At 66.4% G+C, this 115,343-nt stretch carries 95 protein-coding genes (1 of these 95 running past the window's edge); 58 read left to right on the top strand and 37 right to left on the bottom strand.

What is annotated here, in order from left to right:
- The 9 genes from F464_RS29360 to F464_RS0122540 all read left to right on the top strand — a co-directional run.
- On the top strand, positions 1 to 31 hold the end of the coding sequence (locus F464_RS29360; RefSeq protein WP_018992137.1) for an enoyl-CoA hydratase-related protein. It extends 890 nt beyond the left edge of the window; the window shows 31 of its 921 coding nt (coding positions 891–921); its start codon lies off the left edge, out of view; the stop codon is at positions 29 to 31.
- Positions 32 to 43: 12 nt separating this feature from the next.
- Entirely contained in the window at positions 44 to 1,207 is a 1,164-nt protein-coding gene (locus tag F464_RS0122575) for a thiolase C-terminal domain-containing protein (RefSeq protein WP_018992136.1), read from the top strand.
- Between the two features lie 20 nt (positions 1,208 to 1,227).
- Positions 1,228 to 1,659 carry a Zn-ribbon domain-containing OB-fold protein gene (locus F464_RS0122570; RefSeq protein ID WP_018992135.1) on the top strand — a complete coding sequence of 144 codons (432 nt, stop codon included), beginning with the start codon at positions 1,228 to 1,230 and terminating at the stop codon, positions 1,657 to 1,659.
- Positions 1,660 to 1,693: 34 nt separating this feature from the next.
- Positions 1,694 to 2,473 (top strand): enoyl-CoA hydratase-related protein, encoded by a 780-nt coding sequence (locus F464_RS0122565; RefSeq protein WP_018992134.1) that lies wholly within the window; start codon positions 1,694 to 1,696, stop codon positions 2,471 to 2,473.
- Between the two features lie 40 nt (positions 2,474 to 2,513).
- Positions 2,514 to 3,488 carry an amidohydrolase family protein gene (locus F464_RS29355; RefSeq protein ID WP_018992133.1) on the top strand — a complete coding sequence of 325 codons (975 nt, stop codon included), beginning with the start codon at positions 2,514 to 2,516 and terminating at the stop codon, positions 3,486 to 3,488.
- Between the two features lie 3 nt (positions 3,489 to 3,491).
- Positions 3,492 to 4,214 carry an EthD domain-containing protein gene (locus F464_RS0122555; RefSeq protein ID WP_018992132.1) on the top strand — a complete coding sequence of 241 codons (723 nt, stop codon included), beginning with the start codon at positions 3,492 to 3,494 and terminating at the stop codon, positions 4,212 to 4,214.
- Between the two features lie 10 nt (positions 4,215 to 4,224).
- Positions 4,225 to 5,415, top strand: coding sequence for an MFS transporter (locus tag F464_RS29350; RefSeq protein ID WP_018992131.1), 1,191 nt, complete (start codon positions 4,225 to 4,227; stop codon positions 5,413 to 5,415).
- A gap of 123 nt (positions 5,416 to 5,538) precedes the next feature.
- Positions 5,539 to 6,057 (top strand): nitroreductase family deazaflavin-dependent oxidoreductase, encoded by a 519-nt coding sequence (locus F464_RS0122545; RefSeq protein WP_018992130.1) that lies wholly within the window; start codon positions 5,539 to 5,541, stop codon positions 6,055 to 6,057.
- Positions 6,058 to 6,120: 63 nt separating this feature from the next.
- Complete coding sequence (locus F464_RS0122540; protein WP_018992129.1) at positions 6,121 to 8,118, top strand: oxidoreductase; 1,998 nt, start codon at positions 6,121 to 6,123, stop codon at positions 8,116 to 8,118.
- A 202-nt stretch (positions 8,119 to 8,320) separates the two neighbouring features.
- Here F464_RS0122540 and F464_RS0122535 read toward each other — a convergent pair whose 3' ends face one another.
- The gene (locus tag F464_RS0122535) at positions 8,321 to 9,844 is read right to left on the bottom strand and encodes an alanine/glycine:cation symporter family protein (protein ID WP_018992128.1); all 1,524 of its coding nucleotides are present in this window, start codon (positions 9,842 to 9,844) and stop codon (positions 8,321 to 8,323) included.
- Between the two features lie 271 nt (positions 9,845 to 10,115).
- On the opposite strand from F464_RS0122535, the gene F464_RS0122530 reads away from it, so the two are divergent.
- From F464_RS0122530 to F464_RS0122505, 6 genes are all read left to right on the top strand, one after another.
- Entirely contained in the window at positions 10,116 to 11,639 is a 1,524-nt protein-coding gene (locus F464_RS0122530) for a sigma-54-dependent transcriptional regulator (protein ID WP_018992127.1), read from the top strand.
- Positions 11,640 to 11,887: 248 nt separating this feature from the next.
- Positions 11,888 to 14,365, top strand: coding sequence for a PAS domain S-box protein (locus tag F464_RS0122525; protein ID WP_018992126.1), 2,478 nt, complete (start codon positions 11,888 to 11,890; stop codon positions 14,363 to 14,365).
- On the top strand, positions 14,362 to 14,997 hold the full coding sequence (locus tag F464_RS0122520; RefSeq protein ID WP_018992125.1) for a response regulator: 636 nt from the start codon (positions 14,362 to 14,364) through the stop codon (positions 14,995 to 14,997). The genes F464_RS0122525 and F464_RS0122520 overlap by 4 nt, the downstream gene beginning before the upstream one ends.
- 259 nt (positions 14,998 to 15,256) lie before the next feature.
- Positions 15,257 to 15,646 (top strand): response regulator, encoded by a 390-nt coding sequence (locus F464_RS29345; RefSeq protein WP_198292321.1) that lies wholly within the window; start codon positions 15,257 to 15,259, stop codon positions 15,644 to 15,646.
- Between the two features lie 30 nt (positions 15,647 to 15,676).
- On the top strand, positions 15,677 to 19,933 hold the full coding sequence (locus F464_RS30065; RefSeq protein WP_018992123.1) for a PAS domain-containing protein: 4,257 nt from the start codon (positions 15,677 to 15,679) through the stop codon (positions 19,931 to 19,933).
- Positions 19,930 to 21,177, top strand: coding sequence for an EAL domain-containing response regulator (locus F464_RS0122505; protein ID WP_026296238.1), 1,248 nt, complete (start codon positions 19,930 to 19,932; stop codon positions 21,175 to 21,177). The genes F464_RS30065 and F464_RS0122505 overlap by 4 nt, the downstream gene beginning before the upstream one ends.
- Positions 21,178 to 21,233: 56 nt before the next feature.
- On the opposite strand, the gene F464_RS29335 is transcribed toward F464_RS0122505, so the two are convergent.
- The 15 genes from F464_RS29335 to F464_RS0122430 all read right to left on the bottom strand — a co-directional run bounded on the left by F464_RS29335 (position 21,234) and on the right by F464_RS0122430 (position 36,948).
- The gene (locus F464_RS29335; protein ID WP_018992121.1) at positions 21,234 to 22,487 is read right to left on the bottom strand and encodes a CaiB/BaiF CoA transferase family protein; all 1,254 of its coding nucleotides are present in this window, start codon (positions 22,485 to 22,487) and stop codon (positions 21,234 to 21,236) included.
- A 16-nt stretch (positions 22,488 to 22,503) separates the two neighbouring features.
- Complete coding sequence (locus tag F464_RS29330; protein ID WP_018992120.1) at positions 22,504 to 24,912, bottom strand: xanthine dehydrogenase family protein molybdopterin-binding subunit; 2,409 nt, start codon at positions 24,910 to 24,912, stop codon at positions 22,504 to 22,506.
- A gap of 22 nt (positions 24,913 to 24,934) precedes the next feature.
- Complete coding sequence (locus tag F464_RS0122490; RefSeq protein WP_018992119.1) at positions 24,935 to 25,429, bottom strand: (2Fe-2S)-binding protein; 495 nt, start codon at positions 25,427 to 25,429, stop codon at positions 24,935 to 24,937.
- 29 nt (positions 25,430 to 25,458) lie between these two features.
- Positions 25,459 to 26,334, bottom strand: a complete 876-nt coding sequence (locus F464_RS0122485; RefSeq protein WP_018992118.1) for an FAD binding domain-containing protein — start codon at positions 26,332 to 26,334, stop codon at positions 25,459 to 25,461.
- Between the two features lie 81 nt (positions 26,335 to 26,415).
- A complete protein-coding gene (locus tag F464_RS29325) occupies positions 26,416 to 27,108 on the bottom strand; it encodes a nuclear transport factor 2 family protein (protein ID WP_018992117.1) in 693 nt (230 codons plus the stop codon).
- A 121-nt stretch (positions 27,109 to 27,229) separates the two neighbouring features.
- On the bottom strand, positions 27,230 to 28,060 hold the full coding sequence (locus F464_RS30060; RefSeq protein ID WP_018992116.1) for an enoyl-CoA hydratase/isomerase family protein: 831 nt from the start codon (positions 28,058 to 28,060) through the stop codon (positions 27,230 to 27,232).
- Between the two features lie 27 nt (positions 28,061 to 28,087).
- A complete protein-coding gene (locus F464_RS29315; protein WP_018992115.1) occupies positions 28,088 to 29,011 on the bottom strand; it encodes a TIGR03619 family F420-dependent LLM class oxidoreductase in 924 nt (307 codons plus the stop codon).
- Positions 29,012 to 29,064: 53 nt separating this feature from the next.
- Positions 29,065 to 30,285, bottom strand: coding sequence for a CaiB/BaiF CoA transferase family protein (locus tag F464_RS0122465; protein WP_018992114.1), 1,221 nt, complete (start codon positions 30,283 to 30,285; stop codon positions 29,065 to 29,067).
- Between the two features lie 14 nt (positions 30,286 to 30,299).
- On the bottom strand, positions 30,300 to 31,532 hold the full coding sequence (locus tag F464_RS0122460) for a CaiB/BaiF CoA transferase family protein (protein WP_018992113.1): 1,233 nt from the start codon (positions 31,530 to 31,532) through the stop codon (positions 30,300 to 30,302).
- 16 nt (positions 31,533 to 31,548) lie between these two features.
- Complete coding sequence (locus F464_RS0122455) at positions 31,549 to 32,322, bottom strand: DUF2889 domain-containing protein (protein ID WP_018992112.1); 774 nt, start codon at positions 32,320 to 32,322, stop codon at positions 31,549 to 31,551.
- A gap of 36 nt (positions 32,323 to 32,358) precedes the next feature.
- Positions 32,359 to 33,522 carry an acyl-CoA dehydrogenase family protein gene (locus F464_RS0122450; protein WP_018992111.1) on the bottom strand — a complete coding sequence of 388 codons (1,164 nt, stop codon included), beginning with the start codon at positions 33,520 to 33,522 and terminating at the stop codon, positions 32,359 to 32,361.
- A gap of 43 nt (positions 33,523 to 33,565) precedes the next feature.
- Positions 33,566 to 34,054: a hotdog family protein gene (locus F464_RS0122445; RefSeq protein ID WP_018992110.1), complete on the bottom strand. Its 489-nt coding sequence runs from the start codon at positions 34,052 to 34,054 to the stop codon at positions 33,566 to 33,568.
- Complete coding sequence (locus tag F464_RS0122440; protein ID WP_018992109.1) at positions 34,051 to 34,596, bottom strand: FAS1-like dehydratase domain-containing protein; 546 nt, start codon at positions 34,594 to 34,596, stop codon at positions 34,051 to 34,053. Before F464_RS0122440 ends, F464_RS0122445 begins: the two co-directional genes overlap by 4 nt.
- Positions 34,593 to 35,753, bottom strand: a complete 1,161-nt coding sequence (locus tag F464_RS0122435) for a CaiB/BaiF CoA transferase family protein (protein ID WP_018992108.1) — start codon at positions 35,751 to 35,753, stop codon at positions 34,593 to 34,595. Before F464_RS0122435 ends, F464_RS0122440 begins: the two co-directional genes overlap by 4 nt.
- Before the next feature lie 13 nt (positions 35,754 to 35,766).
- Positions 35,767 to 36,948 (bottom strand): acyl-CoA dehydrogenase family protein, encoded by a 1,182-nt coding sequence (locus F464_RS0122430; protein ID WP_018992107.1) that lies wholly within the window; start codon positions 36,946 to 36,948, stop codon positions 35,767 to 35,769.
- A 422-nt stretch (positions 36,949 to 37,370) separates the two neighbouring features.
- Here F464_RS0122430 and F464_RS0122425 point away from each other — a divergent pair, with 422 nt between their 5' ends.
- The 4 genes from F464_RS0122425 to F464_RS29305 all read left to right on the top strand — a co-directional run bounded on the left by F464_RS0122425 (position 37,371) and on the right by F464_RS29305 (position 42,044).
- Positions 37,371 to 38,327 carry an electron transfer flavoprotein subunit alpha/FixB family protein gene (locus F464_RS0122425; RefSeq protein ID WP_018992106.1) on the top strand — a complete coding sequence of 319 codons (957 nt, stop codon included), beginning with the start codon at positions 37,371 to 37,373 and terminating at the stop codon, positions 38,325 to 38,327.
- Between the two features lie 14 nt (positions 38,328 to 38,341).
- Positions 38,342 to 38,779, top strand: coding sequence for a Zn-ribbon domain-containing OB-fold protein (locus F464_RS29310; protein WP_157354096.1), 438 nt, complete (start codon positions 38,342 to 38,344; stop codon positions 38,777 to 38,779).
- Positions 38,780 to 38,852: 73 nt separating this feature from the next.
- The gene (locus tag F464_RS0122415; RefSeq protein ID WP_026296237.1) at positions 38,853 to 40,046 is read left to right on the top strand and encodes a thiolase C-terminal domain-containing protein; all 1,194 of its coding nucleotides are present in this window, start codon (positions 38,853 to 38,855) and stop codon (positions 40,044 to 40,046) included.
- Between the two features lie 24 nt (positions 40,047 to 40,070).
- Positions 40,071 to 42,044, top strand: a complete 1,974-nt coding sequence (locus F464_RS29305) for a (Fe-S)-binding protein (protein ID WP_018992103.1) — start codon at positions 40,071 to 40,073, stop codon at positions 42,042 to 42,044.
- A 285-nt stretch (positions 42,045 to 42,329) separates the two neighbouring features.
- Here F464_RS29305 and F464_RS0122405 read toward each other — a convergent pair whose 3' ends face one another.
- Complete coding sequence (locus tag F464_RS0122405) at positions 42,330 to 43,625, bottom strand: cysteine desulfurase (protein ID WP_018992102.1); 1,296 nt, start codon at positions 43,623 to 43,625, stop codon at positions 42,330 to 42,332.
- A 31-nt stretch (positions 43,626 to 43,656) separates the two neighbouring features.
- The gene (locus F464_RS29300) at positions 43,657 to 43,863 is read right to left on the bottom strand and encodes a hypothetical protein (RefSeq protein ID WP_018992101.1); all 207 of its coding nucleotides are present in this window, start codon (positions 43,861 to 43,863) and stop codon (positions 43,657 to 43,659) included.
- 250 nt (positions 43,864 to 44,113) lie between these two features.
- Here F464_RS29300 and F464_RS0122400 point away from each other — a divergent pair, with 250 nt between their 5' ends.
- The 29 genes from F464_RS0122400 to F464_RS30580 all read left to right on the top strand — a co-directional run bounded on the left by F464_RS0122400 (position 44,114) and on the right by F464_RS30580 (position 79,073).
- Entirely contained in the window at positions 44,114 to 44,995 is an 882-nt protein-coding gene (locus tag F464_RS0122400) for an FAD binding domain-containing protein (protein ID WP_040395707.1), read from the top strand.
- Positions 44,996 to 45,025: 30 nt separating this feature from the next.
- A complete protein-coding gene (locus tag F464_RS0122395) occupies positions 45,026 to 45,538 on the top strand; it encodes a (2Fe-2S)-binding protein (protein ID WP_018992099.1) in 513 nt (170 codons plus the stop codon).
- Positions 45,535 to 47,913 carry a xanthine dehydrogenase family protein molybdopterin-binding subunit gene (locus F464_RS0122390; RefSeq protein WP_018992098.1) on the top strand — a complete coding sequence of 793 codons (2,379 nt, stop codon included), beginning with the start codon at positions 45,535 to 45,537 and terminating at the stop codon, positions 47,911 to 47,913. The genes F464_RS0122395 and F464_RS0122390 overlap by 4 nt, the downstream gene beginning before the upstream one ends.
- A 414-nt stretch (positions 47,914 to 48,327) precedes the next feature.
- Positions 48,328 to 49,302, top strand: coding sequence for a WD40/YVTN/BNR-like repeat-containing protein (locus tag F464_RS0122385; protein ID WP_018992097.1), 975 nt, complete (start codon positions 48,328 to 48,330; stop codon positions 49,300 to 49,302).
- 9 nt (positions 49,303 to 49,311) lie between these two features.
- Positions 49,312 to 51,687 carry an efflux RND transporter permease subunit gene (locus tag F464_RS0122380; RefSeq protein WP_018992096.1) on the top strand — a complete coding sequence of 792 codons (2,376 nt, stop codon included), beginning with the start codon at positions 49,312 to 49,314 and terminating at the stop codon, positions 51,685 to 51,687.
- Positions 51,688 to 51,724: 37 nt separating this feature from the next.
- Positions 51,725 to 53,737, top strand: coding sequence for a DUF1302 family protein (locus F464_RS0122375; protein ID WP_018992095.1), 2,013 nt, complete (start codon positions 51,725 to 51,727; stop codon positions 53,735 to 53,737).
- Positions 53,738 to 53,754: 17 nt separating this feature from the next.
- Positions 53,755 to 55,053 carry a DUF1329 domain-containing protein gene (locus tag F464_RS0122370; RefSeq protein ID WP_040395706.1) on the top strand — a complete coding sequence of 433 codons (1,299 nt, stop codon included), beginning with the start codon at positions 53,755 to 53,757 and terminating at the stop codon, positions 55,051 to 55,053.
- Positions 55,054 to 55,252: 199 nt separating this feature from the next.
- Positions 55,253 to 57,868 carry a molybdopterin-dependent oxidoreductase gene (locus tag F464_RS0122365; protein WP_018992093.1) on the top strand — a complete coding sequence of 872 codons (2,616 nt, stop codon included), beginning with the start codon at positions 55,253 to 55,255 and terminating at the stop codon, positions 57,866 to 57,868.
- A gap of 14 nt (positions 57,869 to 57,882) precedes the next feature.
- Complete coding sequence (locus tag F464_RS0122360; RefSeq protein ID WP_232429018.1) at positions 57,883 to 58,482, top strand: 4Fe-4S dicluster domain-containing protein; 600 nt, start codon at positions 57,883 to 57,885, stop codon at positions 58,480 to 58,482.
- Between the two features lie 27 nt (positions 58,483 to 58,509).
- A complete protein-coding gene (locus tag F464_RS0122355; protein WP_018992091.1) occupies positions 58,510 to 59,409 on the top strand; it encodes a DmsC/YnfH family molybdoenzyme membrane anchor subunit in 900 nt (299 codons plus the stop codon).
- 132 nt (positions 59,410 to 59,541) lie between these two features.
- Entirely contained in the window at positions 59,542 to 60,501 is a 960-nt protein-coding gene (gene fdhD, locus F464_RS29295) for a formate dehydrogenase accessory sulfurtransferase FdhD (protein ID WP_018992090.1), read from the top strand.
- Positions 60,502 to 60,511: 10 nt separating this feature from the next.
- Positions 60,512 to 61,300, top strand: coding sequence for a cyclase family protein (locus tag F464_RS0122345; protein WP_018992089.1), 789 nt, complete (start codon positions 60,512 to 60,514; stop codon positions 61,298 to 61,300).
- A gap of 10 nt (positions 61,301 to 61,310) precedes the next feature.
- Positions 61,311 to 61,883 (top strand): NADH-dependent phenylglyoxylate dehydrogenase subunit gamma, encoded by a 573-nt coding sequence (padE, locus tag F464_RS0122340; protein ID WP_018992088.1) that lies wholly within the window; start codon positions 61,311 to 61,313, stop codon positions 61,881 to 61,883.
- Positions 61,880 to 62,170 carry an NADH-dependent phenylglyoxylate dehydrogenase subunit delta gene (gene padF, locus F464_RS0122335; protein ID WP_018992087.1) on the top strand — a complete coding sequence of 97 codons (291 nt, stop codon included), beginning with the start codon at positions 61,880 to 61,882 and terminating at the stop codon, positions 62,168 to 62,170. Before padE ends, padF begins: the two co-directional genes overlap by 4 nt.
- 1 nt (position 62,171) lies before the next feature.
- On the top strand, positions 62,172 to 63,467 hold the full coding sequence (padG, locus tag F464_RS0122330; RefSeq protein ID WP_018992086.1) for an NADH-dependent phenylglyoxylate dehydrogenase subunit alpha: 1,296 nt from the start codon (positions 62,172 to 62,174) through the stop codon (positions 63,465 to 63,467).
- Positions 63,468 to 64,742, top strand: a complete 1,275-nt coding sequence (padH, locus tag F464_RS0122325) for an NADH-dependent phenylglyoxylate dehydrogenase subunit epsilon (protein WP_018992085.1) — start codon at positions 63,468 to 63,470, stop codon at positions 64,740 to 64,742.
- 4 nt (positions 64,743 to 64,746) lie between these two features.
- Entirely contained in the window at positions 64,747 to 66,135 is a 1,389-nt protein-coding gene (gene padI / locus F464_RS0122320) for an NADH-dependent phenylglyoxylate dehydrogenase subunit beta (RefSeq protein ID WP_018992084.1), read from the top strand.
- 238 nt (positions 66,136 to 66,373) lie between these two features.
- Positions 66,374 to 67,384 carry an AraC family transcriptional regulator gene (locus F464_RS0122315; RefSeq protein ID WP_018992083.1) on the top strand — a complete coding sequence of 337 codons (1,011 nt, stop codon included), beginning with the start codon at positions 66,374 to 66,376 and terminating at the stop codon, positions 67,382 to 67,384.
- A gap of 283 nt (positions 67,385 to 67,667) precedes the next feature.
- Positions 67,668 to 67,907 (top strand): hypothetical protein, encoded by a 240-nt coding sequence (locus F464_RS0122310; protein ID WP_157354093.1) that lies wholly within the window; start codon positions 67,668 to 67,670, stop codon positions 67,905 to 67,907.
- Positions 67,908 to 67,967: 60 nt separating this feature from the next.
- Complete coding sequence (locus F464_RS0122305; RefSeq protein ID WP_018992081.1) at positions 67,968 to 69,938, top strand: oxidoreductase; 1,971 nt, start codon at positions 67,968 to 67,970, stop codon at positions 69,936 to 69,938.
- A gap of 66 nt (positions 69,939 to 70,004) precedes the next feature.
- The gene (locus F464_RS0122300; RefSeq protein ID WP_018992080.1) at positions 70,005 to 70,397 is read left to right on the top strand and encodes a RidA family protein; all 393 of its coding nucleotides are present in this window, start codon (positions 70,005 to 70,007) and stop codon (positions 70,395 to 70,397) included.
- 9 nt (positions 70,398 to 70,406) lie between these two features.
- Positions 70,407 to 70,799: a hypothetical protein gene (locus F464_RS0122295; protein ID WP_018992079.1), complete on the top strand. Its 393-nt coding sequence runs from the start codon at positions 70,407 to 70,409 to the stop codon at positions 70,797 to 70,799.
- 111 nt (positions 70,800 to 70,910) lie between these two features.
- The gene (gene meaB / locus F464_RS31435; protein ID WP_018992078.1) at positions 70,911 to 72,728 is read left to right on the top strand and encodes a methylmalonyl Co-A mutase-associated GTPase MeaB; all 1,818 of its coding nucleotides are present in this window, start codon (positions 70,911 to 70,913) and stop codon (positions 72,726 to 72,728) included.
- Entirely contained in the window at positions 72,725 to 73,801 is a 1,077-nt protein-coding gene (locus F464_RS29290; RefSeq protein WP_018992077.1) for a molybdopterin-binding protein, read from the top strand. The genes meaB and F464_RS29290 overlap by 4 nt, the downstream gene beginning before the upstream one ends.
- A complete protein-coding gene (locus F464_RS0122280; RefSeq protein WP_018992076.1) occupies positions 73,798 to 74,220 on the top strand; it encodes an iron-sulfur cluster assembly scaffold protein in 423 nt (140 codons plus the stop codon). The genes F464_RS29290 and F464_RS0122280 overlap by 4 nt, the downstream gene beginning before the upstream one ends.
- A 304-nt stretch (positions 74,221 to 74,524) precedes the next feature.
- Entirely contained in the window at positions 74,525 to 75,712 is a 1,188-nt protein-coding gene (locus F464_RS30590; RefSeq protein WP_084600577.1) for a DNA adenine methylase, read from the top strand.
- Positions 75,709 to 76,446 carry a hypothetical protein gene (locus F464_RS31155; protein ID WP_018992075.1) on the top strand — a complete coding sequence of 246 codons (738 nt, stop codon included), beginning with the start codon at positions 75,709 to 75,711 and terminating at the stop codon, positions 76,444 to 76,446. Before F464_RS30590 ends, F464_RS31155 begins: the two co-directional genes overlap by 4 nt.
- On the top strand, positions 76,436 to 77,422 hold the full coding sequence (locus F464_RS30585) for a beta-ribofuranosylaminobenzene 5'-phosphate synthase family protein (protein ID WP_157354090.1): 987 nt from the start codon (positions 76,436 to 76,438) through the stop codon (positions 77,420 to 77,422). The genes F464_RS31155 and F464_RS30585 overlap by 11 nt, the downstream gene beginning before the upstream one ends.
- Positions 77,415 to 79,073, top strand: coding sequence for a non-canonical purine NTP pyrophosphatase (locus tag F464_RS30580; protein WP_157354088.1), 1,659 nt, complete (start codon positions 77,415 to 77,417; stop codon positions 79,071 to 79,073). Before F464_RS30585 ends, F464_RS30580 begins: the two co-directional genes overlap by 8 nt.
- 235 nt (positions 79,074 to 79,308) lie before the next feature.
- On the opposite strand, the gene F464_RS0122265 is transcribed toward F464_RS30580, so the two are convergent.
- The 12 genes from F464_RS0122265 to F464_RS0122210 all read right to left on the bottom strand — a co-directional run bounded on the left by F464_RS0122265 (position 79,309) and on the right by F464_RS0122210 (position 94,434).
- Positions 79,309 to 80,514, bottom strand: coding sequence for an NnrS family protein (locus F464_RS0122265; RefSeq protein ID WP_018992073.1), 1,206 nt, complete (start codon positions 80,512 to 80,514; stop codon positions 79,309 to 79,311).
- 201 nt (positions 80,515 to 80,715) lie between these two features.
- The gene (locus F464_RS0122260) at positions 80,716 to 81,867 is read right to left on the bottom strand and encodes an ABC transporter substrate-binding protein (protein ID WP_018992072.1); all 1,152 of its coding nucleotides are present in this window, start codon (positions 81,865 to 81,867) and stop codon (positions 80,716 to 80,718) included.
- A gap of 66 nt (positions 81,868 to 81,933) precedes the next feature.
- Entirely contained in the window at positions 81,934 to 82,662 is a 729-nt protein-coding gene (locus tag F464_RS0122255) for an SDR family NAD(P)-dependent oxidoreductase (RefSeq protein ID WP_018992071.1), read from the bottom strand.
- A gap of 10 nt (positions 82,663 to 82,672) precedes the next feature.
- Positions 82,673 to 83,458 carry a cyclase family protein gene (locus F464_RS0122250; protein WP_018992070.1) on the bottom strand — a complete coding sequence of 262 codons (786 nt, stop codon included), beginning with the start codon at positions 83,456 to 83,458 and terminating at the stop codon, positions 82,673 to 82,675.
- Positions 83,459 to 83,521: 63 nt separating this feature from the next.
- Entirely contained in the window at positions 83,522 to 84,766 is a 1,245-nt protein-coding gene (locus F464_RS0122245; RefSeq protein WP_018992069.1) for an SDR family NAD(P)-dependent oxidoreductase, read from the bottom strand.
- Positions 84,763 to 85,935, bottom strand: coding sequence for a thiolase family protein (locus F464_RS0122240; RefSeq protein WP_018992068.1), 1,173 nt, complete (start codon positions 85,933 to 85,935; stop codon positions 84,763 to 84,765). The genes F464_RS0122245 and F464_RS0122240 overlap by 4 nt, the downstream gene beginning before the upstream one ends.
- Positions 85,932 to 87,566 (bottom strand): AMP-binding protein, encoded by a 1,635-nt coding sequence (locus tag F464_RS0122235; protein WP_018992067.1) that lies wholly within the window; start codon positions 87,564 to 87,566, stop codon positions 85,932 to 85,934. Before F464_RS0122235 ends, F464_RS0122240 begins: the two co-directional genes overlap by 4 nt.
- Positions 87,567 to 87,585: 19 nt before the next feature.
- The gene (locus F464_RS0122230) at positions 87,586 to 88,071 is read right to left on the bottom strand and encodes an aromatic-ring-hydroxylating dioxygenase subunit beta (RefSeq protein WP_018992066.1); all 486 of its coding nucleotides are present in this window, start codon (positions 88,069 to 88,071) and stop codon (positions 87,586 to 87,588) included.
- A gap of 213 nt (positions 88,072 to 88,284) precedes the next feature.
- Positions 88,285 to 89,598 (bottom strand): aromatic ring-hydroxylating dioxygenase subunit alpha, encoded by a 1,314-nt coding sequence (locus tag F464_RS0122225; RefSeq protein WP_018992065.1) that lies wholly within the window; start codon positions 89,596 to 89,598, stop codon positions 88,285 to 88,287.
- 35 nt (positions 89,599 to 89,633) lie between these two features.
- A complete protein-coding gene (locus F464_RS0122220) occupies positions 89,634 to 90,623 on the bottom strand; it encodes a PDR/VanB family oxidoreductase (RefSeq protein ID WP_018992064.1) in 990 nt (329 codons plus the stop codon).
- A 26-nt stretch (positions 90,624 to 90,649) separates the two neighbouring features.
- Entirely contained in the window at positions 90,650 to 92,254 is a 1,605-nt protein-coding gene (locus F464_RS29285; RefSeq protein WP_018992063.1) for an indolepyruvate oxidoreductase subunit beta family protein, read from the bottom strand.
- An 8-nt stretch (positions 92,255 to 92,262) separates the two neighbouring features.
- Complete coding sequence (locus F464_RS0122210; protein WP_018992062.1) at positions 92,263 to 94,434, bottom strand: indolepyruvate ferredoxin oxidoreductase subunit alpha; 2,172 nt, start codon at positions 94,432 to 94,434, stop codon at positions 92,263 to 92,265.
- Between the two features lie 424 nt (positions 94,435 to 94,858).
- Here F464_RS0122210 and F464_RS0122205 point away from each other — a divergent pair, with 424 nt between their 5' ends.
- Positions 94,859 to 95,356: a MarR family winged helix-turn-helix transcriptional regulator gene (locus F464_RS0122205; protein ID WP_018992061.1), complete on the top strand. Its 498-nt coding sequence runs from the start codon at positions 94,859 to 94,861 to the stop codon at positions 95,354 to 95,356.
- 22 nt (positions 95,357 to 95,378) lie between these two features.
- Here F464_RS0122205 and dctP read toward each other — a convergent pair whose 3' ends face one another.
- From dctP to F464_RS0122190, 3 genes are all read right to left on the bottom strand, one after another.
- Positions 95,379 to 96,350: a TRAP transporter substrate-binding protein DctP gene (gene dctP, locus F464_RS0122200; protein ID WP_018992060.1), complete on the bottom strand. Its 972-nt coding sequence runs from the start codon at positions 96,348 to 96,350 to the stop codon at positions 95,379 to 95,381.
- 94 nt (positions 96,351 to 96,444) lie between these two features.
- Positions 96,445 to 97,761, bottom strand: coding sequence for a TRAP transporter large permease (locus F464_RS0122195; RefSeq protein WP_018992059.1), 1,317 nt, complete (start codon positions 97,759 to 97,761; stop codon positions 96,445 to 96,447).
- 1 nt (position 97,762) lies between these two features.
- On the bottom strand, positions 97,763 to 98,293 hold the full coding sequence (locus tag F464_RS0122190) for a TRAP transporter small permease (RefSeq protein WP_018992058.1): 531 nt from the start codon (positions 98,291 to 98,293) through the stop codon (positions 97,763 to 97,765).
- A gap of 337 nt (positions 98,294 to 98,630) precedes the next feature.
- Between F464_RS0122190 and F464_RS0122185 the strand changes: the two genes are divergently transcribed.
- The 8 genes from F464_RS0122185 (at position 98,631) to F464_RS0122150 (ending at position 108,097) form a co-directional block, all read left to right on the top strand.
- The gene (locus F464_RS0122185; protein ID WP_018992057.1) at positions 98,631 to 100,949 is read left to right on the top strand and encodes a bifunctional salicylyl-CoA 5-hydroxylase/oxidoreductase; all 2,319 of its coding nucleotides are present in this window, start codon (positions 98,631 to 98,633) and stop codon (positions 100,947 to 100,949) included.
- A gap of 16 nt (positions 100,950 to 100,965) precedes the next feature.
- Positions 100,966 to 101,772 (top strand): SDR family NAD(P)-dependent oxidoreductase, encoded by an 807-nt coding sequence (locus tag F464_RS0122180; protein ID WP_018992056.1) that lies wholly within the window; start codon positions 100,966 to 100,968, stop codon positions 101,770 to 101,772.
- Between the two features lie 132 nt (positions 101,773 to 101,904).
- The gene (locus tag F464_RS0122175) at positions 101,905 to 102,750 is read left to right on the top strand and encodes an enoyl-CoA hydratase family protein (protein ID WP_018992055.1); all 846 of its coding nucleotides are present in this window, start codon (positions 101,905 to 101,907) and stop codon (positions 102,748 to 102,750) included.
- 10 nt (positions 102,751 to 102,760) lie between these two features.
- Positions 102,761 to 103,966, top strand: a complete 1,206-nt coding sequence (locus F464_RS0122170; RefSeq protein ID WP_018992054.1) for an acyl-CoA dehydrogenase family protein — start codon at positions 102,761 to 102,763, stop codon at positions 103,964 to 103,966.
- Positions 103,956 to 104,354 (top strand): RidA family protein, encoded by a 399-nt coding sequence (locus F464_RS0122165; RefSeq protein ID WP_018992053.1) that lies wholly within the window; start codon positions 103,956 to 103,958, stop codon positions 104,352 to 104,354. The genes F464_RS0122170 and F464_RS0122165 overlap by 11 nt, the downstream gene beginning before the upstream one ends.
- Before the next feature lie 192 nt (positions 104,355 to 104,546).
- Positions 104,547 to 105,032 carry a MarR family winged helix-turn-helix transcriptional regulator gene (locus tag F464_RS0122160; protein ID WP_018992052.1) on the top strand — a complete coding sequence of 162 codons (486 nt, stop codon included), beginning with the start codon at positions 104,547 to 104,549 and terminating at the stop codon, positions 105,030 to 105,032.
- 124 nt (positions 105,033 to 105,156) lie between these two features.
- Positions 105,157 to 106,785 (top strand): AMP-binding protein, encoded by a 1,629-nt coding sequence (locus tag F464_RS0122155; RefSeq protein ID WP_018992051.1) that lies wholly within the window; start codon positions 105,157 to 105,159, stop codon positions 106,783 to 106,785.
- Between the two features lie 136 nt (positions 106,786 to 106,921).
- On the top strand, positions 106,922 to 108,097 hold the full coding sequence (locus F464_RS0122150) for an ABC transporter substrate-binding protein (protein WP_018992050.1): 1,176 nt from the start codon (positions 106,922 to 106,924) through the stop codon (positions 108,095 to 108,097).
- Positions 108,098 to 108,236: 139 nt separating this feature from the next.
- Here the strand turns inward: F464_RS0122150 and F464_RS0122145 are convergent, their stop codons facing one another.
- From F464_RS0122145 to F464_RS0122130, 4 genes are all read right to left on the bottom strand, one after another.
- Positions 108,237 to 109,514 carry a DUF1329 domain-containing protein gene (locus F464_RS0122145; RefSeq protein WP_026296227.1) on the bottom strand — a complete coding sequence of 426 codons (1,278 nt, stop codon included), beginning with the start codon at positions 109,512 to 109,514 and terminating at the stop codon, positions 108,237 to 108,239.
- Positions 109,515 to 109,534: 20 nt separating this feature from the next.
- Positions 109,535 to 111,166, bottom strand: coding sequence for a DUF1302 family protein (locus F464_RS0122140; RefSeq protein ID WP_018992048.1), 1,632 nt, complete (start codon positions 111,164 to 111,166; stop codon positions 109,535 to 109,537).
- Positions 111,167 to 111,229: 63 nt separating this feature from the next.
- A complete protein-coding gene (locus F464_RS0122135) occupies positions 111,230 to 113,602 on the bottom strand; it encodes an efflux RND transporter permease subunit (RefSeq protein WP_018992047.1) in 2,373 nt (790 codons plus the stop codon).
- A gap of 35 nt (positions 113,603 to 113,637) precedes the next feature.
- Complete coding sequence (locus F464_RS0122130) at positions 113,638 to 114,711, bottom strand: WD40/YVTN/BNR-like repeat-containing protein (RefSeq protein ID WP_157354084.1); 1,074 nt, start codon at positions 114,709 to 114,711, stop codon at positions 113,638 to 113,640.
- Between the two features lie 480 nt (positions 114,712 to 115,191).
- Between F464_RS0122130 and F464_RS31725 the strand changes: the two genes are divergently transcribed.
- Positions 115,192 to 115,343 (top strand): phage integrase N-terminal SAM-like domain-containing protein (locus F464_RS31725; RefSeq protein ID WP_040394422.1); only part of this gene is annotated, 152 nt, incomplete at its 3' end.

The raw sequence follows: 115,343 nt of genomic DNA, 5'->3' as shown, positions 1-115,343 counted from the left end.
CGAGGCGCAGCACGCGCCCGCGGACAAGTAGGAGAGCTGGCGAATGTTCAAGGACAAGGCCTGCATCGTCGGCGTTGGCGAAACTCCCTTCTGTCGCAAGCCCGGTTCGGGGCTCAGCGAGATGGGCATCCAGCTCAAGGCGGCGGTGGCCGCGCTGGAGGATGCCGGCCTCAAGGCGGCGCAGATCGACGGAATCCTGCCCTTTCCGAACGTCGGCAAGGCCGAAGCCTTCGCCGCGAGCCTGGGCTGCGAGAACCTGCGCTTCGCCGCCACCCTGCACATGGGGGGCGCGGCGCCGGTCGGCTCCTTGCGCATGGCGGCGATGGCGGTCACGAGCGGCGCGGCGGATTACGTGATGGTCCCGGGCGGCTGGAACGGCTACTCCGGCGCTCGGGTGCGCGAGACGGCGGCCACCGACGTCAATTCGATTCCGGGTGGCGAGATCGCGCGCGACTTCTACATGCCCTTCGGCCTCACCGCGCCGCCGCAGTGGTACGCGCTGATGGCCCGCCGCCACATGCACGAATACGGCACCACCGCGGAGCAGTTCGGCGCGGTCGCGCTGGCGATGCGCAAGCACGCGCAGCTCAATCCGGCCGCCCTGATGCACGGCAAGCCGCTGACGATGGATGACTATCTCGCCTCGCCGATGATCGCCTCGCCCTACCGCCTGCTCGACTGCTGCGTCGAGACCGACGGCGCAGCGGCCTTCATCGTCACCACCGTCGAGCGCGCGCGCGACCTGCGCCAGAAGCCCGTCTACATCATGGGCGCGGCGGCGGGGCAGCCCTATCCCGCCGACGAGATCACCAACCGCGCGGACTTCCATCGCACCGGTCTCACCAACGCCGCACCGGAGGCCTTCCGGATAGCCGGCGTGACCCCGGCCGACGCCGATTTCGCACAGATCTACGACTGCTTCACCTTCGAGGTCATTCAGCAGCTCGAAGAAGCCGGCTTCTGCAAACGCGGCGAAGGCGGTGCCTTCGTCGAGAACGGCGGCATCGAGCTGGGCGGCCGCCTGCCAGTGAATACGCACGGCGGGCTGCTCTCGCAGGCGCACGTGCTGGGCATCGCGCACGTCGTCGAAGCGGTCCGCCAACTGCGCGGCGAGGCGGGCGCGCGGCAGGTTGCGGACGCCGAGATCGGCGTCGTGACCGGCTGGGGCGATTTCGGCGACGGCAGCATCGCCGTGCTGCGGCGCTGACGAATCCCTGGAGAAGTGCCATGAGCGAACAAGCGACTCCCAACGATAAACCCATGCCCGCCCTCACGGGGCTGCATGGCCAGTTCTACGCCTGGTGCCGCGACCGCGAGCTGCGCTTTCAGCGCTGCACCAGATGCGGCCGCCATCGGCACGTGCCGCGCGAGATCTGTGCGCATTGCAGCTCGATGGAATGGGAATGGTCCCGTTCGAGCGGGCGCGGCACGGTCTTCACCTGGACGGAGGTGGTGCGCGCGCTGCACCCGGCCTTCGGCGCTGCGACGCCGTACGCGCCGGTCGTCGTCGAGATGGAGGAGGGCGTGCGACTGCTGTCGCGCGTCGTCGATTGCCCCCCCGACGCGTTGCAGATCGGCATGCCCGTCGAGGTCGATTTCCAGCAGATCAGTGACGGACTGACGCTGCCCGTATTCCGTCGCGCCGCAGTGGCGCCATGAACCTCAACCCGGACATCCACAAGGGGACACCAACATGGGCCTGAACTTGCCCGCGAGCCTGAGTTACGAGAAACGCGGCCGTATCGCGATCATCACCATGAACCGGCCGGAGGCGATGAATTCGCTGACGAAGGAGATGCTGATCGGCCTGGAGGCCGCCTTCGAGGACTACAACAACGATCCGAATCTGCGCTGCGCGATCTTCACCGCCACCGGCGACCGCGCCTTCTGCACGGGACTCGATCTGAAAGTGGCGCTGCCGGCACTCAACGAGGGCGACGCGCTGGGCTACGAAGATCCGGCCAAGCGCCCGTTCCAGAACGTCTACAAACCCATCGTCACAGCGGTGAATGGCGTCTGTGTGGCCGGGGGGCTGGAATTCCTGCTCGGCACCGACATCCGTATTGCCGCGGAGCACGCGAAGTTCGGCCTCGCCGAAGTGCGCTGGGCAGTCGTTCCGGCCGGCGGCTCGCACGTGCGTCTGCCGCAGCAGATCCCGTGGGCGATCGCGATGGAGATGCTCCTGACCGGCAGCACCATCGATGCGCAACGGGCGTACGACATCGGCCTCATCAACAAGGTCGTGCCCGCCGAGCGGCTGCTCGACGAGGCCCTCGCCTACGCCGAACGCATCTGCGAGAACGGCCCCCTGGCGGTGCGTACTGCCAAGGAGATCGCGCTGCGGGCACTCAACAACGAACCCGCCTTCGTGCTCGAAAAGACCATGTCCGCGCGCGTCTTCGCGTCGGAGGATGCGCGCGAAGGTCCTCGCGCCTTCGCCGCCAAGTGCAAGCCGGAATACGTCGGTCGCTGAAAAACCAACACCGCCACGAACCAGGGAAGGAGACCGCAGCATGAGCAAGGATTACTTCGTCGCAATGACCGAGTTTCACTTCATGAACCTGCAGACCATGAGTGAAATCGGCTATTACCCCGGCATGAAGCACTTCCACGACAGCGTGAACGGCGTGCTGCGCGCGTGGGCCGGCCGCGACCTCGACAGCGAATGGCCGCAGCCGATCGCGAGCGAACTGATCAAGTACATGGACCAGACCAGCGTCGACGTCGCCTTCTGCCTGCGCGAGCCGATGATGGACATCACGGGCGGCACCGTATCGATGTCGACCAACGGTTTCATGATGCAGCAGATCGAGCCCTATCCGGACCGGATGTACCTGGAGGCCAACGTCGGCCCGGTCATCAAGCGCGGCATCAAGCACGCGAACTGGGAACTCGAATACCTCGTCAAGGAACGCGGCGCGAAGCTGTGCAAGCTGTACACGCCCGAGGACGACGGCCCGCTTAACGACAAGCGGCTGTGGCCCTTCTACGAGAAGGCTGTGGAGCTGGGGGTGCCGCTGACCGTGCATACGGGCATGAGTTACGTGTGCCCGCAGCCGAGCAACCGCTGCCATCCGTCCCAGCTCGACGACGTGATGCTCGACTTCCCGGATCTCAAGATCATCGCGTACCACGCCGGCTGGCCGCATTCCGAGGAACTGATCGGGCTGTGTGGCAAGCACAAGAACCTTTACCTGAGCCTGTCGGGCATCATCGGCTGGTTCCAGCGCGCACCCTACCGCGGCTATCACACCATCGGTACGGCCCTGCAGTGGATGACGTCCGAGAAGATCGTGCTGGGCTTCGACCTGCCCTTCGACGACCTGGGCCGCGTCACCGACTACATCAAGAACCTCGACATGCCGGAGGAGCTGCAGGAGAAGTGGGGCTACGCGCAGGTCACCGAGCAGGACAAGGCCAACATCCTGGGCCTGAACCTCGCGCGCCTGACCGGAATCGAGCCGACCAAGCGAGCGCCGCTGCGCTGATCCATGGAAAAGATCATCTACGCGCTCTGGCGCGGCGAAGGCGCCGACAAGGCGGCCTTCGCTGAGCGCCTGCACAGCGAACTCGCGCCGCGCCTCGTCGCCCTCGGCGCTCTGGGCGCCCAGCTGAACGTCGCCGACGAACACGCCGCGGGCGCGGCCCCAACGGTGCAGGCGCTACCGGTGCCGATGGACGCATTCGTCTCGGTGTGGGTCGATTCCGCCAACTCCGCCCAGCGCAAACCGGTCGATGACGCTGTCGCGGCGGTGTGCGAGCGCTTCGCGGCCTGGCTCGTGACCGAGTCGCGCCCGATGCGCAATACGCGTTTCCTCCCCTCGCGCGGCGAGCGTACGGCCGGCTTCGCGCAGGTGGCGCTGTTCCGCCGTCCGCCACGCATCGAGCGCGAAGCCTGGCTCGACGTGTGGCTCGGTTCGCACACCCAGATCGCCATCGATACGCAGGACACCTTCCTCTACGTGCAGAACGTCGTCACGCGTGCGCTCACGGCCGGTGCCCCGCCGTACGATGCGATCGTCGAGGAGGGCTTCCCGCCGGAGGCGACGGGAAACATCCGCGCCTTCTACGACGCTGCGGGCGATGAGGAGAAATTCCGCCGCAACGTCGTTGCGATGCGCGAGAGCTGCGCGCGCTTCATCGACATGGACAAGATCGACGTCGTGCAGACCAGCCAGTACGTGCTGATGCCGCCGCGCGGCGGCATCGGGTAGCGGGGGAGGTTTGAAGGAGGACCGGCTCGTCGCAGTCCTGTGCGCCGCGCACATGACGCATCTGATCGACTTCATGGTCATGATGCCGCTCGGCGCGCACTTCCTCGACGCCTTTGGAGCCGCGCCGGCCGACCTTGCGCGCTTGGTGTTCGCTTACACGGCAAGCGCGGCGGTCGCGGGCGTGCTCGTCAGCACCTTCATCGACCGCTTCGACCGCGGGCGCGTGCTGTGTGCCGTGTACGTCGCCTTCCTGATTTCCCTCCTCGTGACAGCGAGTGCCGGAAGCCTCGATGAACTGGTCCGGGCACGCGCTTTTGCGGGCATGAGCGGCGGGGTGCTTTCAGCGCTGATCCAGTCCCTCGTGTCCGAGGTCGCGCCGCCCGGCCAGCGCGCGGGTGCGATTGGGCGCGTCATGAGCGGCCACGCGTTGTCGGCGGTGATTGGGGTGCCCGCGGGACTATGGCTGGCTGCCGCCTCGGGGTGGCAGGCGCCTTTCGTGGCGGTCGTCTTCGTGTCGCTCTGGGTTGTCGTCGGCCTCCTGCGCCACCTGCCACCCTTGCCGCCACGACGCGGCTCCGCGCTTCCGGATGCGCCGGGGACGCCGACGCATGGGGCCTTCCGCTACATCCTGAGCCGTCGTGCCCTGGGCGGATTCGTGCTGACCTTCCTCGTGACGTCTTCCTGCTACGCCGTGATCGCCTATATCGCGCCGTACTGGGTAAAGAACGTCGGGATTGCCGAGACGCGGCTGCCGTGGATCTACCTACTCGCGGGCGGGATCAGCTTCTTCACGACGCCCCTCGCCGGACGGCTTGCAGATCGCCACGGCCGCTTTCCGGTATTTGCGGTGACCGGTCTCCTCTCCGCCGCAGGCATTGTCCTCGCGACGCACGCGCCCGCGCTGCCGCTTGCCGGCGCCCTGTGCGTGAGCAGCCTGTTCTTCGTTTTCGTCTACGCGCGCTGGGCGCCGACGGTGGCGATCCTGGCCGAACTGCCTCCGGGCCCGGTACGCGGCGCCTTCATGATGCTCAATGGCGTCACGACCCAGTTCGGCATGGGGGCTGGCGCGATGTTCAGCGGGGCGGTCATCCAAATCGGCCCGGATGGAAGCCTGGTCGGATTCGGCATGGTCGGGAATGTCGCGGCGGTGCTTTCGCTCGCCGGCATCGTGCTCGCGCGGCGTCTGACCCGCCACGCGTGAGGCTCGCCCCGCGCTGTCCGCAAATGAGACGCGATCGGCCGGATCCGAAGCCGTACCGCAGCAAGCGCGGCGCGGTCCGTCTCTACACTGGACCGCGGATCGTCTACCGAAGGAATTCCAGCAATGTCGACGCAAAATCGCGAAACCATGGTGAAGCCGGACTACATGTCCGACGAAGATTGGCAGGCCATCAAGGACGCTACCGCCTCGCTCGAGCGCATCCGCGGCGATGCGAAGGCCGATGTCGCCCGCTATCTCGCGAACCCGGACGGTTGGGCTTCCGGCAAGGGCTCGCCGTCGGGTTTCCCGACCCTGCTGCTCACGGTTCTCGGCCGCAAATCGGGCGAGCCGCGCACCACCCCGTTGGTGTTCCTGCAGAACGGCAAGGATGTCGTCGTCGTCGCCTCGCTCGCCGGCTATGACGAGCCGCCGGCCTGGTACCTCAACGTCACCGCCAACCCCAACTGCTGGGTGCAGCTCGACCGCAACAAGTCCGTTGCCGTGGCCCGCGACGCCACCGACGAGGAGCGCAAGGCGCTGTGGCCGCGCCTAACTGCGTTGTTCCCGCCCTGGGGCTTCTTCCAGCAGCAGACCGACCGTCCCTTCGGCGTCGTGATCATCTCGCCGACCAGCGCTGCCTGAGGCGTCTCGCCGGCAGCATCGGCCGGCTTCGTGCGCTGTCGCTTTCCATTGGAGACGCTCGCCATGAGCACCGTGAACTTCGAACACCTCTTCTCGCCGCTGCAGGTCGGCCCGATGCGCGTGCCGAACCGCATCTGCGAGACGACCAACACGATCAATTCCTCGCGCGCGCCGGGCCTCATCGACGAGCACTTCATCGCCCACCATGGCGCAAAGGCCAAGGGGGGCACGGGGTGGATCGGCAGCGAGACCTGGCTGCTCAACGTTCCGCTGCCGCCGGGTGCGCCCGACGAGGTCTCCCTGAAGGGAGGCTTCGGCTGCCGCTTCGCCGCGCACCAGAACCCGGCCTTCCTGGAAGGCTGGAAGAAGTTCGTCGATGAAGTGCATGGACAGGGTGCGGTCGTGGTGGTGCAGCTCACGCACCTCAACGCACTGTGGTCGCCGTCCCCGGTGCCGGTCGTGGGGGCGCAGGACTATACGCCGCATGTGCTCGGCGAGGCCGAAATCGAATTCCTGCTCGACGGCTATGCCGATGCTGCCGCGGCGGCGAAGGCGAGCGGGGCGGACGCGGTCGAGATCCACTGCGCGCACGAGACTGTCGGCTACAGTTTCCTGTCCCCGGTCACGAATCGCCGCACCGACAAATGGGGCGGCGGGCCGGCCGAGCGCATCCGCTTCGTTGTGGAAGCACTGAAGCGCGTGCGCGAGCGCGTCGGCTCCACGATGGCCGTCGGCATCCGCGTGAATGGGCAGGAATCCCGCGAGGGCGGTTACGACAACATGCAGCTCCGGGAGATGCTGTATCACATCGGCGAGACGGGCCTGCTCGACTTCGTGGACCTCGACGTGGGCCACTGCTGGGGCGCTCCGTCCTACGTGCCTTCGTCCTACCATCCGCATGCGGAGTACCGCGAGTTCGGCAAGGCGGCGCGCGCGGACCTGGCGGACCTCGACCCGAAAATCGCGGTGCTCTTCACCGGGCGCATCAACGACCCCGTGCTTGCCGAAGAGCTCATCAAGGGCGGTTTCTGCGACCTCGTCGGCATGGTGCGCGCCGGCATCGCCGATCCCGACTTCGCGATCAAGGCGAAGGAAGGCCGGCTTGGGGAGATCCGCCGCTGCATCGGCTGCACGCGCTGCATCGACGAGGCCTCGGAGCCCGCCTATATCCCCTATACGCCCACCTGTTCGATCAACCCGATGATCGGCAACGAACTTCAGTGGGAGGCCGACTTCCGCGCCGCAGACAAGCCCGGTCACGTCGTGGTCGTGGGCGGCGGTGCTGCAGGCTGCGAGGCGGCACGGGTCGCCGCGCTGCGCGGCCACAAGGTCACTGTGCTCGAGCAGGGCAAGCGTCTCGGCGGCCAACTCCTTCTCGCCGCGAAGGCGCCGGGGCGGGACTCGTTCGAGGATCAGGTCTATTTCGAGGAAAACGCCCTCGCGCGCCTCGGTGTCGAAGTGCGCCTCGAGACCACGGCGGACCTTGCCGCGATCAGGGCGCTCAAGCCGGATTCCGTCGTGATCGCCACCGGCTCACTGCCACGCGTGCCGACCGAGGTTCCTGGAATCGACATGCCTCACGTCGTGCAGGGCTGGGACGTGCTGCGCGGGCGGGCGAAGACGGGCCAGCGCGTCGCGATCGTCTCGCAGGAAGACTACTACCAGACCCCCTGCGTCGCGGAATACCTCGCCGAGCAGGGCAAGCAGGTCGAGATCTTCCACAAATCCGTGCATCTCGCGAGCGAAGTCGCGCGCTACTCGATCGGGATGGTGCTGAAGCGCATGGAACGCTGTGGCGTGAAGGTGCATCCCAACCTGATCCTGCGCGGCATCTCCGCGGACGCGCTGGAATTCGTCTCGAGTTGGGGTGACCGGATCTACCGCGAGGCGGGCTTCGATAGCGTGGTGCTGATGTACGGGTCCGTGCAGCAAACCGCTCTCTACGACGCCCTCAAGGCGGATGGCTGCATTCCCCAGGTGTTCCTCGCCGGCGGCGCATGGGTGCCCCGCAGGCTCGCGGAGGCGACACGGCATGGTGCGGCGGTGGGGATGATGATCTAGTCCCTCGCTCCTGAAAGCTCGAACGCGCCGATCCGTTGTCCACCGCGGCGAGGGTTTGCGCGTGCGTTTGCGCCTCCCGCTTCCCGTCCGCACGCGATGCTGACGGTCTTGCCTGGCACGGCAAAAAAAGGGGCCGCCATAAGGCAGCCCCGGGGAAGTACCCGCTTTTGCGACGGGTTGAGAGAACGAAAGGGCGGGACGCTCAGTCGCGCGCCGCGGCGGGACTCACTTCGAGGCCCACAGGCACATGGTCCGCGGGTTGCGCGTGCGGCCGGCGCACATCGGCGACGTTGCCGGCGGGGCGCTTCCAGTGGTCCGCATTACGGATCCCGAGCTTTTCCGGATCGAAGACCGGGTCCAGGCCGGCGGCCTTCTGCATCTCGTAATCCTTGAGCGCGACGAGAGCCGGTTTCTGCAGGATCAGGATCGCAACGATGTTCAGCCACGCCATCAGGCCCACGCCGACGTCGCCAAGGTCCCACGCCGTGCCCGCGCCATTCACGCAGCCGTAGCTGACGGTGGCGATGATGCCCAGCTTGAGGACGAACGACAGCCACGGACGATGCACCTTGCGGTTGATGTAGGCGATGTTGGTTTCGGCCATGTAGTAGTAGGCCACGATGGTCGTGAAGGCGAAGAAGAACAGCGCCAGCGCAACGAAGCTCGCACCGAAGCCGGGCATCACGGTCTCGACGGCGGCCTGCGTGTAGGCGGGACCGGTTTCGACGCCCGGCAGCCCATTCACGAGCATCGTGCCGTCAGGCGCCTTGACGTTGTACATGCCCGTCGACAGCAGCATGAAGGCGGTGGCCGAGCACACGAACAGGGTGTCGATATACACCGAGAACGCCTGCACGTAGCCTTGCTTGGCCGGGTGCGAGACTTCGGCTGCGGCGGCCGGATGCGGACCCGTGCCCTGGCCGGCTTCGTTCGAATACACGCCGCGCTTCACACCCCACTGCACTGCCATGCCGAGCACCGCGCCGAAGCCGGCTTCAAAGCCGAAGGCGCTCTTGAAGATCAGCGCGATCATCGAGGGCAGCTGGTCGATGTTCAGGAAGACGATGACCATCGCGACCAGGATGTAGGCGAGGGCCATGAAGGGAACGACGATCTCGGCGAACTGCGCGATGCGCTTGACGCCGCCGAAGATGATGAAGCCCAGCAGGATCGCGATGCCCGTGGCGCTGACCGCGGTGTCGATGCCCCAGGCGTTGTTCAGGCCCGCGGCGATGCTGTTGGCCTGGACGCCGGGCAGCAGCAGGCCGGTCGCGATGATGGTGGAGACGGCAAAGATCCACGCGTACCACTTCTGCCCCATCGCCTTCTCGATGTAATAGGCGGGGCCGCCGCGGTACTGGCCCTGGTCATCCTTCTCCTTGTAGATCTGACCCAGCGTCGATTCGACATAGGCGGTGGAGGCGCCGAGGAAGGCGACCATCCACATCCAGAACACCGCGCCGGGGCCGCCGAAGGTGATCGCGGTGGCGACGCCTGCGATGTTGCCGGTGCCGACCCGACCCGAGAGCGACATCGTCAGGGCCTGGAAGGACGAAACCCCCGCGTCGGAGCTTTTGCTCTCGAACATCAGGCGGATCATTTCCTTGAAGCCGCGCACCTGCATGAAGCGTGTGCGGATGGAGAAGTACAGGCCGACGCCCAGGCACAGATAGATCAGCGCCGGGCTCCAGATGTAGCCGTTAAGCGTGTTGATGATTTCAGTCATTGTTTTGGTCTCCTCGCGAGTGGATCGCCGGTCGGTCGCCGCTGCGAACCGGGCCGCCCCCCGCCAGTTAGCAAGGGCGATGCCAGAAAAAAAAGTGTTTATGGAACAATTGGTTATCCGGATTGCTCGCTCGGCTGGATGTGGTAGTGTAACGATTCCGTTCCATAGCGCGACTCGCGCCCTTCAAGAAATCGCCTTGAAGCTTGATTTACAAGGCGTAACTGCGGGTGTATCGTTTTCGTAACGCTGTTTCATATTCGTGACACTTCGCATGCGCATCGTCGTCTTCTTCGATGACCGGGTCGGCATCGCACAGGAACTCCTCGCGGTACTGTCGAGTCGCGACGTCAACGTCACGGCCGTGGAAGTCGAACCGCCGCATATCTACATCGAGGCACCGACGCTCGACGAGGCGACGTTCTTGCGCCTGCGCCGCGTGCAGGGGGTGAGGTCGGTCGAGGTCGTCGACATGCTCCCCGGCGCCCGGCGGCGCCTCTATCTGGAAGCCTTGCTCGCGTCCCAGGCCGATCCCGTCTTCGCCATCGACGCGGTCGGGGCGGTGGTCATCGCCAACGGCGCGGCGGTCGCCGCCAGCGGCCTCAGCGAATTGGCCCTGCTCGGGACGTCGATGGCCGAACTGCTCGGCGACGCGGACTTCGCGAAACGCCTCGTCGTCGAGGGCTACCATCTGCCGGTGCGCGAGATCGAACTCAACGGCGAGTCCTTCATGCTCGAAACCCTCCCGCTGCACGAGAGCAGCGGCCGGGCCGCCGGCGCGGTGCTGACGCTGCACGCGCCGAGCCGCATGGGCGAACGGCTGAGCGCCCTGCAGAACTACGGGGCAGGCGGCTTCGACACCATCGTCGGCCCCTCGGCCCAGATCGAGCAGCTCAAGCAACGTGCCGCCCGCATGGCGCTGGTCGACGCGCCCCTGCTGATCACCGGCGAGACCGGCACCGGCAAGGAGCTGCTCGCACATGCCTGCCACGCCGGCAGCAATCGCAGCTCCCAGCCCTTCTTCGCGCTCAATTGCGCCGCCCTGCCGGAGAGCCTCGCCGAGAGCGAACTGTTTGGTTACGCCCCGGGCGCCTTCACGGGGGCCCTGCGCGGCGGCAAGCCCGGTCTGCTCGAACTGGCCGACGGCGGCACGGTGTTTCTTGACGAGGTGGGCGAGATGTCTCCCTATCTGCAGGCCAAGCTGCTGCGCTTCCTCAACGACGGCAGTTTTCGTCGTGTGGGCGGCGACCGCGAGCTGAAGGTCAATGTGCGCGTCATCAGCGCCACCCACCGGCCACTCGAAGACATGGTCGCCGCGGGCCACTTCCGCCAGGACCTGCTTTTCCGGCTCAACGTCCTGAACCTGCACATGCCGGCGCTACGCGAACGCCCGGGCGACATCCTGCCCCTCGCGCAACTCTTCCTCGCCCGCGCCTGCGCCCAGGCCGGGCGCCCTTCGATGCGGCTTGCCCAGGACGCCTGCGCGGCGCTCCTCGCCAACGCGTGGGCGGGCAACATCCGGCAATTGCAGAACGTCATTTTCCGCGCTGTGACCATGGCGGAACGCAGCATCATCACCGCCGACGACCTCGAGCTCGCGCAGTCCGTGCGTGCTGCGGACGCGCCCGCGACCGACGGCGTCGACACGCTCGAATCCGCCATTGCCGATTTCGAGCGCACTCTGCTCGAACGCCTGTACCGGGAGTACCCCTCGACCCGCCGGCTCGCGAAACGCCTCGGGACCTCGCACACGGCGATCGCGGCGCGCCTCAAGCGCTACGGCATCGGGGCGCCTTGAGTCCGAGACCGCTCATCCGGATCTCGGGCGGGCAATCGACTTGCACCAAACGGATTGTGATTCATGACATAGCCCTCGCCTAACCGCGATCAGCTCGGTAATGCGCGCATCGAATATGAATTTTTTCACGTAGTGCACTGTCTTATCGACACGACAGGGGGCTGGTTTGAATATGCTAACGTGGAGACCCGGGGTGCGATCCGACAGATCCGATCAGGCCCACACTGCAGGCAAATCAAGAGGCAAGGGTGAAGAATTGGCCGTTCCACCGCTTCGTCTTTTTGCTGATCGCGACGATCGCCATCCCCCTGCTCACGTCCACAATCTATAGTTTCTTCCAGATCGCAGAGTCTCGACACGATGCTGCGCGGAGACTTGCTCTGGATATCGCGCGCGATTCAGCCTCGCGCGTGCACATTTTTCTCCAGGAGACCCTTGATCTCGCCACGACGATCGCGGGTCGTCCGCAAGTGCTTGCGATCGACCCGGACGGATGCGATCCGATACTCGGCGATCTTCTGATACTGCTTCCGAAGGTCGTCAATCTGTCAGTGATCGATAGGCAAGGGCTTTTTGTTTGTTCGGCACGCACCATCCCTCAAGGTGCGCCGCAACCGCAGCGGCATTCGGCATTCGATCGTGCACTCAAGGGCGAAAGTTCATTCAGCGAACCGATAATCGACGAACTTAGCAAACGCTGGATTATTGGCGCAGCGGTGCCGGTACGCGACATGAATGGGGGCGTCGCAGCCGTTCTGACGATTTCGATCGATCTGTCGGTTTTTCCCCGGTTTGTCGTCCCATCAACGGCTCCGCCGAACGCCGTCGTATTCATTACCGACGAGCATGGCAGGGTGGTCGCCCATTCCAGATATGGTGAGTCCTGGATCGGAAAGCAGATCGGAAACCATCCCTTGTGGCAGGCGCGCCTTTCCGCGCAAGGCGATACCATCGTCACGACGGGGCCGGACGGGAACCAGCGGGGATATGGGGTCGTACAGATTAATGACCAGGGCTGGCGCGCATTCGCGGGAATCCCCGCCGAGACCCTGTTCTCGGAGACCGACGCAGAGATCCGACTGCAAAGCGCAATCGCAGGGCTGGTTGTGCTTGTTCTTGGCCTGGGGACGGTAGTCCTGTTGCGGCGCATCGTCCAACCCCTGCGCGTGATCGCCAGCGGGCTCCATGAGATTGCTCACGGCAACCGGCACACTCGGCTGCCAGCAACGGGGCCGCGCGAATTCGACGAGTTCGCGCAGGCATTCAATGAGGCCCTCGATGCGCGTGAACAGGCCGAACTGCGGTTTCAGACCATTTTCGAACGGGCAGGGATCGGAATGGCCGTCTTTGATCCCTCCGACGGCCGGATCCTTCAGGCGAATCAGGCACTTGCCGACATGCTTGGTTACCCGCTCGAGCAACTGTCGCTTCTCGGGATCAAGGATGTCAGTGCCCCCCGGGCTGACGAGCGGCACGACGATCCTTGGCACCAACTCATGGCCGGAGAGCATTCGGGGTTTACGACGGAGACGCCCTACCTTCGAAAAGATGGCCGCGAACGCATCGGGTGGCTGACACTCACCCTCGTGCAGACAGCCGATTCCCGACCGAAATTCATCATCGGGATGCTGGAAGACATCACCGAGCAAAGGCGTGCCGAGGCCGCGGTGCGAGGGAGCGCGCGGCGCTATCAAGTATTCTTTGAACAGCGGATCTTCGGCGTCAAGGAAACAGATGTGGCGACCGGTCAGTTGCTACGCGTCAACCAGACTTTCTGTGATTTATTGGGCTACCGCGAAGCGGAGCTGCTCAATCTGGATATCCGGCAGATCACACATCCCGACGACCTCGCGCTCACGCTGGATCACCTGGAGCAACTCGCCACCGGAAAGAGCCTCGGATTCATGATTGAAAAGCGCTATCTGCGCAAGGACGGCGCCACAGTCTGGGCCAGCCTCTACGTTGTAGCACTGTGGGGCCCGGGCGAGCCGCCCGGGCGCTATATCTCTATCATCCACGACATCTCCGACCGCAAGCGCGCGGAGACTGCGATACGGGGGTACGCGAATGCGATGCGCCGCCTTTCGCTTGAACTGACGCAGGTCGAAGAGAGAGAGAGGCAGGCTTTGCACCGCGAACTGCACGATCAGGTCGGGGCCAACATGGCGGCGCTTCAAATCGAGCTCGAACTTATCCGGAGCGCGCTTCCGGAGTCGGAGCGGGAAAAGGCCGGAAAACGCCTCCAGGACGCCCGCCAATTGCTCCGCGATACGATGACGCAGATCCGCAACGTGATGAACGACCTGCGCCCCTCTGCCCTCGACGATTTCGGCCTGCCCGCTGCCCTGCGTAACTACGCACAGCTTCTCTCTGAACGGATGGGCATTCCCGTCGAAGTGAATGGACCGGACATCGAACCGCGTCCGTCGAGTGTTGTGGAAACCACGCTTTTCCGGATTGCTCAGGAAGCGCTGACCAATGCGGCGAAGTACTCCGGCGCCGATCGCATCCTCATCGACATCGTCGCGGGAACGGACACGATAACGCTGACTATCGCGGACGACGGCCGCGGGTTCGATGCGGACTCCGGGAAACCGCAGGGCGGCGGGTGGGGCCTGAAAACGATGCGGGAACGCGCCCAGGCGATTGATGCCGACCTCAGGATCGACTCGGCTCCGGGGCGCGGCACCCAGGTCGTGGCCAGCACGAGGCGAAATCCGGAATGAAGATTCGCGTATTCATCGCCGATGATCACGCCGTGATTCGAGACGGCCTGCGGGCGCTGCTCGAACCGTATTTCGACGTGGTCGGCTCGGCAGCCAACGGACGGGAGGCCGTGCGCCTGATTTCGGAGTGCAGCCCCGCTGTCGCCATCCTCGACATCGCGATGCCAGAGTTGAACGGGATCGAAGCCACACGCCTGCTGCGGCAAAAGCAGAGCGGGGTTCGCGTCGTCATTCTGTCGATGCATTGCAGCAGCGAACATGTCTTCCGCGCCTTCGAGGCCGGCGCCGATGGGTACCTCCTCAAGGAGTCGGCCAGCGACGAAATCGTGGCGGCAGTGCGAACCACTTACGCGGGGCGACGCTATCTGTGCCGCGAAATCGAAGCCCTCGCGCTCTCGCTGGGCGACAAGGCGCAGGGCACCAGCCCCCTTGCCAGCTTGAGCGCACGCGAACGGGAAGTGCTTCAACTCGTGGTCGAAGGCCGATCGAGTGCCGAGATCGGCCACCTTATATATCTCTCGCCGAAGACGGTCGAAACGTACCGGAGCCGGCTCATGAAGAAGCTCGGCATCGCAGACCTTCCTGCGCTGGTGCGCTTTGCGATTGAACACGGCCTGACGCCGCCCGCCTGACGCGGGTCGCCCCCCGCCCGGCAGTGGGTACCACAGCGCGATTGAAACGCGCAGCACTGCACGCGCGTTTAATCGTCCCGGACGGTCACGCAGACACATCTGCACGTGAAGCGCGCCGCCACGACACGACTGTCAAAACCTCCTGACAGACGGCGCACCGGCGTCCGCCTACGATTCACCTCATGACACTTCCAATCATGACCCGAACCCGCTGGGTTTCGGGCGCGGTGCGACCGCGATGGCAACCGAGAGCATGGGCATGTTGATCGTAGAGGACCAGGAGACCATGCGGCAAAAGCTGCGGGAATATCTCCAGGCGGAGTTCCCGGACCGCGTGATTCGTGAGGCGGCCTCGGGTTCGGAAGCGCTGGCGCGGTGCCGCGAAGTGGCTCCCCAGATCGTGCTGATGGATATCGGCTTGCCGGACATCGACGGCATTACCCTCACCGCCGAAATCAAGAGGATGCTGCCCGCCACCGCGATCGTTGTTGTGTCGAGCTACGCCGGGCCCGAGTATCCGCGGCGCGCCGCCAAAGCCGGTGCGGATGCCTATATCAACAAGATGGATATCACGCGCGCATTATTGCCGGCCGTCCTGGAAATCCTCGCAAGAGGCGGGCCTGCACCGCTGCCTCAGGACGGCTCCTGAGCGCAGCCCGATTGATCCTGACGAAAACCGATGAACATCAGTACAAACTTCATCCCTTTGGCCGACACCCGCCCCGCCGTCGAAGTGCGTGCTTTCCAGCGGGTGGTGCGATGGCTCGCGGCCTTGGCGATCGGGCTGGCGGTTTCGCTCGCCGCAAGCGCCGATACGGCCACTCCAGCGAAGCTGCGCGTCATCACCGATGACAATTACCCACCCTACCTGTTCCGCAAGGAAGATGGAACGGTCACCGGCTATCTCGTTGATTACTGGAAACTCTGGGAAAGCAAGACGGGCGTACCCGTGGCGCTGACCGCGACGCGGTGGAGTGAAGCGCAACGGAAGGTGCTCGCGGGGGAGGCTGACGTGATCGACATGATCTTCCGGACGCCCGCGCGTGAACCTCTCTACGACTTTTCGCCGCCGTACGCCGATCTGCCGGTCAATATCTACAGTCACCGTTCAATCTCCGGGATTGCCGATACTGACTCCCTCAAGGGCTTCCTTATCGGAGTCCAGGAGGGCGATGCCTGCGCGGAATTCCTTTCTCGGGCGGGTTTGACTCAACAGGCCCGCTACCGCGACTATGCCGCGCTGCTTGCCGCCGCGCAGCAGGCGGCGGTCAAGCTCTTCTGCCTTGACCAGTACCCGGCCAATTTCTACCTGAACAAGCTCGGGTTGGAGAAGGAGTTTCGTCGCTCTTTCACGCTGTATACCGGCCAATTCCGGCGCGCCGTTCCCAAGGGGAATCTGGCGACGCTGGCCCTGGTGGGACGGGGCATGGCCCTGATCAGTGAATCGGAACAGCAACAGCTCGCCGAAAAATGGTTCGGCCAGCCGGTGCCGGAGGCCAGCCTCGTCGACACGGAGCAACTCGTCACGATCCTCCTGGCGCTGGCGGGCGGCGCTGCGGCCGTGATCATCTGGGTCGCCATGCTGAGGCGGCAGGTGTCCGCCCGAACCGCGGAGCTTCGACAGGCCAATGCAATTCTGGAGGAGCGGCGGCAAGCCCTGCTGCGCAGCGAGGAACGCCTGATCACCAGCCAGGAGCAACTGCACATGGCCCTGCAGTCCGCCGGCGCCGGCACCTGGTTCTGGAATGTCGACACCGACGAGAGCGTGTGGTCCGAGGAAGTCTGGCGGCTTTACGGCATGGATAAGGAACACAGGCCCGGCAGCGTCGAGCTTTGGCGCGCCTGCATCGACCCGCGGGATCTACCCGCCGCTGAAAAGGCCCGGTCCGACGCGATGATGTCGCGCGGCGGTTTCGAGGCGACCTGGCGTGTGCGGCGCTCCGATTCCGATCGACAGCGCTGGCTGCTGGAACGCGGCAAGCCGATTTTCGATGAAGCCGATCGCTTGACGGGCTATATCGGCATCGTGGTCGACATCACCGCATCCAAGGAGGTCGAAGAATCGCGGCGCTCGCTGCTCAATCGCCTGGAACTCGCCACCAGGGCAGCGGATATCGGCATTTGGGTTTGGGACTTCGCGAGCAATGCGCTGACTTGGGATCGACGCATGCTCGACCTCTACCAGGTTCCGCAGGAGCTTGCCGAAACCGGCATCGACTACGAATTCTGGCGTTCGCGTTGCCATCCGGACGATCTCGCCGCAATGGAACTGGCCTTGGCCATCGCCAGGGACGGAGGAACGGCATTCGACACCGAGTTCCGCATCGTGCTGCCCTGCGGTACGGTACGTTACTTGCAGGCGGCTGCGCTCATCGAAAGGGATGCAGCCGGCAATCCGGTCCGCTTCGTGGGCATCAATCGTGACCTGACGGAGCAAAAGCAGACAGAACTTTCGCTGCGCAACAGCGAGGCCGAATTGCGCACCTTGTTCGATACGATCCCCGACCCCGTCTGGCTGAAGGATGCCAACGGCGTCTTCCTCGCCTGTAACCGTCGATTCGAACAGCTGTACGGCGCCCAAGCCGAGAATATTCTCGGGCGGACCGACGCCGATTTCGTCCCGGCGGACGAGGCGGCGTTCTTCCGGAGCAAGGATCTGGCGGCCTTGGCAGCCGGAAAACCGACCATGAATGAGGAAGAAATCCGCTTCGCCAGCGACGGCCATCGCAAACTGTGGCAAACGATCAAGACGCCGGTTTACGACGACTCAGGCAAGCCCATCGGCGTGCTGGGCATCGGCCGGGACATCACCGCGCTGCGCCGGAACGAGCAGGAACTGGAGGCGCATCGACAGAATCTCGAGGATTTGGTCAGACAGCGCACCAGCGAACTGGAGGCTCAAACGCGCTTCGTCCGCAGCGTGGTGGACAATATTCCCGGCATGGTGGGCTACTGGGACGACACATTGCATTGCCGCTTCGCAAACAAGGCCTACTTCGACTGGTTTGGTCGCTCCGAAGAAGAAATGCTCGGGTTGAGCATCCAAGAGGCCTTGGGCGACAAAGTATTCGAGAAGAACGAGCCCTGCATCCTTGGCGCCCTTCGCGGCGAGGCACAGACCTTCGAGCGGACAATCGTCAAACCTGACGGGAAGATCGGACACCTCTTGGGCCACTACCTGCCTGACGTGGTCGACGGCAAGGTCAAGGGGTTTGTGGCCCTCAAGAACGACGTTACATTCCTCAAAGAACATGAACTAAAGCTCGCCATGGCCAAAGAGCAGGCCGAAGCAGCCACGAAGGCCAAGAGCGTATTCCTCGCCAACATGAGCCATGAGATCCGCACCCCCATGAATGCGATCCTCGGCTACGCACACCTGCTCCTTCACTCTCCGCTGAGCGATGAACAGCGCGTGCGGGTGGAGCGGCTCGGCGCTGCGGGTGCCCACCTGCGGGAAATCATCGATGACATTCTCGATCTGTCCAAGATCGAATCCGGCAAGCTGATCCTCGAGTGCATCGATTTCCCCGTCCAGGCCCTCCTCGATGCCGTACGCTCCCTCATCGGCGAACAAGCTGGAGCGAAAGGACTCGCGATCGAGATCGATTGCGACAACATGCCAACCTGGCTGCGCGGCGATCCGACCCGCTTGCGCCAGGCCGTGCTCAATTTCGCCAGCAATGCGGTGAAATTCACCGAACGCGGCAAGATCGTCATGCGCGTCCGCCTGCTGCGTGGGGAGGGCACACAGGTCTTGATTCGCTTCGAGGTCACCGATACCGGCATCGGCATACCTGCCGACAAGCAGGCGTCGCTCTTCAAGGCCTTCGCACAGATCGACGTGTCGACGACGCGCCGTTACGGGGGCACCGGCCTCGGCCTCGCGATCACGCGGCATCTCGCCAAACTGATGAAGGGTGACGCCGGCGTCGACAGCGTGCCGGGCAGGGGCAGCACCTTCTGGTTCACCGCCTGGCTGGAGCGCGGAAGCCCCAGTCCTATGGCGCACCGGGTTGCCTGCGACGCCGAACAGGAACTGCGGCGGCGCCATTCCGGCAAAGCCGTCCTTCTGGCAGAAGACGACCCGGTGAACCAGGACATCGCACAAGCCCTGCTGGCGGAAAGCGGCCTGCGCATCGCCGTCGCGGAAAATGGACGCCAGGCGGTGGAGATGGCGGCGCACGAGGACTTTGCAGCCATCCTGATGGACGTGCAGATGCCCGAGATGGACGGCCTGACGGCTGCTCGCGCCATTCGCGAGTTCCCGGGGTACGTGTCCACGCCGATTCTGGCCATGACTGCCAACGCCTTCGCCGAGGATCGCAGCGCCTGCCTGGCCGCGGGCATGAACGACTTCATCGCAAAGCCGGTGGAGCCGGAGCTGCTCTACGACATCCTGCTGCGTTGGCTGTGCGCGGCGGATGACAAGGCGGCTTGCGGCGGAGAAGCGTGCGCAGCCGGCGTTGCGCGCTGTCTAGTCGGCCAGCCGGAGCCCGATGCGCCGCGCGCTGAACCGGTCGAAGAAGTCTGCCGCCCACGGGATGATGATGATGGCGTGCCTGCAGCCGAGGTCGACTTCGCCGTTCCGCTGCGGAACCTGCGCAACAACGCAGAAAAGGTTCGCCAGCTGATGGACCTTTTCCTTGCCTCGGCGCGTCGCGAATTGCCGCGGCTGGAGAGCGCCCTGGCCGAAGACGACTGGACCACGCTCCAATCTCTCGGCCATCAGCTGAAATCCGCGGCGGCCAGCCTGGGCATGTTGGGGCTTGGTGCGCTGTATGCCGAACTCGAACACTGTCGCGACGAGGGGGGCTTCAGGCGGGCTGCGGAGATCGTCGGCCAGATCGGCCCGATGCTCAATGGAATTGCGGCCCTGATCGAGAACGACCCACGCCTGAGGCCGAACCAAAACGAAAATTCGGGGGCATTCTCATGACAATGACAGAACTTCAAGTCCTGGTGCTCGACGACGATCCGACCGTGCGCGACATGACCGCGGCGATGCTGGAAGAACTCGGCGTGGCGAGCATCGTCACCGCGGCGGATGGCCGTGAGGGGCTGCAACTGCTGGATGCCGCATTGCCCCCGCCGAACATCCTGATCTGCGATCTCACGATGCCTGGGATGGACGGCATCGAATTTCTGCGCCATGTCGCGGCGCGCAGGTATCGCGGCGACGTGGTGCTGCTCTCGGGGGTTACGGCCGGGGTGCTCAAGGCGGCCGAGCGGCTCGCGGCCGCCCATGACCTCGACGTGCTTGGCGTGATGGAGAAGCCCGTCGAACTCGATCGATTGGCCGAGGTACTGTCCCGCGGTCGTCGGGGCGGTAAGCGGCGGGCCGCACGGGCCGACCTGCCGGCTTTGAGCGTGCTGGAATTGCGCGACGGGATCGGCAATGGCTGTGTCGAGCTCCATTATCAACCCAAGGTAAGCCTGCGCACCGGCCAGGTAGCGGGTGCGGAATGCCTGGCCCGCTGGCGCCATGCGGTGCATGGCCTGCTGCCGCCGTCCGCGTTCGTCGAAACGATCGAGCAGAACCATCTGATCGATGCGTTCACCGTCGAGGTGTTCCGGCTGGCGGTCGCCCAGCAGCGCGTCTGGCTGGATCTGGGCATCTCGCTGAAAGTCAGCGTCAACCTGTCGATGAACAACCTGCTGCGCGTGGATCTCCCCGAGATCCTGTTGGCGATGACGGAGGCGGCCGGCGTTTCGCCGCAGGGCATCGTGCTGGAATTGACGGAAAGCCGGCTGGTGTCCGATCTCAGATTGAGCCTGGAAGTGCTGATCCGGCTGCGCCTCATGGGGTTCGGCCTGTCGATCGACGACTTCGGCACCGGTTTTTCGAGCATGGAGGTGCTCAAGCAGTTGCCGTTCAGCGAACTCAAGATCGATCGCGCTTTCGTCAATGGCGCAGACGCCGACCCAGCCGCCCGGGCGATCCTGAAGTCGAGCGCCAACCTCGGCGCCACGCTCGAGATGAACGTGGTGGCCGAAGGCGTCGAGACGCAATCCGACTGGAATGCCGTGGCCGACGTCGGCTGCGACGAAGTCCAGGGATATTTCGTGGCGCGTCCGCTGGCGGCGGATGCCTTGCGAGACTGGTTGGCGAAACGGGAGGCAGCGGGTGTCCGTGCTGGCAGCTTGAGCCCGACCTCAGCTCTATCGCCGGCGCGCCCCTGATCGACCGGTGGCAGGCACTCCCGCCGCCGCCGCGAATTCGGTGCATTCGCCTTTGTTCATCGGACGCGTTTGCGGCGCGCTTCGCGCCGGCGGGTCATGTCGGCGACGTCCGCGACCAGGCCTTCGCCGATCAGGGCGTCAACGTCGCCCTTCGCATAACCCAGTTCCCCGAGTATCTCGCGCGTGTGTTCGCCCTGCATGGGCGGGTGGCGGGTGATTTCGCAGGGGGTGCCGTAGAAGCGGATCGGGACGCCGGTGAGGTCGAGGCGGCCGAGCACGGGGTGCTCGACCGGGACGATCATGCGGTTGTGCAGGATCTGCGGATCCTTGACGACGTCTTCGACCTCGTTGATCGGGGCGGTGAGGACGTCGGCGGCGATGAGTTTGTCGACGAGTTCGGCGCGGTCGAACTGGCACGTGCGCTCGGCCATGACGCGGTCGAGTTCGTCTTCGTTGGCGAGGCGGGCGTGGATGTCGTGGAAGCGCGGGTCGGTGTCCCAGTCGGTGCCGAGCGCGCGGCAGACCTTGGCGAAGAACTTTTCGCCCGGCGTGGTGATGACCACGTGCTTGCCGTCCTTCGTCGGATAGACGCCGGAGGGGGCGAAATACAGGCTGCGGTTGCCGGTGCGCTTGGGGCGGTCGCCAGTGGTGAGCCAGGTGCCGATGGAGCTGGCCTGCGCGTGCATCAGCGCGTCGAGCAGCGACACCTCGATGCGTTGGCCTTCGCCAGTGAGTTCGCGCGCGCGCAGGGCGGCGAGCGCCGCATTGCTGACAAGCAGCGAGGTCATGACGTCCACTGCGGGGAAGCCGGTGCGCACGGGCTCCCCCTGCGGGTCGCCGTTGAGCGTGAGAACCCCGGTGTAGCCTTGCGCGAGGAAGTCGATGCCGGGGCGGCCGGCGTAGGGGCCGTCGGCGCCGAAGGCGGTGACGCGGATCCAGATGATGTCCGGTTTGTGCTTCTTCACCTGCTCGTAGTCGAGGCCGAGCTTCGACAGGGCCGGCTCGCGGATGTTGGTGACGAGGATGTCGGCGCTGGCCGCGATGCGGGCGAAGATTGCCTGAGCCTCTTCGCGCTGCAGGTCGAGCACCAGGTCGCGCTTGCTGCGATTGAGGCTCAGGTAGGGGCCGCGCTCCTCGCCGCGCTTCGGGCCGAGGTGGCGGCTTTCGTCGCCGTAGTGGGATTCGATCTTGATGACGTCGGCCCCGAGGTCGCCGAGCAGCGTCGCCGCGTAGGGGCCCGCGAGCATGGTCGAGAGGTCGAGGACGCGCAGGCCGGCGAGGGGGCCCTGGCTAAGGTCGGGTCGGGACATTCTGGAGGGTTTCCTGTCAGGCTTTATCGTGCAGCAGTTGCCACAGCCGGCGCGGCGAGGCGGGGGTTTCCCGGCATTCGAGGCCCAGTGGGGCGAGGGCGTCGTTGATTGCGCACAGCAGCGCGGCGGGGGTGGTGTGGATCGCGCCTTCGCCGCATCCCTTGGCACCGAGCGGAGCAATCGGGGAGGGGGTGACGAGGTGATCCTTTACCGTCATCGGCACTTCATGGATCGAGGGCACGAGGTAGTCGACGAAGGTGCTCACGAGCGGTTGGCATTGGGCGTCGTAGACGTATTCCTCGTAGAGGGCGGCCCCGACGCCTTGCGCGACGCCGCCTTGCAGCTGGCCTTCCACGGAAGCGGGATTGAGGCGGGTGCCGCAGTCGTCGACGATGTAGTAGCCGAGGATCGCGACCTGCCCGGTGTCCCGGTCGATCTCGACCTGGACGACGTGGGTTGCGGCGGCGGCGGTGAGATAGCTGCGGCAGCGGCCCTGGTCGTCCGGCAGGTTGCGGTTCGGCGATACCCACACGAAGCTCGCTTCCGGACAGGGCTCGACACCGGGGGGTAGAAGGTCGCTGCGCGAAAGCATCAGGCCCGCTACTTCGGCGATGGACATGCCGTGCGCCGGAGCCCCCTTCATTTGCAGGCGGCCGTTGAGGAGTTCGATCTGCTCGGGGTCGGTCTGCATGACATGGGCGACGACGCGGCAGAAAATTCCGCGGAGCTTTTCGCAGGCACCGAGGATCGCGCCGGTCACCGCGACGCCGAGGCGACTGCCGCCCTGGCCGAAGTGGGGCAGGGCGACGTCGGTGGAGGCGGTGGTGACTTTGACCGTGTTCATCTCCACGCCGAGGTAGTCGGCGACGACCTGGGCGGCGACGGTGAATTGTCCCTGACCCTGGAGATTGAAGCCGACGGCGACGGTGACGCCGCCGAAGACATCGATGCCGACCTTGACGCCCTCCGGGACGCCGACCCCCGGTACGCCCACTGTTGCGTAGGCGTTCCAGTCGAACACGCCCGGTTCGACGGTGCTCACCACCCCGATGCCGACCAGACGGCCCTCGGTGCGGGCCTTCGCCTGGGATTGGCGCAGCGATTTGTAGTCCGCGAGTTCGAGGACGCGGTCGAGCACCCCCGCGTAGTTGCCGCTGTCGTATTCGTTGCCGCTCGGGACCGTATAGGGAAACTGCTCGGGCCCGATGTAGTTGCGGCGGCGCAGTTCCGCCGGGTCGAGCGCGAGTTCGCGCGCGGCGACGTCCATCAGCGATTCGAGGACCAGGTTGTGCGGCGGAGGACCGTAGCCGCGGTAGGGGTAGGTGGGCGCGCGATTGGTTGCGACGAGGGTGAGGTCGTAGAAGGCTGCCTCGATGCGGTAGTTGCCCGTGAAGGCGGCGAGCGGCTTGGCGGCCGAGATGGTGCCGTAGCCTTCGGCGCCCGCGCCCTGATCGTCGACGAGGCGCACCTTGAAGCCGGTCACGGTGCCGTCGGCCTTCAGCGCGATCGCGGCGTCGTAGTAACGGTCCCAGGACTGCCCCCCACCGGCGAGCAGGTATTCCATGCGGTCTTCGATGTACTTGACCGGGCGCCCGTCGGTCTTGCGCGACAGCAATGCCGCGATGTCGGTGCCGCGCGGCCCGCCCTTGCCGCCGAAGCCCCCGCCTTGGGCATGGCTGATGATCTTGACCTTGTTCGCCGGCAGGCGCAGCGAGGCGGCGCGGCCGATGCCCATGAAGCGCGGGGTCTGATAGGCGCCGCGACAGGTGAGGCTGTTGTCCGCGAGGTCCCACTGGCAGATGCAGCCGAAGGTCTCGGTGGGGTTGGCGCCGACGCGGTTCCAGCGGAATTGCCGGCTGACGATGCGGTCGGCTTCGGCAAAAACGCGATCAACCTCGCCCCAAGTGTAGGTGCGGCTCTGGATGACGTTGGTGGCGCGATTCTCGAACACGAGGGGCGCGCCGGGCGCCATCGCCTCGTCGGGATTGCAGACGGGGTCGAGCAAATCGTACTCGACCTGGACCAGTTCGAGCGCATCTTCCGCGATGTAGCGGCTGGTGGCGGCGACGGCGACGACCGGTTCGCCGACGAATCGGACCTTGCCAACAGCGAGGCAATAGTTGCCCCATCCTTCCGGAGCCGTGAAACAGGGGTCGCACCAGCGCTCGACGTCCTCGCCGGTCAGCACCGCCTCGACGCCGGGGAGTGCGAGCGCAGCGCTGACGTCGATGCCGGTAATGCGGGCGTGCGGATGCGGGCTGCGCAGGATCGCGCAGTGCAGCATCCCGGGCAGGGACAGGTTGTCGATGAACTCGACGGTGCCGGAGACGAGTGCGGGGTCTTCGATGCGGTTGACGGCCTTGCCGATGAAACGCGTGGCGCTGGTCGGCAGCTGATCGGTGCGGGTGGGGATGTCGATCGCCATGAGGGGAGGTTCGTGAGCCGCTTCAGGCGGCAGTGGCGGTGTTGATCCGGCTGGCGGCAAGACGCACCGAGTCCAGGATGCTCTGGTAGCCGGTGCAGCGGCACAGGTTGCCGCCCAAGGCTTCCTTGATCTCCTCGTCGGTCGGGTCGGGGTTCTCGCCGAGTAGTTCGAGGGTGGTCATGATGAAGCCAGGGGTGCAGAAGCCGCACTGCAGACCGTGGGCATCGACGAAGGCTTGCTGGATCGGATGCAGTTGCCCGGTTTCGCGGTTGCGCAGCCCTTCGACGGTGGTGATGTTGGCGCCATCGGCCTGCACGGCAAGAGTCAGACAGGCGCGCGCGGAACTGCCGTCGATGAGGATCGTGCAGGCCCCACAGATACCGTGCTCACAGCCGACGTGGGTGCCGCCCAGATGCAACTCGTGGCGGATGAAGTCGGCGAGGGTGAGACGGGCTTCGACCTCGCGCTCGTAGTGCCTGCCATTGACGGTGAGGCGGATGGTTTTGCGGTTGCTCATGCGAACCTCGTGCGGGGGTTGAGGGTGCGTCAGCCCGCGCGCGCGGCCGCATCGGCAAGCGAGCGTTCGAGCAGGGTGCGGACAAGGTGGCGTCGGTAGTCCGCGGTCGCGTGGATGCAACTCATCGGCTCGGCAAGCGAAGCGGCAGCGATGGCTCCCGCGCGGGCGAATCTGTCGGCGCTCGGGGCGGCCCCGTTCAGGGCGTCCTCGGCCGCCGTCAGGCGTATGGCGGTGGCGCCGACGCCGAACGCGGCGATGCGCACGTCGGTACACCGGCCCGCGTCGAGGCGCAGCGTCAGCGCGACGCCCGCCAGTGCGAGGTCGCCGCTGCGACGGGAGACTTCGCGGATTGCCCAGCCGGCGCGGGCAGGCAGGACGGGCATCCGCAGCTCGGTGAGGATCTCGCCCGGTTCGAGTGCGGTAGTCATGTAGGTGACGAAAAACTCCGCGGCGGGGATCACGCGTTCTCCGTCCGGGCCGGTAGCCACCATCTCCATGTCGAGCACCAGTGCGACGGCGGGGTACTCGGAGGCCGGATCGGCGTGGGCGAACGAACCTCCCACCGAGCCGCGATTGCGGATCTGCTGATGGCCGACGAGACGCGTGGCGGCATGGAAGAGAGGTTGCTTGTCGCGTACGAGCTCGGACAATTCGGCCGCGCGTTTGCTCGCCATGGCGCCGATCGCGATGTGGCCGTCGTGCAGGCGGATGCCGGCGAGACCGGGCACGCGACCGAGGTCGACGAGGGCGTCGGGACGGGCCACGCGCATCGCCAGCATAGGCATCAGACTCTGGCCGCCGGCCAGGATCTTGGCGTCGCAGCCTTCGTCTTCAAGGCGCGCGAGGAGTCCCACCGCTTCTGCGAGCGTGGTGGGAGCGTGGTATTCGAACGCGGCCGGTTTCATGGCGCGGACCTCGGTGGGGGCTGGGGAGTCGGTGGAGACGAATCTAAGCGCGCGGGACAATGCCCGCATCACCAAGACGGGTTATTGCGCAGCGGACGCGGCGGTGGGCGTGCCGGCGGCCGCGGAGCTGACCGGTGTCTCCTGTCCGCCGCGGCACAGGCCGTCGCCGTGGCAGTGGCGCTCGACCTTGCGGCCGTGCTCGGCGAGGTAGTCGACGGTGATGTTGGGCAGCGTGTCGAGCTTCTCGACGATCTCGTAGTGGCGCTTGTATTGGGTGCTGCGCAGCAGCCACTTGCCGTCAACCTTCACGTAACGGTCGTGGTAGAAGGCGGTGCCGGTGGTGTAGAGGCGCTCGCGCAGGTTGTAGAAGTTGTCGTGCAGGTACCAGGTGCCTTCGGCTTCGGTCGGGCTGAGCAGGCGGATTTCGGGGTGGTGGCCGTTGTGCTGCGCGATGACTTCGCTGTTGAAGTTGTTGCCGATCGCCTCGAGGTACTGCTCGCGGCCGGCGAGCTTCCATTCGTAGCCGCCGCCGATGAAATGCACGGTGACATCGGGGTGCATGATGCTGCGCAGCAGATCGAGGTCGGCGCTGTCGATGCCGCGGAAATAGGCGTGCTTGAGCAGGCGGATTTCCTCGATGTCCTTCAGCGCTCGCACTTCTGCCTGAAGGGCCTTGAGCTGCTCGGCGGTGCTGTCGACGCGGGACGGGGCCGCGGCGAAGGCGGCGGACGACACGATCAGCGCGGCGACCGCCGCAAAGGTGAATCGGCTCATCTCAACTCCATGTCATGGGGCGCACCGACACACCACTGCGTGCCGGTGCGCAGGCGCTTCCTTGCCGGGGTTGGCGATGAGAGGGGCGCGGCGCGGTCTTTGCCGCGCTCGGCCGAGTGCGTCAGATTCCGTGGTACACGGGCTTGCGCTTCTCCAGGAAGGACTGGGTGCCTTCCTTTGCGTCGAGCGACGAGGCGACGATGACGCCAGCGATACCTTCGTAGTCGAGCATCTGTTCGAGCGTGGCGGTCTGGCCCATGTAGATCATGCGGCGGGCCATGTCGACGGCGACACTCGCGCGCTGGGCCAGGGTCTTGGCATATTCGAAGGCGGCCGCGAAGCTTTCGCCTTCCGGCACCAGTTCGTCGACCAGACCCATGGCCTTGCAATCGTCGGCGCGGAAGACGCGTCCGGTCTCGACCATCATCAACGCGGTGGGCAGGCCGACGACGCGCGGCAGGAACCACGACAGGCCGCAGTCCGGTGCGACACCCACGTTGGTGAAGATCGCCGACATCTTGAGTGTCGTGTCCGCGAAGCGCCGGTCGCACACCATGGCGTAGGCGAGCCCGGCGCCGACTGCGTGCCCATGCAGGGCGGCGACGATGGGTTTGTCGACGGCGATCATCTGCCGGGTCGCGTCCATGAAGGGTCCGCCGGGCGTCTTGCGCTGCGAGCGCGGAATCGGGCGCGACACGTCGGAGGTGCCCGGCATCGGCCGGTCGCTGTCGCCGGAGATCCAGTCGATATCACCCCCGGCGCAGAAGGCGCGGCCGGCGCCGGTCAGCACGATGGCGCGGACTTCATCGACGTTGCGCCAGCGGTAGAAGACGGTGGCCAGTTCCTCGGCCAGTTCCCAGCTCAGCGCGTTGAGCTTCTCGGGGCGGTTGAGAGTGATGATCCCGACATTTTCTTCAATACGGGTCGTCAGGAAGCGGTAGGTGTCCTGCATGGGCAGTCTCCGTGTGGAGGGGGCGGATCAACGGAATTGCGGGATGATTTCCTGGTCGTACCACTCGATCCAGTCAAGGCACTGCTCGAAGGTTTCGAGCTTCGGCGGCATGACCTGGACGGAGGTGGCACCGGCCTTCTGCAGCGCCTCGAGGTCGCGCAGCACGCTGTCGCGGTCGCTGGAAACCTCCGTCTCGCCTTTCTCTGCGTGCGAGAAGTCCTCGACCTTGTAAGCAGTGGTGGTGACGAGGATCTCGAAGCGGTCGGCCTTCTCTTCGTAGGCCGGCAAGCTCTTCATGTAGGCGATGCAGCCCGGGAGGTCTTCGGCCGTGACGAGCCAGGGAATCCAGCCGTCGCCGTGCACGGCGGCGCGGCGCATCGCGGCCGGCGAATTGCCGCCGACGAAAATCGGCGGGTGCGGTTTCTGCACGGGCTTGGGTTCGACGAGGATGTTGTCGAACTTGACGAAATCGCCGTGGAATTTCGGGTGCTCCGAGGTCCACGCTTCCTTGAGGGCCTTGAGGTATTCGTCGGTCATCGGCCCGCGCTGCTCGAAGGGGATGCCCAGCGTCTCGAACTCGCGTTCCAGATGGCCGACCGCGGTGCCGAGCGTGAAGCGCCCTCCCGCAAGGAATTCCATCGTGCCGATCTGCTTGGCGAGCACCAACGGATGGCGGTAGGGCAGCGCCAGGATGTAGGTCAGCATGTGGATGCGCTCGGTCGCGCCCATCAGCACGGCGGAGGCGGCGATGCCCTCGGCGAAGCGCGAACCCATCACCTCCTTCATGTCGGTGGGCATCACGATGTGCTCGGGAATCGTCAGCCAGTCCCAGCTCAGGGAGTCGGCCTTCCGCGCGTAGCGCAGGATTTCGGGCCCGCCGGCACGCGGCTCCCACGGGGCCATGGCGGCGGGGTAGTTGTTCAGCGCAGGCGTTGCGAGGGCGAACTTCATGACATGTCTCCGATGTATGGGCCGGGCGGCGGGTGCCTGCGGGCCGGTGTTTGTCAGTAGATGATCCGGTCGCGCTTCAGGCGCTCGTATTCCGCTTCCGGAATGCCAAGGAGCGTCCTGAACACCCGCTCGTTGTCCTGTCCGACGACGGGGCCGGGGCGGATGTCGGGACGGGTGCGGCTGGTCTTCACGTAGGCGCCGTAGATCGTTTCGCGGAAGCCCAGCGGGTGGGTGACCTCGACGAAGGTGTCGCGGGCGCAGTAGTGAGGGTCATGCAGCAGGTCGCCGACGTTCAGTACGGGCGCAGCGGCGACGCCGTGCTCCTGCAGGCGCGCAGCGAGCTCGCGGTCGTCGAACTCGTGCGTCCACTGCGCGATGTGTTCATGCAGCTGGTCGATCGCGGCCACCCGCGCCGGGAGCGTCGCGAAGGCGGGCGTCGCGGCCCAGTCCGGGTTGTCCATCGCGGCGACAAGGCCTTGCCACTCCTCGTCCCGACAGACGGCGATACTGATCCAGCGGTCGTCGCCGCGGCAGGGGAAGACGCCATGCGGCGCCGCGGCGGCGGTAGGGTGTTCGTTGCTCTTCGGCCCGCCGCTGCGCCCGTTCAGCGCGTAGTCCATCCACGCCGGCGCCACCATCTGCATCACCGCCTCCTGCTGCGAGAAGTCGACGTGCTGGCCGATGCCGGTGTTGCGGCGGTGGTTGAGCGCGGCGAGCACGGCGAAGGCGCCGAAGATGCCGGCGTAGGGGTCGGAGAAGGCGTTCTCCACCGGAACCGGTTCGCCGCCCTTGTAGCCGACGAGGCTGTCGAGGCCCGTCAGCGAGGTGAGGCTCAGGCCGTAGGTGCGGACATGCTCGAGCGGACCGTAGAGCCCCGCCGCGGGCATCGAGAACAGGATGATGTCCTCCTTCACCTCGCGCAGGCGTTCGTAACCGAGCCCGAGGCGCTCCATGACGCCAGGGCCGAAATTCTCGACCACCACATCGGCGGTCGCGATCAGCCGCAGCGCCAGTTCCAGCGCTTCGGGCTCCTTGAGGTTGAGCGACACCGAGCCATTGCCGGCCCAGCAGGCGTGATTCGACAGGCTGCGGTCGGGGCCGGGGATGCCGTCGGCGAAGGGCGGCAGGTTACGGGTCATGTCGACGCGCGCTGCGGATTCGATCTTCAGCACTTCGGCGCCGAGAAAACCGAGCGTCTGCCCCACCACCGGCCCCGCCCACACCCAGCCGAAATTGACGACCCGGACACCCTTCAACGGCAGTTGGTTGGCCATGCGCAATTCCCCCTTCAGATCACGTTGCATTGCGCGAGCCGGCGCACGTCCGCCGCGCTCAGGTCCAGCAGTTCGCGGTACACCTCGGCGTTGTGCTGGCCGAGCAGGGGGGCGGGACGTTCGGGTCCCCCGGGGCAGGCCGGCAGCTTGAAGGGGGCACCCAGGTTCTTCAGCCGGCCGAGTTGCGGATGTTCCATGTCGACGAAGTATTCGCGCGCTTGCAGGTGCGGCTGCGCGGCCGCCTCGGCGATGGTGAACACGGCTGTCACCGGGCAGCCCGCGGCCTGGCACTTCTCCATGATTTCCATCTTGCCGTGCTGCATCGTCCACTCGCGGATGAACCCGTAGATGACGTCGGCGTTCTGCGCGCGCGAGTACATGTCCTGGAACATCTCCAGGCTGGCCCAGTCCGGGTCGTCCATGACTTTGCGCAAGCCGTTCCACTGGCCGGGTTCGAGCGCCAGCATCCAGACGTGGCCGTCGCGACAGGGCAGGATCGTGGCCGGTGCGCCGAGCGGCATGCCGACACCGGTGCGCTTGTCGAAGCGGCCTTCCTGCGCGTAGCAGCCGATGTTCTGTCCGCCGACGAAGGCCGCGGCGATCGCCTCGGCGCAGGACACGTCGACCTGCTGGCCGCCGCCGGCGAGCTCGCGCCCATATACGGCTGCCAGTCCCCACGCGGCGGCCGTGACCGCACCGAAGTAGTCCGCGGCGAAGGTGCCGTGTTCGAGCGGCGTTTCGCCCGGACGGCCGCAATAGCGCGAACTCGCGCCCGACAGGTGGAAGGCGTTCAGGTCGTAGCCGTTCCAGCCGCTGTAAGGGCCGGTCTGCCCGAAGGGGGTGATGGAGATCACCACCAGGTCAGGGTTGATCTCTGCAAGCGTCGCGTAATCGAGCCCCCACGCGCGCATGCGCTGCGGCAGGTTGTTCTCGATCAGCACGTCGCTGCGCTCAAGGAGGCGGAGGAACAGGCGACGGCCTTCGGGGTGTGCGACGTCGCAGGTGATGCCGCGCTTGTTGGTGTTGTGGAAGAAGTACAGCCCGCTCTTCTCCGGGTGCGGCACGTCGCGCGGGAACGGCCCGGCAGCACGCGCGGCATCCCCCTCGGGCAGCTCGACCTTGATGACGTCGGCCCCGTAATCGCTGAAGAGCTTCGCACAGTAGGGCGCAGAGACCATCTGACCGAAGTCGATGACGCGGATTCCTGCCAGTGCGCCGCGCGGAGCGGCCGAAATAGTGGGGGTCATTGCGGCTCCACGAGGTTCAGGGCAGGAACTTCAGCAGGCGTTCCGGCGTGTGCGTGAAGTCGCGCACCGTGCCCGGACTGCGGAGCGCCCGTTCGACGGCACCCGTGTTGTACGAGTAGCAGGCGCCTTGCGGCATGCCGTCGGAGATGCCCGGATGCTGGGCAATCGGCTCGAAACTGTGGCGCCGCGCCTGAGCGACGAAATAGGCGCGCTGCAGTGCAATGGCCGCCTCGCGCGGCATGCCTTCGAAGGCCTGCGACGCCCATGCGTGGAAGCCGCGCATCACCGGTTTGCCTGCAAATTCGGCCGGCGCCGTGAGGGTGTGCGAGAGCGGAGTGGCGATGTCCCATTCATGAACCGGGACGCCGTCGCAGGCGATGCGCGCCCGGGTGATGCCGTCGTGCTCGTCGTCCACCGCCATGTCGTACAGCCGCGTCGTGCGTTCCTCGCCGCGGTGTGCCGCGGCATGCGCGACGGCGAGGATCGTCATGTCGTGCATGTGCGTGCAGTTGTCGCCCGGGACGAGGCGGCTGCGCAACGTCGCTTCGTCCTCGTCCAGGCGATGGCCGATGGCGCGCTGCAAGGGGCGGACCGCCTCGGCGCAGGTGTTGAACGGGATGCGCATCGGCTGCACCTCGACGGTCGTGACGCGCTCGCCGTCGTGCCACAGGCGCAGACGGAAGCCGTGGTTGCAGTCCTCCAGCTCGACGGCGACCTCGCGCGGTGCAGCGCTTACGCGGAGGCGACGGCGGAAGGTGCCGGTTCCGTAATGCGGATTCGGGCGTGCCATGAGGATTCCTCGGTCGGGCGGGCGGTCGTAAGCGGATCAGGCGGTGAAGGGATCGGGGATGGTCCGTCCGGCGTCGCCGTCGAGGATGTCCGCCGCGATCAGTTCCTCGAGGTAGGACGAGTCCCACCAGTTCATCTGCAGCTGCTTGGCGCGCCGGTAGAAGAGCTGGATGTCGTAGTCGAGCGTGAAGCCCATGCCGCCGTGCACCTGCTGCGCCATGTGCGTGACCTCGCGGAACGCGCGGCAGGCGAAGAGCTTGGCCATCGCCGCGAGGCGCTTCACGTCCTTGCCCGCGGCGTGCGCCCAGGCGGCTTCCAGCACCAGCATCTTCGCGCCGTCGACCACTGCGCTCGCGTCGGCCATGTAGTGCGCGAGCGACTGGAAGGCGCCGATCGGCTTGCCGAACTGCTCGCGTTCCTTGGAATACTGGACGGTGATTTCGAGCGCGCGCTCGGCGCCGCCTGCAGCCCACGCCGCGAGCAGGATGATTCCCTCGTACATCGCGGCTTCCCACGCCTGCCAGCCGCGCCCTTCGGCGCCGACGTGCCTGTCCGCGCTCACGCGGACATTGTCGAAATCAACGCGGTACTGGGTGTCGGAGGCCATCGAATGCTGCTGCGTCAGCGTGACGCCGGGCGCCTTCGTATCGACGAGGAAGAGGTCGATCGCGTCGGCGGCTTCGCCCGTGCGCGCCAGCACGAGGAGCTGTTGCGCAGCGGCGGCGTGAAAGACGTGCCGCTTGGTGCCGGAGAGGACATAGTCGTCGCCGCGCCGCGTGGCGCGCAGCTGCACCCCGGCAGGGCCGAAGCCGCCGTCCGGTTCCAGCCACGCCGGCACCACGACCGTGTCGCCGGCCGCGATCGCGCCGAGCAGCGTGCGCCGGTCGGCGGCCTCGCCCGCGTGACGCAGCGCCCCGGCCACCATCACAGTGCTGGGGAAGTAGGGTCCGGGCGCGAGGTGGCGCCCGAGCTGCTCGTAGATCACCGCGCAGTCGAGCATGTTCAGGCCCATTCCGCCGTCCTCCTCCCGGATCGCCATGCCGAGCAGACCCGTCTCGCGCATCTGCTGCCACAGGTCGGCGGGGACGCCGAGCGGGTCGTTTTCCATCTTGCGCACCACATCCGTGCCGCTGAAGTCGGCGCACAGGTTGCGGGTCATGTCGCGGAGCATGTTCTGCTCGTCGGTGAATTTCAGGTCCATTGGCAGCCTCTCGAAAGGGTGGCGGGCATTGCGCGCAGGTGCCTCAAGGCAGCCAGCGCTCGCCCTTGCGGGTCCAGGGGTTGTCGGCGGGGTCGGCGGGGATGGCAACGCGCGCGCGGCCGGTGGTGCGCACTTCGCCGTCGACCGAAATCGTCAGCTCAAGGTCGGCCCAGTCGCAGCCCGCGGAATCGCGGGCCAGCTTGCGCACGACCCCGGAAAAGCACATCTCGTCGCCGGGGAAGACGGATTTCTTCATCTCGAAGCGCAGGCGCCCGAGGCGGCCTTTGGGGCCGGTCCAGTCGGTGATGTAGCGTTCGAACCAGGCGGCGTTGTTGGGTGTGTTGATGAAGATGTTCTTCACGCCGTTGCGCTCGACCGCGAAGTCCTTGTCATGGTGCATCGGCCGCCAGTCGCGGCTCGCCAGCGCGCCGAGCACGATCGTCGTGGCGCTCACGGGATGGCGCAGTGCGGGCAGTTCCTGGCCTTCGGCGATGTCCGCAGCAGTGATGCCGCTCACGTCGGTCGCGCTCATTGCTCCGGCCTCCGGTAGCCCAGCATGGTGTAGATCTCGGTGCCGACCCATTCACCGTGCTGGTTGGTGGTTTCGACGTCGATTGTCCAGAATCGGCCGGTGCCCAGCTTCGTCTGTTTGAGTGGTCCGATGCTGCGCACGATCTGGCGCGTCGTCAGCCGATCGCCCGGGCGGACAGGCTCGCCGAACACCGCTTCGTTGCTGGCGACGACCGCTTCGGGCAGGTCGAGGATCTGCTTGAGGTCGAAATGGGTCTGCAGCGCCTTGCGCTCGCCCGTGGCTCCCGGCGCCCAGTAATGCGGGCGGAACCACACGGACATCATCGTCGGCGGCGCGATCGCGCCCCCGGTGATCGCCTCGGCGACGGCCGGATCCCAGAAGATCGGATTGCCGTTCTGCACCGCCGCGCAGGTGTTGTAGACGTAGCCCAGTTCGATCGGGAACTCTCCGGGCTCTTCGTAGAGCGGCGTGTCGATCATCCGCTGTGCTTCGATGGGCAGGTCGGTGGCATTGCTACCGGTTTGTGAGTCGCGCGCGCTCATTCAATGCACCCCGCTGCGCGCAGCTCGGCGATCTGGCTGGCGGGGAAGCCCGCTTCGGCGAGAATCGCGTCGGTGTCGGTATGGCCGGCGGGTGCGACGTGATGAACCGGCTGCTTGCGGTCGCCGCCCGCGAACACCGGCGCGAGCTGTTCGAAGGCGCCGCGGCGCGGATGCTCCGCCGTCATGAAGGCCTGGCGCTCGCGGAACTGCTGATGCGCGGCCACCTCCGGGATCGCCAGCACCGGCGCGACGCAAGTGTCTGCCCCGGCCAGCAGCGCGACCCATTCGTCCCGGCTGCGCGTCAGGAAGCGCGCCGCGAAGGCCGCGCGCATCGCGTCCTGCTGCGCGTCGTCGTACTGGTGGTCGGCGAAGGCTTCGAGCTCCAGCAGCCGGCACAGGTTGCGGAAGAAATGCCCTTCGATCGCGCCGACGGCGATGTGCCGCCCGTCGCCCGCGGTATACACGCCGTACCAGGCATATTTTCCGGTCAGTACGCCCGATCCGGGGCTGGTGTCTTCACCCGTGGCGAGATACTGGTCGAGGTACAGCGACATCAGGTTCAGCACGCCGTCGGTGATCGCCACGTCGAGACAGGCGCCTTCGCCGGTACGCTCCCGGCGCAGCAGCGCCGCAAGGATGGACTGGGCGGCGTGCATGCCGCCGCCCGCGCCGTCGGCGAGCGTTGCGCCGGGCAGGGCAGGGCGGCCTTCCGCGTCGCGGCCGCTGCAGGCGAGGAAGCCGGACATCGCGAGATAGTTGATGTCGTGGCCGACCCATTGCGCACAGGGGCCGTCCTGGCCGTAGCCGCTGGTCGAACAGTAGATGATCTTCGGATTGCGCGCGGCGATCTCGGCATAACCCACGCCGAGCCTGGCCGCGACGCCGGGGCGGTAGCTTTCGATCACGACGTCCGCCCGCTCGGCCAGACGCAGCAAGGTGTCCCGTCCGGCATCGGACTTGAGGTCGAGGCGGATCTTTTGCGTGCCGCGCCCCGCGCCGTACGCATGGAAGACGGGCTCGACCTGCTTCGCGCCCTTGGCCGCAACCGGCGCGACCTTGATGATGCGCGTGCCGAAGTCCGCCAGGATGCGCGACGCACGCGCTGCCGGGCCGACGCTCGCCAGATCGAGAACGGTGTAGCCGTCGAGGAAATTCATCGCCGGGGCCCCGTCAGAAGTTCTTGGGCAGGTCGAGCTTGCGCTTGGCGATGATGTTGCGCTGCACTTGCGAGGAGCCGCCGCCGATGGTATCGATCACCGTGTACGTGTAGCAGCTCTCGCCGCGGCCCCTGAGTGGCGCGTCCTCGGTGTGCAGCGCGAGCTGGCCGCCAGGCCCGACGATATCCATCGTCGCATCGGCGAGGCGCCGCGACAGTTCGGTCGCGTACAGCTTGTATTCCGAGGCCTCGACAGTCGGCGTCTTGTTGCTGTTGATCGCGGCATCGACGAACTTCACGCCGAGCACGCGTGCAACCTCGCACTCGGTGGCCAATTCGGCGATCTTGTGGCGCACCACCGCGTCGTCTTTCAGCGGCCTGCCGTCCCGCTTCGCCGTCTTCACGTAGTCGGCCAAAACCTGCATCCGCCCGCGGATCGGCGCGAAGGTGAACATGCTGAATCGTTCGATGTCGAGCGCCTCGGCGATGTACTGGAAGCCCTTGTTGAGCTCGCCGACGCGATAGTCGTCATGCACGAACACGTTGTCGAAGAACACCGCGTTGGTGCGCTCGTTGCCCATCGTGTACATCGGGTGGATGGTCAGGCCCGGGTCGTCCATGCGCACGAGGAAGAGGCTGATCCCGTGGTGCTTGGGCGCGTCCGGATCGGTCCGCGCGCCGACCCAGTACCAGTCGGCGAAGTGCGCGGAGGTGGTGAACACCTTCTGCCCGTTGAGCAGCCAGCCGTCGCCTTTGCGCTCGGCCTTCAGGCGCATCGCCGCGGCGTCCGAGCCGGCCGACGGTTCCGAATAGCCGACGGCGAATTCGATCTTCGCGTCGAGGATCTGCGGCAGGAATTCGCGCTTGAGCTTTTCCGAGCCGACATTAATGAGCGTCTTGCCGATGATGCCCACGCCCTTGCCGATCTGCGGCGCGCCCACCGAAGAAAGTTTTTCGTTGAGCAGGTACTCGTAGAAACCGGCGCCTTCCTGGCCGCCATATTCCTTCGGCCAGGTGATGCCGAGCCAGCCCTTTTCGGCGACCTTCTTCATGAAGGCGCGGCGCTCCGGCGTATCGCACACCTGCGCCATGTTTTCGCGGGTGACGTCCATGACTTTCGGGTCATGGTTTTCCTTCAGGAATTGATCGACTTCACGCAGGAATTCGCATTCATTTTCGGAAAACTCAAAATCCATGTCTGTCCCCGCATCAGGAATTAATCAAGACGGTTGGCAAATCGGCAATTGCCGCCATGCCGCGAATCGTTGAGCCGATTCTAGATTCCGATCTTCCGCGGTGTTGTCCGGCGGCAGTTCCGAAGTGGCCGCAGGAATGTCAGATAAGGCCATGTCCGCGCCAGCAGTAACGCAGAAGCCCATTCTTGTGTCGGCCAATGCCTTGCTGGACAAGGGTTTTTGGCTGGCCGGAAATGAATTGGCAAAGTCCCCTTCTGATTCGAGGCGGCGCAGTGCGAAAAAGTATGGGCAATTAGACTGGATTCAGGTATCGGGATCCGGGGCTGTGCCGAGAAAACGCCATAAGCGTCCGCACGTAAATACGTCGGCTCTGCCGGATGCCCGCTAGTTCAATTCGTCGCACTGAACAAGGAGTACTCGCTATGGCCGTTGTGCTGTGTTCCTGGGGTGATGCCATCGACGGTGGTACCGAAGAGGCGCTGACCCTCGCACGCAAGCTGGCTGGCTCGACCGGGGTGGAATTTCGCTGGCTGGTGCTCGGCGATGCCGCGCGCGCGGCGGCCGAAGTGGCCGCCCGTTACGGCGTGAACCGCATCGACCGCATCGAGGGAGCCGCCGCTTCGGCTTCCGGGCCGGATGCGCTGGTCGCAACCCTCGCCGCCTACTGCGGCAGCACCACGCCGCGCGCCGTGCTGTTCAACCAGGGTGCCGAATCGCGCGTCATTGCGGCGCGCCTCGCAGGCCGTCTCGGCGTGCCCGTGGTCGCCAACGTGTTCGACGCGGAGCCGGCCGGCAGCAGCCTGCACGTGACGGCAACGGCTTTCGGTGGCGATACGCATGCCGTCTATGAGGTGACGGCGGCGGTCGCGGTGCTGTCGGTGACGACCACCTCTATCGTCGCGGCGCCCGCCGCCGCGCCCACGACCGTCGTCCAGCACGCGGTCGCGCTCGACGCGGGCGCTATCGCCGAGCGCTTCGAGGTGATCTCCGCGCCGCAGGTCGCCGAAGCGCGCCTCGAAGATGCCCCGATCATTGTGTCGGGTGGTCGGGGTCTGGGCAGCAAGGAGAACTTCGAGATGGTCAAGGACATGGCCGCGGCGCTCGGAGGCATGTGGGGAGGTTCGCGGGCGATTGTCGACGACGGTTGGATCGACTCATCGCACCAGGTCGGCCTCACCGGCAAGATCACCCGCCCGTCGCTGTACGTCGCGGTAGGCATCTCCGGCGCCAGTCAGCATATGGCCGGCTGCTCCGCTGCGAAGACCATCGTCGCAATCAACAAGGATGCAGACGCGTCGATCTTCCGCTACGCGCATTACGGCGTGGTGGGCGACTGCCTGGAGATCCTCCCCGAACTCATCAAGGCCGCGAAGGCATGACGGAGTGGTATGCAATGGATGACTCTACCAATAAGGCGTCGCTGCGCGAGCCCTGTGTCCCGGGGCTCTTTTCGGAAGAGGGCGAGCCCAGCCTGCACGGCGCCCGCTGCACCTGCTGCGACACCCCGTACTTCCCGCGGGTGGCCGCGTGCCGCAATCCCGGCTGCGACGAGTCGAGGATCGTGCCCTGCACCTTTGGCGGTGAGGGACGGTTGTGGAGCTATTCGGTCGCCGATTTTCCGCCGCCGCCGCCGCACCGCTACGACAAGCCCTTCATGCCGTACGCGATTGGAGTGGTCGACCTGGACAGTGGGTTGCGGGTGGTCGGGCAGATGGTGGACGCGGTCGAGTTCATGCAAGTCGGCTCGCGTGTCCGGCTCGTGATCGAGCCCATCCACCACGAAGACGGCCGGACCTTCACGTCGTGGAAATTCAAATTGCTTGACCGGTGAGCGCTGCGCGGTCACTCCCTCCCCTCGAACAGGAGCGTAGGGGGTGAGCACCGGTTTAATAGGCGGGGAAAACATGCAGGAAGTAGTCGTTCTGGGAGTAGGGATGCATCGCTTCGGCAAGACCGGCGATGCCATCGTGGGAGAGAAGTCCGTCACCGAGCTGTGCCGCCACGCAGTCGATATGGCCATGAAGGATGCGGGGATCTCGTGGAAGCAGGTGCAGGCCGTGTCGGCGGCAAGCTCGCGCTTTTCCGGGGGCAAGGGCTGGGGCCTCAATGGCAACGACATCGTCGAGGACCTCGGTTGCACCGGCATCCCGGTCTACAACCTCTCGGCTGGCTGCGCCGCCGGGGGCAACGCCTTCAACATCGGCTATTCGCTGGTTGCCGGCGGCATCCATGACATCGTGCTCGTGGTTGGCGGCGAGGTGATGCCGAAGGGCATGATCCAGACTTCCGGCGTAGAGGACGCGAACGACCCCGAATACCTGCGCCAGCGCTGTGTCGGCATGCCTGGGCCGGCCTTCTGGGCGACCCTCGCGCGTCGTCGCATGTTCGACTACGGCACTACCGAGACGCAGATGGCAAAGGTCACCGTGAAGGCACGCAAGTGCTCCGAGAGCAATCCGTTCGCGCGTTTCCAGAAGGCTGTGTCGCTCGACGAGGTGCTCGCATCGCCCTATGTCAGCAATCCCCTTCGGCTGTTCGAGATCTGCCCCGTGTCGAACGGTGCCGCCGCCGCGGTGATCTGCTCGAAAGCCATGGCGCGTCGCTTCACGTCGAAACCGGTCACGGTCGCCACCAGCACCGTCGCCACCATCGGCTTCGATGACGCCTTGCCGCGGAGCCTCGCCGGGCCGGTTCCCTCTGGCCCGAGCTTCCATACCGAGGCGAAGTCCGCCGTCATGAAGGCGTTCGAGCGCTCCGGCATCGGCCCGCGCGAGATCAGCTTCACCGAGCTGCAGGACAACACCTGCTACTACGAGCTCGCCTTTCCCGAGGAATGGGGGCTGTGCGAACCCGGCGAGGCCGAGCGTCTGCTCGAGGCGGGCGAGACCGCCCCCACTGGCAGGATGCCGATCAACCCCTCAGGCGGCTTCGTATCCTTCGGCGAGGCCACCACCGCGATGGGGGTCTTCCAGATCGCCGAGCTCACCTGGCAATTGCGCGGTCAGGCGGGGGGACGACAGGTGCCGGACGCGAAGGTCGGCCTCGCCCAGACCAACGGCCTCGGCGGAAATGCGACCGCCGCCATCCTGAAACGCTGACCCACATCCATCGGGGCCCCGACCATGTCCGCGATCTCCGCACTCGACTACACGATCCTCGCGATCCTGCTGGGAGGCGCCCTGGCGAGCGTGTTTCTCGGCCTGAAACGGCGCGCCTCGCTGATCGCGGCGGGCAAGGTCCTCGCGGGGCCCGTTGGAACGCGGCCATGGCGTGAGCGTCTGAACCTCGGGGCGTTCGCCTCCCGCGGCCTGCTGACGTCGCGCCTCAAGAAGCGTCCCGTCGCGGGGCTTGCGCACGGCGTGATGTTCGGCGGCGCGCTCGTCGCCATCCTCGGCCACGCCGCCTTCGTGCTCAGTTTTGTCGGTGTTCCGGTGTACGAAGGGCGGTTCGGCTTTCTCATAATGGAACTCGGGCGCGAGCTCGCCGGCCTGCTGATGTTCGCAGGCGTCGCCTTCTTCCTGGTGCGGCGCCTCGTGCGCCTCGAACGCCTCGACACGGGGGGCTTCCGCCGCGGCTTCGTCGCCATGGAAGTGTTGTTCCTCATCACTATCGCCGCGGGTTTCGCGGCCGAGGCGCTCCGCCTGGTGGCCCCCGCAGCGGCGAGCCGAGGCGAATTCTTCGGACTCGCGCTCGCGGGCGCGCTGCGCGACAGTGGTCTTGGTGCCGACCCCCTCGGCATGCACCTCGCCTGGTGGCTGCACGCCCTGTTGGGCGTCGCCTTCATCGGCCTGATCGCCCACACACCCCTGTCACACATGCTGCTCGCGCCCGCGAACGCCGCGCTCGCCCGCCGCCGCTCAGGGATCACGCTCGCCCCAATCGATTTCGACGCCGAGCCGCCGGAAGGGGAGGAGTTCTCCTTCGGTGCAGCGAAGCTCGCAGACCTCGATCGCAAGAAGCTGCTCGATTTCTCCGCGTGCCTGTGGTGCGGGCGCTGCCACGAGGTGTGCCCTGCGGCCCAGACAGGCAAGGCACTGTCGCCGAAGAAGGTCATGACCACCTGTGCCACTTACCTGGAGAACGGGCGCTTCGACGACGCCGCGCTGATCGACGAGATCGGCCTGCAGGCAGTGTTCGACTGCACCACCTGTGCAGCCTGCGTCGAGGAGTGTCCCGCGAGCAACAGTCCTGCCGAGACCATCCTCGAGTTCCGCCGCCATTTCGTCATGGACCGTTCGGAAATGCCCGATACGCTGGCGCTCGCCAACCGCAACCTCGAATCCCGCGGCCACCCCTTTGTCGGCACCGCGGCGAACCCCGACGACTGGCGCAAAGGGCTGGATGTGCCCCTCTTCGAGGCCGGCAAGACCGAATACCTGCTCTGGATCGGCTGCTCCGTCGCTTTCGAGCCCCGCGCCCAGGAAGTCGCACGTGCCATGGTGCGCATCCTCGAGACCGCCGAGGTGTCCTACGGAATCCTCGAAGAGTCGCGCTGCACGGGCGACCCCGCGAAGATGGCCGGCGACGAGATGCAGTTCGTCGAGATCGCGCAGGCCAACATCGAGGACTTCCGCGAGCGCAAGATCCAGAAAGTCATCACGATGTGCGCGCACTGCTTCAACAGCTTCGACCGCTACTACCCTGAACTCGGCGCCGACTGGCAGACCATCCCCCACTCAGTCCTAATCGACCAGCTGATCGGCGACGGCCGCCTGAACGTCGTCCGCAACGACGCGGAAAAGATCACGTTCCACGATCCCTGCTACCTCGCGCGCCACAACGACATCGTCGCCGAACCGCGCCGTGTGCTCGGTGCCGTCGCCCAAGTCATCGAGATGCCGCGTAATCGCAAGGAAAGCTTTTGTTGTGGCGCCGGTGGCGGTAACTACTGGGGCGGAAAAGGTGGCACTGCCCGCGTCAACGACGTGCGCATGCAGGAAGCCATAGACACCGGCGCCGGCAAGGTCGCGACCTCGTGTTCGTTCTGCTTGCTGATGCTGACGTCCAGCGCTTCGAAGCACGGGGAGGAGAGGCGGGTGTTCGATGTGGCGGAGTTGGTGGCGGCGGCACTACCGGCATCGGCAGAAACCGTCTGAAGGCGCTCGAGGCAGCGCGCCTTCCCTCGGTTGCCCGCATCCTGTCCACAGGCTCGCCCACAGAGATTGTGGAGGAAGTTGGTCGGTTCGTTGGCCCACCGACTTTCTCTTGTCCCGATGCACCGTCATCGGTCGGGTGTGCGTGTGGGTTGGGTATTTTCGCATCCTGAGCGCCGACACCTCGATCTTCTGACGCTGGAAGGTGACCCGGGACAGGGCGGCCGTGGGGATCATTGTATGAGGTGAGGTTCGGCGGCATTTGCCGGAGTCGCCCCGGGTCGGGGGCTAATCCGCCGGCTCGCAAAAGCCCGCGCCCTCGCCGAGCGTGTCGCACACTCGCCGGATGCCGGCGACGAGCCGGTCCACATCGTCATGCGTGTTGTACAGCGCGAAGGATGCGCGAGCGGTGCCGGTGAGGCCGAGGCGCTGCATCAGCGGCATCGCGCAGTGGTGGCCGGCGCGGATGGCGATGCCGCGGTCGTCGAGCATCGTGCCAATGTCGTGGGGATGGATGTCGTCGAGCGTGAAGGACAGGACGCCGGCCTTTTCCGTGGCGGTCCCGATGATGCGCAGGCCGGGGATGCGGTTCAGCTGTAGTGTGGCGTCGTGCAGCAGCGCGCGTTCGTGCGCGGCGATGCGTTCGATGCCGATGGCGCTCACGTAGTCGAGCGCGGCGCCCAGTGCGACGACGCCCGCGATGTGGGGCGTGCCGGCTTCGAGCCGGTAGGGAAGCTCGTTGTACTCGGTCGCGTCGAAGCTCACCGAACGGATCATGTCGCCGCCGCCCTGGCATGGCGTCATCGCCTGCAGGTGCTCCGTCTTGCCGTAGAGCACGCCGATGCCGGTCGGCCCGTACAGCTTGTGTGCGGAGAACGCATAGAAATCGCAGTCGAGCGCTCGCACATCGACCGGCAGATGCGAGATCGCCTGCGCGCCGTCGAGCAGCACCGGCACGCCGCGGGCGTGGGCGAGGTCGATGATGCGTCGAACCGGGGTAATCGTACCCAGCGCGTTCGACAGGTGCGTCACGGCCACGATACGGGTGCGCGCGTTCAGCAGCGCGGCATACGCATCCACATCGAATTCGCCGGCATCGTCGACGGGCACCACGCGCAGCACGGCGCCGGTGCGCCGGCATGCCATTTGCCACGGCACGATGTTGGAATGGTGCTCCATCGCGCTGACGACGATTTCGTCGCCGGCCCTCAGGCGCGGCTCTGCAAAGCCTTGCGCGACGAGGTTGATCGCCTCCGTCGTGCCGCGCACGAAGATGATTTCGGCATCGGCGTGTGCATTGATGAATGAACGGACCTTGTGACGCGCGGCCTCGTGGGCATCGGTCGCGCGCTGGCTCAGTGCGTGCACGCCGCGGTGCACGTTCGCATTGTTGTTGCGGTAGAAATCGGCCTCGGCATCGATGACAGCGTCCGGTTTCTGCGTGGTCGCCGCATTGTCGAGGTAGGTCAGGGGGTGCCCATTCACGCACGTGCGCAGGATGGGGAAATCGGCGCGCGCCTGGGCCAGATCGCGGCGGGCGGCGCCGGGAACGGTTTCGCGGGTGTCCGTCGCGACCTTCGTCATCGCCCGTCCTTCCTGTATGCGGTCCTTGTAGTCATCGGCTCGCCGGGGCGCCCCCGGCCCGCTCGGCCGTGCTACGGATGAACGCCAGAACTTCGCCGAGGAAGGAGTCGCCGTCCGGCATGGCCGGGAAGTCGAGTGTCTCCGCACAGCCCGAGGCGGGAAACGGAATGCCGGCCACATCGGTAGCGTCACTCTCGGAATCCATCAGCGCGACCATCGGATCGAATCGGGAAGCCATGGCGTTTCTCCTCGTGTGAATCGACGCAGCGTCGATGCGGTGGAACGTGAGCGGACTATAGCCATCCGTCGCCGTCGCCGTCCCCCCCACGCGGTAGGGGCTAGCTCGCGCCGTCTCGTACTAGCCACCGCAGCGAACTTTTCGAACTATGGGGATAGGCGCCGCAGCACCCGGATAGCCGTCCCCGCGCCGTCGCCGTATCAATACGGGAGTTCGCCCCCCTACCTGCGTCTCGCGAAGGAGTGACTCCATGAGCAGTCGAATATTGCCGGACTTTAACCTGTTGCTGCCGCAAAGCGTCGCCGAGGCGGTCGAGCTGTTGTCGACGCATCGCGACCGGATCACCGTGATGGCTGGTGGCACCGACGTCATGGTTGCGATGAAGTTCGCGCAATCGGCCGCGAAGTTGCCTGAGTTCGTGATGAGCCTGGAGAACGTCCCGGGTCTGGGCTACGTGCTGTTCGACCCGGAAAAGGGCCTGCGCATCGGCGCCAAGGCGACGGTCGCCGAACTGCTCGCGCCGCCGGAAGTGAAGCAGCATTACCGTGCCCTGTGGCATGCGGCGCAGACCTTCGCGACCGCGCAGGTGCGCAACACCGCCACGGTGCTGGGCAACCTGCTGCGCGCGTCTCCCGCAGGCGATTGCAGCTGCGCGGTGTACGCGCTCGGCGGGGTCGTCGTGCTGCACGGACCGCACGGTTCCCGTGACGTCGACATCGACGACTTCTGGTTGTCATACGGGGTCACCGCGCGCCAGCCCGACGAGCTCGCCGTCGAACTGACCTTGCCGCCGCCCGCTGCCGGATCCCGCTCCGCGTTCAAGCGCATGACCCGCATGAGCGAGGATCTCGCGAAGCTCAATGTCGCCGTCCGGCTCGAGATGTCGGGCAACACCTGTGTCGATGCACGCCTTGCGATGGGCTGTGTCGCGCCCACGCCGCTGCGGCTGACGAAGACCGAGACGCTGCTGAGGGGCCACGAACTCACGCCGGAGGTGCTGCAACGCGTTGCCGCGTCGGTGCCGTGGGAGATCAGCCCGATCGACGACAAGCGCTCGACTGCCGAATACCGGAAGCAGGTGTCGGGGGTGCTGCTCAAGCGCGCGATCCAGGAAGCCTGCGGGGTCGCCTGAGCCCGCGCGGAAGAAGACGAGGAGACCAGAATGAAGAACCGGGATATCACTCTTCACATCAATGGCGAGCAGTACAGCCTGAACGTCGCCGTGAATCGCACCTTGCTCGACGTGCTGCGCGACGAGCTGGGCATGACGGAGACGAAATACGGCTGCGGCACGGGCGAATGCGGGGCGTGTACCGTGCTCGTCGAGGGCAAGGCCATCAATTCCTGCCTGACGCTCGCCGCGACGATGGACGGCAAGCGCATCACCACCGCAGCCGGGCTGTCGGACTTCGGCCGGCTCGACCACATCCAGCAGGCCTTCGTCGACGAAGCCGCGATCCAGTGCGGCTATTGCACGCCTGGCATGGTGATGAAGACCGCCAGCCTGCTCGCGAAGAATCCCGACCCGAGCGAGGCCGAGATCCGCCACGCGCTGGAGGGCAACATCTGCCGCTGCACGGGTTACGAGAAGATCGTGAAGGCGGTGAAGAAGGCGGCGCAGACGATGCCGGGCCGCGCAACGGCGGTCGAACGGTGCAAGGAGGTCGTGCAATGAGCGAGGAAACCATCGTTGGCACCAACGCGCCGCGCGTGGACGTGCGCGACAAGGCGACCGGGCAGGCGCAATACGCAGCCGACATCCAGCTGCCGGGCATGCTGTACGGCAAGGTGGTGCGCTGCTGGGAACATGCCCACGCACGCGTGAAGCGGCTGGATCTCTCGGCCGCGGCGGCTTCGCCGGGCGTCGTGCGCGTGATCGGGCCGAAGGACGTCACGGCGAAGCGCTACAACTCGTCGGTGCTGGACCTGATGGTGTCCGAGTCGATGCACGACATGCTCGGCGACATCGACGACCAGCCCATCTTCACCGAGCACGTGAAATTCCAGGGCGATGCGATCTGCGGAATCATCGCGCGGTCCGAAGAGGCAGCCGAGCGCGCCGCCGCGAAGATCGTCGTCGAATACGAGCCGCTGCCGGTGTACCTGACCGCGGAGGCGTCGCGGGCGCCCGGGGCGGTGCAGTTCACACCGGAAAAACCGGGCAACCTGGCGTTCCAGCTGCCCGAGGCGATGTTCCCGAACCACGCGCTCGGCGGCGGCGATGTCGAGGGGGCGATGCGGGACGCGGACATCGTCGTCGAGGACGCGTTCTACGTCCCGAAACAGAAGCAATGCCAGATGGAGCCGCACGCGTACGTCGCGAAGGTCGACAGCGGCGGGCGGCTCACGTGCTGGACCTCGTCGCAGATGCCCAAGCTCGTGCAGCGCAAGCTCGCGAAGCTCTTCGACCTGCCGATGAATCTCATGAAGATCGTCCCGACCGTGATCGGCGGCGGCTTCGGCACGCGCCTGGGCATGATCTCGGAGCCGCAGGCCTGCGCGATGGCGCTGGCGGTGCCCGGCCATCCGGTGAAGCTGCAGACGCTGCGCGAGGAGGACTGGGTGATCTCGCCGAGCCGACACCCGGGCAAGTACTGGATGAGGATAGGCTTCAAGCGCGATGGATCGCCGGTCGCGTGCGATGCGCGCTTCGAGAACTACAAGGGCGGCTACTACCTCGACGCCTCCGGCACGGCCTTCACGGCCGGCGCCTGGCTCGGCGGCATGTACCGCTTCCCGGCGCTGCGCTACCGCGGCGAGTCCTACTTCACGAACCAGGGGCTGACCGGCGCGTACCGCGGCTACGGCAATCCGCAGACGAACTTCGTGCTCGAACAGCTCATCGACCGCGGCTGCGCCGAGCTCGGCGCCGATCCGGTCGAATGGCGCAAGAAATGGCACAAGGGCGTCGGTGACGACGGCTGGTGCCCGGGCGTGACCTATCCGTCGTGCGCGCTGGACGAATGCCTCGACCGCGGTGCGGCGGCGATCGGCTGGACCGAGAAGCGGCGCAAGTACGCGAAGCAGGAAGGGACGATCCGGCGCGGCGTGGGCGTCGCGGTGATGAATCACACCAGCGGTGCGATGCCGATGCTGCTGGAGCACACCGCCTGCACCGTGAAGCTCAACGAGGACGCGACCGCCGAGGTCCTGTTCGCGTGCTCGGACATGGGGCAGGGCTCGCACACGGCACTGAAGCAGATCGCCGCCGAGACGCTCGGCTTCCCGTTCGAGCATGTGCAGTTGTCGAGTGGCACATCGGACGTCGCCGGCTTCGACATCGGCGCGCATGCGAGCCGTACGATCTACGTCGGGGGTGCGGCAGTCAAGAAGGCCTGCGAGGAGGCGAAGCGCCAACTCTTCGAGCGTGCGTCGCTGCAGCTGGGCGTTCCCGCCGACGAGCTCGACATCCGCGACAAGCGCATCTTCGTCAAGGCGGACCCGGCGCGCGGCATCCAGGCCGAGGCGATCACGCGCGCGGGCGTGTATCACTTCGTCGACCCCATGACCGGCGAACCGGGCGGGGTGCCGGGGCAGATCCAGGGCTACGTCAGCTTCTTCGCGCCGCACAACTCGCCGCCCTTCGGAGCGTCGTTCGCCGAGGTCGAAGTCGACACCGAGACCGGCGAGGTGCGCGTGATCGAGCTCGTCAATGCCCATGACATCGGTCGCGCGATCAACCCGGCCGCGGTCGAAGGGCAGCTCGAAGGGGGCATCCAGCAGGGGCTCGGCTTTGTGCTGAGCGAGGAGATGGACTACGACGCCAAAGGGCGGGTGCAGAACAACAGCTTCACCGACTACAAGATGTTCGGCCCCGAGGACATGCCGAAGATCACGACGATCCTCGTCGAGGACGCCGATCCGGTCGGCCCCTTCGGCGCGAAGAGCGTCGGCGAGTCGGGGCTGGTGAGTCCGATCGGCGCGGTGGCGAACGCCATCTTCCACGCCATCGGGATCCAGTTCACCGAGGCGCCGATCACCCCGGAGAAGGTGTTGAAGGGCATCCTGGAGAAGGGAGTGCGGAATTACGCGGCCATCCGCCGCAGCTGAAGGCGTCGTCCTGCCCGTGCACGGCCGCCTTCGGGCGGTCGTGGCGTTTGTGCGGCGCGCGGAGGCGATCCGCCGCCGATACACACTTGCAACGATCCGTAGTCCGCGGATAAGCGCCGCATTCACCGGATAGCGGCAGTCCCCCCGGAATCCGTATCTTTCTATTAACCCGGCAAGCAAAAACCGTTCGGGCTGAGCTTGTCGAAGCCCTGCCAATGCCCTTCGACAGGCTCAGGGCGAACGGTTGTATTTAATTTGCCGCCTTAATAACGTTGCGCGCGCTCGGGACTCTTGATCCCGATCACAGAGCCGGATCCGCAATCGGCCAGCCGCACGGATCGCACATCCCACCCCAGCCCGAGAGTTCGCTGCCTCCACACAGGGAGGCGCCATTGCAGTTCGCAAGGGGACTTCATGACCGGGATTGACCGAATCCGTAGCTGGCTCCTGCCGTGTGCGCTTGTGCAAGCCGGACTGCTCGGCTGCAGCGCATCGGCGAACCTCGCTGATGTTACCGCGATGCAGTCCGCGCCGGTGCTGCGTTCCGACCAGTTCCAGGCCGCCGTCGCGAATCCGGGCGTGCTCGTCGCGGTCGGCGCGAACGGCGTCGTCGTGTCGTCGGCCGACGGCGGCAAGAGCTGGCGGCGCCAGGTCGTCGATGCCGGCGCATCGCTGATCGGTGTCGCGGTGTGCCCGGATGGCGGCTTCGTCGCCCTCGATTTCGGCCGCCGCGTGTGGATCGGCGACGCCGCCGCGAGCAGCTGGACGGCACGTGCGATCACGAGCGAGGCGACACCGCTCGCGGTCGCGTGCGACCCGAACGGGCAGGTGTGGGTCGTCGGTAGCGAGAGCGCGATCCTGTCGAGCGCGGATCGGGGCACGACGTGGCGCGACGCCTCGCTCGGCCAGGACCAGATGTTCACGACGGTACAGTTCGTCGACGAGCGGCACGGTGTCATCACGGGCGAATTCGGCAGCTTCCTGACGACGCAGGACGGCGGTGCAAGCTGGCAGGCGGGCGCGCCGATCCCGAACGATTTCTATCCGTACGGCGCGCTGTTTACCGATGCACAGACCGGCTGGGTCAGCGGCCTCGCCGGCACGATCCTGCACACCACCGACGGCGGCGCGAGCTGGCAGAAGCAGCCGAATCCGACCGGCGCACCGATGTACGGGCTGGCCCGCCACGACGAGCGCGTTTATGCGCTTGGCGCGAACGGGCTGGTGCTCGCGCTAGCCGACGGGCAGTGGAGCCCGGTCGAGGGGCGTCCGGCGCCCTACCTGCGCAGCGGCTTCTCGCTCGCAGGGCGCGGGCTCCTCGTCGCGGGCGGCGCCGGCACGCTCGACATCGTTTCCCTGACCCCCACGACGCCCACCGCGCCGAAGTAAGGAGAGGCCGTGCGACATCAATTCACCCATGCGCTGCATCAACTCGAACTGAAGATCTTCGCGTTCCCGCGCCTCGTGCTCGCCGCGATCCTGGCGGTCACGGCGTATTTCGCGCTGCAGATCCCGGCGCTGAAGATGCACACCGAGTTCGCCGACCTGCTCCCGCAGGGCCACGCCTTCATCCGCCTGCACAACGAGATCCGCGATACCTTCGGCGGCGCGAACCAGATCGTCGTCGCGGTCGAGGTCGAGGACGGCACGATCTTCACGAACGACACGCTCGCGCTGATCCACCGCGTCACCCAGGCCGTCGACAGCCTGTCGGGCGTGAATCACAACTTGGTCTCCAGCCTGACGCACCGCACGTCGCGCAAGATCTGGCTCACCGAGGATGGCGAGATGCGTTCGCAGCCGTATTACGACCCGCAGCGCCCGGCGCTGTCGGCCGACGAGCTCGAGGCGCTCGGCAAGGAGGTCCGCGCCAATCCGCGCATCTACGGCCTGCTCGTGTCACCCGATGCGAAGGCGGCGCTCGTGAAGGCGCAGATGAACGAAGCCGGCGCGATCGACTACGAGAAGATCTTCGGCGAGCTGCAGGCGGTGCGCGCGAAGGAGCAGGCCAGCGGCACGCAGATCCACGCCACCGGCCAGCCGGTGCTGATCGGCTGGGTCTATACCTACCTGCCACAGATCCTGCAAATCTTCCTGTACACGCTGCTGCTGATGGTGGGGCTGCTGGTCGCGTACTTCCGCCGCTTCTACGGGGTCGCGTTGCCGCTCGTGGGCATCGCGCTGTCGTCGATCTGGGGCCTGGGCTTCGTGTCGAAGATGGGCTGGAATCTCGATCCGCTGTCGCTGGTGATCCCGTTCCTGATCGCGGCGCGTGCGATGTCGCACAGCATCCAGCTCGTCGAGCGCTACTACGCCGAGCTCGCGACGAGTCGGGACGGCCGCGTTGCGGCGCGTGCGGCGTTCGAGGACTTGTTCCGGCCGGGCGCGCTGGCGATCACCGTCGATGCCATAGGCATTGCTGTGCTCGCGCTCGGTGCGGCGCCAATCAACACGAAACTCGGTTATTACGCCGGTTTCTGGGCGTTCTCGGTGTTCTTCACGGTGCTGCTGGTTGTGCCGCTGCTGCTGTGGCTGCTGCCCGCACCGCGGAATACCGAGAACCCCCGCGGCTGGGCGCATGCGGCGGTCGAGCGGGTGTTCGGCGCGGTGGCCGGGCGTCGCGCGGCGGCCTCCGTGCTGGCGGTGGCCGCGGTGTTGTTCGTCGTCGGCGGCACGCTCGCCGCGCGGGTCAGGATCGGCGAGGCCGAGGCCGGTTCGCCGCTGTTGTACCCGGACCACGACTACAACGTCTCGTCGCGCGCGATCAACGCGCGCTTTCCCGGCTCCGAGGAGCTCTACATCGTCGCCCGCACGGAGGAGAAGGGCGGGCTGAAGCGGCCCGAGGTGCTGCGCGCGATCGAGCGCTTCCAGAACTACATGCTGCTCGACCCGGCGCTTGGTGGCACGAAGGCGCTGCCCGGCCTCGTGCGCGCGGTGAACGGCCTGATCCACAATACCGACCCGCGCTGGAACCAGATCCCGGAGTCGGCCTCCGCAATCGGCGGGCTGCTCTTCGCGTACATGGCGGCGAGCCCGATTCCCGGCGCGCTCGCCGAGTTCCTCGACGCCGACGAGCGCGATGCCAACCTCGTCTTCTACTACAAGGACAAGCAGGCCGACACGATCCGGCGCGCCGTGCATGTGGCGGAGGAGGGGATCGCGAAGGTCGGCGCGGTGGACGGTTTCGAGCTGCGCCTGGGCGGTGGCGCGATCGGCGTCAATGCCGCGATCAACGATGCGGTCAATGACGACAACCGCCTCATCGTGCCGCTCGTGCTCGCCCTTGCCTTCGTGTTCGTCACCCTGTCCTACGGCTCGCTCCACGCCGGCTGGCTGATGGTGCTGCCCATGCTGTTCGCCACGATCATGACCTATGCGTACATGGGCGCCCGGGGCATCGGCATCAACGTCAATACGGTGCCGGTCATCGCGGTCGGCATCGGCGTCGGCATCGACTACGCGATCTACATCATGAACCGCATTCGCGAGGAGGTGGCCGCGAGCGGCGACCTCGGCCGGGCGGTGCGCACCGCTGCGGGCACGACGGGCTTCGCAGTGGCGTTCACCGCGGTGACGCTGATCGCGGGCGTGATCATGTGGGTCCTCCTGTCCGATCTGCGCTTTCAGGCGGATTCCGCGCTGCTGCTGACGCTGATGCTGGTGCTCAACGCGCTCGCCGCGCTGCTGCTGATGCCGGCATGGGTCGTGATTTTCAGGCCGGCCTTCATCACGCAGGCGAGGCTCGACGAAGACGGTGTGCTGCAGGTGGCGTGAGCGCGAACGCTCGGCCGCCGACGACAACGAGGGGAGGATGAAGGTGAGAAAATCCGCAACAAAGGATCGCCGCAACGCACCGCTTGCGGCCGGTATGCTGACGCTCGCCGTCGGCGTTGTACACACGGGCGCGGCCAGGGCCGGCGACATTCCGAACGAGGAGGCGCGCGTCGACGTGGTCTATGAGAACGCGACGTTCGCGCGCCGCGACGTCGGGCTGTCGAAGTTCCGCAACACGCTGAAGATCGACATCGACCGCAAGCTCGGCCGGCGCGGCGCGTTCGACGACATAGGCGTGAACCTGAAGCTGCGCGGCACGTTCGACGGCGTCTATCGCCTCAACGAAGACACCTACGGCAACAAGGCCGGGGGCGCAATCCAGCTGGAAAATACGGTGGGCATCCCCGCGCCGAGCGTGCCGCACGGCGGCGGCCTCGGCAGCCCGACGAATCCGCTCACGGCAGGCCTCGCGGGACTGCCCGGCGGCGGCGCGTTCGGTTTCAACTCGACGGACCCGTCGGCGCCGCGCTACAACCCCAACGAGGGACTCGTAGTGCTAGGCGAACACCTGCACCGCACCGACGGCGGTGTCGCGTTCGCGGTGCCGGTGCGCCCGTGCGACAAGGATTCGCGCGGCTGCATCAAGGACTATCTCGACGCCAGCCGGCAGGAACTGGAGTCGCCCGAGTTCAACGACCGCTGGGACTTCATCCGCGAGGCCTACGTGACCGGCTCCGTGCCCTTCGACGACGGTTCGAGCGTGTTCATGAAGGTCGGCAAGCAGCAGGTGGTGTGGGGGCGCACCGACCTCTTCCGCGTGCTCGACGTCATCAACCCGGTCGACTACTCGCGCAACAACATCTACGACGAGCTTCAGGACATCCGCATCCCGATGTGGATCATGCAGGCGGAGTACCGCGCCGGGGCGACCGAGACTTTCGACGACCTGAACTTCGCCGTCGTGTGGAACTTCGACAAATTCCGGCCGCACAACATCGGTCAGTGCGGCAGCCCGAACGTGATCCTCGACGCGGGCTGCTTCATTCGCGGCATGAAGAACCTGTGGGACAACGGCGGCACCGTGGCGAACTTCGCCAACCTGGGCATGCCGGGCCTTGCGGCGACCGACTTCGGCCCGAACCAGATCGGCATCCGCAAGGCGCACCTGCCGAGCTGGTCGTTGTCGAACACGCAACTGGGCGTCAAGCTCGAAGGCCAGAAGAGCGGCGTCGGCTTCTCGCTCAACGCGCTGACCTACCGCTCCCAGTTGCCTTCGCTGCGCGGCGGCATCCCGGCACGCAATCCCTTCGATCCCGTCGGCGCCGTCGACACGCAGCCGCAGCCGCATCCGTATCCCTACCTGATCGCGTTCGACGTGCATTTCCCGCGCGTGAACCTGATCGGCGGCTCGATGGACCTGCAGGTCGATGCGATCAAGTCGGTATTCCGGCTCGAGGCCGCGCTGACCGAGGGCGAGGAGTTCCCGAACGGCCTGCGCAAGCGCCTGTTCTCCGAGTCGCGCGTGTTCCGCTACGTGGTCGGCTGGGATCGCCCGACCTTCATCCCCTTCCTCAACAAGACCCGCGCCTTCCTGATCTCGGCGCAGCTGTTCGGCCAGCACCTGCTCGACCACGAACTGGAGGACCGGCCGCTCGGCAAGGTCGGCATGCCCGACTGGAAGAGCAACAACATCTTCACGCTGCTCCTGAAGGGCTTCTACTTCAACGACCGCCTGAGCCCGCAGGTGATCATGGCGCACGACTTCCGCGCCGAGGCGACCACGGTCGCGCCCTCGATCGACTGGCTCGTCAGCGACAACCTGAAGCTTACGGTGGGGGCAAACATCAAGGTGGGTCACGGCGCGCGCAGGTTCGACGACTGCCGCACCTGCAATCCCTTCCATCCGTTCTCCGCTTCGCCGGGGCAGGGGCCGAACGACGGTTCGCTGGGCCTGGGCGGATTCGAGCCGCTCGGCCGCTTCCGTGCCGGCCCGATCGGCATGGCGCAGGAGGAAGACGAGTTGCAGTTCGTGATGCAGTACAAATTCTGATCCGGAGGAGGACGACAATGAAGATGAGGACAATGACATCGATGCTGCTGGCGGCCGGCGCGATCGGCACCGCGCAGGCCGCAACCGAGGCCGACGTCGACAAGAGCTTCGGCCCGTACAAGGGCGGCGTGCCCACGGTCGCCGGCGTGAAGCCCGGCATGGTCATCGACAAGAGCAACGTCGAGGCCGCGAAGGCCGCGCTGATCCCGAGCATGGCGCAGTTCATCAAGAGCGGGCAGACGACGCTCGCGGTCGGCGAGACCTACTCGTTCGGCATCAGCAGGAACTACATCGACGCGACACGCAAGAACCTCGGCAAAGCGTCACTGGGGGCGAACGTCGGCGACCTGAGCGGTTTCGTCGCCGGCCGGCCCTTCCCGCAGGAGCCCGACGCGAAGGACCCGCGCGCCGGCGAGAAGGTGTTCTGGAACTTCCAGCACAACAACCGCATCGGCGACAGCTACACGATCTGGCCGTGGTACATGGAATACAAGAACATGGCGAGCGGCAAGGTCGAGCGCACGCTCAAGCAGGAGTACCACATCATCCAGTGGAAGCACCGCGTCGACCAGGAGCCGCGCCCGGAGGTCGAGCCGAATCCGTCGCAGCTCCTGCGCTCGGGCTACCTGAAGGTGCATGAGCCACAGGATCTGAAAGACACGCAGCTCCTGATCAGCCGCTTCTCGGACGACGCGAAGCTCGACGAGGTGTACCTCTATCTGGGCTTCCAGCGCCGGGTGCGGCGGCTCGCGTCGAACCAGATCACCGACCCCTTCCTCGGCTCGGACCTGATGGTCGAGGATTTCGAAGGCTACAACGGCCGCATGCGCGACATGAAGTGGGAATACAAGGGCACGCGCGACCTGCTGGTGCCGTTCTACGCCCACAACAAGCAGAAGCTCGCGGACGAGCCGAAGGAGGCCGATTTCAAGTTCATCGACTTCGGCGGCGAGGGGGCGTGCTTCCCGAACGTGACGTGGCAGCTGCGCAAGACCTACGTGATCGAGTCGGTACCGGTCAATCCCGACCACGTCATCAGCAAGCGCGTCCATTACGTCGACGCCGAAACCTACGCACTGAGCCTGAACGAGATCTACGACCGCAAGGGCGAGCTGTGGAAGACCTTCATCATCGCCTACACGGACTCGGAGAGCCACATGCCGAAGAACGCCGGGCGCGGCGTGGCGATCAACGACGGCTTCGCCATCATCGACGTGCAGGCCAAGCATTGCTCGACCGGCAAGTTCAAGGTGCACCTCGACCAGGAGATGAGTCCGACGAAGCTGTTCTCGGTGCAGTACATGCGCGGCAGTTGACGCGGCACCGCCATCGCGGGGAAGGGCGCCGCGAGGCGCCCTTTTCCTGTCGGCCCGGCCGGGCGTCGCGTGCGCAAACTTCAAACATCAAACATCGGCACTCCGGGGATAGGGGCCGCAATCGCGGGATAGTTCGGCCGACCGGGCTGCCGTAATTTCAAGCCTCGAAGCAGGTGCGCAAATCCACCGAGGAGCGGCAATGGAGACTCTCGTGCAGCCCGTGCAGAATTCGATGAAGCCGGGCAAGTGGCTCAATTCGAGCTGCAAGATGTGCATTCACTCCTGCATCACGCGGGTCCACGTCACCGAAGACGGTGTCGTGAACAAGATCGAGGGCAACCCGACTAGCCCGAGCAACAACGGGCGGCTGTGCCCCAAAGGCAATGCGGCGATCCTGCGGCATTACGATCCGGCGCGCTTCAGGACGCCGCTGCGGCGCACCAACCCGGAGAAGGGGCCCGGCGTCGATCCGAAGTGGGCGCCGATCGGTTGGGACGAGGCGCTCGACCTCGTCGGCCGCGAGCTGAAAAGGACGCTGGACGAGGATCCGCGCAAACTGCTGCCGGCCATCAACGACTTCCAGAAGCTCTTCCTGTGGGCATGGCCCGCCGCGCTCGGCAATGCGAATTACTTCTCGTCCGTCGGCAACTTCTGCGGCGGCGGCTACCACCCGATGAACGGGTTCATCCATTCCGCCTTCGCCGCCGCGAACGACGTCAATTACTGCAATTACTGGATCAACAACGGCGGCGGCGACGGTTTCTCGTCGCACCTGCACACGGCCGCGCAGGCGAACCACGTCGCGAAGGCGCGCATCGAGCGCAACATGCGCGTCGTCGTGGTCGAGCCGCGGCTGTCGATCGGCGCGGCGAAGGCCGACGAATGGGTGCCGATCCGCCCGGCGACCGACCGCCAGTTCGCGCTGGGCCTCGCCCACGTGCTCGTCGCGGAGAAGCTCCACGACGTGAAATTCCTGAAGAAGGACACGAACGCGCCCTACCTCGTCGGGCCGGACGGCTATTTCGTGCGCAACGGCGAGGGCAGGATCTACGTCTGGGATGCGGTGGACGACTGCGCGCGGCTGTGGGACGCCCCCGAGCTGAAGGACGTCGCGCTCGAAGGCACGTACGTCGTCGAGGGCAAGCCCTGCCGGCCGGCCTTCCAGAAGTTCAAGGACATCCTCGCCGATTGCTCGCCGGAGCAGATGGAGAAGCTGACGACGGTACCTGCCGCAACGACGCGGCGCATCGCGCGCGAGTTCGCGAAGGCCGCGCAGATCGGTTCCTTCATCGAGATCGACGGACGCATGCTGCCGCTGCGACCCGCCGCGTACAACTACTACCGCGGCGCGCAGGGCCACAAGTACAGCGCGATGGCGAACCAGGCGTTCAAGCTGGTGAATTTCCTCGTCGGCGCCATCGACACGCCGGGCGGGCACGTCGGGGTCACGCTGGACGACCAGATGCAGGACATCCGCGGCGGCTGCGGGCAGATCCAGCCCGGCGAGAACGGCATGATGCAGACGATGCCGCACCAGCTCCACCCCGAGGTGCCGTTCTCGTGGCCGCCCAACGAGACGCACCTGATGGGGTTCTTCCCGATTGGCGTCGATCCGGGGCACCTGACGCAGCACACGCTCGCGAATGCCGAGAAGTTCGGACTCGACTACCAGCCCGACACGCTGCTGATGTGCCACTCGAACCCGCTGTGGAACCTGCCTGGCGACCGCGAGCAGTGGTACGCGCTGCTGCGTTCGATGCGTTTCATCGTCGCGATCGACATCCTGCCGAACGAATCGAACGAGTGGGCCGACGTGATCCTGCCTTCGCACGACCTGCTCGAGTCGTGGAACATGACGATGATCGAGCCGCCCCATCACGAGGGCATGTGCCTGCGCCAGCCCGCGACGCCGCCGCTGTACGACACGAAGAGCGAGGAGGAGATCTTCTACGGGATCTCCGAGCGGCTGGGGGTGCTCGAGACCTGGAACGGCATCCTGAATTTCGTCAACGGCTTCCACCAGAAGCCGGAGCTGCTGCTCGAACCGAACCGCAAGTACAGCGACCGCGAGATCGCCGAGCGCAAAGGCAAGCTGTGGAACGGCAAGGATCTCGACTGGTACATCGAGCACGGCCATGCGGTGACGCCGCGGCGCCCGGACAAGTGGTACCGGCCGTGGGACGGGCTGCGGCTGCATTTCTACATCGAGGACATCGTGCGCGCACGCGACACGCTGCGCCAGAAGATGGAGGCGGCCGACGTGCCCTTCCGCCATGAATGGGAATGGGGCGACTACCAGCCGCTGCCGACGCCGGTGCCCGACCCGGTGCATCTCGAACCCGCGGATTTCGATCTCTACGCGATCACCTTCAAGGACATCCAGATCAACTTCGGCGAGAGCATCGGCAACCCGTGGATCAACGACATCGTGTTCAAGGACCCGGTGCATACCGCGGTGCTGCTGAACCCCAGGACCGCGAGGGAAAGGATGCTCGCGGACGGCGACGTGGTGCGCATCGAGTCGCCGTACGGCGCGATCGTCGCGCGGCTGGCGCTGTCCGAAGGCGTCCATCCCGATGCGGTGTGCGTGTCGAACGCTCTGTCGCGCGTCGCCACGCAAAACACCGGCGTGCGCCACGGGGGGGGCAATTTCAACCAGCTGCTGCCGGCGAACCTGCGGCACACCGATGCATGCAGCGGCCAGCCGGAGACGGTCGCGCGGGTGAAGCTGACGAAGCTCGCCGCGGTACCCGCGGAGATCGCCGCCGGCAATTCGGTGTTCGGGCCGAACGGCGGGCAGGGGAGGGCGCACTGATGGCGAAGTGGGGCATGGTTTTCGATCTGCGTCGCTGCATCGGCTGCAATGCCTGCGCGGTCGCATGCAAGCAGGAGAACAGCCTGCCCGACGGCGTGTTCTTCACCAAGACGCTGTCGGAGGAGGTCGGCGAGTATCCCGACGTCAGGCGCACCTACGTGCCGACGATCTGCAACCACTGCGAGGACGCCCCGTGCGAAAGCGCCTGCCCGACCGGCGCGACCTCGACGCGCCCCGACGGCATCGTCATGGTCGATCGCGACAAGTGCATCGGCTGCGGCACGTGCATTGTCGCCTGCCCGTACGACCAGCGCACGCGGCTCGAGCCGGAGATGCTGAACGAGGGACTGTTCGGCGGCGGACGGCTGACGCCGTTCGAGGAGCAGGGGATAGGGCGCTTCACCGTCGGCACGGTCGTCAAATGCACGTTCTGCCACGAGCGCGTCGACGCCGGCCAGTTGCCCGCGTGCGTCGCGACCTGTCCCACCGAGGCACGCATCTTCGGCGACCTCGACGACCCGCATAGCCGCCCGCGCCAGCTCATCCGGGAACGCCACGGGCGCCAGCCGCTGCCCGAGAAGAACACCAACCCGCGCGTCTTCTACATCGACTGAGGCGGGGCACATGCAAAGGAGATCCCGATGATTGCGAGCAAGCCCATCCCGGACGGCAGTTTCCGCGTCGGCGTCGGCCGCCAGAAGGCGTGGGGGGTGCAGATGGCGACCGCGTTCTTCTTCGGTGAGGCCGGCGCGGGCCTGTATTTCGTGGCGCAGTTCTTCGACTTCATGTCCGGCATGGTCGTCGGCCTGCTCCTCGTGCTGTTCGGCAAGGCGGGCGGGCATGCGCTGCACCTCGGGCAGCCGCTGCGCGGCTGGCGCGCACTGACGAAAGTGCGCACGTCCTGGGTGAGTCGCGGGCTTGCCGCGATCCTGCTGTTCGTCGTCACGGGCGCGCTGCATATCCTCGACACCGGGCTCCACGTGCTGCCGGCCGTGCTGTCGCCGCTCGTCGCCGCGCTCGCGCTTGCCGCGTGCTTCGTCATCATGGTCTATCAGGGCTTCGCGATGTCGCATTCGACCGCGATCACGCTGTGGAGCGGCGGATTGATGCCGGTCGCGAGCCTCACCTACGCGCTGTTGAACGGTGTGCTGCTGACGCTCGTGCTGGGCTTCGACGAGCCCTTCCTCGCGCAAGGGCCGGAAACCGTGCGGCTGTTGCAGGTGGCGGCGGTGGCGCTGATGCTGTACGGGCTCGTCACGGTGTCGAGCCTGTTGCACGGTGCGCGTCACGCCTCCGAGGCGGGGCGGGAGTCGGTGGCGATGCTGCTGCATGGCGGCTTCGCGCGCTGGTTCGTGCCGCTGGTGATCGGCGCAGGCTTCGTCGTGTCGGCGCTGACGATGCTGGTCGCACCCCCAGCCTTCGCGTGGATGCTCGCGGTCGCCGGACTCGAACTCACCGGCTACTACGCGTTCCGCGTGCTGATGTTCAAGGCCGGCGGATACGACCCGGCCCTGAGCTTCGCGTACCGGTTTCGCCACTGATACCGCGCGGTCCGCCCGGAAATGGCATGGATCGACTCACATCCGTTCGCCCTGTCTAAGGGCGGTGGCGGGGCTTCGACCGGCTCGGCCCGAACGGTGGCGGGTTGGCCGGTTCATGACGCGCGCGATGCGATGTCCACGAGTCCGGCGCAAGTGTTTCCGGAACACGGCAGCCGGGCGGTGTCCGCCCTGCGGCTGTCCGGCAGCGCGCCGGGAGCGGTGGCGAACTGCCGCATCATCGACGAGGACGCGCTGACGATCGACGTCGAAGGCGTCGGCCGTTACACGCTGATGTGGACGCCGGCCGACGGGGACGGCGCCGCTGCCGGTTACGTCGCCGGGGAGGGCGTGCTCGGCGACGAGGTGGTGTCCGAGAGGGTGCCCGAACGGCTCGCGCTCGCGGCGGGCTTTGCGTATTCGGAAGGGATCATCGCCGGGCTCGACGACATCGCGACGATGGCCGTCTGCCCCGAGCGGCGCGACGTTGTGCGCCTGCGGATCAAGGCGCCTGAGCGCGCCGTGGTGCGGCGGCGCGAGGTTGTGCTGGCGAGTTCCTGCGGGCTGTGCGGCGGGCGCGACGAGCTCGCCGAGGGCTTCGACGCTTTCCCTCCGGTCACGACAGGGCTGCGTCTCGCGCCGCCGCGACTGAGCGCGTTGATGGACGCGATGCAGCGCCGGCAGCGGCTCTTCCGCACCACCGGCGGGGCGCATGCCGCCGCGGTGTTCTCGCCGCATGCCGGCATCGTCGCCGCGGCGGAGGATCTCGGCCGCCACAACGCACTCGACAAGGTCATCGGCGCATGCCTGCTGCGCGGGGTGCCGCTTGCCGGCTGCGGTGTCGTGCTGTCGTCGCGCCTGAGCTACGAGATGGTCGCGAAGGCCGCGCGCGCCGGCTTCGAGCTCGTCGCCGCGGTGTCGGCGCCGACCTCGCTCGCGGTGGCGCTCGCCGAGCGCGTCGGCATCACGCTGTGCGGCTTCGTCCGCGACGGCGCCGCAACCGTCTATACCCACCCGCAACGCATCCGCGACGGCGCCGGCGAGCCAGCCTGGCCGGCGTGCTCCGCCGGGTTTCCTTCCACGTACGACGATTGAGGAGAACAGCATGGGCGCCAATGGCAGTGTATTGACGCAGCTCGCCGCGGAGCTCGCCCGCGGCTCGGTCCGGGTCATCGACCTGACGCAGCCGCTCGGGCCCGATACGCCCGTGTTGGGACTGCCGCCACCGTTCGCGAACTCGCCCGGCGTGAGCTTCGAGACGATCTCGCACTACGACGACAAGGGTCCGGCGTGGTACTGGCGCACGATCCGCATGGGCGAGCACACCGGCACGCATTTCGACGCGCCGGTGCACTGGGTCAGCGGCAAGGACCGCGCCGACAACACGCTCGACACGATCCCGGCCGAGCGCTTCGTCGGCCCCGCGTGCGTCATCGACATCAGCGCCGAGGCCGCGGCGGACCCGGACTTCCTGCTGACGCGCGACGCGGTGCTGGCGTGGGAGGCGAAGCACGGGCGCATTCCGCCCAAGTCCTGGGTACTGCTGCGCAGCGACTGGTCGAAGCGCGTCGGCGTTGCCGAATTCCTCAACTGCCGCGACGACGGGCCGCATTCGCCGGGCTTCGACCGTGGCGCGACGGAACTCCTCGCGCTCGAGCGCGACGTGCTCGGGGTCGGCGTCGAGACGGTCGGCACCGATGCGGGTCAGGCGCACAGCTTCAATCCGCCGTTCTGGACGCACCACATCATGCAGGGCAACGGCAAGTTCGGGCTCGCGAGCCTCGCGAACCTCGACCGCCTGCCGCCGACCGGGGCCGTCGTCGTCGCGTCGCCGCTGAAGCTCGTCGGCGGCTCGGGCAGCCCGCTGCGCGCGCTCGCGCTCGTGCCGGCCTGACGGAGGCCGCATGTTCGAAGTGCGATTGCACGGACGCGGCGGCCAGGGGACGGTGCTCGCCGCCGGAATACTCGCGAAGGCGCTGGTTGCCGAGGGAAAGCACGTGGTCGCGGTGCCGCAGTTCGGCTTCGAGCGCAGGGGCGCGCCGGTCGCGGCCTACCTGCGCGCGTCGGAGACGCCGATGCGGGCGATGACCAACATCTACGAACCGGACTGCGTCGTGTGCATCGATTCGTCGCTGCCGCGCGTCGTCGACATCTTCGCCGGGCTACGCGCAGGCGGCACGCTGGTGCAGGCGAGCCGGCTCGCGCCGCAGGACATCGCGGTGCCCGCGTCGGTCGCAACGGTCGCCGTGTGCGATGCGGTGGGCATCGCGCGCGAGGTCTTTGGACGGCCGATCACCAACACCGTGATGCTCGGTGCGTTCGCGCGCGCGACCGGCTTCGTGTCGCTCGAGGCGCTCGAACGCGCGCTGGAGGAAACGAGCTTCCGCGACGCCGGCCTGGCGCAGAACCGGCGTGCACTGGCGCTCGGCCACGCGCACACGGTCGTGCATCGCGTCGAGCGGCGGGAGGCGGCATGAAGAAGCAGGCGGTGCCGCTTTTCGATGCGAGCGCGATCCCGAAAACGCTATGCCCGATCGCGACCGAGTTCAGTCGCATGCTGCCCGGCGACTGGCGCTCGTTGCGGCCGGTCGTCGACCGCCGCAAGTGCGTCAAATGCGCGGTGTGCTGGCTGTACTGCCCGGTCCAGTGCGTCGTCGAGCGCGCCGGCTGGTTTGACATGAACCTCGCCACCTGCAAGGGCTGCGGCATCTGCGCGAGGGAGTGCCCGCAAGGCGCGATCGCAATGATTCCCGAAGAGGAATGAAATGAACGATGTCGTCGAGAAGACTGCGTTGCTTGCCGACCCGGCAGGCGAAAGGATCGTGCCGGGCACCGATACGGCGGTCGCGAAGAAGGCGCCCAGGATCCTCGTCTGCGACGGCAACGAGGCAGCTGCGTGGGGTGTCGTGCTGTCGCGGCCGGACATGGTCGCGGTGTATCCGATCACGCCGCAGTCCTCGCTCGCCGAATACGTCGCGCAATTCGTCGCCGACGGCGTGCTCGATGCCGAACTCGTGGAAGCGGAGGGCGAGCACAGCGTGCTGTCGGTGCTGCACGGCGCGGCGCTCGCGGGTGCGCGCACCTACACCGCGAGCTGCGGCCAGGGCCTCGCGTTCATGTTCGAGCCGTACTTCCGCACGCCCAACCTGCGCCTGCCGATCGTCATGTCCATCGTCAACCGCGACGGCATCACGCCGCAGTGCGTGTGGGGCGGCCAGCAGGACGCGATGACGGTGCGCGAGGTCGGCTGGGTGCAGCTCTTCTGCGAGACGGTGCAGGAGGTGCTCGACACCATCGTCATGGCCTACCGCATCGCCGAGGACCGCTCGGTGATGCTGCCCGTCAACGTCAATCACGACGGCAACTACCTGTCGAACGGCATCGTCCGCATCGAGCTGCCGGACCAGACCGAGGTCGACGACTTCCTCGGCACGCCGGATGTGAATTGGCACGCCGCGCTCGACCCCGACCGGCCGATGGGCGTCGATCCGCTCACCGGCGGCGCGACGGGCCCGGGGCCGGCGCTCTTCGTCGGCTACCGGCGCGGGCATTGCGAAGGCATGCAGAACGCGCTGCGTGTGATCGTCGAGGTGCACGAGGAATGGGCGCGCCGCTTCGGCCGCCGCTACGCGCCACTCGTCGAGGAATACCGGCTCGACGGTGCCGATCACGCGCTCGTCACGATCGGCAGCATGGCGGGCGCCGCGAAGGACGCGGTCGACGCCGCGCGCGACCGGGGCGAGCGCGTCGGCCTCATCCGCATCAAGACGCTGCGGCCGTTCCCGCTCGACGCGCTGGTCGCAGCGCTCGACAAGGTGCGCGCGGTCGGGGTCGTGGACCGCGCGGTGTCCTACGGCTGGAACAGCGGCCCGGTGCATCAGGAGACGCTCGCGGCGCTGCAGCACTGCGGCCACCGCATTCCCTGCCTGTCGCTGATCGGCGGCCTCGCCGGCGCCGACCTGACCCAGACGCATTTCGAGCGCGCGATTGCCGAAACCGCGAAGCTCCTGGATGCCCCCTGTCCGCGCGAGCCCGTGTGGCTCAACGCCGAGGATCGATGAATGGAACTGTTCGACTACGTCGTGCTCGGCGCGAGCCACGCCGGCCTCGAGGCGCTGCGGGCGATCCGGGCGCACGATGCGGACGGCAGCATCGCCGTGCTGGACCGCGAGGCGCGGCTGCCCGTGTCGCCGACGGTGCTGCCCTATGTCGTGTCGGGCAAGTGCGCCGCGGATCGCGTCGCGCTGCGCGAGCGCAGTTGGTTCGACACGCAGCGCGTCGACTACCGGCAGCAGGCGGCCGCAGCCGCCCTCGACACCGCCAACTCCCGGCTGCGCCTCGCTGACGGTCGCGAGATCAGCTACGGCAAGTTGCTGCTCGCGACCGGCGCTGCGCCCGCGCTCCCGCCGATCGAGGGTTTGTCGGACGTGAGTTTCCACGTGCTGCGCACGCTCGACGACGCGCTCGCGCTGCGAGATGTTGCAAGCAAGGCGGGTCGTTCAGCGGGTCGCGCGGTCGTCCTCGGCGCGGGGCTGGTCGGCATGCACGCGGCCGAGAATCTCGTGCGCGCGGGTGCCGGCGTGACGATTGTCGAGATGCGCGGGCAGGTGCTGCCCGGCTACTTCGACCCGCTCGCCGCCGCCCGTATCGAAGCGGTTTTCCGCGACAAGGGCGTCGAGGTGCTGACCGGGCGGCGTGTCAAACAGGTCGCGCCACGGGACGAGGGCTGCACGGTGCTGCTCGACGACGGCGAGGCTCGCGACGCCGACCTGCTGCTCGCCGCCGCCGGGGTGCGGCCGGAAGTCTCGTATCTGGCGGGTTCGGGCGTTGCGGTCGAGCGAGGCATTGTCGTCGACGAGTTCATGCGCACCGTCGCGGACAACGTCTGGGCAGCCGGCGATGTCGTGCAGACGCGCAGCTTCTTCGCCGACGGCACACCCGCCGGAGGCATCCTGCCGGACGCCGTCGAACAGGGCCGAACCGCCGGCATGAGCATGGCGGGTGACCCGGGCGTTCGCCCCTATCCCGGCGGCGTATCACTGAACACCTACGGCTTCTTCGGTCGCCGTGCGCTCTCGGTCGGGCGGGACGCCCCCGAGCAGGCCGGATCGGAGTGGGACGTGCTCGTGCGTGGCGGGGAGGGCGCCGACGGCTATCTCAAGCTTGTCCTCCGCGAGGGCCGCCTTCAAGGCATCTTCGGCGTCGACGTGCTGTTCGACCCGGGGATCATGTGGGAGTTGATCCTGCGCCGCGTCGAGATCGGCGCACGGCGCGATGCGCTGCTGGAAAACCCGCAAGACACGGCGCGTGCGCTGATGTCCGGACTGTGGAGATGAGCCGATGAGTGCCACCCCGACCATCTCCTTCGACCCCGCGCGCTGCGACGGCTGCGGCGACTGCATGAGCGCCTGCGTGAGCGCCAAATCCACGGTTGAATACATCGCCCAATCCCGAATTCGCATCGTCCGCGACGACGAGGCGGGCTGCTGGGGCGTCGCGCAGTGCCGTCAGTGCGGCGATCCGCGCTGCGCGTCGGTGTGCCCCGCCGCCGCGCTCGCGAAGGGCGACGACGGCATTGTCGCGTGGGACGCCGAACGCTGCGTGAACTGCCTGCTCTGCACCGCCGGCTGCATCTACGGCGGTATCGCCTTCAGTCCGGCCGAAGGCCACGTCGTCAAATGTGACCAGTGCGCCGGCGCGCCGCAATGCGTCTCCGCCTGCACCCGCGGCGCGCTGCGCTACGTGAACGCAGCGAAGCTCTACAACCGCTGGGGTGAACTGGAAGACCTGTTCGTGCCGGGGCTGGGCGGCTGCCAGGGCTGCAACACGGAACTCATCATGCGCCACACCTTGCGCCGCGTCGGCCCGAACACCGTGCTCGCCACACCGCCCGGCTGCATCCCCGGCATGGGTTCGGTCGGCTACAACGGCATGCTCGGCTGCAAGGTGCCGGTGTTCCATCCGCTGCTGACGAACACCGCGTCGATGCTCACCGGCATCCGCCGGCAATACCGGCGCAAGGGGCGCAAGGTCACTGCGCTCGCGCTTGCCGGCGACGGCGGCGCCGGCGACGTCGGCTTCCAGTCGCTGTCCGGAGCGGCCGAACGCGGCGAACAGATCCTGTTCGTCTGCGTCGATAACGAGGGCTACATGAACACCGGCGCGCAGCGTTCGGGCAGCACGACCTACGGCGCATGGACCGCGACGACACCGGTGGGCGATACCGGCCGCGGCAAGACGCAGGACGCCAAGAACCTGCCGCTGCTGATGATGTGGCACGGCTGCGAATACGTCGCCACGGCCTCGACCGCGTTCATGGAGGACTTCTACGCCAAGCTGGAAGCGGCGCTGGATGCTTCGGAACGAGGCTTCGCCTATCTGCACCTCTATTCGCCCTGTACCTCGGGCTGGCGTTTCCCGTCGGCGAGCAATATCGAGGTCGCCCGCAAGGCCGTCGAGACGAATTTCGCGCTGCTGTGGGAATACCGCCGCGACCGGGGCTTGAGGTTGTCGCGCGACATCGATGATCCGGCCCCCGTCACCGAATACCTGGAGCTGCTGGGCAAATTCCGTCATCTCGACGCCGCGCAGACTGCGCATATCCAGCGACACGTCGCCGCGCAGGCGCAGGTGCTGCGCGATCTCGCGGGCATGCATCAGGACGATGGGCTCTCCCATTGTTGCTCGTCGATCGTCCCGCAAGCAGTTCGCCATGAAACCGGCGGTTGACCTGGATCAGTACGCCCATCCGCGGTTAGCCCTATCGTTCGGTTGGATACTGTATACAGCGGCTCGGCGCCGGGACATGAAACCCGTCTGACCCGCCTGCTACCGACATTGACGACGAGGAGAACCGACAACAGCCCCTGATCAACGACGCGTACGACGGCACAGACCGCGCGCGTCCCTGATTCCGATGCCTGGTACCGATAACAAGGCACGGAATCCACACCGGAGGAGGACGACGATGACCCAGGCGTTGATGACGTCGCTGGGGGCGCGCGACGTGCTTTCGCGCTTCACGCTTTTTCATACCCGGGATCTCGACGAGGCCCGGAGCCGCGTGGCGGACGTGTTCTGCCCGCACGAGCTGACTTTCGCCGGCTGCGGCGGCGAGGTGGACACCCGGATGCAGCACGCGCGGATCCGGGGCGTGTCGATCAACCGCCTGGGTTACGGCGCCACCGTCTCGATCGACGCCGGCTGTCTCAACGATTTCCTGCTCGTGATGATGCCGCTCGCCGGCCATGCCGAGGTGCGCTGTGGCGCGCAGCAGATCCACGCGACACCGGAACTCGCGTCGGTGGTGACGCCGACGCTGCCCTTGACGAAGACGATCTACGACCAGTGCGACCAGATCATGGTCAAGATCGACCGCTCGCTGCTCGAAAACGTCTGCGCGCAGCATCTCGGCCACGCGTTGCGCAAACCGCTCGAATTCGGGCTTGGCCTGCCGATGTCCAGCCAGGGCGGCGTCAGCTGGCAGGCGCTGGTGTCGTACGTCGTGTCGGAGTTCGAGCATCGCTCGCCCACGCTCGCGTCGTCGCTCGCTGCGGTGCAGATCGAGCACCTGCTGGTCACCACGCTGCTGATGGTGCAACCGAACAACTATCGCGACGAGTTGCTGAACCCCTCGCAGTCGATCGCGCCGCGCCATGTTCGCCGCGTCGAGGAATATATCGACGCCAATGCCGATCAGGATCTGACGGTCGGCGACCTTGCCGCGCACGCTAACGTCAGTACGAGCGCGCTCTTTGCGGGTTTTCGCGAATTTCGCAACACGACGCCGATGGCCTACCTGAAATCGGTGCGAATGCAGCGTGTGCATGAGGAACTGCGAGATCCGACGTCTGCCGAAAAAACCGTGACCTGTATCGCGACCCACTGGGGCTTCCACCACCTCGGCCATTTCGCGATCGCATACAAGGCGCGGTTCGGCGAATCGCCCTCGCGGACTCGGGAGAAGGCGCTCGCCTGATCGGCGAATTTACCGCTCGGTTCACGGGTAGGGCAGGGGGCCTCCCCCATTCAAGGGGAGGAATTTGCTCATTAAATCCGTTCCATCGATTATTCCATCGGGTTGTCGGGTTCGGACAAGGAATTTGCTTGGTCAATTCAATCCTTACCCCTTCCGCGGCAAATGTTCAGATGGTTATCGAACCAATACCGGGTGGGGGGGGATTCGCCGGGAACGTCCCGCTACATTGACTCCACGTACCACGGCTTCGGCGATCCGGGCCGATTCGTTCGAGGAGAACAACATGACAGCTCTGGGAAATGTGATGGCAATGGTGCAGGAACTTCAGGAAGAGAAGGCCGCCATGACCGAAGAGACCCTCGCCCCCAGCGGGTTCGTCTTTCCGGCGACGTGTTCCTGTGTCTGCGCGTCGTCGCTGGGCGACGTGCTGGAGTACATCCGCGAGTCGCAGGGAGACAGCCTGCGCGAGTTCATCGCGACGCTGCCGCCGATAAAGGCGCCGCGCAGTGCGGTCGGCGCCTGAGGCGACCCGCCGCGAATTGACACGATTTTCCAGCCACACCGAATTCACGAGGAGACAACGATGAAGCGACCCGGCGAGCTCAAGCTCCCCCACCTGTTCAAGCCCGGCAAGATCGGCAAGTACGAGACCAAGAACATGGTCAAGTACGGCGCCTGCTGCGTGTCGAACTACAACACGCGCGACGGCTACATCACCCCGCGCGAGCTCGCCCGGACGCGCGTCATCGCCGGCACCGGCGCCGGCATCATCACCAACCAGGGCGCGTATCCCGATCCGCTCGGCGAGGGCAAGGCCTACTTCCGCCAGGTGGCGATCTTCGACGACAAGTTCCTGCCCCAGTTCGAGACCATCGCGCAGTACATCCACGACAACGGCGCGGTCGCGATCCAGCAGATCCTGCACGCCGGCCGCTACGGCGGCATCGACCTCGGCTACTGCATCCAGCCCTCGGTCGTACCGCAGACGCTGCCGCACTTCCGTCCGCCGCGCGAGCTGACGAAGGAGCAAATCCGCGCCATCGTCATGCAGCACGCCGACGCCGCCAAGCGCGCGATCCGCGCGGGCTTCGACGGCACCGAGGTCACGAGCTTCATGGGTTACCTGCTGGCGAACTTCAACTCGCGTTTCACCAACCAGCGCACCGACGAATACGGTGGCTCGATCGAGAACCGCGGCCGCTTCATGCGCGAACTGATCGATTCCATCAAGCAGGCCACCCCCGAACACCCGCTCGTCGTGCGCCTGAACGGCGCGGAGCTGATGGACCGCTGGGGCGGCAACAGCGAGGACGAGTGCTTCGAGCTGATGCAGCAGGCGGTCGACTGCGGCGTCGACATGATCTCGGTGACGGTCGGCTGGCAGGAAGCGCCCGAATCGTCGATCGGCCGCGACGTCGCACCCGGTCACTGGAACTACCTCTCGGCGAAGGCGAAGAAGCTGTTCCCGAACACGCTGATCACCTTCGGCAACCGCCTACCCGATCCGGTCATGGCGAACCAGTGCATCGCCGACGGCGTCTTCGACTACTGGGAAGTGTGCCGCCCGATGCTTGCCGACCCCGAGCTGCTGCACAAGGCCGCCGAGGACCGGCTCGACGAGGTGCGCCGCTGCATCGGCTCGCTGAACTGCCTGTCGCGGCTCTTCCGCGACCTGCCCTACACCTGCGCGATGAACCCCACGCTCGGCCACGAGGTCGAGCCGGAATACCACGTCACGCCCGCGGCGGTGAAGAAGAAAATCATGATCATCGGCGCCGGTCCCGCCGGCATGGAGGCGGCGATCACCGCGAAACGCCGCGGCCACGACGTCACGGTATTCGAGAAGGGCGACCGCATCGGCGGCAGCCTCGTCGGCTACGCGTCCAACGACCTCGCGCGGCCCGACGACCTGATCTCGGTGATCAAGTACTACGAGACGATGGCGCGCAAGATGGAGATCGACGTGCGCTTCAACACCGAGGCCAACGCGAAGTTCATGCGCAGCATCCTGCACCAGTTCGACGTGTGCATTGTCGCGGCCGGTTCGCGCACCGACATGAACGCCTACCGCCACGTCCCCGGGCACGACAAGCTCGTCGACGCGCTCGACGTCGCGACCGGCAAGGCGCAGCCGGGCAAGCGCATCGTCATGGTCGGCGCCGGCAAGATCGGTCTGACCCTTGCCGAGTCGCTGTGCAAGCAGGGCCACGAGGTCGTCATCGTCGAGGAGGACAAGCGCATCGCCGGCGACGTCATGCCGTCCTTCAAGTGGCGCCACTCGGCGTGGATCGAGGAGCTCGAGATTCGCACCCTGACGTCGTCGATGCTCGTCGGCGTCACTGGCGAGGGCGCGATGATCCGCAACGCGAAAGGCGAGGAGACTTTCGTCGAGGCCGACACCGTGCTCGTGTCCGGGCCGCGCAAGGCGAACCACGACCTCTTCCACGAGTTCCAGTGGATGGTGGACGAGCTGCACGGCGCCGGCGACGCGGTGATACCGCGTGGACTCGACGCATCGATCCACGAGGGGTATCGGCTCGGCGTGCGGATCTGAGCACTCGATGAACAAGCGGCCGCCGGATGGCGGTCGCATCACCCCCAACACCGAGGAGAACGAGACATGCAATTCCTGCAACCGCCCGGCTGGGTTCGCCCGAAAGGCTATTCGAACGGCGTCGTCACGAGCGGCCGCATGGTATTCGTCGCCGGCCAGGTCGGCTGGGACGAGAACGAGAAGTTCCAGACCGACGACCTCGTCGGCCAGGTGCGCCAGGCGCTGACCAACATCGTCGCGATCCTCGCTCAGGCCGACGCGCAGCCGTCGAACATCGTGCGCATGAACTGGTATCTCGGCGATGCGGCCGAGTACAACGCGCGCCTCGCCGAGATCGGCGCGGTCTATCGCGAGCTGATCGGCAAGCATTTCCCGGCGATGACGGCCTTGCAGGTCGCCGGCTTCGTCGAGCACGGCGCGAAGATCGAGATCGAAGTGACGGCGATGTTGCCGGCCTAGGAGCACGCGATGGAAACGGCCGTTGAGGTGCTCGACTGCACGGCGTGGAAGGCGATGCTGGATCGCGAGGGTCTCGCCGCGGCCGAGGCGTCCGTCGGTGTGCTGACGAAGGACGATTTCTCCGCGCGGAGCGGCCGGGTCCTCGTCTGGCGGGGCACCGCGTCCGGCGCCAGCGTCGCGCTGCGCGACTTCCGCGGAGATTTCGATGCCGACGTCGCGATGCTGCTCGTCGCCGATGGCGATGCGCTCGCGGCGGTGCTGGAGCAGGGCCTCGCGGAGGTGCCCCAGCTCGTGCGTCGCGGCCGGCTCCATCCCTACATGCTGAGGTCCCTCGACGGGCTGGAGGCAGCCGGCCTCGCGGACTTCGTCGAGGACTTCGGACTCGTCTTTCCACGTCATTGAGCGGGGATGCGGTCGTGCCCGGCGCAAACCGTCGATCCGGCACAAGGAGACTTCCCCCGCCCATGTGCCAGCGCAAGAGAATGCCGACCTCCCACTGATTGAGACCTGCCCATGCCCCCGCCGCCCAGCCCGGATCTCGATGCGATTGCCGCCAGCTCCCGCCCGGCGCTCGCGCGCGCATTGACCGTGATCGAGAACGATCTCCCCGGTGCCGACGCCTTGCTCGCGTCGCTCGCCAGCCGGGTCGGGCGTGCGCACGTCGTGGGCATCACCGGAGCGCCGGGCGCCGGCAAGTCGACCCTGATCAACGCCTTGCTCGGCGAGCTGCTCGCGCGCGGCAAGCGCGTCGCGGTCGTCGCCGTCGACCCCTCCAGCCCGGTGAGCGGCGGCGCGCTGCTCGGTGACCGCGTGCGCATGGGCGCTCACGGTAGCGACGAGCGCGTCTTCATCCGCTCGCTATCGTCGCGCGGCCAGCTCGGCGGCCTATCCAGGAAGACGGCGCACGCGGTGGACCTCTTCGACGCGGCCGGCTTCGACGTCGTCGTCGTCGAGACCGTCGGCGTCGGCCAGTCGGAAGTCGAGATCGCACGGCTCGCCGACACGCGCGTCGTCGTGTGCGCGCCGGGGCTCGGCGACGAGGTGCAGGCGATCAAGGCCGGCGTGCTCGAGATCGCCGATATCCTCGTCGTGAACAAGGCGGATTCGCCGGTCGCCGCGGCCACGGTGCGCGACCTCGAAGCGCGCGGCGCTGCACACGGCGCAGGCTGGGAGGTGCCGGTGCTGACGACGGTGGCGACGAGCGGCGAGCGCGTGGCCGCGCTGGCCGACCGCATCGACGAACACGCGCGGGTCGCGGGCGTCGGTCGACGGCGGAACGCGGCCGCGGTTGCAGCGCCGTCGGCGCCGGCAACGGACGACCAGCTCTTCGCCCAGGTCGAGCGCTGGCGGGCGGAGGGCCGCGGCGTCGCGCTCGCGACCGTCGTGCGCACCTGGGGTTCGTCGCCGCGGCCCGAGGGCAGCCACCTCGCGGTGGAGCAGGGCGGCGCCTTCGTCGGTTCCGTTTCCGGCGGCTGCATCGAAGGCGCGGTCATCGGCGAGGCGCAGGATTCGATCGCCGACGGCAAGGCCCGATTGCTGGAATTCGGCGTCAGCGACGAGCAGGCGTGGGAAGTGGGGCTGGCGTGCGGCGGGCGCGTGCAGGTGCTCGTCGAGCGCGTCGATGACGAGCTGTTCGGGCCGCTGCTGGCGGCACGGCGCGCGAAGCGGCCGGTCGCGCTCGTCACCCGTCTCGTCGACGGCGCACACGCGCTGGTCATCGACGACACCGTCGCAGGCGAGCTCGCGCTCGATGACGCCCAACTTGCCGAGACGCGCGTCCGCCTCGCGGCCAATCGCAGCGGTGCGCTCGCCGCAGCCAAGGACGCAAATGAGGGCGCGACTGAGGAGCCGCTCTTCGCACGCTGCCACGTCGGCGCCCCGCGCATGATCATCGTCGGCGCGGTGCACATCACCCAGGCGCTCGCGCCGATGGCCGCGATCGCCGGCTTCGACGTCGTGGTCGTCGACCCGCGCCGCGCGTTCGCGACGCCCGAACGGCTGCCGAACGTCGAGGTGTCGACGGAATGGCCCGACGAGGCGCTCGAACGCCTGCAGCCCGACGCCCAGACCGCCGTCATCACGCTGACGCACGACCCCAAGCTCGACGATCCCGCGCTGACCATCGCGCTCGCGAGCCCCGCGTTCTACATCGGCTCGCTCGGCAGCACGCGCACGCACGCGAAGCGCGTCGCGCGGCTCACGGAGGCGGGACTTGGCGAGGCGATCCCGCGCATCCGCGCGCCGGTCGGCCTAGATCTCGGCGGCCGCGCGCCGGCCGAGATCGCGGTCGCGATCCTCGCCGAGGTCATCCAGACGAGGCACCAGCAATGATCTTCGACGAATTTCCCCTCGCCGCCGCCCAAGGCGTGATGCTCGCCCACACACTGAAGATCGGCGGGCGAACGCTGAAGAAGGGCCGCGTGCTGTCTGCGCTCGATCTCGATCTGCTCGACGACGAGGGTTTCTCGACCGTCACCGGCGCGCGGCTCGATCCCGAGGACGTCGCCGAGGACGCCGCAGCGGAGGAGCTCGCAGCCTTGCTCGTCGGCCCCAACACGGCGACGCGCGCACCCCGTGCCGGCCGCTGCAACCTGCACGCGTCGGCATCCGGCGTGCTGCGCATCGACGCCGAACGCATCGACCGCATGAACCTGCTCGACGAGGCCATCGCGATCGGAACGCTGCCGCGACATGCGGTCGTGCATCCCGGTCAGGTCGTCGCCACCGTGAAGATCATCCCCTTCGCCGTGCCGCGACGCCTGCTCGACGCCTGCCGCGAGATCGCCGCCGGCACGCCGCCGATCACCGTGGCCGAACTGAAGCCCTGCCGCGCCGCGCTCATCCAGACCGAACTGCCCGGCATGAAGGACTCGATCTTCGCGGCCACGGTGAAGGTCACGCGCGACCGGGTCGAGGCGCTCGGCGGACGCCTCACGCTCGCGCTGCGCGGGCCCCACCGCCGCGACGCCCTCGAATCCATGCTGCACCAAGCGCTCGCGGCCGGCTGCGAGCTCGTGATGGTGTGCGGCGCCACCGTCGCCAAGGACCGCAACGACATCGCCCCCGCCGCGGTCACGGCGGTGGGTGGCACGATCGAGCACTTCGGCATGCCCGTCGAGCCCGGCAACATGCTCGTGCTCGGCCGCATCGGCGCCGTGCCGGTGGTGATCCTGCCCGGCTGCGGCCGCTCGCGAAAGAGCAACGGCCTCGACCTCGTCCTGCCGCGCCTGATGGCCGGCATCCCGCCGACACGCGAAGACGTCATGCGCATGGGCGTCGGCGGCCTGATCCGCAGCGCGCCCGAGGAGGGCGACGACGCGAACCCCGACATTGACCGGGCCCGCGGCCCCGCACGAGCTGCCGCCCACGTCGTGAACCGAAGCGGGACGACTACAGTCCGATGATCGAACCCCTCTACAACAAAGGCATCCGCGAGCTCGCCGACGCCGCCCACGGTGCCGGCCGGCTCGCTGCGCCGACCGGTTCCGCGCTGCGCGACAGCCCGATGTGCGGCGACCGCGTGCGAATGGACGTCGAACTCGTCGACGGCCGCATTGCCGCGATCGCGCATGAGGTCAAGGGATGCCTGCTGTGCCGCGCGTCGGCATCGCTGATCGGCCTGCATGCAGTCGGCCGCACGCCGGCCGAGGTCGAAGGACTGCGCGCGCTCATGGCGGCGATGCTCGCCGGAGGCGAAGCGTCCGGAATGCCCGAGGGCACCGACGAGATCGCGCTATTCGCGCCGGTGCACGGCTACCGCAGCCGCCACGGGTGCGTGATGATCCCCTTCGAAGCCCTGACGATCGCCCTCGCAGGCGGCTGAGGCGCTAATCCGGCGCAGCCGGCTCCTCGGGCGCCAGCGCAGCTTGATCGGAGAAGAGCCGGAGTGGGAGTCTCTATGCGAGGGGCCGTTGGTCGGCCAATGCCGACCTTGGCCCTGACACCGGTGTCGGGCGGCCATGCGTCGGTCGCCTGCCGCTCACCTGCTTGTGTAGGTAAACTACCGCTTCCTTTGTCTGCCAATAGCCGGCCCCGACCCTCAGCAGCCTTCCACCGTCTACGGGTGCAATCGTCAAATAACAACCTCAGCCTCGCCCTGAAATGAAGCGTTGTCTGGATTGCCGGAAATGCGAGACGCTCTTGATAAAAAATGCAGGGCGCGACAGACTCGCGATATGAAGAATACTGCCGTAGCCAACCTGCACACAGACGGACAAGATTTCGTCATACGAGACACATTCGATCACGCTAGTCTGATCGTCGACAAGCAAGAACGAGTCAGATCTGGCTTCGACGCATTCCCATCAACACGCTTCTACGGAAGTAAGCGACGTCAGCTTCCTTGGCTTTGTTCCGTCTTTGCAGAGCTGCCGGGAAAAACGATACTCGATGCTTGCGGGGGCACCGGTACAGTTTCTCTACTGCTTAGCAACCTAGGCAAGCAGGTTACATACAACGACGTCTTCGCATTTAATCAAATTTCGGCTACCGCACTATTCGGGCGGAAGCAGTCCAAACCTCAGGATTTATTGGTATTCCTTGACGAGGTGCGACCCGTCCGAGGTTTTATATCAAAAACATTCAAAGGCATGTACTTCACCGACGAGGAAAATCACTGGTTAGACGGAATTATGTCGTTAGTAGTCGATATCGACGATGCCGAATGGAGAGCAATGATCCTTTACTGCCTCTTCCAGGCTTGCTTAAAAAAGAGGCCGTTCAATCTGTTTCACCGCGCAAACCTGGGCCTTCGCCACTCAAAAGGCAAGGTTAAATTTGGAAATAGGACAACCTGGGATGCATCTTTCTCGACACACATGATGAGTGCGCATGCTGACTTGCTAAAAGCACGCGCCCTAGTCGAGACGCCGGTCAATGTACTGCCAGCTGGTTCAGCTGACGTTACCGTAGGAAACTTTGACATCGTTTATTTGGACCCTCCATACTTCAATTCCCATCGCCATACAGAATCATACCTGCATCGCTATCATTTCCTGGAAGGGTTAGCTCGGTATGAGGAATGGCCAAGACTGCTGAACAACGGCTCCCCCATTCGGCAGCTAAGAGACGAGGCAGTACCTGGTGAATGGAGCTCAAAGGGGCGCTTTGAAAGTCAGTTGATGTCGACTTTGGATCGCTATATAGACTCAACAATCGTGCTTTCGTACGTCGCCGAGGCGTACCCCAGCGAATCAACGCTGAGGCGATCTTTTGAAGAGCGTTTTTCGCAAGTTCGGGTGATTGAGAAGCCGTTCAACAGGGCTCTATCCAAACGATCGAGAATGGAATTGATTTTCGTGGGGCAGAATTTATGACGATTTTTTCATCCAGACTTCTGATTCCGCTTCACTGGGCTGTCTTGGGGGTAATTGTACTCATAACGACAATATTTTTCTGGATGTTTTTGTTTTTTGTTCCGGGAAAGGAGTGGTTCGCCCCAGACGGATACCTCGTGATAATGCTGACTGGCCTTATCCCAGGTCTGGTCGTCGCCTTAGGTCAGTACATGCTGCAGTGGTTTGAATTTCGCGAAATGTCGAGGCTTAGAGCGTTAAAAATTAAGGATGTACTAGTTTCGAGGGATGATGAGAAATATTACGGCAGCCTTATTGCCAACGCCGAGAAAGAAATCTGTGTTCTTGGCGTAACAGCTACGCGTCTTTTATCTGATTTTGCGGACCAAGGCAGTCCTAAGCTAGAAAAAAAATCCCTGATCAGCGCGCTTCAGCGGGGCGTGAAATTGAGGATTCTCATCGCCAATCAGAAGTGGCTGCCGCGGGAGGATGCCAGCGAGAAGTTTCCTAAGGCAGTTAGAAGACTTAAGGAGCTCCAGAACACGTTTCCTAATTATTTTGAATATAGAATCTACGATAACCAGCCGTCGCACACTGTCTTTAGAGCGGATAGCGAGTGCCTCGTCGGTCCCAAATTTCCCCAACTGGAAAGCAAAAACACACCCACGGTTCACACTTCTTCAGACGGAAATTTTGCCAAGCCGTATCTCGACTACTTCGAGAGCGTATGGAATAACGCGGTCAATGGCGATTAATAACATATCAATCACTGTCTATCCGCGCCTTCATCTTTCGCTTCTGGATCTTTCAGAAAACGGATATAGAAGAAACGGCGGAGTCGGCTTTGCTATTGACACGCCTTTGTCAACATTACGATTTGAGGCCTCTCCCGTTACGGACTTGGGGGTGCTTCGTCAGGTGGCATTCTCCGAGGAGGAAGTTGATAAGTTGGCCGATCGGATTGATCGAATTAGGGCGGAGCATGGTCTGGCATCGACGATTCGGCTCAAGTCTGTTACGCCATTTTCACGTCATTCTGGGTTGGGATCCGGTACCGCGATCTGCTTAAGCTGTGTGGAATCAATGTTTCTCATCAATGGACAAAACGCAGAGCGGTACCAGTTACAAGAGTTGTCCGGGCGGGGTGGCGTATCGGGAATCGGGCTTAACGTCTACTTTGATGGCGGCTTAGTGTGCGACTTGGGTAGATCCACAAAGTCCGCGCCTTTTATCCCGTCTGATGCGATTGACTCTCCTAGCGAGCTCCCATTGCCTCTCGTCGCGCTTCCGATGCCCTCTTGGGATATTGGAATACTGATTCCAAGAAACATCGATCCACTTACACTTGAACAAGAAATTGACCTGTTCTCAAGAACGTGCCCGCTTCCAGCGAAAAGCGTGTACGAGATGGTCTACCACACCTTTTTTGGGGTCGTGGCCTCGGTAATTGAACACTCGAAAGTGCAGTTTGCTTCTGCAGTTTGCGCATTGCAGGATTGCAAGTGGAAGGCTGTCGAAATCAGGTGCTACGGCGCGCCTATGCTTTCATATATTACTACCCTCAAGCAGCTCGGATGTGATGCTGTGGGCATGAGCAGTGTCGGGCCAGCTTTATTCTTCTTGGCGGAGGATTTTGATCGAACTTTTTCCTCAATAGCATCAGAATTCCCATCCGATCTGCTTATCCGTACTCGTCCCAGAAACCGCGGCCGAGATCTTAGCTTTGACTGACATCGTCTTCTTCTCCACCAATCGAACGAAACTCGCCCATTTCAAATATATGGGGCAGCGGTTGGGAATCCGGGTAACTGGTTTTCGTGAGAAGTACTTCTACGGTAGCTACCATGAGCCACGCATCGATGACCGGGAGACGCTGCTACGGGAGAGTTACGAAAGCGCCCTGGAGCAGTGGAGGAGACGGACCGCAACAGACGACCTTGGATTTTTCATTCTAGAGGACACATCCGTCTGTATAGACGCACTTAGCGTGGAATCTGAAGTCCCTGGAGTGCACGTCAAGTACTGGATGAAGGGGAAAACGCTTCCCAAGCTGAACAGGTTGATCAACCGCGCTGGCGGGATCAGAACCGCGACTGTTCGTTCAGACATTGTTCTCCATATTCCGGATAAATTTAGGAAAGCGCTGTGTCTTGGCGACAAGCTTCTTTGGTTCTTTGGAGAGACTAAAGGGGCGATCCTTGAACGAGAGCGAGTCCTTCAGCAGAACCTCCTCTACCCTTGGTTGGACAACAAGACATTTAATAAGTGGTTCGTTCCAGAAGGCTTCTCAGAGCCTATAAGTGCGCTCTCTATAGCGCACGCCGACACAGTTGACTTTCGGTTCAGAGCGTTCGAACAAGTTGCCGCTTTCTTAAAGAAGATTGGACTCGCTGAACCTGCAGGTGCACCTTTTGGGTACCAACTGTCAATCCCGAGTATTCCCAAGCCGCCACCAGTAATTGTGATCTGTGGCTACAGCTGTGCAGGGAAGACTTTGCTGTCGCAGTGGCTTCGCGACGAGCATGGGTACATGCATTTCGAGGCCAGCGATTTCATGTATCAGGAATACTGGCGGAGACATGGGATAACGGGCGATGTAAAGATCGGCGATTTTGCAATCTCTGCACTTAGTCAAGATCCTACCATCGTACCGGCATCGATAGCCGCTCATATAGAAGCCAAAGGCCACTTACGCGTAGTCGTTAGCGGCTTTCGCTCACCTGACGAGATTGATCACCTAGAAAGGTTACTTCCGAACAGAGAAATAAAACTGGTCTTTCTAGAAGCACAGCAATCCATACGTTTTTCTCGCGCTGTTTCGAGGGGTAGAGAACAAGTAACCATTGATGGATTCCGTGAACGTGATGCCAAGGAAGAGGTGATGGGCTTAGAGAAAATAAGGACAACCCGCGGTGCAGCTGTCGTCGAAAACCTGGAGACCGTTGAGTCTTTGTATGAAAAATTTAGAGCAAGGTTCGCTGAGCTTCTGGCGGAATGCAGTCACCAAGATGAAGTCAGCGGCCACGAGCAGGCCAGAGAACTCGAGAATGTGATTTTGCTCGCGCTTCACCAAGCCGGGCCACGGAGTAGTTACACAACCACCGAGATCGCCCGGCTTGTCACGGAGCAGTTGGGAATAAAGAAATCGAAGAACAATATCAGCCGCTACTTCTACCAAGATTTTCATCCGTACTTCGAAGTCACCGTGGAAGCGGGTAGGAACAAATACAGGCTATCCAATACTGGACATAGTGCGGCTATTAGGTTGCGGCGAGCCGCAAACTTTCAGACTTATGGAAGACAACCGCCCAAGAAGAATTCGGCGGCTTCTGCTGATCTGTTCGGTGTTGGAGTCGACGTTGAACGCGGACCGAGATACTAATGTGTGCAAAGGCGAAACCAAGTTCGCCTTGAACGGTCGGCGACGGCAGATATGAAGGTGGAGGTTGGAAAAGAGACGTTGTCGTGGATTTCGTAGTCGAACGTCCGGATAGCGATCTATAGGCGTTGTAGGTAACTCAATGACTCACTGGCAGGTCAGGCCCGACAACTTGGAGTCGCTGTAAAAGGAAGGATCGCCGCTTCACTCGCCCGGATCCGAGTACGGGTTCCCGACTTCAATTGTTGAGACCACCGCCCTTGCGCGGAAGGCTCGGTCTTGCGAGCAGCGCCCCGAACCTGGACAAGTAGATCGCGAAAGCCCCCGCCCACAGCACCGCGGCCGCGGTGATCGCGGCTTGGCGCACTTCGGGCATCGACATTGCGAGCCGCGCGATCGCTGCGGTGAAGACGAGCGCGCAGGCGAGGCGCATCGCGGACGGTAGCGCGAGGGGGCGGCCGGTGTGGCGGAGGCTCACGCGGGTCATCAGGCCGAGCATCATCATGCCGAGGCTTCCGACCGTGAAGGCGTGCAGCCATGCGGTGTCGGAAACGAGGCCGGTGAGCGCCGCGAGCGCCTTGAGGGCGAAGGCGAGGATCAGCCAGGCGAAGCCGAGATGCATGACGAGGAGGAGGGGGACGTCGGCCACGCGCCAGCCTTGCCAGCGCCCGACGCGCCAGGCGTGGACGACGGTGCAGGCGAGGGCGGCGAGGCCGACCCACCGGGCCGGGGCGCCGGCGAGGTCGAGCGCGGCGAGTGCGACGACGAGGCCGACGGCGGTGACGTCGAGCCACATCCGGAACGGCGCCTGTTCCCCGCGCCCTTTTTCGCGCAGCGCGTTGCCGGTGAAGATCGGCGTGAGGACGCCGCCCTTGAGCACGTAGAGCGTGAGGATCGTATAGACGCCGCCGTGCAGGGCGAGCGTGGCGAAGGCCGGATTACCTGCGCCGATGCTGAGATGAAAGGCGAGGTTCGCGGTGAAGAAGGCCGCGAGGACCGGGAGCAGCAACAGGTACAGGCGGTTTGCCGCCCGCAGTAGTTGCGGCGCGACGGTCGCGAATACCAGCGGGAACAGCAGGCAATCGGCCACCGCCGCGATGCCGGCGGGTAGCAGTGGCAGGGCCCAGAAGGCGAGCCGGCCGGCGAGCCATGCGGCGACGATGAGAGCGAGGCGGGGGCCGTGGATTTCCTCGGTGCCGGCCCAACTCGGCAGCGCGGTGAGCACGATGCCGAGGATGATCGCGGTCGAGAAGCCGAAGACCATCTCGTGGCCGTGCCACAGCGCGGCCGGCATGTCGCCGACCGGCCCGTTCCACCAGCCGGACCAGGCGCCGAGCCAGGCGCCCATCAGCAGCGGTGCGTACAGCGTGCCGAGCAGGAAGAAGGGGCGGAACGCGCTCACCCATAGCGCTGCGGGAAACACGCGGGATGCGGTCGCGGACATTTCGTTGGCCGTGAAATTGTTTGGACCGCTTCAGTCTAGGGGCGATACGGGTCGGAGTTTCTGTCCGGCGTCAAAGGTGGGGAGGGTTGCGGCGGACATTCTTTCAGGATTTGCCCGGCCGGAAGACGACGGGCCCGCGCACGGAGGTTCCGTGACGCGGGCCCGTTGCGGCCGCTTAGCAGGGAGAGGTCGGGCGGCGGCTTACTTCGCCAGCGTCCAGGCGCCGTCCCGGACGGCGATGAGGACGCGGCCGCGCTCGTCGAAGCCGCTGTGGTCGGTCGCGCTCATGTTGTAGATGCCTTGGGTGCCGACGAGCTCGCGGGTCTGCTCGAGGCTGTCGCGCAGCGCCGCGCGGAACTCCTTGGTGCCGGGTTTGGCGACCTTCGCGGCGGCCGGGATCGCCTGCTGCAGCAACAGGCCGGCGTCGAAGACGTTGGCGCCGAAGGTCGCGGGTTTGGTGCCATGGGCCTTCTCGTAAGCGGCGATGTAGTCGCTGGCGATCTTCTTCGACGGATGGCTGTCGGCGATCTCGGGCAGCACCAGCATCAGGCTCGCGGCGAGGATCGTGCCCTCGACCTTCTTGCCGCCGAGCTTGAGGAAGTCGGGCAGGGCGGCGCCGTGGGTCTGGTAGATCTGGCCCTTGTAGCCCTGCTCGACGAGCGTGGTCTGCGGCAGCACCGCGGGCCCGCCGGCGGCGGCGACGAGCACCGCGTCGGGTTTCGCGCTGAGGATCTTGAGGCTTTGACCGGTGACGGACGCGTCCTGGCGCTGGAAGCGCTCGTTGGCGACGATCTTCATGCCGTTCTTGTCGGCGAGCGCCGAGAACACCTTGTACCAGTTCTCGCCGTAGGGGTCGCCGACGCCGATGAAGCCGACCGTCTTCACGCCGGACTTCACCATGTGGCCGACCAGCGCCGTGGCGATGATGTCGTCGTTTTGTGTCGTCTTGAACACCCACTTCTTCTTGTCGTCCATGGGCGTCACGACGGCGGCGGTGCCGACCGGCGCGAGCAGCGGCACGCCCGCATCGGCGACGAACTGGATGACGCCCATCGCGTTGGGCGAGCCCGAGGGGCCGATGATCGCATCGACGTTTTGCTCCGAGATCAGCTTCTTCACGGCGGTGACGGAGGCGGTGGGGTCGCTTGCGTCGTCGAGCGGGATGTATTCGACGGTGAGATCGCCGATCTTGGGTGGCAGCAGGGGTACGGTGTTCTTCTGCGGAATGCCGACCAGCGCGGTGGGGCCGGTCGCCGAGGACACGACGCCGATCTTCACCTGGGCGAGGGCGGACTGCGACGCGAAGGCGGCCAAGGCGATGGCGAGGGTGGTGGCAGCTTTGTTCAGCTTCATCTTTCGTCTCCGTGGGGGCGGTGCTTGGGGTGAGGGCGCCTTACGGCGTCTGGTTATGGGGTGGAATCAGATCGTCAGCGTGCCGACGCTCGCGCCGCCGCAGACGTACAGGGTCTGGCCGGTCACGAAGCTGTTCGCGGGGTCGGCGAAGAACATCACGGCGCGGGTGACGTCGTCGGGGCGGCCGATGCGCCCGACCGGGATGTTCGCGGCGAGTTTCTGCTCGCGCTCGCTGCCGGCGGGAACGACGTCGTGGAACATGTCGGTCGCGATGGGGCCGGGGGCGACGACGTTTACGGTGATGCCGTGCGGCGCGAGTTCGAGCGCCCAGGTCCGCGCCATGCCGATCATGCCGGCCTTGGTCGCCGAATACGCGGTGCGCGTGGCAAGGCCCAGCGCGCCGCGCGAGGACATCAGCACGACGCGCCCGAAGCCGCGCGCCCGCATGCCGGGCAGCGCCGCCTGCATCAGGCTGATCGCCGCGCCGAGGTGGATCTGCGTGAGTCCGTGCAGCTCGTCCTGCGTGACGTCGGGCAGCAGCTTCGGCCAGATCACGCCGGCGTTGTGGATGAGGTGGCTCACCGGGAAGTCGCGCGCGATCTCCTGCGCTGCGGCTTCGGTCGCGGCGGCATCGAGGAGGTCGACCTGGAAGTTCGTCAGCCGCGGGTGCGTCCAGTCGGCGGCGCGGCGGGCGACGGAAACCACCTCGTAGCCCTCGTCCAGCATGCGCCGGCAGATATCGGCGCCGATGCCGGCGCTGCCGCCGGTGACGATCGCGACACGTCTTTCGCTCATCGTCGTGTCCTCAGGTGCGCGGGGTCAGCGCGAGCACGCGCAGCGGGCTGCCGGAGCCGTTGCGGATCTTCAGCGGCGCGGCGAGGATCAGCGCGCCTTGGGGCGGCAGCTGGTCGAGGTTCGTCAGGCACTGCAGGCCGTAGCGGTTGTTGCCGTGCATGAAGTAGTGGCACGGGTAGGGCGGGTTGAGGTGATGCGCCTGGCCCGCGTCGGTGCCGATCGATTCGGTGCCGAAGCCGTGCACGTTGCGCTCGCGGATCAGCCAGGGCACGACCTCGGCGTCGGGGCCCGGCGAATGCGCGCCGTCCTCGGCCATGTTCAGGTATTCCTTCGCGCCGCTGCGCTTGGACCAGTCGGTGCGCAGCAGCACCCACGAGCGCTCGGGGATGCGGCCGTGCTGTGCCTCCCATGCCTGCACGAAGTCGATCGTGAGGAGGAAGTCGGGATCCTTCGCGGCCTCGGCGGAGACGTCGATGACGCAGGCGGCGGCGATGAAGTTCTCGACCGGGATCGAGTCGACGGCGTTGTTGGGCTGGTCCTTGCCGGTGACCCAATGCACCGGGGCATCGAAGTGGGTGCCGGTATGTTCCGAACACGAGAAGTTGTTCCAGTACCAGGCCGGGCCGCGCTCGTCGTAGCGCGAGATCTCCTCGATGCGGAAGGGCCAGGCCTGGCCGAGTTCCGGCGGTAGGACGATGGTCGGGAATTCCGGGGTCAGGGTTTGCGTGAGGTCAACGAGTCGGATGCGGCCGGACAGCAGTTCGGCCATGAACTGCGCGAGGATGGCGGTGCTCACGTGGGGGTCTCCTTCGGTGGGTGGGGTGCCCTTACGGGTCTGTCGCTGTGTGTTGCGGCGCAATCAGCCGCCGAGTTCGCGTTCGACGGCCTTGTGGTTGTCGCGCAGGCGCGCCCGCAGCTCCTCGGCGACGTCGCCGACGTAGAGGTCTTCGACGCCATCGCGCAGACCGCGGACGACCGAGGCGGCGACCGCGGACGGCGCGAGCTTCGGGGGCGGGGTCAGCTGCTCCCATTCGTCGTCGATCGGGCCGGGGAAGACGTTCACGACCCGTATGCCGGCGCCGGCGAACTCGGCACGCAGGGTGAGGGCGGCGGACAGGGCGGCGGCCTTCGACGCCGACCACGCGCCGCGTGCGGGCAGGGCCGCGAGCGCATGGATCGACAGCAGGTTCACCCACGCCACTGCGCCGTGCGTGCCGTCGGCCGCGCGGAAGCACATCGTCGGGCCGAAGGCCTGCGCGAGCCGCATCAGGCCGAGCACGTTGACGTCGAAGGCGTCGCGCGCGAGCCCGACGTCGCGGGCGTTCATGACTCCGCCGTCACGCAGGTGGTCGGCGGTGTTGATGAGGATCTCGACCTTGGCGCCGATCGACGCGGCGAGGCGGTCGACCGAGTCGGTGTCGGTGACGTCGAGCGCGACCGGCTCGATGCGCGGATCGGAGGCGACAAAGGCGTCGAATCCGGCATCGGCCTTCCACGTCGCCGGATCGCCGACGAAGACCGTCGACGCGCCGGCGTCGAGCAAGGCCTTGACCATCGCGCGGCCGAGCGTAGAGCGTCCGTCGGTGACGAGCACGCGGCGGTGCTTCGGGTCGCAATGCGTCTCGCGCAGTTGGGGCGAATCGTTCATGTTCGGGGTGTCCTCCGCGGGCAGCGCGTGCAGCACGGCCTGGCCGCTACGGTCGAGTTTCAGGGCGAGGCGCACGCGGCCGGCTTCGTGGCAGTCTTCATGCACGTGCGCGACCACCGAGGGGCCGGCATCCATCTTCACGGTGCCGACGCGCCACGGCAGGCGCTCGCGGAAATAGGCATCGTTGCTGTGGCGCAAGGTCGTCGTCGCGATCAGCGCGCCGCCGTTGGCGACTTCGCGCCAGTCGAGCCGCTCGGACAGGCAGCTGCCGCAGACTTCGCGCGGCGGGTATTGCACGGCGCCGCAGTCGGCGCAGGCCTGCATCTCGAAACGCCCTTCGGCGGCGGCGCGGGCGAGGCCGAGCGCGGCGCGGCTGCGCGATGCGGGCGGCAGCGTCGGCAGGCGCGTGCGCGCGACGGGGCTCTTCCGTTTCGGCTTGGGTGTGGCGTCGGTCATGCCGTCCCCCGTTCGAGGAGCGCCGCGCCGGAACACAGGCCGCGGTCGTAGTTGATCATGCCGAAACCGGACACGAGGCCGATGCGCGCGTCGGCGACCTGCATGTCGCCGGCGGCGTTCGTGAGCTGGCGCAGCGCCTGCACGAGCCCCAGATAACCCCCCGCCGCGCCCGCCTGGCCCACCGAGAGCTGCCCGCCGGAGGTGTTGAACGGGAAGGAGCCGTCGATCGTGAAGCCGTGCTCGCGCACGAAGGCGGGTGCTTCGCCCTTCGCGCAGAAGCCGAGGTCCTCGAACTGCAGCAGGTTGATCACCGGGTAGTCGTCGTAGGTCTCGACGAAGTCGACGTCTGCGGGCGAGACGCCGGCGTGCTCGTACAGCGCATCGCGGTCCATCGCCCAGCCGCCGCGGAACTGGATCGGGTCGTCGGGGTAGGCGTTGTGGCGCTCGATGGTCGAGCGGATGCGCACGCCCGGCAGTTTCAGGGCGCGCGCCCGTTCCTCGGTCATGACGAGGAAGCCTTCGGCGCCGGCGCACGGCATCACGCAGTCGAAAAGATGGATCGGATCGGTGATCGGCCGCGCGTCGAGGTATTGCGCGAGCGTCAGGGGTTTCCTCATCAGCGCATGCGGGTTCCTCAACGCGTTGTCGCGCTGTGCGACGCAGAGCTTGCCGAAGTCCTCGCGCGTGGCGCCGTACTGCCGCATGTAGTGGTCGGTGAGCAGCGCGAAGCTCGCGTTCGGCCCGCCGGCGCCGTAGGGATAGACGGCGTCCTGCGCGAAGCGCGAGAACTGGCTGACGGTGTGGCGGAAGGAGTCGACATGGTTGGTGTCGCCGGCGATGCAGGCGATGACTTCGGCGTCACCGGCCTGCACTGCGCGTGCCGCGCGGCGCAGCGCCACCACGCCGGACGCGCCCCCCATCGGGATGTGGTCGAGCCAGCGCGGGCTCATGCCGAGGTGCTGCATCAGGCCAACCGCGGTATCGGGGCCGAGCGTGAAGCTCGAGACACACACGCCGTCGATGTCGGCCTTGGCGATGCCCGACTCGCGGATCAGCGCAGCGAGGGCGCGGCCGAGCCACCAGTGCGCGGCGTGCGTCGAGTAGCGGGCATAGGGCACGGTGACGGGCACCGCGGCGACGACGCCGTCGTAGGCGAGGCGTCGGCTCATGTCGCGGTCTCCTGGCGCTTCTTCAGCGCGCAGGTATCGACGCACTCGGGCGCGCCGACGAGCGTGGGCGCCAGCGCCTTCAGTTCGCCGCGCTGGATCTTGTTCGTGGCCGTCAGCGGCAGGCTGTCGACGAAGGCGACATGGCCCGGCGCCTTGTAGTACGCCAGTTCGCCGAGCGTCCAGCGCACCAGTTCCTCGGCGGCGGCTTCCATCGCGCGGCGGTCGGCAAGCGGCTGCTGCGGCACGATGCAGGCCATGACTTCGTCGCCGCGCACGGGATCGGGCACTGCGGCGACGGCGACCGCCTTCACGAGCGGATGCTGCTGCAGCACGCTCTCGACCTCAACGGCGGCGATGTTCTCGCCGCTGCGGCGGATGACGTTCTTCTTGCGGTCGACGAAATGCAGGTGGCCGTCGGCGTCGCGGCGCACGACGTCACCGGTGTGAAACCAGCCGCCGGCCCAGGCGTCTGCGGTCGCGGCCTCGTCCTTCAGGTAGCCGGCGAGGAAGCCGTAGCGTGGATCGTCGCCGGCGTGGCGCACGAGCAGCTCGCCGGGTTCGTTGATGGCCGCTTCGCGCCCGTCTTCGGTGACGATGCGGACTTCGACGTCGGACACCTCCTTGCCGAAGCAGCTCGTGCCGACCTTGCGCGGCTCATGGTTCGCGATGACGACTGCGCCGGCGCCGGTTTCGGTCATCGCCCAGGCTTCGAGCAGCGGGAAGCCGAAGCGCGTTTCGAACGCCGCGTGCAGCGTGCGATCGACGCCCGCGCCGAAGCCGAAGCGCACGGCATGCGCGCGGTCTTCGGGCGAGGCGTCGGCCTTCATGAGCATCGCCGGCATGACGCCGAGGTAATGCACGACGCTCGCGCGCGCCTCCCTGACGTTGGCCCACCAGCGCTTGGGGTGGAAGCGGTCGAGGGGGACGAGGCAGCCGCCGGTCATGACCATGGCCATCGTGGAATACGCCATCGCATTCATATGCACCAGCGGCAGCGGCGTGATCATGCGCTCTTCGCCGGGCATGAGACGCGCGAGGCCGCCGATGTTGGCGTACCAGCGGCCGGCGTGCAGGAAGTAGCGGTTGGGCAGCATGCAGCCTTTGGGGCGGCCGGTGGTGCCCGAGGTGTAGAGCAGGGCGCTTTCGGTGAGTTCGCCCGGCACCGTGCCCGCGAGTGGCGCGGGGAAGGCTGCGGTGGGCGGCGTGTCGCCGTCGCTCGTGACGCGCAGCGGCCGGCCGGCGCGTTCGGCTGCGGCGGCGAGATCGGCGTGGCGTTGCGGCAGCGCGACGGCGAGGGCGATTTCGGAGTGGCCGATGAGGTATTCGAGTTCGGCGGCGCGCAGGTCGGCGTTGATCGGCACGACGGAGGCGCCGAGGGAGTTGAGTGCGAACCAGTGCAGGAAGAAGGCCGGGCGGTTTTCGAGCAGCAGGCCGACGCGGTGGCCGGGGCCGTAGCCGGCGGCGGCGTAGGCGTCGCGGAGCGCGGCGATGCGCTGTGCCGCGTCGCGGTAGGCGAGTTCGCCGGGCGTGATGCCGTAGGCCGCGGCGGTGTCGGGCAGGATGCACAGGAAGGGGCGTTCGCCCCATTGCCCGGCGGCCGCGGTGAAGGCGTCGAAGACGGTGGCGGTCATGAAGGGGCTCACGAGGGGCTCACATGAAGAGCTGGATGTTGCCGAACGCGGCGTCGCAATTGACGAGGTCGACGCGCTTGAGGCGGATCTTCAGCGCGCCGGCCTCTTCGACGAGGTGGTGCGTGGTCCAACCGACGAACAGCGTCTGCTGGTCCTGGCGCGTTTCGACGTAGTGGAAGGCGGTGCGGACGATGTGTTCGCCGGCCGGGTCGGAGGATTCGACCGTCGGCGCCTGCAGGAGGTGGTGGCAGCGGCTTTTCGGTTGTTGTGAGAAGGTGCGCTGGCCGGCGAGGCGTTCGACGCGCACGCGCAGCAGGAGTTTGTCTTCGTACAGCAGTGAGGTGTGCAGGCGGGGGTCGGTCTGGCCGTGGGCGAGCGGCATCCAGTAATGGCCGTCTTCTGTGAATAGGTTCAGCCAGTCCTCGAAGCGTTGCTCGTCGAGCAGGCGGGCTTCGGCGTAGATGAAGTCGGTGAGGGTTTTGTGGGTGATGTCGAGGGTGGTCATTGGCTTGTTCCTCGTTCTGTTTGCGCGGCGTTCTTTGGACGATGGCGGGACGTGCCGCTAATCGGGCCGGCCGGGGTATTTTCTCCGCGGGCTGCGGAACTCGCTTAGGGCCGCGCTTCCGCGACCCTCGCTCAGACAGTCCTCGCCCGCTCCGCAAACACCCCGACCGTCCCTGAGGGCTGGGGTGCGGTCCCGTTTGTGTTGGCGTTTGCGCTACATGCTTTCCGTCATGAACCTGGCCCATGCACGGAACTGGTTGCGCATCTGCCATTCGTTCGTGCCGTTCGTCGCGACGTTCTTCTGTTCCTTTTCGGCGGGGTCGAACAGCCGCGCGACGTTGATCCAGTCGCGGCCACGTGATTGCAGGGCTTCCTGAGCGCGTTCGTACATTTCCAGGTCGTCGTGGCCGACGACGGAGGTCGGGGCGTTGATCAGCCGGTTGTACATGAGCGTGCGTTCGAGCAGCAGGTCGGGCGCGCCGACGAGGCGGAAGGTCCAGGACTCGACGAGGGTCTTGTTCGCGGCGATGGGCTTGAACAGGCGCAGCGTCTGGATCGGGCCCTTGACCATGATGTTCGGGAAATAGACGGTGTTGTGCCGCGTGTCGCCGAGGATCGCTTTCGCGCGCTCCTCGCCGTAGGTGGCGACCATCTGTTCCCAGTAGCCGGGCGCGGGCGAATAGGCGGCGTGGATCGAGTCGGCGACGCCGGTGTGGCCGTGGCCGTTCTCCCACACGCGGATGCCCATGTTCTCGAAGAACTCGTAGGACGAGACGAAGGGCGCGAAGAGCTCGACCGCCATCGGCTTGGGCGTGCCCTCGGGCGCTTCCTGCCACACCTTCACTGCGGTGCCCGCAGAGGATTCGTGCGCGACCATCGGGTGGCAGGTGTCGGTCTGGTTGTCGACGAGCATCTTCCAGTTGCAGTTGTGCATGTAGCGCAGCACGCCGCCGGCCACTTCGAGGCGGCCTTCGGGCGAGCGGTCGACCATGTTGTCGATGGTCGACAGCGATTCGCCGAAGTAGCCCTCGAACGAGATGCCGTTCGGGTTGAGTCGGCAGAACACGAAGTCGCGGTAGACCTTGACGTTCTCGACCGGGGCCATGCCATGCTTGGCCTCGCAGGACTCGAAGCCGGTGTTCTCGTAGCCTTTCTTGAGCGGCACGGCGAGGAGGCTGCCATCGGTCTTGAAGGTCCACGCGTGGTACGGGCAGCGGAAGAATTTTCCGGTGTTGCCGCAGGTTTCGCCGGCGACCTTGACGCCTTTGTGCGGGCAGCGGTTGTACAGCACGCGGATCGAGTCGTCGGTGTGGCGCACCATCACGACCGGTTCGGTGCCGACGGTCGTCGTGTAGAAGTCGCCCTTGTTCGGCACCTGGCTGGCGTGGCCGACATACACCCAGGTGTTCGCGAAGAGGTGCTCCATTTCGAGCGCGAACAGCTCCTCGTCGATGTAGGTGTCCTTGTGCACTTCGAGGTCGCGCACCAGTGCGCGCACCGCGTCCGGATTGCCCGTGTAGCGTTCCATCGTCTCCTCCTGCGAGTTTTCTCGTCTGTGGTGTTTCAGAGATCGAGCACCAGCCGCGCGCTCTTCGCTCGCGAGATGCAGATCTGGATCAGCTTTCCTGCGGCCTTCTCCGAGTCCGTCAGGAAGTAGTCGCGGTGGTCCGGCACGCCTTCGAGGACGGTCGCGGTGCACACGCCGCATTCGCCGCGCTTGCAGTCGAACATCGGGTCGCAGCCGGCGGCCTCCATGACGTCGACGATGGTCTTGTCGGCGGGGACCGTGAGGATGCGGCCGGATTGGCGCAGTTCCAGTTCGAAGGGCTGGTCGCCCGCGACCGGCGCTGCCGCGGCGAAGAGTTCGAAATGCACGTGCCCGGCCGGCCAGCCGCGCGCCTTCGCGCCGTCTATGGTCGCGTCGATCATGCCTTTGGGGCCGCAGACATAGAGGTGCGGGGCTTCGCCGCGAGCCTGTTTCACGGAATCGAGCAGCGCGCCGACCTCGAGCCGGGTCATGGGGTCGTCGTCGGTGTGCAGCACCAGCGCGTCGCCGGCCAGCGCCGCGAGTGCGTCGACGAAGGCGAGCTGGTCGCGGCTGCGGCCGCTGTAGTGCAGCACGAAGGGGCGCCCGGCCGCCTTCAGCGCCGCGGCCATCGAGGCGACGGGCGTGATGCCGATTCCCCCGGCGAGCAGCACGACCGGCGTTTCGTCCGGCCCCGGTTCGTGCAGCGCAAACTCGTTCTTCGGGCCCGTCACGGTGACGCGGTCGCCCGCTTTCAGCGCGTGCATGAAGCGCGAGCCGCCGCGGCTGGCGTCCTCGATACGCACGCCGAGCCGGTAGCGGGTCGGGCGCTCGAATGCCGCGGCGTCGGACGCGAGCTCGATCAGCGAATAACAACGGGGTTCTGCGAGGCCCGGGATGGCGATCTGCAGATGCGCGCCGGCGCTGAAGGCGGGCAGGGCGCCGCCGTCGGGCGCGACGAGTTCGAATGCGCGGATCAGCGCGGTTTCCGCTGTGACGGAACGGATTTCGAGTTCGAATGTGCGCATTGGAACGCTCCTCGATAGGGGTCGGATCAGGCCGCGACGCGGGGAATGCCGGGGCCCTGGCGTTTTTCGGCCGCCTCGCGCGGCGCTGCGCTTGCCCGTAGAAGTTGCGCGAGCTGCGCGTCGAGCGCCTTGCCTTCCTCGTCGGCGAGCGCGGCTTCGCGCAGCGTCCTCAGTGTCGCGGCGGCGTCGGCCTGGCCGGCGAGTTCGTCGGCAGCCTGCATCAGCCGCGCGAAACGGCGGTCGCCGCGGTCGTGCGTGCCGCTGTATCCCTTGATGAGCCGCCGGCAATCGAGCACCTCGACGGCGAGCGCGTAGTCGCCGGCGACGATGCGGGTCGCGCGCGCGAGCCAGTCTGCGATGTGCGCGGATTCGATCGCGTGGCGCAGCGTGCCGCGGCGGAAGCGGCGCAGTCCGGCGACGCAATACAGCGCCACGAACCAGGTCAGCGTGCCGGTCTTCACGCGCCGGCCGTGTTCGACGCGGCGGCGGATGAAGCCGCCGAGTGCCTTCGAGTTCTCCAGCCAGCGCCCGAGGCGCAGCGGCAGCGTGCCGCAGATTTCCTCCAGCCGCGGGTGCATGAATTCCGTCGTATAGACGAGCTGATCGCTCTTCGCGCCGACTTCGCTGCGCACGCGCTCGAAGCGGCTGCCGCGCGTTTTCAGGTCGGCGACGCGGATAACGTCGTCGTAGCTCATGGCGACCGCGACGTAACGCGCCGCCGCCTGCGTCAGCGCCCAGTCGCGCGCGTCGCCGCCGGCCTTCGCGTCGAGCGCCCGGAAGCCCTGCAGCGTGCGCAGATAGTCCTCGGCGTAGGCGACGTCCTGGTAGTCGATGAGCCGACGCAGGCCGGCGACGAGCAGCGGCTGTGCGGTCTGCGGGAACTGCTTCACCGTGTCGAGCAGCGCCTCCACGCGCGGATGCGCGGCGCTCGCGGGCACGTCGGGCAGCGGGCGCGAGGTGTCGATGCGCGCGGGCGCGGCAGGGGCCTGGGTCGCGGCGTCGAAGCCGAGCGCGAACGCCTTCAGGCTCGCCTCGACGCCGACGCCGCCGTGGCGGATCGTCGCTTCGAACGCGTCGCGGGCGAAGGGCAGCACGCCGGCGCCAGCGATCGCCCCGAACAGGCTCGCCGAGATCACGCTGCCGGCGCGCTCGGCCATCTGCTGCAGGTCGAAGCACAGCAAGCGCTTCGCCGCTTCGCGCCCCGCATCGAGGACCTTGTTCGGATCGGCGATGCCGTTGCCCGGCGCCGCCTTCTCGGCGACCGCGTAGCTGCGATGCGTCGAGGTGATCAGCGTCGTGCGATCCGGGGTGACGAGGCCGCGCTGCATCGCGCGGCCGGCTTCCATCAACTCTGCGGCGACGACGAGGTCGACGTCGCCCGGTGTGGGCATCATCGCAAGCACCGGCGGACGCCCGGCGGCGTTCGCGGCCGCCTCGGGCAGCAGCTCGACGTAGTAGATCGTCGCGCCGGTGCGCTGCGCCACCCCCGGCACCGAGGTCGTCTGCGCCCACCAGCCGACCGCTTCGGCCATCTCGACGATCCAGTCGGCGAGCACGCCGCCGCCCTGGCCGCCCATCGCGAGGATCGCGATCTTGATCGGCGTGCCGGAATGAAGGGTCACTTGGCTCATCGGAATCCTCACAGCGCGTAGCGTGCGAGCCGCGCCGCGCGGCGCCGCTGCAGCCAGCCGATGACCGCGCCGCGCACGCGCGCCTTGATGCGGTCGGCCGCGGTCGGGTTGTGGATGATGTCGGCGCGATAGAAGGACGGGCACAGCACCGCGGCCTCGGCGACTTCGCCGCAGTTGCCGCAGCCGACACAGCTGTTGTCGACGTGCGCGACCGGGTCCTCCTTCAAGGGGTCGCCGCTGTCCTTCACCGACAGCGACGGGCAGCCGGACAGCCGGATGCACGCGTGATCGCCGCTGCACACATCCGGATCGACGCCGAAGCGCTCCTTGACGACCCGCTCGCCGGCCTTCACCGCCTTGTTGAAGAGGGGCTTCACGCGCCGCTGCTTGTTCAGCATGCATTCGGACTGGGCGATGATGACCTTCGGGCCGTCGGTCGTCGTCGTCAGCGCCTCTTCGAGCGTGTCGCGCACCCTCGCCACGTCGTAGGTGCGGTCGATGGTGCGCACCCATTTGACGCCGGCGCCGCGGATCGCCGCCTCGATCGGATGCTTGGTCGCGCGGTTCGGGTTGTCGGCGCGCGACGACGGGATGTCCTGCCCGCCGGTCGCCGACGAGTAGAAGTTGTCGACGATGACGATGACGCCGTCGTTCTTGTTGAACACCGCGTTGGCGATGCCGCTCGTCAGGCCGTTGTGCCAGAAGCCGCCGTCGCCCATCACCGAGATCGAACGCTTGCCGGACTTCACGTTGAACGCCGAGCTCGACGCCGCACCCAGCCCGTAGCCCATCGTCGTCGCGCCGAGGTTGAACGGAGGCAGGATGGAAAACAGGTGGCAGCCGATGTCGCACGAGATGTGATGCTCGCCGAGATCGGCCTGCGCGAGCTTCATCGCCGCGAAGATCGGTCGCTCGGGGCAGCCGGTGCAGAAGCCCGCGGGCCGTGGCGGCACGACGGCTGCGAGATCGCGGACTTTCGGATGGAAAGTGACCGGCACTGCAGCGGGGGCCTGCGCCAGCACCGCCGCGGACGGCTCGAGTGCGCGCGGCGCGTGGGTCGTCAGGAAGGCTTCGATGCCGTCGCGCATGACCTGCGTCGTGTATTCGCCGGCCATCGGCTGCACGTCCTTGCCGCACAGCGCCGTCGTCACGCCCGCCCGGCGCAGGATGGTGTTGAGGTTCTGTTCGATGTAGTCGGGCTGGCCTTCCTCGAGCAGCAGCACCGCGCGCTTCTTCGCACAGAAGGCGAGCACCTCGTCGTCGATGACGGGGTAGGTCACGTTCATCACGTACAGCGGGATGCGGCTGTTGCCGAACGCGTCGGCGAGGCCGTGCAGCTGCAGTGCGCGGATCACGCCGTTGTAAAGGCCGCCCTGCAGGATCAGACCGAGGTCGGCGTGGGCGTCGTCGCCGTCGAAGAACTCGTTGAGCTTCCGCTCGCGGATGAACTGCACGGCGGCGGGCCAGCGGTCGCGGACCTTCTCGTGCTCGTGCGCGAAGGAAGCCGGCGGCAGCACGATGCGGCCGGTGTCGCGGCGCGGGTTTTCGAGGGCGTCGATGAGGCTGAACGCGGGCCGGCGGTTCTCGCGCGTGACGAAGCGGCCATGCACGTGGCACGAGCGGATGCGCATCTCGAGCATCACGGGCGTGTTGCTCGCCTCCGACAGTTCGAAGCCGTCCTCGACCGCCTTGACGATGGATTCGAGATTCGGGCGCGGATCGAGCAGCCACATCTGCGACTTCATCGCGAAGGCGTGCGAGCGCTCCTGCATGATCGACGAGCCTTCGCCGTAGTCCTCGCCGATGATTACCAGCGCGCCGCCGGTGACGCCGCCCGACGCGAGGTTGGCGAGCGCGTCGGACGCGACGTTGGTGCCGACCGTCGACTTCCACGTGACGGCGCCGCGGATCGGGTACATCACCGACGCGGCGAGTGTCGCAGCCGCGGTCGCTTCGGAGGCGCTCGCCTCGAACTGCACGCCGAGCTCGTCGAGGATCTCCTTCGCATCGGCGAGCACGTCCATCAGGTGCGAGATCGGCGAGCCCTGGTAGCCGGCGACGTAGCCGACGCCGGACTGCAGCAGCGCCTTTGTGACGGCCAGGATGCCTTCGCCGCGGAACTCGGCGCCGGCCGGCAGCCGCAGCTGCTCGACTTCCTTCGCGAACGAGCGCTCAGCCATGGCGCGGCTGTCCGTGCTGCGGTGCGCATGCGTCGCCGAGGCGCAGCCGCAGGGCGCGGCACGCGGTCGACGGCCAGCCTGTCGGGGTGGGGGCCATCCTGTCTCCTCCGGTTTTAGCCCGGTCCGATAACGCGTCGCCGCGATTCCGTCCGGTGCTTTGTTGTGGAATTTACTTTAGGTATGAAGCTTTCTCTTGTCAACGGAAAACATGAAATTTCATGGAAAACGAAAATTTCCGTGACAGAGCAGTGATTTGCGCAACGCAGCAAACGCCGCACAGGCGTCCGGGGAGTGCTGAAATGCGCCGCTCATGTGCCAGACCGACGGTGAGCTGACGCATAATCGGCCGGAACATCGGCAGCGCATGTCGCGCTCGCCGCGCCGGGTCGAGCAGCGAAGGGTCCGGCGAGGAAGGGAGCAGCGCATGACGGAAGGCACGACCACGGAAAACCAGCTCTCGGAGCAAGCGTCGGCACGCTTCGTCGACGGCTATCTCGCGTATTTGCTCGCGCAGGCCAGCAGCCGGATCTCGCGCGAATTCCATCGCGAGGTCGAGGCGTCTGGCCTGTCGGTGACCGAGTGGCGCGTGATCGCGAGTCTCTCGGGCAGCGAGGGCGAGAGCATCGGCACCTTGGCGCAGCTGGCACTGACCAAGCAGCCGACCTTGAGCAAGGTCGTGCAGCGGATGGAGGCCGAGGGACTCGTGGAGCGTACCGGCGCGCGGCGCGACCGCCGTCAGACGGTGGTGCGCCTCACGCGCAAGGGACGGGGGCTTGCGGACTCGCTGTGCGCGCGCGCGTTGCGCCACCAGCAGGCCGTGCTGGACCCGTTCGGCCACGAGAATGCGGCGCTGCTGATCGGCATGCTGAAGGACGTGATCGCGCTGCACCCGCCGTCGGGAGCGCCAGCCGACGGCGACTAGCGCCGCCGGCCCGCTGCACCGCTCAGTGCCCGCTGCCGAACAGCTCGCGCAGCTTCGCGACGTATTGCGGGCTCGCCTGTTCGATTCCCTTCCAGCCGGTCTCGTAGGCGCGCGCGCGGAACTGCTGGGCCTGCGCGTCGGGGATCGCGATGCTCTCGATTTTCGCGCCGGCCTGGCGCGCCTTCTCGGCCTCGGCGGCTTTCAGGTCCTTGCCGTTCTCGGACTCGACCCACGCGATCTGCTTGTCGAGGAACGCACGCTGCGCGTCGTCGAGTTTCTTCCACGTGTTCTGGTTCATGTATAGCCCCACTTCGACGTTGTAGAAGCCGGGCTCGATGCGGTACTTCGTCTTCTCCTGCCAGCCGAGGTCGAAGATGCCGACCGAAGGCCAGCCGTAGCCGTCGACCACGCCGCGTTCGAGGGCGGTGAACACCTCGCCCGGCGGCACCTGCAGCGGCGTCGCGCCGAGGGCCTGGAAGAACGCGCGATAGACGGGGACGCTCCTCAGCTTCATCCCCGCGAAATTGCCGGCGTCGACCTTCTTCGTCGTGTAGATGTGGTACTGCAGCCCGTCGGAGACGCGCGCGAGCCACACCATGTTGGCTTTTTCGCGGTGGATGCGGTCGAGCAGCGCGTAGCCGCCGTTTGCACGCAACTCCGCCATCGACTTCTCGGCGAAGGAGCCGGCGAGCGCCTCGGGCACCAGGTTCGCATGGAACACGCCGGTCGTGTTCGCGAGGTCGACGACCCCGGTGCGCACCGCGTTGCCGACTTCGAGCGGCGGGATCGCCTCGGGGCCGCCGACGACGTGGATCTTCATGATCCCCTTGCCGTCGGCATTGACCTTGTCGACGAAGGCCTTGAAGCGTTGATTGAAGAAGGTGTCCTGGCCGAAGGCGCTGACGGCCTTCAGCGTGATCTCGGCGGCGCCGGCGCTTGTTCCGATCAGCGCGATCAGTGCGGCGACGGCGAGCTTGCGGGGGTGAATCTTCATCTCCTCGGTCTCCTTCTGTTTTGTAATGTGGGTGCTGCTGTCATGGAAGGTTATCGAATACCTCCGTTCGCCCCGGAAGGCGGTGGCGGGCGGACTACTGCATCAGCCGCGGCAGGCCCACGGCGAGCCCCGGCAGCGCGACGATGAGGCCGAGCACCGCGAGCTCGATCAGCACGAAGGGCGTGGCGGCGGCGTAGATCTGGCGCAGCTGGATCGGCGGTGGCGCGACCGACTGCATCACCATCAGCAGCAGGCCGAACGGCGGCGTCAGCAGGCCGAGCTCCATCGCGACGAGCATCAGCACGCCCAGCCACACCGGGTCGATGCCGGCGGCGTTGGCGAGCGGCATGAAGAACGGCAGCGTGATCATCATCATGCTGATCTGGTCGATGACGCAGCCGAGCACGAGCAGGATCGCGAGCATGCCGAGGACGAGCATCAGCGGGGAGAGCTCCAGCCCCCGGATCAGGCTCAACGCACCGCTCGTAGCGCCGGAGAAGCTCAGGATCTGCGCGAACGTCGTCGAGGCGACGAGCACGAACAGGATCACGACCGAAACGCGAGCGGTCTCGACGAGCGATTTCTGCAGCGCACGCAGCGTCAGGGCGCGGTAGCAAGCGGTCGCTGCGACCGATGCGACGACGCCGATCGCCGCCGATTCGGTGGGCGACGCCCAGCCGGCGAGCATGCTGCCGACGACCGCAGCGAAGATCGAGAACAGGGGCAGGACGTCGCGCATGAACGGCTTCCAGCGCGTCCACGCATCGGGCTCGCGCGGTGCGTCGTCGATCGGTGCCGATTGCGGATCGATGCGGCAGCGGATCATCACGTACGCGAGGAAACAGGCCGCCATCACGAGGCCGGGCACGATGCCCCCGATCAGCAGCTGCGCGATCGAGATGCCGGCGAGGCTGCCGAGCATCACCGCGAGCGCCGACGGCGGGACCAGCATCGCGATGCCGCCGACCGCCATGATCGGTCCCATCGCCAGGGTCGGGTGATAGCCGCGCTTGAGCATCTCCGGCAGCATCACGCCGCCCATCATCGCGGTGTTCGCGATCGTCGAGCCCGACAGTGCGGCGAACGTCGTGCCGCCGAGCACCGACACCACCGACAGGCGCCCGGGCAGCCGCGCGATCAGGCGCTCGATCGCCTCGATGGCGCGGAAGGCGAGCCCGGTATGGAACAGCACTTCGCCCATCAGCACGAACAGCGGGATCGGTGTCAGCGAGAAGCTCGTCACCGACCCCACCGAGTTCCGCACCAGCTGGGCGAGCCCGGCTTCGCCGCCGAGGAACACCCACGCGCCGACCAGGTTCACGCCAAGGAAGGTGAACGCGACCGGCAGTCCGATCCCCATCAGGCCGAACATCAGGCCGAGCATCAGCGCCAACGCCCAATACCATTCCATGTCAGCGGCCCTCCGCGGCGAGGCCGATGGTGAAACGGCGCGCGAACTCGATCGCCAGCAGCGCGCACGAGAACGCCATCGGCAGGTTCAGCCACCATTCCGGAAACACGAGCACCTTGAAGACGAGGCTGCCCTGCGCCGCAGTGTCCGCCGCGACCGCCGCGGCCTGCCACGCGAGCACCGCGCAGATCGCGCAACATACGACGTCGATCGCCAGCTGGAGGCGGTGCCGGGTCCGCGCCGGCAGCGCGCGCACGACGACGTCGACACGGATGTGGTCGCCGAGATACAGCAGCCACGGCGCTGCGACGAAGGTCGCAATCATCAGGATGTACTCGGTCGCCTCCACGCTCCAGGCGATCGAGCCGAGCCCCACGTTGCGTAGCACCACGTCGGCGCTGACGAGTAGCGCCATGCCGCCGAAGAGCAGCGCGGCCGTCGCGCCGCAGGCCTTCATCAGCAGGTAATAGAGGTGTCCGGGGCGAGACCGGATCGACACGCCGGTTTCCATCGCCGCTTCCTGCAAGGCCATGTCGAACTCCTGCGGATGAGGTGGAGGGCAAAACTATTAAACATGAAATATTCAGTCAAGAAGTTTCGTCGCCGCGGCGCAGCACGCAATACCGCATTCGGCTCAGGGATACTGCCACCCCCGCAGCGCGGTCGGCCTCCCCGCGATGGGGGGGTAAAACACTCCCCGGATTTGCGTTAATGCATGCGACGGAGCGCGAGTCGCAGGACGATCGGCGCAGGCTCCGCTCACGACCAACATGCAGTGGTTTGACTTGATAGTTTAAGTGTGAAATATTCGAAACTAAAGCACAACGCGCCGATCCCGCCCCGGTCTGCGCGGACAGAGGAGACCTGAGATGCGCATCGTCTGCATCGGCGGCGGCCCCGCCGGCCTGTATTTCGCGATCCTGATGAAGAAGCTGAACCCGGCCCACGAGATCAGCGTCATCGAGCGCAACCGCCCGTACGACACCTTCGGCTGGGGGGTCGTGTTCTCGGACGCGACGATGGACAACATGCGGGAGTGGGACCCGGAGACCGCCGACGCGGTGCAGGTCGCCTTCAACCACTGGGACGACATCGAGCTGCACTTCAAGGGACGCACGATCCGCAGCGGCGGCCACGGCTTCGTCGGCATCGGCCGCAAGAAGATGCTCAACATCCTGCAGGAGCGCGCAGAAGCGCTCGGCGTCGAGCTCGTGTTCGACCGCGAGGTGGACTCGGACACCGAGTTTCCCGACGCCGACCTCGTGATCGCCTCGGACGGCATCAACTCGCGCATCCGCAACAAGTACGCGGAGGTGTTCCGCCCGGACATCGTCACGCGGCCCAACCGCTTCATCTGGCTGGGCACAACGAAGCTCTTCGATGCCTTCACCTTCTTTTTCGAGAAGACCGAGCACGGCTGGTTCCAGGCGCACATCTACAAGTTCGACGACACGACGACCACCTTCATCGTCGAATGCCCCGAGCACGTGTGGAAGGCGCACGGCCTCGACGCGGCCGACCAGGAGCAGTCGATCGCCTTCTGCGAACGGCTCTTCGGCAAGCATCTCGACGGCCACCGCCTGATGACCAACTCGCGCCACCTGCGCGGCTCGGCCTGGCTCAACTTCCAGCGCGTCAAGTGCGAGCAGTGGCACCACTACAACGGCAGGAGCCACGTCGTGCTGATGGGCGACGCGGTGCATACCGCGCATTTCGCGATCGGTTCGGGCACCAAGCTCGCGCTCGAGGACGCCATCGAACTGACGCGCCTGTTCCGCGACGAAGGCGACACGCGCGAGCACATTCCCGCCGTGCTGGAACGCTACCAGGCTGCGCGCAACATCGATGTGCTGCGCCTGCAGAACGCCGCGTGGAACGCGATGGAGTGGTTCGAGGTCTGCGGCGCGCGCTACTGCGATACGCTCGAACCCGAGCAGTTCATGTACTCGATGCTCACGCGCTCGCAGCGCATCTCGCACGAGAACCTGCGCCTGCGCGACGCCGGCTGGCTGGAAGGTTACGAGCGCTGGCTCGCGCGCAAGGCCGGCGTCGCGGTGCCGGACGGCGACGTGCCGCCGCCACCGATGTTGACGCCCTTCAGGCTGCGCGGGCTGACGCTGGCCAACCGCATCGTGGTGTCGCCGATGGCGATGTACTCGGCCGAGGACGGCGCCCCGACCGACTTCCACCTCGTGCATTTCGGCGCGCGCGCGCTGGGCGGCGCGGGCCTGCTGTATACGGAGATGTCCTGCGTGTCGCCCGATGCGCGCATCACCCCGGGATGCGCGGGCATGTACAAGCCCGAGCATGTGAATGCGTGGAAGCGCATCGTCGATTTCGTGCATGACAACTCGGACGCGAAGATCGGCATGCAGCTCGGCCATGCGGGCCGCAAGGGCGCGACCCGGCTCGCGTGGGAGGGCATGGACGAGCCGCTCGAAACCGGCGCGTGGGAATTGATCTCGGCGTCCGCGCTGCCCTACCTGCCGCATTCGCAGGTGCCGCGCGCGATGACGCGCGACGACCTGGAGCGCGTGCGCAACGACTTCGTGCGCGCCACGCGGATGGCGGCCGAGGCGGGCTTCGACATCCTGGAGCTGCACTGCGCGCACGGCTACCTGCTGTCGAGCTTCCTGTCGCCGCTGACCAACTGCCGCACCGACGAGTTCGGCGGCGAGGTCGAGAACCGCGCGCGTTTCCCGCTCGAAGTGTTCAAGGCGATGCGCGCGATGTGGCCGACCGATCGCCCAATGTCGGTGCGCCTGTCCTGCCACGACTGGTTCCCCGGCGGCAATACCGCCGACGACGCGGTCGCGATCGCGCGCCTCTTCAAGGAGGCCGGCGCCGACATCATCGACTGCTCGTCGGGCCAGGTGTGGAAGGGCGACGCGCCGGTCTATGGCCGCATGTACCAGACGCCGTTCGCGGACCGCATCCGCAACGAGGTCGGCATCGCGACACTCGCGGTGGGTGCGATCTCCGAGGCGGACCACGCGAACAGCATCATCGCGGCGGGCCGCGCCGACCTGTGCGCCATCGCGCGCCCGCACCTCGCCGACCCCGCGTGGACCCTGCACGAGGCGGCGAAGATCGGCTTCGGCCGCGTCGCGTGGCCGAAGCAATACCGCTCCGCGCGTGGGCAGTACGAGACCAACCTGCAGCGCGCCGCCGCGGCAGCGACCAAGTGATCCCGCGACTACGACAATGACAACGACCCCCGACCCCAACAGAGAGAACGGCCCGCTCGCCGGCCGACACGCGCTCGTGACCGGCGCAGGCAGCGGCATCGGCCGGGCTTGCGCGATGGAACTCGCGCGGCTGGGCGCGACGCTCACGCTCCTCGGTCGCCGCGGTGCGCCGCTCGAAGCGGCCTGCGCCGGGCTTCCGGGCGAAGGCCACGGCCTCGCCGTCGCCGACATCACCGACTTCGCCGCCGTGCGCGCGGCCTTCGATGGCGCCGCCGCCGCGCGCGGGCCGATCGCGATCCTCGTGAACAACGCCGGTGCGGCGAAGAGCGCACCGTTCGGCCGCACCGACCCCGAGCTGTGGAGCGAAATGCTCGCGGTGAATCTCACCGGCACCTACCACTGCACGCGCGCCGCACTCGCCGCCATGCAGGCCGCGGGTTGGGGGCGGATCGTGAACATCTCCAGCACCGCCGGGCTCACGGGCTATGCCTACGTCGCCGCGTACTGCGCCGCCAAGCATGGCGTCATCGGCCTCACGCACGCGCTGGCGCTGGAGGTCGCGAAGCAGGGGATCACCGTCAACGCGGTGTGTCCCGGCTACACCGACACGCCACTGATCGAAGGGGCCGTCGACAACATCGTCGCCAAGACCGGCCGCAGCACCGACGACGCGAAGGCCGCGCTCGCCGCACGCAATCCGCAGGGCCGGCTCGTGCAACCCGAGGACGTCGCCGCCACCGTCGGCTGGCTGTGCCTGCCGACCAGCGACGCGATCCACGGGCAATCGATTGCGGTCGCGGGCGGCGAGGTGATGTGCGGCTGACCTGATTGGGCAAGGAAGCTCCCTCCCACTTGCGGGGGCGAGCGACCGTGCCGCCGGGGTGCTTACCGCGGCCCCCTACGACAAGAACTTCCCACTCGTCCGCAGGCGAGTGGGCCACCACAGGAGAATGAGATGGCAGAACTTTCGATGCAGGACCACAAGCGCCCGTTCAAGGATTACACGGCGCGCCACTTTCGCTGGGAATGCTCGGACGACGGGCGGGTCGCAACGATTACGCTGGACCGCCCGGAGAAGAAGAACCCGCTGACCTTCGATTCGTATGCGGAGCTGCGCGACCTGTTCCGCGGCCTCGTCTATGCGAGCGACGTGCGCACCGTCGTGATCCAGGGCGCGGGGGGCAACTTCTGCTCGGGTGGCGACGTGTTCGAGATCATCGAGCCGCTGACGAAGATGTCGATGCCCGAACTGCTCGCCTTCACGCGCATGACCGGCGACCTGGTCAAGGCCATGCGGCGCGCGCCGCAGCCGATCATCGCCGCGATCGACGGCATCTGCGCCGGGGCCGGCGCGATGGTCGCGCTGGCGTCGGACTTCCGTCTCGGCACCGCGGAAGCGAAGACCGCCTATCTCTTCACGCGCGTCGGGCTCGCCGGCGCCGACATGGGGGCCTGCGGCCTGCTGCCGCGCGTCGTCGGCCAGGGCAAGGCGACCGATCTGCTGATGACCGGCCGCGCGATGGGCGCCGACGAGGCGCTCGCCTGCGGCTTCTTCAGCGCGGTGCATGCGCCGGCGGAACTGCTCGGCAAGGCGCAGGCGCTGGCGAAGACCCTCGCCGACGGGCCGTGGTTCGCGCACACCATGACCAAGACCATGCTCAACCAGGAATGGGCGATGGGCATCGAGGAGATGATCGAGTCCGAGGCCCAGGCCCAGGCGATCTGCATGGTCACCGGGGACTTCACGCGCGCGTTCGAGGCGTTCGCGGCGAAACAGAAACCGAAGTTCGAAGGCTGCTGACGTGTACGCCATGGACCGCAGCTCGCTCGACCTGCCGTTCTTCGGTCCCGAGCACCGCACGCTGTCGGACGCGATTTTCGACTGGGCGGCTGCGCTGCCCCCGATCGACCATCACGACACCGACGCGGCCTGCCGCCGGCTGGTGGGCGCGCTGGGCCGCGCCGGGTTCCTGCGCTATTGCGTGCCGGCTGCCTTTGGCGGCACGCTCGCCGAGCTCGATTCGCGCGCGCTGTGCATTGCGCGCGAAACGCTCGCATACCACGACGGTCTCGCCGACTTCGCGTTCGCGATGCAGGGGCTCGGGTCCGGCGCGATCACGCTCGCGGGTTCGCCCGAGCTGCAGCAGCGCGTGCTGCCGAAGGTCGCGTCCGGCGAATGGATCGCCGCGTTCGCGCTGACCGAGCCCGAAGCGGGTTCCGACGTCGCCGCGATCGCGACGAGCGCGCGGCTCGACGGCGACCACTACGTGCTCGACGGCGAAAAGACGTGGATCTCGAACGGCGGCATCGCCGACGTGTATTGCGTCTTCGCGCGCACCGGCGACGCACCCGGCACGCGCGGCCTGTCGGCCTTCGTCGTGACGCCCGACATGCCCGGCTTCGAGATCGTCGAGCGGCTCGACGTCATCGCGCCGCACCCGCTCGCGCGCCTGCGCTTCAAGGGGCTGCGCGTGCCGGTCGGCAACCGCCTTGGCGCTTCGGGCGAGGGTTTCAAGATCGCGATGCGCACGCTCGACATCTTCCGCGCGTCGGTCGCCGCCGCCGCGCTCGGCTTCGCCCGCCGTGCGCTCGACGAGGCGCTCGCGCATGCGAAGGGCCGTGCGATGTTCGGCCACACGCTCGCCGACTTCCAGCTCACGCAGGCGAAGCTCGGCGAGATGGCGACCGACATCGACGCGGCGGCCCTGCTGACGGCGCGCGCCGCTTGGCAGCGCGACGTCGCGAAGAAGCCGACGACGCGCGAGGCGGCGATGGCGAAGATGACCGCGACGGAGAACGCCCAGCGCGTCATCGACGCCGCAGTACAGATGCACGGCGGGCTGGGCGTGAAGGTGGGCGTGAAGGTCGAGTCGCTGTACCGCGAGATCCGCGCGCTGCGTATCTACGAAGGTGCGACCGAGGTGCAGAAGCTCATCGTCGCGCGCGAACTCATGAAACAGCCGGCGCCGTCTGTGCCACCAAAGGCATCCTCCGCAGGAGACAAGCATGGTTCATAAGGTGATTCAGCCCGAGGGCTGGGCCGCGCCCAGGGGGTATTCGAACGGCATCGAGGCGCGCGGCCGCCAGGTTTTCGTCGGCGGCCAGATCGGCTGGGATGGCGATTGCCGTTTTCCGAGCGACGATCTCGTGCAGCAGGTCTTCCTCGCGCTCAAGAACGCGATCGACGTCGTGCGTTGCGCCGGCGGCGGACCCGAGCACGTGACGCGGATGACCTGGTACCTCGTCGACAAGAAGGAATACGTGGCCCGGCTCAAGGAAATCGGTCATGTGTATCGCGAGGTCATGGGCCGCAACTACCCGACGATGACCGCGGTGCAGGTCGCCGATCTCGTCGAGGACGCCGCGAAAGTCGAGATCGAGGTCACCGCGGTGATCCCGGACTAATGAAGGGATCATCAACCGTTCGCCCTGAGCCTGTCGAAGGGCTGCGGCCGGGCTTGGAGCGGTATTCGCTTGCCGCCTCATCAATCCAATCGCACTGCCCGGGGCGATTTTGCTTGAGCTCGAATTAATTCATGAGTAAAGTATTTTTGCCGCTCCGGCTCCTTCCGGCCCCTTTTCCGACTTCGAACCCGCATGCCCACGTCAACCACCGTCCGCCCCTCGAACGATGCCCGCAGCGACGAGCACGAGGCGCTGCGCGTCTGGCTGCGGCTTCTGACCTGCACGAATCTCGTCGAAGCGCAGCTGCGCACGCGCCTGCGCACGAACTTCGACTCCACGCTGCCGCGCTTCGATCTGATGGCGCAGCTCGACCGGCACCCGGAAGGCCTGAAGATGAGCGAGCTGTCGCGCCTGCTGATGGTGACCGGGGGCAACGTCACCGGGCTGACCGACAAGCTGGCCGACGAAGGCCTGGTCGAACGGCGCGACGACCCGCGCGACCGGCGCTCGTTCACCGTGATGCTGACGCCCGCGGGCCAGCGCCAGTTCGACCGGATGGCGCGCGAGCACGGGCAATGGGTCGTGGGGCTGCTGGCCGGGCTCGACCACGCGGAGAAGCAGCGGATGCTCAAGCTGCTCGACCGCCTGAAGGCGCATCTCTCGACGATTTCGGACTGAAGGCTCGACGGCGCGCCCGCGCTGCTACCGATTTCGCGCCACCGTTTCTCCTCGTCATAGGGGGGCGCGCTGCGAGCGGAATCCGTCATCCTTTCGGATTCACTTCTTCAGGGGAGATGCCATCGTGACCAGTCACGTCGATACCTTCGCCCGCGACCGCCTGCCGGCGCCTGAGCTGCAACCCGAATTCCTGTTCGATCTGCCCTCGCTGCAGTTTCCGCCGCAGCTGAATTGCGCGGTCGAGCTGCTCGACCGCCGCGTCGCCACGGGCGAGGGCGACCGTGTCTGCCTGCGCGCGCCCGGCGGCCTGTGCTGGACCTACCGCGAGCTGCTCGAACGCGCAAACCGTATCGCCAACGTGCTCGTGCGCGAGCTGGGCATCGTGCCGGGCAACCGCGTGCTGCTGCGCGGGCCGAACAGCCCGATGCTGGCCGCCTGCTGGTTCGCGGTCATCAAGGTCGGCGCGATCGCGGTCGGCACCATGCCGCTGCTGCGCGCCAGGGAGCTCGGCCAGATCCTGGACAAGGGCCGGGTCACGCATGCGCTGTGCGCGCACGGGCTGCGCGGCGAACTCGACGAGGCCGTGGCGACGCGCCCCTTCGTCGCGCACGTGCTCTCCTTCGACGATCCGTCCGCAGCCGGCCTCGAAGCGGCCATGGCGCGCCAGCCCGAAGCGTTCGACAACGTCGCGACCGCCGCCGACGACACCTGCATCCTCGCCTTCACGTCGGGCACGACGGGACAGCCGAAGGCAACGATGCATTTCCACCGCGACGTCCTCGCCGCCTGCCGCTGCTGGCCGCCGCACGTGCTGCGGCCGCAGCCGGACGACATCTTCATCGGCAGCCCGCCGCTGGCGTTCACGTTCGGGCTCGGCGGCCTCCTGCTGTTCCCGATGAGCGTCGGCGCATCGACCGTGCTGCTCGAGCAGGCGTCGCCGTCGCGGCTTCTCGACGCGATCGCCGAATTCGGCGCGACGATCCTGTTCACCGCGCCGACTTCGTACCGAGCGATGGCCGAGGACGCTCGCGAGCGGCGGCTCGGTGCGCCGCAGGGCGGGCCGCTGGCGAAATGCGTGTCGGCGGGCGAGGTGCTGCCGGCGGCGACGCGGGCGCTGTGGAAGGACGCGACCGGCATCGAGATCATCGACGGCATCGGGGCGACCGAGATGTTCCACATCTTCATCTCCGCCGACGAAGAGCATGCGCGCGCGGGCGCCACCGGCACCGTCGTGCCCGGCTATCGCGCGCGCATCGTCGACGAGGAAGGCCGCGAAGTGCCGGTCGGCACCGTCGGCCGGCTCGCGGTGCAGGGGCCGACCGGCTGCCGTTACCTCGACGACGCGCGCCAGCGCAACTACGTCAGCGATGGCTGGAACTGCACCGGCGATGCGTACTCCATGGACGCTGACGGCTATTTCCACTACCAGTCGCGACTCGACGACATGATCGTGTCGGCCGGCTACAACATCGGCGCGCCGGAAGTCGAGGATGCGCTGATGCAGCATCCGGCGGTCGCCGAATGCGCCGTCATCGGGGTGCCCGACGAGGAGCGCGGCCAGATCGTCAAGGCCTTCGTGGTGCCGCGTCCCGGCCACGGGGCAGGGGAGCTGCTCGCGCGCGAGCTGCAGGACTTCGTCAAGCGCACGATCGCGCCCTACAAGTACCCGCGCGCGGTCGAATTCCGCGATTCGCTGCCGCGCACCGAGACCGGCAAGCTGCAGCGCTTCCGGCTGCGCGAGGGGAAATCCTGATACCGCTCCGGGCTCATTGACGGAATCATTGAAGGGCTCCGGTTCGATTCCGCACAGACGGAAGCGGGGCAGATGCAAGGCGCCCGCGGCCGCTGCCCTTGCCGCGACTACACTCGAAAAACAGGAGGAGACGAAAGTGACCAACAAGAACGGAGCCTGCGTGATCCGCGGCCTTGCCGCCGTGGCGCTCGGCGCGCTGACGCTCGGCGCGGCGCACGCCGCAGAGAAGGTCAAGGTCGGGCTGATGCTGCCCTACACCGGCACCTACGCCGCACTCGGCAACGCGATCACCAACGGTTTCAAGCAATACGTCGCCGAGCACGACGGCATGCTCGGCGGGCGCGCGGTCGAATACTTCGTCGTCGATGACGAATCCGATCCGGCCAAGGCGACCGAGAACGCCTCCAAGCTCGTCAAGCGCGACGAGGTCGACGTGCTGGTCGGCACTGTGCATTCGGGCGTCGCGATGGCCATGGCCAAGGTCGCGCGCGACACGAAGACGCTGCTGATCGTCCCCAATGCCGGCGCCGACGAACTCACCGGCCCGCTGTGTGCGCCGAACGTGTTCCGCACGTCGTTCACGAACTGGCAGCCCGCATACGGCATGGGCAAGGTCGCCGCCGAGCGTGGCCACAAGAACGTCGTCACGCTGACGTGGAAGTACGCGGCAGGCGAACAGGCCGTCGGCGGCTTCAAGGAAGCCTTCGAGAAGGCCGGCGGCAAGGTCGCGAAGGAGCTCTACCTGCCCTTCCCGAACGTCGAGTTCCAGGCCTATCTGACCGAGATCGCGAACCTGAAGCCCGACGCGGTGTTCGTCTTCTTCGCCGGCGCCGGCGCGGCCAAGTTCGTCCGCGACTACGACGCCGCGGGGCTGAAGAAGCTCGTCCCGCTGTACGCGTCGGGCTTCCTCACCGACGGCACGCTCGACGCGATGGGCGGCGCCGGCGAGGGCCTGCTGACGGCGCTGCATTACGCCGACGGCCTGACGAACGCGAAGGACACGGCCTTCCGCACCAGGTACGCGACGACGTACAGGATGCAGCCCGACGTGTACGCCGTGCAGGGCTACGACGCCGCCCAGCTGCTGCGTGTGGGCCTCGATGCGATCAAGGGCGGCAAGCTCGATCAGCCGAAGATGATCAAGGCGATGGAGGCGGCGAAGATCGACAGCCCGCGCGGCGCCTTCACGCTGTCGAAAGCGCACAACCCGGTGCAGGACATCTACCTGCGCAAGGCCGAAGGCCGCGACAACAAGCTCGTCGGCGTCGCCGAGAAGGCGCTGGCGGACCCGGCGCGCGGCTGCCGCATGTAACGCGCCGGGCAGGGCCGGTGCCGGCCACGCCGGCACCGGGGCTCTGTATCCGCGCGGTCCCGCCCCCCACGAAAAGATCCCGGCGACCGAAGCCGCCGGGCGAAGAGGAGTAAAGGTCGGCACGCGCGGAGCCACTGGCTCAGCGGCCCGCGGCCTGCAGTGTTTGCAGCGAGTAGTCTTTCGCTGTTACGCCCGCGATGTTGGTCTTCCACGTCCCCGTGTCGACGAGGAACACCGTCGCGTGGTTGCGCTGGAAGTCGATGATTGCGCCGCCGCTGGTGCGTACGTCAGTGAAACCGTCCTCGGCTTTCGCCGCGTACGAGTGGAACTCCATGAACTTCCAGAACTCGCCTTTGCGGTTGTACGCCTCGCCGTAATAGATGCGCGGGTACTTCGTGTCCACGTACAGCACTTTCTTGCTGTACGGGTGCTCGGACGGCGTCGTCGCTTCGATGACATACACCTCGCGCGGCTCGAACCGGTTGTGGTTCATGTTCCAGTACGGCGCCGTGTTTTCGAGCACCGGGTACTTCTCGGCGAAATCCTTGCCGTTCTTGTTCCACAGCGGCGTCTTGCTGTTTGCGACCGCGAGCACCCAGCGCTTGCCGACCATCTTGTAGCCGGGATACCAGCACGGCCGCGCGTTGAATATCTCGAGGTCGTCCTGCAGTTGGTCGGACGAGCCGATCGGGTCCATCCACGCGCCACCCGACAGCCGACGCACCCGGCGCACGGCCGGGATGTAGGCCCAGACGTCGTTCACTTTCGTCGAGTCGTACATGACGCTGTAGGTGCCGAGGCCTTTCATGTCGGACGGCGCCTTGAAGTACAGCAGCTGCCGGCTGCGTTCGGTGCCATCGCCTTCGACCGCCTCGCCCGACAGCCGCCCTTTCATTGAGTAGCGCGTGAACTCGGCGACCGGCTCGGCGTGCACGCCCTTCTCGCCGTCGATCAGCACCTGCGTGAAAAACGGCACGTAGGCGACGTCGCCCGAGAGCTGTCCGAGATGCCAGTTCCACACGACTTTCTCGGCGGCCTGCGGATCCTTCACGTCGATGTCGGGAAACGGCTGGCCAGCGGCCCAGCCGTCGATCTGGCAGGTTTCGCTGTTGATTTTCGTCTTGCCGGCGTTCGCGCGCGACGCCTTGACCCATTTCGGATCGAGCGGGACCTCCTTCGACTTCGCCAGCGGCAGCTTCCAGCCGTTGTTGCGGATGCGCCATTCCATGCGCTCGGACAGCAGGTTCGCGACTGTGTGGCCTTCGAACGTGTCGCCCTTGATCTTGTCGATGTTTTCCGCCGAGATCACCGTGCCTTCGGGCAGCTCGGCCGCGCGCGCGGCGAGCGTCGTCGTCAGGAGCGCGACCGCGAGCGCGCCGAGAAGGGGCTTGTGGATCGGCGGATTGTGGATTGTCATCGTCATGTCTCCCTCGAGGGTCAGAACAGGTAGGTCAGGCTCGTGTAGAGCTGGTCGCGCTTGTGGAAGATGCCGAAGAGTCCGGTGTCGTCACAGCGTCCGGCGTTGGGCGGGGCGCAGTCGCGCGCATCGCGCCAGTCGTCCGACCAGAACGCGTCGTACTCGAGCTTCCAGCGCCAGTTCTTCGCGAGCTCGACCGTCACCGAGGGCACCGCGAAGCCGCCGCCGTAGGTGAGGTCCTTGCCGATGACGAATTCCGGCTTCACGCGCCCGTTGTCATAGCTGAGACTGAAGATGCCGGTCAGCAGGAAGGAATGCTCCTTCGTGCGAGCGCCCCAGCCGACGGTGTTCAGCAGCCGCTCGTCGTGGTCGTAGTTCTGGATCCATTTGTCGAAAAGCTGCACCGAGAAGAACATCGGCTTCTCGCTGCCCAGGAGGTGCTGCGTCGCCGCGATGTTCTTGTCCATGCGCAGCATCCACGCCAGCACGTCCTTGCGGCGAATGCCGTCGAAGCCGGGGGCGACGACCTGGGACGCGAACGAGCCGGGAATCTGCGAGATCTGGTACGGCAGGTCCTGCACGTACGCGACTTCGGTGCTGAACACCGCGTCGGCCCACTTCGCATAGCCGCTGGCGGTGAAGCCGAACACGTCGACGATCGGGTAGATCACGTCGCCGAAGAGTCCGTTGGTGTCGCTGCGTCCGATGGTGTCCACCGGGCTCGTCCCCGGCATGCCGTTGAACTTGCTCGTGCCGTTCATGATCGGGCTCGGCCAGAACGTCTTCAGGTAGGACACCGAATAGTTCACGTCGCCGGCGAGCCCGCTCCAGCGGATGCCGCCGGTCGGGTCGCGATAGTCGCCCTCGCTGTTCCTGTAGTCGTACGGGTCGATGTTGCGGAAGTCGATGCCCGCGTACGGCTGGCCGGACCAGCGACCGCCGTAGATGTCGAGCTCGGTGCCGATGTCCTTCCTGCGGTCCCAGCCGGGGCGCACGAACATCTCGACCCCGCCGCTGAGCTCGGGCACGTCGACGTTCAGCTTGAACATGATGTTGGTCTTGCGCAGCTCCTCGTTCGCCGGTTCGAGAAAGGTGCGCCAGGTGTAGTCGAAGCCGTGCACCAGGTCGTTCGCGGCGAAGAAATCGGTCTCGCCCCAGGCGATCTGCTGCTTGCCGAAGCGCATGCGGGCGCGCTCGCCCAGCGGGAAGTCCACATACAGCTCGCGCACGACGTCGCCGATGTCATTGCGGTTGTAGAGCTTCATGATGTCGCCGCGCGCACCGGCATGGTAATTGTTCGCGCCCATCTTCTCGAGATGGCTCAGGAAGGGCGTTTCGAACTCACCGACCGCGCGCAGCTTCGCGACGACCGACACGTCCGGCGTGGCCTTCCAGTCGACGTTGAGGCGCGCGGTCGTGCGCGCCATCGACAGCTTGCCGCGGTCGTCGTAGTCGGGCGAGTCGACCCAGTTTTTCGTGTTCCAGGACAGCTCCTGGCGCAGGTAGCCGTCGATCGTCAGGCTGTCGTCCGCCGCGTGTGCCGGCAGGCCTAGCGTCGCAATGGCCGCGGCCACGGTGACGACGAGGGGTGCGGCGGCCGGCTTCTTGAGGCCGGTGCGTCTGTGCGCGCCGATGTGTCCTTTCCTTTTCATGTCTTCTCCCTTGGATGAATCGCAGCAATGCGCGGCGAAGCCGACGACAGTCGAACGGACCGCTCAGGCCGGCTGCATCGCAGGCCGCAGCCCGTCGAGCACCGGCGCCTCGCGGCGGCCGAAAATGAACGCGGGGCGGAACACGTAGATCACGGACGGCATCACGAACAGCGCCGACATCGCCGAGATGCCGAGCCAGATCGCCATCAGGAGGCCCATCTCGGCCTGGAAGCGCAGCGACGACGCCCACCACAGCAGGGTGCTGAAGATCAGCACGCTCGCGGTGACGACGACGCCCATGCCGGCCGAATGGAGCGCCTGGCGGATCGCGTGCTCGGGCGTGCTGCCGGCTGCGATCTCCTCCTTGATCCGGTCGGCGATGTAGAACGCGTAATCGACGCCGAGGCCGATGCCGAGCGCGGCGACCGGCACGGTGTTGATGTTCATGCCGATGCCCTTCCACGCCATGAAGCTGAAGGTCAGCGTGTTGGAGATGATCACCGGCACCATGAACAGCATCCCGGCCACCGCCGAGCGATAGACGACCGTGCAGATCACGACCAGCACGAGCAGCGCGAGCGCGACCGCCTCGATCTGGCTCGACAGGATCACTTCATTGACCGCGGCCATCACGCCGATCAGACCGCCGGCGAGCTGCCATCGCCCCTCGGGCAGCGGATTCTGGGCGATGAACTCCTTCACGCGCGCCACCGCCGTGCGGATCGTCTCGCCCTGGCGGTCGCGGAACATCATCGTCACGGCGCCGTTGGAATAGCGGTTGTCGGCGAAGCGGTCGATGTCGCCCGGCTCCGACACGGAGTCGAGGATCCCCATCAGGCTCCCATTGACCTGCTGCGTATCGCCCAACTCCAGGTAGCGCGGGTTGCCCTCGCGCAACGTGCTGTTCACCACCGGCAGCACATCGGCGATCGACACGGTGCCGCCGACTTCCGGCTGCGCTTCGATGAAGCGCTGGAAGCGGTTCATCGCCAGCAGCACGTCGTTGCTCTTGACGAGCCCCTCCTTGCCGTCCTCGCCGAGCACGATGAACATCCGGTCGACGCCCTGGAAGCGCGCGTTGATCGCGGCCGAATCACGGTTGTACGTCGACTCCGGCCACAGGATCGGCGAGCCCGGGTTCGCGTCGCCGATCTTCAGGTTGAACGCGTACAGCCCGGACACCGCCATGACGACGACGCTGCAGCCGATCACCGCGAAGCGGAAGCGCGACAACGCCATCCACACCCCGAGGTCGAGCACGCGGCGCAGCAGCGGCGCGAGGTCGAGCGGATGCACCGTGCCGTGCGGACGACGGATGTACGACAGCAGCACCGGTGTCAGGATCACCGCGCTAACCGTCAGCGTGGACACCCATACGACGGACAGCACCGTGAGTTTCTGCAGCATCGGGATCGGGCTCAGCGCCACCACGGCCATGCATGCGGCATCGGCGATGACGCCGAGCATGCCGGGGCGGAAGAGGTCGGCGAGCGCGACACGTGCGGCCCGGCGCGCCACGCCGTCGCCGGGCGGCAAGAGCTCGAGCTCGTCGTCGAAGCGGTTGACGATCTGCACCGAGTGCGACACCGCGCGCGACGTGATCAGCATCGCGACGACGATCACCAGCGGCTCGAACTGGATGCCGAGCAGGCGGCAGATACCGAGCGCCCAGATCGCGCTGACCGCCCCGGCCAGCAGCGGCAGCAGCACCCCACGCCAGGTGCGCAGCAGCACGAACAGCATCGCCAGGGTCAGCGCGAGTGCCGCGGCGACGAGGTCCACCGTCTCGGGGACGTAGTGATTGACCCAGCCGTACAGGATCGGGTCGCCGACGACGCGGATCTCGACCGTTCCGTCGTCGACCTTCGCGACGAGGTCGCGGATCTCGGCGAACACCTTCGCGTAATCGACCTCGCGGTCGATGAAGTCGACGGTGATCAGTGTCGCCTGCAGGTCCTTCGATACGAACGATCCATAGACCAGCGGGTTGCGCAGCACGGCTTCGCGGAGTGCCGCGAGCGCGTCCGCGTTCGCCGGCAGGTCCGGCCACATCAGCGGCCGCGTCTCGATGCCGTCGGTCGACGCGCGCACCTCCTTGAGCTTCTTCGACGCGAGCGACGTGATCTGGTATGGATTGACCGCCGACACCTCGCGCAGCCCGAGCGTCACCGTGCGCACCTTTTCGAGCACGGCCGGCTGGAAGATCTCGCCCTCGGGCACCTCGAACATGATCGTGACCATGTTCGAACCTCCGAACGTGTCCTTGAACTTCTGGTGCGTCTGCACGTACTCGTGCCGCGACGGCAGCAGGTCCTCGAAGACGGTGCGTACCTCGATGTGCAGTGCGAACCAGCTCAACACGAGGGTCAGCGCCGCGACGCCGCCGACGACCCAGCTGCGGCGGCGAATGCAGAATTCGGCAATACGTTCGATCATGGTGGTCTCTTCAGGCGGGTATTGAGGGCAGCGCTTCAGCGGCCGACGGGCGTCCAGCGCTCGCCGTCCCAGCGGCCGACGTTCGCGCCCGCGAACCAGGCCAGCCCGCCGGCGGGCACTACGCGCGTGTGCCAGGACAGATCGCGGTCGTCGAGCCGACCGCTCGTCCAGCGCGCGGCCTCCGCGTCGGCGGTCACCCAGCGGCCAAGCGCGCCCGCGCCGATCCAGCGGCCGCCGGCCGCGTCCCACGCGATGTCGAAGAGATGGTCGCGCGCGCCAACGTCGGCCTCGTGCCACGTGCGACCGCTGTCGCGCGTCACCAGCACGACACCTTCGAGCCCGACCGCGACGCCGACATCCGCGTCGCGGAACGCGACTGCCATCAGGGAACTCGGCACCGGCGCAGCGATCTCGTTCCAGCTCGCGCCGTCGTCCTCGCTCGTGAGGATGCGGCCGAACTCGCCGACGACGCGGATACGCCCGGCGCCGAGCAGCGCCACGTCGTTCCATGCGACGTCCTCCTCGTCGCGCAGCCGCGCCCACGTGCGCCCGTGGTCGCGGCTCATCAGCAGCGCACCCATCTCCCCGGTCGCGACCGCGACGCCGCCATCGGCGACGCGCACGCGGTTGAGTTTGTTCGCGACTTGCGATCGCGGCACTTCCGCCGCGGCGGTCCAGGTGCGCCCGCCGTCGGCGGTGAAGACGATCACTCCGTCGTTGCCGACCGCGACCGCGTGCGATGCGTCCCACACCGCGATGTCCTGCAGGGTGCGCTCGGTCGGCGTCGTGAAGCGCTCGATCCCGCCGTCCGCGCCGAGCGCGAGGATCTTGCCGTTCGAGCCCGCGACCCACACCTTGTCGGCCGCGAGCGCGAGCCCGTAGAAATGGTCCCGCTGCTCCAACAGCGGCGGCTGCACCGTGCTGCCGACCGGCTGAGGCTTGACGAAGAGGCCGGCCCACAGCAGGCCGGCGATGATCGCCCACGGCAGCATCGCGACCATTGCACCCGTGAGCGTCCGACGCCGTACGGGAGGTTCCGCCGCGGGCGGCACCGCGGCGGTCGCCCCGGCGCGTGGGCGGGCCGCGACGTAGTCGGGAAGTCTGTCCATGAGCGTGTCCGTCTCCCGGGTTCTGGTCAGCGGTTGAAGTGCAGGGTTTTCCATGGCGCTAACCATATGGGCGGGGCTGGCAGGGGACTATCCGCTCCCCGCAGGACCTATCCCGTTCGTGCAAGGGAATCCACTCTGGGGAAAGGGGGAACTGGGACAGAGTCTTGCGGGGGAGGGTGGGGGCTAGTCGGGGCGCGGCGGGTTGCCGCGGCGATTAAGTTCCGGATGGAGCAAAGCAGTCTGCCCGTGAAGGATCTGGAGCCGATCATCCGGAAGAGCAACCGAGTGCACGAAGTCCTGAACCGCAAGCGCCTGCTGCGAGAAAACCGCGGTGACTCAAATTCGGCCGAGGACTAAACCGCTCTCGCGGTAGGGCGCGCTGAACCGCTTCGAACGGTCAGGACGTCGGGGGTGTGCATCGGCAGTGCTCTGCCATGTTGGAGATGAGGCGACCCGCCTCGTTTTCGACAGGAGCACGTCATGGAAACGACTACCCGCCCGATCAGCCCCCTACGCCAGCGCATGCTCGACGACATGCGGATGCGCAAGCTCCATCCCAAGACGCAGTCCGCGTACATCCGCGCGGTGTGCAACTTCGCCCGCTATCTGGGGCGCTCGCCGGATACCGCGAC

This window comes from Aromatoleum toluclasticum ATCC 700605, from assembly GCF_000378245.1.
Taxonomy (GTDB): domain Bacteria; phylum Pseudomonadota; class Gammaproteobacteria; order Burkholderiales; family Rhodocyclaceae; genus Aromatoleum; species Aromatoleum toluclasticum.
Note: the sequence above shows the minus strand (reverse complement) of the source record. Positions and strands in the feature narration are given on the sequence as shown.

Excerpts from the sequence above, each read along its gene's own strand:
- dctP (WP_018992060.1), bottom strand. The coding sequence starts at position 96,350 with ATGAAGATTCACCCCCGCAAGCTCGCCGTCGCCGCACTGATCGCGCTG.
- F464_RS0122310 (WP_157354093.1), top strand. The coding sequence starts at position 67,668 with ATGACAGCTCTGGGAAATGTGATGGCAATGGTGCAGGAACTTCAGGAA.
- padE (WP_018992088.1), top strand. The coding sequence starts at position 61,311 with ATGTTCGAAGTGCGATTGCACGGACGCGGCGGCCAGGGGACGGTGCTC.
- F464_RS0122130 (WP_157354084.1), bottom strand. The coding sequence starts at position 114,711 with ATGGACAGACTTCCCGACTACGTCGCGGCCCGCCCACGCGCCGGGGCG.
- F464_RS29325 (WP_018992117.1), bottom strand. The coding sequence starts at position 27,108 with ATGAGCCGATTCACCTTTGCGGCGGTCGCCGCGCTGATCGTGTCGTCC.
- F464_RS0122280 (WP_018992076.1), top strand. The coding sequence starts at position 73,798 with ATGATCGAACCCCTCTACAACAAAGGCATCCGCGAGCTCGCCGACGCC.
- F464_RS30590 (WP_084600577.1), top strand. The coding sequence starts at position 74,525 with ATGCGAGACGCTCTTGATAAAAAATGCAGGGCGCGACAGACTCGCGAT.
- F464_RS0122535 (WP_018992128.1), bottom strand. The coding sequence starts at position 9,844 with ATGACTGAAATCATCAACACGCTTAACGGCTACATCTGGAGCCCGGCG.
- F464_RS0122305 (WP_018992081.1), top strand. The coding sequence starts at position 67,968 with ATGAAGCGACCCGGCGAGCTCAAGCTCCCCCACCTGTTCAAGCCCGGC.
- F464_RS0122450 (WP_018992111.1), bottom strand. The coding sequence starts at position 33,522 with ATGGACCTGAAATTCACCGACGAGCAGAACATGCTCCGCGACATGACC.
- padF (WP_018992087.1), top strand. The coding sequence starts at position 61,880 with ATGAAGAAGCAGGCGGTGCCGCTTTTCGATGCGAGCGCGATCCCGAAA.
- F464_RS0122295 (WP_018992079.1), top strand. The coding sequence starts at position 70,407 with ATGGAAACGGCCGTTGAGGTGCTCGACTGCACGGCGTGGAAGGCGATG.
- F464_RS0122465 (WP_018992114.1), bottom strand. The coding sequence starts at position 30,285 with ATGGCCAACCAACTGCCGTTGAAGGGTGTCCGGGTCGTCAATTTCGGC.
- F464_RS30065 (WP_018992123.1), top strand. The coding sequence starts at position 15,677 with ATGAACATCAGTACAAACTTCATCCCTTTGGCCGACACCCGCCCCGCC.
- F464_RS0122370 (WP_040395706.1), top strand. The coding sequence starts at position 53,755 with ATGAAGATGAGGACAATGACATCGATGCTGCTGGCGGCCGGCGCGATC.
- F464_RS0122455 (WP_018992112.1), bottom strand. The coding sequence starts at position 32,322 with ATGGCACGCCCGAATCCGCATTACGGAACCGGCACCTTCCGCCGTCGC.
- F464_RS29290 (WP_018992077.1), top strand. The coding sequence starts at position 72,725 with ATGATCTTCGACGAATTTCCCCTCGCCGCCGCCCAAGGCGTGATGCTC.
- F464_RS0122375 (WP_018992095.1), top strand. The coding sequence starts at position 51,725 with ATGAAGGTGAGAAAATCCGCAACAAAGGATCGCCGCAACGCACCGCTT.
- F464_RS0122555 (WP_018992132.1), top strand. The coding sequence starts at position 3,492 with ATGGAAAAGATCATCTACGCGCTCTGGCGCGGCGAAGGCGCCGACAAG.
- F464_RS0122195 (WP_018992059.1), bottom strand. The coding sequence starts at position 97,761 with ATGGAATGGTATTGGGCGTTGGCGCTGATGCTCGGCCTGATGTTCGGC.
- F464_RS31155 (WP_018992075.1), top strand. The coding sequence starts at position 75,709 with ATGACGATTTTTTCATCCAGACTTCTGATTCCGCTTCACTGGGCTGTC.
- padI (WP_018992084.1), top strand. The coding sequence starts at position 64,747 with ATGAGTGCCACCCCGACCATCTCCTTCGACCCCGCGCGCTGCGACGGC.
- F464_RS30585 (WP_157354090.1), top strand. The coding sequence starts at position 76,436 with ATGGCGATTAATAACATATCAATCACTGTCTATCCGCGCCTTCATCTT.
- F464_RS0122505 (WP_026296238.1), top strand. The coding sequence starts at position 19,930 with ATGACAATGACAGAACTTCAAGTCCTGGTGCTCGACGACGATCCGACC.
- F464_RS0122140 (WP_018992048.1), bottom strand. The coding sequence starts at position 111,166 with ATGAAAAGGAAAGGACACATCGGCGCGCACAGACGCACCGGCCTCAAG.
- F464_RS30060 (WP_018992116.1), bottom strand. The coding sequence starts at position 28,060 with ATGCAGGACACCTACCGCTTCCTGACGACCCGTATTGAAGAAAATGTC.
- F464_RS29345 (WP_198292321.1), top strand. The coding sequence starts at position 15,257 with ATGTTGATCGTAGAGGACCAGGAGACCATGCGGCAAAAGCTGCGGGAA.
- F464_RS0122225 (WP_018992065.1), bottom strand. The coding sequence starts at position 89,598 with ATGGAACGCTACACGGGCAATCCGGACGCGGTGCGCGCACTGGTGCGC.
- F464_RS0122385 (WP_018992097.1), top strand. The coding sequence starts at position 48,328 with ATGACCGGGATTGACCGAATCCGTAGCTGGCTCCTGCCGTGTGCGCTT.
- F464_RS0122390 (WP_018992098.1), top strand. The coding sequence starts at position 45,535 with ATGAGCGAGGAAACCATCGTTGGCACCAACGCGCCGCGCGTGGACGTG.
- F464_RS0122170 (WP_018992054.1), top strand. The coding sequence starts at position 102,761 with ATGGACCGCAGCTCGCTCGACCTGCCGTTCTTCGGTCCCGAGCACCGC.
- F464_RS29285 (WP_018992063.1), bottom strand. The coding sequence starts at position 92,254 with ATGAGCCAAGTGACCCTTCATTCCGGCACGCCGATCAAGATCGCGATC.
- F464_RS0122360 (WP_232429018.1), top strand. The coding sequence starts at position 57,883 with ATGGTTTTCGATCTGCGTCGCTGCATCGGCTGCAATGCCTGCGCGGTC.
- F464_RS0122445 (WP_018992110.1), bottom strand. The coding sequence starts at position 34,054 with ATGAGCGCGACCGACGTGAGCGGCATCACTGCTGCGGACATCGCCGAA.
- F464_RS0122230 (WP_018992066.1), bottom strand. The coding sequence starts at position 88,071 with ATGACCACCCTCGACATCACCCACAAAACCCTCACCGACTTCATCTAC.
- F464_RS0122355 (WP_018992091.1), top strand. The coding sequence starts at position 58,510 with ATGATTGCGAGCAAGCCCATCCCGGACGGCAGTTTCCGCGTCGGCGTC.
- F464_RS0122300 (WP_018992080.1), top strand. The coding sequence starts at position 70,005 with ATGCAATTCCTGCAACCGCCCGGCTGGGTTCGCCCGAAAGGCTATTCG.
- F464_RS0122565 (WP_018992134.1), top strand. The coding sequence starts at position 1,694 with ATGGGCCTGAACTTGCCCGCGAGCCTGAGTTACGAGAAACGCGGCCGT.
- F464_RS0122180 (WP_018992056.1), top strand. The coding sequence starts at position 100,966 with ATGACAACGACCCCCGACCCCAACAGAGAGAACGGCCCGCTCGCCGGC.
- F464_RS0122415 (WP_026296237.1), top strand. The coding sequence starts at position 38,853 with ATGCAGGAAGTAGTCGTTCTGGGAGTAGGGATGCATCGCTTCGGCAAG.
- F464_RS0122240 (WP_018992068.1), bottom strand. The coding sequence starts at position 85,935 with ATGAGCCGACGCCTCGCCTACGACGGCGTCGTCGCCGCGGTGCCCGTC.
- F464_RS29310 (WP_157354096.1), top strand. The coding sequence starts at position 38,342 with ATGGATGACTCTACCAATAAGGCGTCGCTGCGCGAGCCCTGTGTCCCG.
- F464_RS0122430 (WP_018992107.1), bottom strand. The coding sequence starts at position 36,948 with ATGGATTTTGAGTTTTCCGAAAATGAATGCGAATTCCTGCGTGAAGTC.
- F464_RS0122545 (WP_018992130.1), top strand. The coding sequence starts at position 5,539 with ATGTCGACGCAAAATCGCGAAACCATGGTGAAGCCGGACTACATGTCC.
- F464_RS0122265 (WP_018992073.1), bottom strand. The coding sequence starts at position 80,514 with ATGTCCGCGACCGCATCCCGCGTGTTTCCCGCAGCGCTATGGGTGAGC.
- F464_RS0122400 (WP_040395707.1), top strand. The coding sequence starts at position 44,114 with ATGAGCAGTCGAATATTGCCGGACTTTAACCTGTTGCTGCCGCAAAGC.
- padH (WP_018992085.1), top strand. The coding sequence starts at position 63,468 with ATGGAACTGTTCGACTACGTCGTGCTCGGCGCGAGCCACGCCGGCCTC.
- F464_RS29305 (WP_018992103.1), top strand. The coding sequence starts at position 40,071 with ATGTCCGCGATCTCCGCACTCGACTACACGATCCTCGCGATCCTGCTG.
- F464_RS29315 (WP_018992115.1), bottom strand. The coding sequence starts at position 29,011 with ATGAAGTTCGCCCTCGCAACGCCTGCGCTGAACAACTACCCCGCCGCC.
- fdhD (WP_018992090.1), top strand. The coding sequence starts at position 59,542 with ATGTCCACGAGTCCGGCGCAAGTGTTTCCGGAACACGGCAGCCGGGCG.
- F464_RS0122365 (WP_018992093.1), top strand. The coding sequence starts at position 55,253 with ATGGAGACTCTCGTGCAGCCCGTGCAGAATTCGATGAAGCCGGGCAAG.
- F464_RS0122395 (WP_018992099.1), top strand. The coding sequence starts at position 45,026 with ATGAAGAACCGGGATATCACTCTTCACATCAATGGCGAGCAGTACAGC.
- F464_RS0122260 (WP_018992072.1), bottom strand. The coding sequence starts at position 81,867 with ATGAAGCTGAACAAAGCTGCCACCACCCTCGCCATCGCCTTGGCCGCC.
- F464_RS0122520 (WP_018992125.1), top strand. The coding sequence starts at position 14,362 with ATGAAGATTCGCGTATTCATCGCCGATGATCACGCCGTGATTCGAGAC.
- F464_RS0122570 (WP_018992135.1), top strand. The coding sequence starts at position 1,228 with ATGAGCGAACAAGCGACTCCCAACGATAAACCCATGCCCGCCCTCACG.
- F464_RS0122345 (WP_018992089.1), top strand. The coding sequence starts at position 60,512 with ATGGGCGCCAATGGCAGTGTATTGACGCAGCTCGCCGCGGAGCTCGCC.
- F464_RS0122145 (WP_026296227.1), bottom strand. The coding sequence starts at position 109,514 with ATGACAATCCACAATCCGCCGATCCACAAGCCCCTTCTCGGCGCGCTC.
- F464_RS0122425 (WP_018992106.1), top strand. The coding sequence starts at position 37,371 with ATGGCCGTTGTGCTGTGTTCCTGGGGTGATGCCATCGACGGTGGTACC.
- F464_RS0122405 (WP_018992102.1), bottom strand. The coding sequence starts at position 43,625 with ATGACGAAGGTCGCGACGGACACCCGCGAAACCGTTCCCGGCGCCGCC.
- F464_RS0122185 (WP_018992057.1), top strand. The coding sequence starts at position 98,631 with ATGCGCATCGTCTGCATCGGCGGCGGCCCCGCCGGCCTGTATTTCGCG.
- F464_RS0122245 (WP_018992069.1), bottom strand. The coding sequence starts at position 84,766 with ATGACCGACGCCACACCCAAGCCGAAACGGAAGAGCCCCGTCGCGCGC.
- F464_RS0122530 (WP_018992127.1), top strand. The coding sequence starts at position 10,116 with ATGCGCATCGTCGTCTTCTTCGATGACCGGGTCGGCATCGCACAGGAA.
- F464_RS29335 (WP_018992121.1), bottom strand. The coding sequence starts at position 22,487 with ATGTCCCGACCCGACCTTAGCCAGGGCCCCCTCGCCGGCCTGCGCGTC.
- F464_RS0122575 (WP_018992136.1), top strand. The coding sequence starts at position 44 with ATGTTCAAGGACAAGGCCTGCATCGTCGGCGTTGGCGAAACTCCCTTC.
- F464_RS0122235 (WP_018992067.1), bottom strand. The coding sequence starts at position 87,566 with ATGACCGCCACCGTCTTCGACGCCTTCACCGCGGCCGCCGGGCAATGG.
- F464_RS0122315 (WP_018992083.1), top strand. The coding sequence starts at position 66,374 with ATGACCCAGGCGTTGATGACGTCGCTGGGGGCGCGCGACGTGCTTTCG.
- F464_RS0122165 (WP_018992053.1), top strand. The coding sequence starts at position 103,956 with ATGGTTCATAAGGTGATTCAGCCCGAGGGCTGGGCCGCGCCCAGGGGG.
- F464_RS0122540 (WP_018992129.1), top strand. The coding sequence starts at position 6,121 with ATGAGCACCGTGAACTTCGAACACCTCTTCTCGCCGCTGCAGGTCGGC.
- F464_RS29355 (WP_018992133.1), top strand. The coding sequence starts at position 2,514 with ATGAGCAAGGATTACTTCGTCGCAATGACCGAGTTTCACTTCATGAAC.
- F464_RS29300 (WP_018992101.1), bottom strand. The coding sequence starts at position 43,863 with ATGGCTTCCCGATTCGATCCGATGGTCGCGCTGATGGATTCCGAGAGT.
- F464_RS0122175 (WP_018992055.1), top strand. The coding sequence starts at position 101,905 with ATGGCAGAACTTTCGATGCAGGACCACAAGCGCCCGTTCAAGGATTAC.
- F464_RS0122190 (WP_018992058.1), bottom strand. The coding sequence starts at position 98,293 with ATGGCCTTGCAGGAAGCGGCGATGGAAACCGGCGTGTCGATCCGGTCT.
- F464_RS0122460 (WP_018992113.1), bottom strand. The coding sequence starts at position 31,532 with ATGACCCCCACTATTTCGGCCGCTCCGCGCGGCGCACTGGCAGGAATC.
- F464_RS0122160 (WP_018992052.1), top strand. The coding sequence starts at position 104,547 with ATGCCCACGTCAACCACCGTCCGCCCCTCGAACGATGCCCGCAGCGAC.
- meaB (WP_018992078.1), top strand. The coding sequence starts at position 70,911 with ATGCCCCCGCCGCCCAGCCCGGATCTCGATGCGATTGCCGCCAGCTCC.
- F464_RS0122490 (WP_018992119.1), bottom strand. The coding sequence starts at position 25,429 with ATGAGCAACCGCAAAACCATCCGCCTCACCGTCAATGGCAGGCACTAC.
- F464_RS0122255 (WP_018992071.1), bottom strand. The coding sequence starts at position 82,662 with ATGAGCGAAAGACGTGTCGCGATCGTCACCGGCGGCAGCGCCGGCATC.
- F464_RS0122435 (WP_018992108.1), bottom strand. The coding sequence starts at position 35,753 with ATGAATTTCCTCGACGGCTACACCGTTCTCGATCTGGCGAGCGTCGGC.
- F464_RS0122205 (WP_018992061.1), top strand. The coding sequence starts at position 94,859 with ATGACGGAAGGCACGACCACGGAAAACCAGCTCTCGGAGCAAGCGTCG.
- padG (WP_018992086.1), top strand. The coding sequence starts at position 62,172 with ATGAACGATGTCGTCGAGAAGACTGCGTTGCTTGCCGACCCGGCAGGC.
- F464_RS0122210 (WP_018992062.1), bottom strand. The coding sequence starts at position 94,434 with ATGGCTGAGCGCTCGTTCGCGAAGGAAGTCGAGCAGCTGCGGCTGCCG.
- F464_RS0122440 (WP_018992109.1), bottom strand. The coding sequence starts at position 34,596 with ATGAGCGCGCGCGACTCACAAACCGGTAGCAATGCCACCGACCTGCCC.
- F464_RS0122220 (WP_018992064.1), bottom strand. The coding sequence starts at position 90,623 with ATGCGCACATTCGAACTCGAAATCCGTTCCGTCACAGCGGAAACCGCG.
- F464_RS29330 (WP_018992120.1), bottom strand. The coding sequence starts at position 24,912 with ATGGCGATCGACATCCCCACCCGCACCGATCAGCTGCCGACCAGCGCC.
- F464_RS0122485 (WP_018992118.1), bottom strand. The coding sequence starts at position 26,334 with ATGAAACCGGCCGCGTTCGAATACCACGCTCCCACCACGCTCGCAGAA.
- F464_RS0122135 (WP_018992047.1), bottom strand. The coding sequence starts at position 113,602 with ATGATCGAACGTATTGCCGAATTCTGCATTCGCCGCCGCAGCTGGGTC.